Origin of the sequence: Macrococcus sp. PK, assembly GCF_022501545.1 — a bacterium.
GTDB classification, from domain to species: domain Bacteria; phylum Bacillota; class Bacilli; order Staphylococcales; family Staphylococcaceae; genus Macrococcoides; species Macrococcoides epidermidis.
Map to the genome: position 1 here is coordinate 229526 of NZ_JAEPRF010000002.1, position 115343 is coordinate 344868.

The 115343-nt window shown below is 34.7% G+C and carries 115 protein-coding genes, 1 tRNA gene, 1 other RNA gene, 1 riboswitch and 5 other annotated features (2 of these 123 running past the window's edge); of the genes, 110 read left to right on the forward strand and 7 right to left on the reverse strand.

Annotated elements, in window-relative coordinates:
• From polA to JJJ02_RS01500, 6 genes are all read left to right on the forward strand, one after another.
• Positions 1–838, forward strand: the end of a protein-coding gene (polA, locus tag JJJ02_RS01475) for a DNA polymerase I (RefSeq protein ID WP_239242521.1). Its footprint begins 1784 nt before the window's first position; 838 of the gene's 2622 nt are visible here — the last part of the coding sequence; its start codon lies beyond the left edge, outside the window; it ends in the stop codon at positions 836–838.
• 8 nt (positions 839–846) lie between these two features.
• Positions 847–1764 carry a DNA-formamidopyrimidine glycosylase gene (gene mutM, locus JJJ02_RS01480; RefSeq protein WP_240837029.1) on the forward strand — a complete coding sequence of 306 codons (918 nt, stop codon included), beginning with the start codon at positions 847–849 and terminating at the stop codon, positions 1762–1764.
• Complete coding sequence (gene coaE, locus JJJ02_RS01485; RefSeq protein WP_240837031.1) at positions 1752–2360, forward strand: dephospho-CoA kinase; 609 nt, start codon at positions 1752–1754, stop codon at positions 2358–2360. Before mutM ends, coaE begins: the two co-directional genes overlap by 13 nt.
• Positions 2361–2478: 118 nt before the next feature.
• On the forward strand, positions 2479–3489 hold the full coding sequence (locus JJJ02_RS01490) for a glyceraldehyde-3-phosphate dehydrogenase (protein ID WP_240837033.1): 1011 nt from the start codon (positions 2479–2481) through the stop codon (positions 3487–3489).
• Between the two features lie 137 nt (positions 3490–3626).
• Complete coding sequence (locus JJJ02_RS01495) at positions 3627–3947, forward strand: DMT family transporter (protein ID WP_111715412.1); 321 nt, start codon at positions 3627–3629, stop codon at positions 3945–3947.
• A complete protein-coding gene (locus tag JJJ02_RS01500; RefSeq protein ID WP_111715410.1) occupies positions 3947–4261 on the forward strand; it encodes a DMT family transporter in 315 nt (104 codons plus the stop codon). Before JJJ02_RS01495 ends, JJJ02_RS01500 begins: the two co-directional genes overlap by 1 nt.
• A gap of 42 nt (positions 4262–4303) precedes the next feature.
• Here the strand turns inward: JJJ02_RS01500 and JJJ02_RS01505 are convergent, their stop codons facing one another.
• Positions 4304–5014 (reverse strand): SGNH/GDSL hydrolase family protein, encoded by a 711-nt coding sequence (locus JJJ02_RS01505; RefSeq protein WP_239242518.1) that lies wholly within the window; start codon positions 5012–5014, stop codon positions 4304–4306.
• Between the two features lie 149 nt (positions 5015–5163).
• Here JJJ02_RS01505 and nrdR point away from each other — a divergent pair, with 149 nt between their 5' ends.
• The 22 genes from nrdR to JJJ02_RS01615 all read left to right on the forward strand — a co-directional run bounded on the left by nrdR (position 5164) and on the right by JJJ02_RS01615 (position 25428).
• A complete protein-coding gene (nrdR, locus tag JJJ02_RS01510; RefSeq protein ID WP_099579958.1) occupies positions 5164–5628 on the forward strand; it encodes a transcriptional regulator NrdR in 465 nt (154 codons plus the stop codon).
• An 8-nt stretch (positions 5629–5636) separates the two neighbouring features.
• Complete coding sequence (gene dnaB / locus JJJ02_RS01515) at positions 5637–6992, forward strand: replicative helicase loading/DNA remodeling protein DnaB (protein WP_239242517.1); 1356 nt, start codon at positions 5637–5639, stop codon at positions 6990–6992.
• A complete protein-coding gene (dnaI, locus tag JJJ02_RS01520; protein ID WP_239242603.1) occupies positions 6992–7912 on the forward strand; it encodes a primosomal protein DnaI in 921 nt (306 codons plus the stop codon). Before dnaB ends, dnaI begins: the two co-directional genes overlap by 1 nt.
• A 96-nt stretch (positions 7913–8008) precedes the next feature.
• Positions 8009–8203: a binding site (T-box leader), on the forward strand.
• A gap of 55 nt (positions 8204–8258) precedes the next feature.
• Positions 8259–10187 (forward strand): threonine--tRNA ligase, encoded by a 1929-nt coding sequence (gene thrS, locus JJJ02_RS01525; protein ID WP_239242516.1) that lies wholly within the window; start codon positions 8259–8261, stop codon positions 10185–10187.
• A 125-nt stretch (positions 10188–10312) separates the two neighbouring features.
• Positions 10313–10483: riboswitch (Lysine riboswitch) on the forward strand.
• A 74-nt stretch (positions 10484–10557) separates the two neighbouring features.
• Entirely contained in the window at positions 10558–12048 is a 1491-nt protein-coding gene (locus tag JJJ02_RS01530; RefSeq protein ID WP_239242515.1) for an amino acid permease, read from the forward strand.
• Positions 12049–12085: 37 nt separating this feature from the next.
• Positions 12086–12211 (forward strand) — a sequence feature (ribosomal protein L20 leader region).
• Between the two features lie 18 nt (positions 12212–12229).
• Positions 12230–12766, forward strand: coding sequence for a translation initiation factor IF-3 (gene infC, locus JJJ02_RS01535; RefSeq protein ID WP_099579968.1), 537 nt, complete (start codon positions 12230–12232; stop codon positions 12764–12766).
• Positions 12767–12778: 12 nt separating this feature from the next.
• Positions 12779–12979, forward strand: a complete 201-nt coding sequence (gene rpmI / locus JJJ02_RS01540; protein ID WP_012657249.1) for a 50S ribosomal protein L35 — start codon at positions 12779–12781, stop codon at positions 12977–12979.
• A gap of 30 nt (positions 12980–13009) precedes the next feature.
• Entirely contained in the window at positions 13010–13369 is a 360-nt protein-coding gene (rplT, locus tag JJJ02_RS01545) for a 50S ribosomal protein L20 (protein ID WP_111715401.1), read from the forward strand.
• A 270-nt stretch (positions 13370–13639) separates the two neighbouring features.
• Complete coding sequence (locus tag JJJ02_RS01550; protein WP_239242514.1) at positions 13640–14371, forward strand: sirohydrochlorin chelatase; 732 nt, start codon at positions 13640–13642, stop codon at positions 14369–14371.
• The gene (locus JJJ02_RS01555) at positions 14352–14777 is read left to right on the forward strand and encodes a precorrin-2 dehydrogenase/sirohydrochlorin ferrochelatase family protein (protein ID WP_239242513.1); all 426 of its coding nucleotides are present in this window, start codon (positions 14352–14354) and stop codon (positions 14775–14777) included. Before JJJ02_RS01550 ends, JJJ02_RS01555 begins: the two co-directional genes overlap by 20 nt.
• A 28-nt stretch (positions 14778–14805) precedes the next feature.
• Entirely contained in the window at positions 14806–17208 is a 2403-nt protein-coding gene (nirB, locus tag JJJ02_RS01560; protein ID WP_239242512.1) for a nitrite reductase large subunit NirB, read from the forward strand.
• A gap of 2 nt (positions 17209–17210) precedes the next feature.
• A complete protein-coding gene (locus JJJ02_RS01565; RefSeq protein WP_111715394.1) occupies positions 17211–17525 on the forward strand; it encodes a nitrite reductase (NAD(P)H) small subunit in 315 nt (104 codons plus the stop codon).
• Entirely contained in the window at positions 17513–18535 is a 1023-nt protein-coding gene (cobA, locus tag JJJ02_RS01570) for a uroporphyrinogen-III C-methyltransferase (protein ID WP_239242511.1), read from the forward strand. Before JJJ02_RS01565 ends, cobA begins: the two co-directional genes overlap by 13 nt.
• A gap of 31 nt (positions 18536–18566) precedes the next feature.
• Positions 18567–19931 (forward strand): hypothetical protein, encoded by a 1365-nt coding sequence (locus JJJ02_RS01575; protein WP_239242510.1) that lies wholly within the window; start codon positions 18567–18569, stop codon positions 19929–19931.
• A 103-nt stretch (positions 19932–20034) separates the two neighbouring features.
• A complete protein-coding gene (locus tag JJJ02_RS01580) occupies positions 20035–20667 on the forward strand; it encodes an MOSC domain-containing protein (protein ID WP_240837036.1) in 633 nt (210 codons plus the stop codon).
• 72 nt (positions 20668–20739) lie between these two features.
• The gene (locus JJJ02_RS01585; protein WP_240837038.1) at positions 20740–21945 is read left to right on the forward strand and encodes a DUF819 family protein; all 1206 of its coding nucleotides are present in this window, start codon (positions 20740–20742) and stop codon (positions 21943–21945) included.
• A 55-nt stretch (positions 21946–22000) separates the two neighbouring features.
• Positions 22001–23068 (forward strand): M42 family metallopeptidase, encoded by a 1068-nt coding sequence (locus tag JJJ02_RS01590; RefSeq protein ID WP_240837040.1) that lies wholly within the window; start codon positions 22001–22003, stop codon positions 23066–23068.
• A gap of 58 nt (positions 23069–23126) precedes the next feature.
• Positions 23127–23330 (forward strand): hypothetical protein, encoded by a 204-nt coding sequence (locus JJJ02_RS01595; protein ID WP_239242506.1) that lies wholly within the window; start codon positions 23127–23129, stop codon positions 23328–23330.
• Between the two features lie 38 nt (positions 23331–23368).
• Positions 23369–23776: a hypothetical protein gene (locus JJJ02_RS01600; RefSeq protein WP_240837042.1), complete on the forward strand. Its 408-nt coding sequence runs from the start codon at positions 23369–23371 to the stop codon at positions 23774–23776.
• A gap of 14 nt (positions 23777–23790) precedes the next feature.
• Positions 23791–24366, forward strand: coding sequence for a nucleotidyltransferase domain-containing protein (locus JJJ02_RS01605; protein WP_240837044.1), 576 nt, complete (start codon positions 23791–23793; stop codon positions 24364–24366).
• A gap of 20 nt (positions 24367–24386) precedes the next feature.
• Positions 24387–24848 carry a hypothetical protein gene (locus tag JJJ02_RS01610; protein WP_240837046.1) on the forward strand — a complete coding sequence of 154 codons (462 nt, stop codon included), beginning with the start codon at positions 24387–24389 and terminating at the stop codon, positions 24846–24848.
• A gap of 40 nt (positions 24849–24888) precedes the next feature.
• A complete protein-coding gene (locus tag JJJ02_RS01615; RefSeq protein ID WP_240837048.1) occupies positions 24889–25428 on the forward strand; it encodes a histidine phosphatase family protein in 540 nt (179 codons plus the stop codon).
• Between the two features lie 281 nt (positions 25429–25709).
• Here JJJ02_RS01615 and JJJ02_RS01620 read toward each other — a convergent pair whose 3' ends face one another.
• Positions 25710–27356 carry an alpha-keto acid decarboxylase family protein gene (locus JJJ02_RS01620; protein ID WP_240837050.1) on the reverse strand — a complete coding sequence of 549 codons (1647 nt, stop codon included), beginning with the start codon at positions 27354–27356 and terminating at the stop codon, positions 25710–25712.
• A gap of 137 nt (positions 27357–27493) precedes the next feature.
• Between JJJ02_RS01620 and JJJ02_RS01625 the strand changes: the two genes are divergently transcribed.
• From JJJ02_RS01625 to JJJ02_RS01665, 9 genes are all read left to right on the forward strand, one after another.
• Complete coding sequence (locus JJJ02_RS01625; protein WP_111715372.1) at positions 27494–27937, forward strand: MarR family winged helix-turn-helix transcriptional regulator; 444 nt, start codon at positions 27494–27496, stop codon at positions 27935–27937.
• A gap of 29 nt (positions 27938–27966) precedes the next feature.
• Complete coding sequence (locus JJJ02_RS01630; protein WP_111715370.1) at positions 27967–28704, forward strand: TrmH family RNA methyltransferase; 738 nt, start codon at positions 27967–27969, stop codon at positions 28702–28704.
• A gap of 27 nt (positions 28705–28731) precedes the next feature.
• Positions 28732–29097, forward strand: coding sequence for a hypothetical protein (locus JJJ02_RS01635; protein ID WP_111715369.1), 366 nt, complete (start codon positions 28732–28734; stop codon positions 29095–29097).
• 108 nt (positions 29098–29205) lie between these two features.
• Positions 29206–29694, forward strand: a complete 489-nt coding sequence (locus tag JJJ02_RS01640) for a hypothetical protein (protein WP_240837052.1) — start codon at positions 29206–29208, stop codon at positions 29692–29694.
• Entirely contained in the window at positions 29694–30227 is a 534-nt protein-coding gene (locus JJJ02_RS01645) for a hypothetical protein (protein WP_240837053.1), read from the forward strand. Before JJJ02_RS01640 ends, JJJ02_RS01645 begins: the two co-directional genes overlap by 1 nt.
• The gene (locus JJJ02_RS01650) at positions 30211–30417 is read left to right on the forward strand and encodes a hypothetical protein (protein WP_240837054.1); all 207 of its coding nucleotides are present in this window, start codon (positions 30211–30213) and stop codon (positions 30415–30417) included. Before JJJ02_RS01645 ends, JJJ02_RS01650 begins: the two co-directional genes overlap by 17 nt.
• A 45-nt stretch (positions 30418–30462) precedes the next feature.
• Positions 30463–30658 (forward strand) — a binding site (T-box leader).
• 51 nt (positions 30659–30709) lie between these two features.
• On the forward strand, positions 30710–31780 hold the full coding sequence (gene pheS, locus JJJ02_RS01655) for a phenylalanine--tRNA ligase subunit alpha (RefSeq protein ID WP_111715362.1): 1071 nt from the start codon (positions 30710–30712) through the stop codon (positions 31778–31780).
• Positions 31767–34169: a phenylalanine--tRNA ligase subunit beta gene (pheT, locus tag JJJ02_RS01660; RefSeq protein ID WP_240837055.1), complete on the forward strand. Its 2403-nt coding sequence runs from the start codon at positions 31767–31769 to the stop codon at positions 34167–34169. The genes pheS and pheT overlap by 14 nt, the downstream gene beginning before the upstream one ends.
• Positions 34170–34283: 114 nt before the next feature.
• A complete protein-coding gene (locus JJJ02_RS01665; protein ID WP_240837056.1) occupies positions 34284–35249 on the forward strand; it encodes a nuclease-related domain-containing protein in 966 nt (321 codons plus the stop codon).
• Positions 35250–35594: 345 nt separating this feature from the next.
• Here the strand turns inward: JJJ02_RS01665 and rnhC are convergent, their stop codons facing one another.
• Positions 35595–36539: a ribonuclease HIII gene (gene rnhC, locus JJJ02_RS01670; RefSeq protein ID WP_240837057.1), complete on the reverse strand. Its 945-nt coding sequence runs from the start codon at positions 36537–36539 to the stop codon at positions 35595–35597.
• A 107-nt stretch (positions 36540–36646) separates the two neighbouring features.
• Here rnhC and zapA point away from each other — a divergent pair, with 107 nt between their 5' ends.
• The 14 genes from zapA to JJJ02_RS01740 all read left to right on the forward strand — a co-directional run bounded on the left by zapA (position 36647) and on the right by JJJ02_RS01740 (position 50106).
• Complete coding sequence (gene zapA, locus JJJ02_RS01675) at positions 36647–36922, forward strand: cell division protein ZapA (protein WP_239242495.1); 276 nt, start codon at positions 36647–36649, stop codon at positions 36920–36922.
• Entirely contained in the window at positions 36915–37466 is a 552-nt protein-coding gene (locus tag JJJ02_RS01680) for a CvpA family protein (RefSeq protein WP_240837058.1), read from the forward strand. Before zapA ends, JJJ02_RS01680 begins: the two co-directional genes overlap by 8 nt.
• Positions 37467–37511: 45 nt before the next feature.
• Complete coding sequence (polX, locus tag JJJ02_RS01685; RefSeq protein WP_240837059.1) at positions 37512–39218, forward strand: DNA polymerase/3'-5' exonuclease PolX; 1707 nt, start codon at positions 37512–37514, stop codon at positions 39216–39218.
• 5 nt (positions 39219–39223) lie between these two features.
• The gene (locus tag JJJ02_RS01690) at positions 39224–41560 is read left to right on the forward strand and encodes an endonuclease MutS2 (RefSeq protein WP_240837060.1); all 2337 of its coding nucleotides are present in this window, start codon (positions 39224–39226) and stop codon (positions 41558–41560) included.
• A 218-nt stretch (positions 41561–41778) separates the two neighbouring features.
• Entirely contained in the window at positions 41779–42093 is a 315-nt protein-coding gene (gene trxA, locus JJJ02_RS01695) for a thioredoxin (RefSeq protein WP_096076221.1), read from the forward strand.
• Between the two features lie 100 nt (positions 42094–42193).
• A complete protein-coding gene (uvrC, locus tag JJJ02_RS01700) occupies positions 42194–44005 on the forward strand; it encodes an excinuclease ABC subunit UvrC (RefSeq protein ID WP_240837061.1) in 1812 nt (603 codons plus the stop codon).
• A gap of 228 nt (positions 44006–44233) precedes the next feature.
• A complete protein-coding gene (locus JJJ02_RS01705; protein ID WP_096076223.1) occupies positions 44234–44845 on the forward strand; it encodes a succinate dehydrogenase cytochrome b558 subunit in 612 nt (203 codons plus the stop codon).
• Between the two features lie 29 nt (positions 44846–44874).
• Complete coding sequence (gene sdhA / locus JJJ02_RS01710) at positions 44875–46638, forward strand: succinate dehydrogenase flavoprotein subunit (RefSeq protein WP_133424076.1); 1764 nt, start codon at positions 44875–44877, stop codon at positions 46636–46638.
• A gap of 2 nt (positions 46639–46640) precedes the next feature.
• The gene (gene sdhB, locus JJJ02_RS01715) at positions 46641–47405 is read left to right on the forward strand and encodes a succinate dehydrogenase iron-sulfur subunit (RefSeq protein ID WP_240837062.1); all 765 of its coding nucleotides are present in this window, start codon (positions 46641–46643) and stop codon (positions 47403–47405) included.
• A gap of 122 nt (positions 47406–47527) precedes the next feature.
• Positions 47528–47962 carry a MarR family winged helix-turn-helix transcriptional regulator gene (locus JJJ02_RS01720; protein WP_111715347.1) on the forward strand — a complete coding sequence of 145 codons (435 nt, stop codon included), beginning with the start codon at positions 47528–47530 and terminating at the stop codon, positions 47960–47962.
• Positions 47962–48768: a glutamate racemase gene (gene racE, locus JJJ02_RS01725; RefSeq protein ID WP_099580030.1), complete on the forward strand. Its 807-nt coding sequence runs from the start codon at positions 47962–47964 to the stop codon at positions 48766–48768. Before JJJ02_RS01720 ends, racE begins: the two co-directional genes overlap by 1 nt.
• Positions 48765–49349, forward strand: a complete 585-nt coding sequence (locus JJJ02_RS01730) for an XTP/dITP diphosphatase (RefSeq protein ID WP_240837063.1) — start codon at positions 48765–48767, stop codon at positions 49347–49349. The genes racE and JJJ02_RS01730 overlap by 4 nt, the downstream gene beginning before the upstream one ends.
• A 2-nt stretch (positions 49350–49351) precedes the next feature.
• A complete protein-coding gene (locus tag JJJ02_RS01735; RefSeq protein ID WP_111715344.1) occupies positions 49352–49852 on the forward strand; it encodes a YfcE family phosphodiesterase in 501 nt (166 codons plus the stop codon).
• A 180-nt stretch (positions 49853–50032) separates the two neighbouring features.
• Positions 50033–50106 (forward strand) — tRNA-Arg (locus JJJ02_RS01740).
• A 21-nt stretch (positions 50107–50127) separates the two neighbouring features.
• Here the strand turns inward: JJJ02_RS01740 and JJJ02_RS01745 are convergent.
• Complete coding sequence (locus JJJ02_RS01745; RefSeq protein ID WP_396614713.1) at positions 50128–50820, reverse strand: NAD-dependent protein deacylase; 693 nt, start codon at positions 50818–50820, stop codon at positions 50128–50130.
• A gap of 253 nt (positions 50821–51073) precedes the next feature.
• Here JJJ02_RS01745 and JJJ02_RS01750 point away from each other — a divergent pair, with 253 nt between their 5' ends.
• The 52 genes from JJJ02_RS01750 (at position 51074) to JJJ02_RS02000 (ending at position 104971) form a co-directional block, all read left to right on the forward strand.
• Positions 51074–51694: an NUDIX domain-containing protein gene (locus tag JJJ02_RS01750; RefSeq protein ID WP_111715341.1), complete on the forward strand. Its 621-nt coding sequence runs from the start codon at positions 51074–51076 to the stop codon at positions 51692–51694.
• A 1-nt stretch (position 51695) separates the two neighbouring features.
• Positions 51696–52655, forward strand: a complete 960-nt coding sequence (locus JJJ02_RS01755; protein ID WP_240837064.1) for a hypothetical protein — start codon at positions 51696–51698, stop codon at positions 52653–52655.
• Positions 52656–52823: 168 nt separating this feature from the next.
• Positions 52824–54107: a trigger factor gene (gene tig, locus JJJ02_RS01760; RefSeq protein WP_240837065.1), complete on the forward strand. Its 1284-nt coding sequence runs from the start codon at positions 52824–52826 to the stop codon at positions 54105–54107.
• A gap of 208 nt (positions 54108–54315) precedes the next feature.
• Positions 54316–55572 carry an ATP-dependent Clp protease ATP-binding subunit ClpX gene (gene clpX, locus JJJ02_RS01765; RefSeq protein ID WP_240837066.1) on the forward strand — a complete coding sequence of 419 codons (1257 nt, stop codon included), beginning with the start codon at positions 54316–54318 and terminating at the stop codon, positions 55570–55572.
• Positions 55573–55677: 105 nt separating this feature from the next.
• Complete coding sequence (yihA, locus tag JJJ02_RS01770; protein WP_099580046.1) at positions 55678–56268, forward strand: ribosome biogenesis GTP-binding protein YihA/YsxC; 591 nt, start codon at positions 55678–55680, stop codon at positions 56266–56268.
• A gap of 97 nt (positions 56269–56365) precedes the next feature.
• On the forward strand, positions 56366–57706 hold the full coding sequence (hemA, locus tag JJJ02_RS01775) for a glutamyl-tRNA reductase (RefSeq protein WP_111715334.1): 1341 nt from the start codon (positions 56366–56368) through the stop codon (positions 57704–57706).
• Positions 57707–57714: 8 nt separating this feature from the next.
• Complete coding sequence (gene ccsA / locus JJJ02_RS01780) at positions 57715–58548, forward strand: cytochrome c biogenesis protein CcsA (protein WP_240837067.1); 834 nt, start codon at positions 57715–57717, stop codon at positions 58546–58548.
• Positions 58549–58563: 15 nt separating this feature from the next.
• The gene (gene hemC / locus JJJ02_RS01785; RefSeq protein WP_240837068.1) at positions 58564–59496 is read left to right on the forward strand and encodes a hydroxymethylbilane synthase; all 933 of its coding nucleotides are present in this window, start codon (positions 58564–58566) and stop codon (positions 59494–59496) included.
• 12 nt (positions 59497–59508) lie between these two features.
• A complete protein-coding gene (locus JJJ02_RS01790) occupies positions 59509–60192 on the forward strand; it encodes a uroporphyrinogen-III synthase (protein ID WP_239242833.1) in 684 nt (227 codons plus the stop codon).
• Complete coding sequence (hemB, locus tag JJJ02_RS01795) at positions 60192–61175, forward strand: porphobilinogen synthase (protein ID WP_111715329.1); 984 nt, start codon at positions 60192–60194, stop codon at positions 61173–61175. Before JJJ02_RS01790 ends, hemB begins: the two co-directional genes overlap by 1 nt.
• A 1-nt stretch (position 61176) precedes the next feature.
• On the forward strand, positions 61177–62463 hold the full coding sequence (gene hemL, locus JJJ02_RS01800; RefSeq protein WP_239242832.1) for a glutamate-1-semialdehyde 2,1-aminomutase: 1287 nt from the start codon (positions 61177–61179) through the stop codon (positions 62461–62463).
• 329 nt (positions 62464–62792) lie between these two features.
• Complete coding sequence (locus tag JJJ02_RS01805; RefSeq protein ID WP_240837069.1) at positions 62793–63260, forward strand: hypothetical protein; 468 nt, start codon at positions 62793–62795, stop codon at positions 63258–63260.
• A gap of 137 nt (positions 63261–63397) precedes the next feature.
• Positions 63398–64459, forward strand: a complete 1062-nt coding sequence (locus JJJ02_RS01810; protein ID WP_239242830.1) for an AbrB family transcriptional regulator — start codon at positions 63398–63400, stop codon at positions 64457–64459.
• A 32-nt stretch (positions 64460–64491) separates the two neighbouring features.
• Positions 64492–64695 (forward strand) — a binding site (T-box leader).
• 52 nt (positions 64696–64747) lie between these two features.
• Positions 64748–67381, forward strand: coding sequence for a valine--tRNA ligase (locus JJJ02_RS01815; protein WP_240837070.1), 2634 nt, complete (start codon positions 64748–64750; stop codon positions 67379–67381).
• 4 nt (positions 67382–67385) lie between these two features.
• Positions 67386–68648 (forward strand): bifunctional folylpolyglutamate synthase/dihydrofolate synthase, encoded by a 1263-nt coding sequence (locus tag JJJ02_RS01820; protein ID WP_111715321.1) that lies wholly within the window; start codon positions 67386–67388, stop codon positions 68646–68648.
• A 99-nt stretch (positions 68649–68747) separates the two neighbouring features.
• On the forward strand, positions 68748–70133 hold the full coding sequence (locus JJJ02_RS01825) for a YfcC family protein (protein WP_111715319.1): 1386 nt from the start codon (positions 68748–68750) through the stop codon (positions 70131–70133).
• A gap of 93 nt (positions 70134–70226) precedes the next feature.
• Positions 70227–71054: a prepilin peptidase gene (locus JJJ02_RS13405; RefSeq protein WP_372486728.1), complete on the forward strand. Its 828-nt coding sequence runs from the start codon at positions 70227–70229 to the stop codon at positions 71052–71054.
• Positions 71054–71725 (forward strand): RadC family protein, encoded by a 672-nt coding sequence (radC, locus tag JJJ02_RS01830; protein ID WP_111715316.1) that lies wholly within the window; start codon positions 71054–71056, stop codon positions 71723–71725. The genes JJJ02_RS13405 and radC overlap by 1 nt, the downstream gene beginning before the upstream one ends.
• The gene (locus JJJ02_RS01835) at positions 71725–72087 is read left to right on the forward strand and encodes a hypothetical protein (RefSeq protein ID WP_099580074.1); all 363 of its coding nucleotides are present in this window, start codon (positions 71725–71727) and stop codon (positions 72085–72087) included. Before radC ends, JJJ02_RS01835 begins: the two co-directional genes overlap by 1 nt.
• 341 nt (positions 72088–72428) lie before the next feature.
• Positions 72429–74165, forward strand: a complete 1737-nt coding sequence (locus JJJ02_RS01840) for an ABC transporter ATP-binding protein (RefSeq protein ID WP_111715314.1) — start codon at positions 72429–72431, stop codon at positions 74163–74165.
• Positions 74166–75905 carry an ABC transporter ATP-binding protein gene (locus JJJ02_RS01845; protein WP_239242828.1) on the forward strand — a complete coding sequence of 580 codons (1740 nt, stop codon included), beginning with the start codon at positions 74166–74168 and terminating at the stop codon, positions 75903–75905.
• 13 nt (positions 75906–75918) lie between these two features.
• Positions 75919–76398, forward strand: coding sequence for a GNAT family N-acetyltransferase (locus tag JJJ02_RS01850; protein ID WP_239242827.1), 480 nt, complete (start codon positions 75919–75921; stop codon positions 76396–76398).
• A 51-nt stretch (positions 76399–76449) separates the two neighbouring features.
• Positions 76450–76866, forward strand: a complete 417-nt coding sequence (locus JJJ02_RS01855) for a DUF4930 family protein (protein WP_239242826.1) — start codon at positions 76450–76452, stop codon at positions 76864–76866.
• A 285-nt stretch (positions 76867–77151) separates the two neighbouring features.
• Entirely contained in the window at positions 77152–78147 is a 996-nt protein-coding gene (locus tag JJJ02_RS01860) for a glycoside hydrolase family 3 protein (RefSeq protein WP_240837071.1), read from the forward strand.
• 23 nt (positions 78148–78170) lie between these two features.
• The gene (gene mreC, locus JJJ02_RS01865) at positions 78171–79040 is read left to right on the forward strand and encodes a rod shape-determining protein MreC (protein ID WP_240837072.1); all 870 of its coding nucleotides are present in this window, start codon (positions 78171–78173) and stop codon (positions 79038–79040) included.
• Complete coding sequence (gene mreD / locus JJJ02_RS01870; RefSeq protein ID WP_239242823.1) at positions 79040–79543, forward strand: rod shape-determining protein MreD; 504 nt, start codon at positions 79040–79042, stop codon at positions 79541–79543. Before mreC ends, mreD begins: the two co-directional genes overlap by 1 nt.
• A 54-nt stretch (positions 79544–79597) precedes the next feature.
• Positions 79598–79670, forward strand: a sequence feature (ribosomal protein L21 leader region).
• Between the two features lie 13 nt (positions 79671–79683).
• Positions 79684–79992 (forward strand): 50S ribosomal protein L21, encoded by a 309-nt coding sequence (rplU, locus tag JJJ02_RS01875; RefSeq protein WP_096076258.1) that lies wholly within the window; start codon positions 79684–79686, stop codon positions 79990–79992.
• Positions 79992–80312, forward strand: a complete 321-nt coding sequence (locus tag JJJ02_RS01880) for a ribosomal-processing cysteine protease Prp (protein ID WP_099580090.1) — start codon at positions 79992–79994, stop codon at positions 80310–80312. The genes rplU and JJJ02_RS01880 overlap by 1 nt, the downstream gene beginning before the upstream one ends.
• Positions 80313–80322: 10 nt before the next feature.
• Complete coding sequence (rpmA, locus tag JJJ02_RS01885; protein WP_096076260.1) at positions 80323–80607, forward strand: 50S ribosomal protein L27; 285 nt, start codon at positions 80323–80325, stop codon at positions 80605–80607.
• Between the two features lie 128 nt (positions 80608–80735).
• The gene (locus JJJ02_RS01890; protein ID WP_240837073.1) at positions 80736–81197 is read left to right on the forward strand and encodes a Spo0B domain-containing protein; all 462 of its coding nucleotides are present in this window, start codon (positions 80736–80738) and stop codon (positions 81195–81197) included.
• Positions 81198–81208: 11 nt separating this feature from the next.
• Positions 81209–82498 (forward strand): GTPase ObgE, encoded by a 1290-nt coding sequence (gene obgE, locus JJJ02_RS01895; protein WP_239242821.1) that lies wholly within the window; start codon positions 81209–81211, stop codon positions 82496–82498.
• 11 nt (positions 82499–82509) lie between these two features.
• Positions 82510–82959 (forward strand): ACT domain-containing protein, encoded by a 450-nt coding sequence (locus JJJ02_RS01900; protein ID WP_239242820.1) that lies wholly within the window; start codon positions 82510–82512, stop codon positions 82957–82959.
• A gap of 9 nt (positions 82960–82968) precedes the next feature.
• Positions 82969–83559 carry a Holliday junction branch migration protein RuvA gene (gene ruvA / locus JJJ02_RS01905; protein ID WP_239242819.1) on the forward strand — a complete coding sequence of 197 codons (591 nt, stop codon included), beginning with the start codon at positions 82969–82971 and terminating at the stop codon, positions 83557–83559.
• Between the two features lie 14 nt (positions 83560–83573).
• Positions 83574–84587: a Holliday junction branch migration DNA helicase RuvB gene (gene ruvB / locus JJJ02_RS01910; RefSeq protein WP_111715297.1), complete on the forward strand. Its 1014-nt coding sequence runs from the start codon at positions 83574–83576 to the stop codon at positions 84585–84587.
• A gap of 2 nt (positions 84588–84589) precedes the next feature.
• Positions 84590–85612 (forward strand): tRNA preQ1(34) S-adenosylmethionine ribosyltransferase-isomerase QueA, encoded by a 1023-nt coding sequence (gene queA, locus JJJ02_RS01915; protein WP_240837074.1) that lies wholly within the window; start codon positions 84590–84592, stop codon positions 85610–85612.
• Positions 85613–85625: 13 nt separating this feature from the next.
• Positions 85626–86765, forward strand: a complete 1140-nt coding sequence (gene tgt / locus JJJ02_RS01920; protein WP_096076267.1) for a tRNA guanosine(34) transglycosylase Tgt — start codon at positions 85626–85628, stop codon at positions 86763–86765.
• Positions 86766–86775: 10 nt separating this feature from the next.
• Entirely contained in the window at positions 86776–87048 is a 273-nt protein-coding gene (yajC, locus tag JJJ02_RS01925; RefSeq protein ID WP_372486727.1) for a preprotein translocase subunit YajC, read from the forward strand.
• A 180-nt stretch (positions 87049–87228) separates the two neighbouring features.
• Positions 87229–89520: a protein translocase subunit SecDF gene (gene secDF, locus JJJ02_RS01930; RefSeq protein WP_240837075.1), complete on the forward strand. Its 2292-nt coding sequence runs from the start codon at positions 87229–87231 to the stop codon at positions 89518–89520.
• A gap of 112 nt (positions 89521–89632) precedes the next feature.
• A complete protein-coding gene (locus JJJ02_RS13285) occupies positions 89633–89830 on the forward strand; it encodes a hypothetical protein (RefSeq protein WP_255724755.1) in 198 nt (65 codons plus the stop codon).
• A 20-nt stretch (positions 89831–89850) separates the two neighbouring features.
• A complete protein-coding gene (locus tag JJJ02_RS01940) occupies positions 89851–90735 on the forward strand; it encodes a mandelate racemase/muconate lactonizing enzyme family protein (protein WP_396614714.1) in 885 nt (294 codons plus the stop codon).
• An 82-nt stretch (positions 90736–90817) separates the two neighbouring features.
• The gene (locus JJJ02_RS01945) at positions 90818–91930 is read left to right on the forward strand and encodes an amidohydrolase (RefSeq protein ID WP_111715291.1); all 1113 of its coding nucleotides are present in this window, start codon (positions 90818–90820) and stop codon (positions 91928–91930) included.
• A gap of 60 nt (positions 91931–91990) precedes the next feature.
• A complete protein-coding gene (recJ, locus tag JJJ02_RS01950; RefSeq protein ID WP_372486730.1) occupies positions 91991–94246 on the forward strand; it encodes a single-stranded-DNA-specific exonuclease RecJ in 2256 nt (751 codons plus the stop codon).
• Positions 94247–94286: 40 nt separating this feature from the next.
• Positions 94287–94808, forward strand: coding sequence for an adenine phosphoribosyltransferase (locus tag JJJ02_RS01955; RefSeq protein WP_239242815.1), 522 nt, complete (start codon positions 94287–94289; stop codon positions 94806–94808).
• A 116-nt stretch (positions 94809–94924) separates the two neighbouring features.
• Positions 94925–97114: a RelA/SpoT family protein gene (locus JJJ02_RS01960; protein ID WP_239242814.1), complete on the forward strand. Its 2190-nt coding sequence runs from the start codon at positions 94925–94927 to the stop codon at positions 97112–97114.
• A 10-nt stretch (positions 97115–97124) separates the two neighbouring features.
• Positions 97125–97577 carry a D-aminoacyl-tRNA deacylase gene (dtd, locus tag JJJ02_RS01965; protein ID WP_239242813.1) on the forward strand — a complete coding sequence of 151 codons (453 nt, stop codon included), beginning with the start codon at positions 97125–97127 and terminating at the stop codon, positions 97575–97577.
• Positions 97574–98434 (forward strand): N-acetylmuramoyl-L-alanine amidase family protein, encoded by an 861-nt coding sequence (locus tag JJJ02_RS01970; protein WP_239242812.1) that lies wholly within the window; start codon positions 97574–97576, stop codon positions 98432–98434. Before dtd ends, JJJ02_RS01970 begins: the two co-directional genes overlap by 4 nt.
• 302 nt (positions 98435–98736) lie before the next feature.
• Positions 98737–99999 (forward strand): histidine--tRNA ligase, encoded by a 1263-nt coding sequence (gene hisS, locus JJJ02_RS01975; protein WP_239242811.1) that lies wholly within the window; start codon positions 98737–98739, stop codon positions 99997–99999.
• Position 100000: 1 nt separating this feature from the next.
• Complete coding sequence (aspS, locus tag JJJ02_RS01980; protein ID WP_111715280.1) at positions 100001–101806, forward strand: aspartate--tRNA ligase; 1806 nt, start codon at positions 100001–100003, stop codon at positions 101804–101806.
• Between the two features lie 41 nt (positions 101807–101847).
• Positions 101848–102037: non-coding RNA, 6S RNA (ssrS, locus tag JJJ02_RS01985), on the forward strand.
• A 101-nt stretch (positions 102038–102138) separates the two neighbouring features.
• Entirely contained in the window at positions 102139–102903 is a 765-nt protein-coding gene (locus JJJ02_RS01990) for a tRNA threonylcarbamoyladenosine dehydratase (protein ID WP_240837076.1), read from the forward strand.
• Positions 102904–103059: 156 nt separating this feature from the next.
• Entirely contained in the window at positions 103060–103989 is a 930-nt protein-coding gene (locus tag JJJ02_RS01995) for an ABC transporter ATP-binding protein (RefSeq protein WP_239242808.1), read from the forward strand.
• Positions 103982–104971 carry an ABC transporter permease subunit gene (locus tag JJJ02_RS02000; RefSeq protein ID WP_240837077.1) on the forward strand — a complete coding sequence of 330 codons (990 nt, stop codon included), beginning with the start codon at positions 103982–103984 and terminating at the stop codon, positions 104969–104971. The genes JJJ02_RS01995 and JJJ02_RS02000 overlap by 8 nt, the downstream gene beginning before the upstream one ends.
• 24 nt (positions 104972–104995) lie before the next feature.
• Here JJJ02_RS02000 and JJJ02_RS02005 read toward each other — a convergent pair whose 3' ends face one another.
• A complete protein-coding gene (locus tag JJJ02_RS02005; RefSeq protein WP_240837223.1) occupies positions 104996–106243 on the reverse strand; it encodes a replication-associated recombination protein A in 1248 nt (415 codons plus the stop codon).
• Between the two features lie 108 nt (positions 106244–106351).
• Here JJJ02_RS02005 and cymR point away from each other — a divergent pair, with 108 nt between their 5' ends.
• Positions 106352–106771, forward strand: a complete 420-nt coding sequence (gene cymR / locus JJJ02_RS02010; protein ID WP_099580130.1) for a cysteine metabolism transcriptional regulator CymR — start codon at positions 106352–106354, stop codon at positions 106769–106771.
• A 36-nt stretch (positions 106772–106807) separates the two neighbouring features.
• On the opposite strand, the gene JJJ02_RS02015 is transcribed toward cymR, so the two are convergent.
• Complete coding sequence (locus JJJ02_RS02015) at positions 106808–107809, reverse strand: LLM class flavin-dependent oxidoreductase (RefSeq protein ID WP_111715274.1); 1002 nt, start codon at positions 107807–107809, stop codon at positions 106808–106810.
• A gap of 134 nt (positions 107810–107943) precedes the next feature.
• Between JJJ02_RS02015 and JJJ02_RS02020 the strand changes: the two genes are divergently transcribed.
• The gene (locus JJJ02_RS02020; RefSeq protein WP_240837078.1) at positions 107944–108144 is read left to right on the forward strand and encodes a hypothetical protein; all 201 of its coding nucleotides are present in this window, start codon (positions 107944–107946) and stop codon (positions 108142–108144) included.
• A gap of 35 nt (positions 108145–108179) precedes the next feature.
• On the opposite strand, the gene JJJ02_RS02025 is transcribed toward JJJ02_RS02020, so the two are convergent.
• Positions 108180–109070: a nuclease-related domain-containing protein gene (locus tag JJJ02_RS02025; RefSeq protein WP_239242805.1), complete on the reverse strand. Its 891-nt coding sequence runs from the start codon at positions 109068–109070 to the stop codon at positions 108180–108182.
• Between the two features lie 158 nt (positions 109071–109228).
• Between JJJ02_RS02025 and JJJ02_RS02030 the strand changes: the two genes are divergently transcribed.
• From JJJ02_RS02030 to alaS, 5 genes are all read left to right on the forward strand, one after another.
• Entirely contained in the window at positions 109229–110368 is a 1140-nt protein-coding gene (locus JJJ02_RS02030; protein WP_240837079.1) for a cysteine desulfurase family protein, read from the forward strand.
• A 6-nt stretch (positions 110369–110374) separates the two neighbouring features.
• On the forward strand, positions 110375–111493 hold the full coding sequence (gene mnmA, locus JJJ02_RS02035) for a tRNA 2-thiouridine(34) synthase MnmA (RefSeq protein ID WP_111715269.1): 1119 nt from the start codon (positions 110375–110377) through the stop codon (positions 111491–111493).
• Between the two features lie 78 nt (positions 111494–111571).
• Positions 111572–112231 carry a tetratricopeptide repeat protein gene (locus JJJ02_RS02040; protein WP_240837080.1) on the forward strand — a complete coding sequence of 220 codons (660 nt, stop codon included), beginning with the start codon at positions 111572–111574 and terminating at the stop codon, positions 112229–112231.
• 2 nt (positions 112232–112233) lie between these two features.
• Complete coding sequence (gene recD2 / locus JJJ02_RS02045; RefSeq protein ID WP_240837081.1) at positions 112234–114654, forward strand: SF1B family DNA helicase RecD2; 2421 nt, start codon at positions 112234–112236, stop codon at positions 114652–114654.
• 250 nt (positions 114655–114904) lie between these two features.
• On the forward strand, positions 114905–115343 hold the 5' end (the start) of the coding sequence (gene alaS, locus JJJ02_RS02050; RefSeq protein WP_240837082.1) for an alanine--tRNA ligase. 2186 nt of this gene lie beyond the right edge of the window; the window shows 439 of its 2625 coding nt (coding positions 1–439); it begins with the start codon at positions 114905–114907; the stop codon falls past the right edge of the window.

The following is a 115343-nucleotide window of genomic DNA, read 5'->3' on the forward strand; positions in this document are numbered from 1 at the left end:
TGATGAGAAGATTCATACACGCTTTAATCAGGTTATCGCACAAACGGGTCGTCTATCTTCAATAGATCCGAACCTGCAGAATATACCGGTTAGATTAGACGAAGGTAGAAAGATTAGAAAAGCTTTCGTTCCGAGTGGAGATGACATGGTAATCTTTGCTGCCGATTATTCTCAAATTGAATTGCGTGTCCTTGCTCACATTACAGAAGATGCGAGTATGATGGAAGCATTTACACATGGTATTGATATTCATACGAAGACAGCGATGGAAGTTTTTGATGTTGAAAAGGACGCGGTTGATAGCAATATGCGTCGTCAGGCAAAAGCTGTTAATTTCGGTATTGTTTACGGAATTAGTGATTATGGCCTAAGTCAAAGTTTAGGTATCACACGAAAAGCTGCACAACAATTTATCGATGATTATCTGGATAGCTTCCCAAAAGTGAAACAATACATGGATGATATTATTCAGAAAGCCAAACAGGATGGTTACGTTACAACAATTATGCAGCGTAGAAGATATATTCCTGATATTACGAGTAAGAACTTTAATTTAAGAGGATTTGCTGAAAGAACTGCGATGAACACGCCAATCCAGGGAAGTGCAGCAGATATTATTAAACTTGCGATGGTACAGTTTGATAAAGCGCTGAAAGAGACAAACTTTAAAGCGAAGATGTTATTACAAGTACACGATGAATTGATTTTTGAAGTTCCAAAAGATGAAATAGATGCGTTTAGTCTATTTGTAAAAGATATTATGGAGCATGCAATTGAACTTAATGTACCACTTGAAGTAGAATATGATTCTGGTGAAAGTTGGTATGAAGCAAAGTAGGTGGAAAGATGCCGGAACTACCGGAAGTCGAACATGTGGTAAGAGGTTTAAGACCGCATGTGTTAAATAAAGCAATAATAAACGTAGCATTCTCAGAAGCGGTTAAACGTGGTAAAGCACAAGGTAAAGAAACGATTATTAAACAAATTGAGCTGGATGACTTTAATACCATAGTACGTAATACTGTAATTAAAAGTATAGACCGCAGAAGTAAATACATTATTTTTGAATTAATGAAACAAAGAGGCTGTTCCATAGAGCAAGAACAAATATTAGAGCAGGAACAAACATCTAAAATATATTTAGTCGGCCATTTAGGAATGGCCGGCGCTTTCTTTGTGAAAAGTAGTATTGAGGAAATCCCCATACCAAATTATAAGAAACATTGGCATGTCCAGTTTGAATTGTCAGATGGACAAAAGATGATCTATTCAGATATAAGGCGTTTTGGTGAATTTAAAATATTAGATGAAGCAGCTTTTGCAAACTTTAATCAGACTATTGCGCCAGAACCTTTTGAAAATAACGCAATGGCACATTTCATACAGCAATCGAAACTAAAGAAATATATGAATAAACCGATTAAACAGGTTATTATGGATCATAGTGTAATAAGTGGATGTGGGAATATATATGCATGTGAAGCATTACATTTAGCAGGTATTTTACCGACGCATATTACACATACATTATCCACTCAGAAAAAGAAGAAACTCTTTTCAGCTATAGTAGAAGTGCTAAATAAAGGTATTGAATTTGGCGGGTCAAGCATTTCTGATTACCGTAACGTCGAAGGTGAAAGTGGCAATATGCAAAGTAAATTTAATGTCTATGGTTTAAAACAATGTAATGTATGTCAAAATGATATTACGACACAAGTGATAGCAACAAGAAACACGCATTACTGCGAAAAATGTCAAAAGTAGGTGTAAGTGTGACAGTAATAGGTTTAACAGGTGGTATCGCAAGTGGAAAGTCAACAGTTGCAAATTTCTTGTCGGAAAATGGATTTGTCATTGTTGATGCAGATATTGCAAGTCGCAAAGCAGTCGAAGCAGGATCATCTGGATTAGAGGAAATTAGAACAGTATTTGGAGATGGAGTAATACAGGAAGACGGAACGTTAAATAGAAAAGCACTCGGTGAGATAATCTTTAAAGATAAAAATCAACGAGAAAAGTTAAATGCGATCGTTCATCCCCGTGTAAGAGATATTATGGAAGCGGAAAAAGAAGCGGGACTAGAACTAGGTAAACCCGTAATCATGGACATACCATTACTTTTTGAAAATAAATTAGAGCATACAGTTGATGAAGTATGGGTGGTTTATGTTCCAAAAGAAGTTCAGATTGAACGATTAATGGCACGTAATCAGTTATCACTGGAAGAAGCTGAGTCAAGAGTATCATCACAACTATCAATTGAAGAAAAGAAACAAAAAGCTGATAAAGTCATTGATAACAGCGGTAGCTTACAATCATTGTATCAGCAACTTGAATTGCTTATTCAAAGCTATATATAAAATTAATTTTAAGAAAATTATGAAAATAATTTTCTTAAAGAAAACGCTTCCTTAACGCAATCATTGTGCTATACTAATGAAAGAGATTAGTATAACACATTGCGAAGGAGAAGATATGATGAAAACAAGAGTAGCGATTAATGGGTTAGGAAGAATTGGAAGAATGGTGTTCCGTGCAGCACTATTAAATGATAATTTAGAAGTAGTTGCGATTAACGCGAGCTATCCTCCAGAAACACTAGCACATTTAACAAAGTACGACACTACTCATGGTAAGTTTGAATTAGATGTAGAACCTGGTGACAATGCTTTAATCGTTGATGGTAAAGAAATTAAGTTAGTTTCTGAGCGTAATCCTGAATTATTACCATGGAAAGAGTTAAATATTGATATTGTGATCGAAGCAACTGGTAAGTTTAATGATGCTGAGAAAGCGTCAGCACATATTAAAGCAGGTGCGAAGAAAGTATTATTAACAGCGCCAGGTAAAGGAAATGTTCAAACGATCGTTCGCGGTGTGAACTGTGCACAATTAGATATAGATACATATGATGTTATATCAAATGCTTCATGTACTACAAACTGCTTAGCGCCAGTAGCGAAAGTGTTAAATGATAAATTCGGAATTAAGAACGGATTAATGACGACAGTTCATGCGTATACAAATGACCAAAAGAACTTAGACAACCCACATAAAGATTTACGCCGTGCACGTGCATGTGCTCAAAGTATTATCCCAACTTCTACAGGTGCAGCGAAAGCTTTAGCTTTAGTATTACCTGAATTAAAAGGTAAATTACACGGAATGGCGTTACGTGTACCTACAACAAACGTATCATTAGTAGACTTAGTTGTAGATTTAGAGAAAGAAGTAACTGTTGAAGAAGTTAATGAAGCGCTTAAAGCATCTGCTGACAACGAACTTAAAGATATTTTAGATGTAACATATGAGCCGTTAGTATCAGTAGACTTTAATACAAATCCACATAGCTCAATTGTAGATGGATTATCTACTATCGTTATGGAAGGATCTAAAGTGAAAGTATTATCTTGGTACGATAACGAGTGGGGTTACTCAACGCGTGTTGTAGAGTTAGCAGTATTAATGGGTGAAAAATTAGCGAAATAATATAGAAGACAAGACATCTCTCTTAATTGAGAGGTGTTTTTTTGCTATTCATAATTAGGTCATGGAAAATTCCTCTATTAAAATAAAAATTCGTATATGTTATACTATTCACTATTATGTTGATAGTGAGGTATGTTATGAACTGGATTAAAATTATCGTTGCGGCGATTTTTGAGATGTGCTGGGTAATTGGTCTAGCCCATGCTGATACTTGGTATGAGTGGATACTTACTGTTATCAGTGTTTCAATCAGTTTCTATTTGTTGCTGAATGCATCAAAATATTTACCGGTTGGAACAAGCTACGCTGTATTTGTTGGTCTAGGTGCAACGTTAGTAACGATTGCAGATGTAGTATTTTTCAATGAACCAATAAGCGTTGAGAAAGTTATATTAATAAGTGTATTAATTATCGGTGTCATCGGTCTTAAGATGGCAACACCAGAGGAGGCAAAGTAATGTATTGGTTGATTTTAGTACTTGCCGGTATCTTTGAAATGCTAGGTGTTGTCGTGATTAATATGTATTCAAACACACATCAAAAGCGCTATGTGCTATTGCTGATATTTACATTTGCATGTAGTCTTTATTTTCTTTCCGTTGCGTTAATTGCAATTCCGATGAGTACTGCATATGCTATATGGACCGGTATTGGTGCAGTAGGTGGAGCAATTGTGGGGATTTTGTTTTACGGAGAATCGAAGAATGTATTACGTTTATTTTTTATGGGCTTAATTTTAGCAAGTACCATTGGATTGAAGTTGTTGCCTTAAAAGTAAAGTGTCACATACCGTATTTGGTGTGTGACACTTTTTTCATCTTTGCTTTAATTGTATCGGATAAATATCGGTAAACGTTGCTTCAATGACTTTTGCCATAATGTCGTAGCCAAATACATGCGGATGTAGTCCGTCATCTGTAAGTTCATTTCGTAAATAGTCGATGCCATCTTTCGTTTCAGTCATCTGTGTATAGTAATCGATAAATAATGCATCATGTTCTGTACATAGTTGTTTAATTTCGTGATTAATTATCTGAACAAGTTTTGAGCGCGTTATAAATCCTTCTAACTTAGGTCGGTTCGTTGATGTGAGTGTAGTAACTGCAATATTTATGTTATTTTCATTTGCCATCATAATCATTGCTTCAATATCTTCAAGGATTCGTGACTTAATTTGTTGCTGGTTGTCATCGCTTTGATCAACGTCGAGCGCTTTCGTATTATTAATGCCAATCGATAAGACAATCCAATCGGGTTTCAACTGGATACTATCTGCTGTAAATCGGTCGCGTACCCATTGCGTACGATCGTTTCCAATGCCACGGTTAATCATTCGCTTGCCATTGTTTAATTGCAGGTAACTTTCTATATCCCAGTAATCAGTAATTGAATCACCGATAAAGACGATTCCTACAGGGTCGTTATGATAAAGTATCACTTCATTTCTATGATTAAAGCTTTCTCTTAGTTTGTTTACAGGGTGTCCTTCTTCTAATTTTGGTAAATGGATATAATTCGGTCTCATCAGTTTTCTCCTTCTGGAAAGTTATTAATTTATTAATTTTAACTTATTCATATAGTTTATTATATACCCAGAACAGTGTAATCTTATGGATTTTTAATTGTTTCGTATTCATGTATAATTAAATAATAATAAAAAAAGGGGTGATTGTCTTGAAATGTCCAAAATGTGGTTTTAATCAATCGAAGGTGATTGATTCACGACATGCAGACGATTTGACTGCAATCAGAAGACGTAGAGAATGTGAAGAATGTGGTACACGTTTTACTACTTTCGAAAGAATTGAATTACAGCCATTAATCGTCGTAAAAAAAGACGGCACAAGACAAGCATTCAACCGTGATAAAGTGTTACATGGTTTAGTCCGTGCATGTGAGAAGCGACCTGTTGCTTTTGAATCACTTGAAAAAATTACGACAGATGTTGAGACTGCTTTACGTGAAAAAGGTAAGACGGAAGTGTCTTCGGTTGATATCGGTGAATTGGTGATGGAGCATCTAATGACTTTAGATCAGGTTTCCTATGTAAGGTTTGCGTCTGTCTATAAAGAATTTAAAGATGTCGATCAGTTATTACGTACAATGAGCGGTCTATTGAACGATAAAGATAAGAAGTAGGTGTCAGCATGCAACATTATTTTACGGAATTAAATGGTACGGATCAGTTTACCGTCACGACAAACTATATAAGTACGCATCTGACTGAAGATGTTCTTAAGACACTTTATACGCCTTTAATTGGTATTGAATGTGTCGGTGTCTATCAGTTCTTAAGTCAGTTTTTAAATGACTATAACCAGGTTAGTAACGATTACACTCATTATATTTTCTTAAGTGAACTGAAGATGAATTTGAGTCATTTCGAAGTGATTCGTAAACGGCTTGAAGCAATTGGTTTACTTAAGACGTATATGAGAATAGATGATAGCAATCAGAAGTTTATCTATAAATTAATCAGTCCTGTAATGCCTGCACAATTTTTTAATGATCCTATGCTTTCTGTGTTCTTATATCAGCAGGTGGGTAAGCATCGATATCAAGTGTTAAAGAGTAGATATTTTACAAATAATATAGATTATGATGGTTATCGTGATATTTCAAGTAAATATATGGACGTATTTGGTACGCCGAAATCTCCTGAACCCGTTGTATTCGAATATAATAGTGAGATTATTAAACAAAGTGACCCGTATGGTATTCCTATTCATCATCAGACATTTGATTTTGATATGCTTGAAACATTGCTGGCACAGAATCTGATCACAAGTGAACAATTACCTAAGAAGACGCGTGATTTAATTTCTCAGCTTGCTGCATTATATGATATTGCACCTACAGAAATGCGTCAGATTATCTTGAAGTCACTTACAAGCAATCAAACGATTTCTCATGAAGCGTTACGCAAAAATGCACGTGATTTCTATAAGATAGAACACGACGGTGCACTACCAACTTTGCAGTTTCAGGAACAGTCAGATAATATAAAGCCTGAAGATAAGGAAGCGAGTACTCTACTGAACTGGTTTGAAATGCTGGATACAACGAGTCCAATCGATATGCTTACTTCATTCAGTAAATCAGAACCGACCTTAAAGCAGAAACGCATGATTGAATCTATTTTAGAACGTGAACAACTGCCATATGGCGTGTTTAATATTCTTATTCAATATGTATTGTTTACAAAGGATATGAAACTCCCGCAGGCGTATATTGAAGAGATAGCCTCAAACTGGAAGAAACAAAATTTAAAAACAAGTCAGGAAGCTTATCATTTTGTAAAATCGATGGATAAGAAACGTACTGAACGTAAAGATAAATCAAGTAGACCGAAACAATATTTACCGCCTTCTAAAGAGATGACACCTAAATGGTTAACGGAAGAACCGATAGCAAGCAATAAAGTTGATGAAAATGTCGATCTAGAAGCGGAACGTCGTAAGTTACAGCAAGAACTCAATCAATTATGGGAGGAGGATAAATGATGAAACCGATGGGCTCAATATTAAACGCTAACAGTGAAATTTTTAAGCGTATTGAAAAGATAAAAAAAGAAACGATAAAACATCCTGAAATAAGTGCGTTTATTGCTGCTAACCATGTTACCGAGCAGATGATAGATAATGATTTATCTGTCCTCCAGGAATATAAAGATTCTTCAATTATGTGCCAGGATTGTGCATCTTATGGCCAGTGTAAGAACTTTGTCCCTGGTCACACGCCTGAACTATATATTGAAAATAATCACATTAAGATCAGACATTTACCATGCCCTTCTAAGCTTGCTTATGATGAAGAACAAAAGATGAAGCAGTTTATAACGGCAATTCATATGCCAAAAGATGTCCTGAATGCAAAGCTTGCAGATATTTACCTCGATGATAAAACGAGAATAGATATTGTGAGACGTGCAGGGATGGTATGCAGAGATATCGCAAAGGGTGTCGATACGAAAGGTATGTATATTCATGGACCATTCGGTACCGGAAAATCATTTATTTTAGGTGCAATCGCTAATGAATTGAAAGAGCGACATATTTATACGACGTTAATGTACTTTCCGGAATTTATCCGGGAATTAAAATCAGGGTTTAACGATGGTACATATACAGAGCGATTAAATCGAGTAAAGAATACGCCTGTTCTAATGCTCGATGATATCGGTGCAGAAGACTTAACACCATGGGTACGTGATGAAGTGTTAGGGCCGATATTAAATTATCGTATGATGAATAATATGCCGACATTTTTTAGCTCAAACTTTGATTTTAAAGAACTAAGTCATCATTTATCAATAACGAAACAAGGTGCAGAACAGACGAAGGCGCGACGTATTATGGAGCGTATCGAAACATTAAGTGATGAATATATGTTATCAGGGAAAAATTATCGCCGTGAAAAATAAGTTTGAAAATTACGATAATAAGTGTATAATATGTATTAACAAACAACAAAACTAAATTCGTCTGTATATTAATTTAATGAATCAATTTTATATATTAATATTGTAAGGATAAGATAGTCTATCATTAATTTTTAGAGAGCTGATGGTGCTGAGAATCAGTAATTAAGTTAGATTGTTACTCCCTTATTGGTATGACAAATAATCATTGTCCGGCTCAAGACCGTTATCTTATGCAGAGTTGCTGAGTGATCAGTAATTAGGGTGGTACCGCGAATTGACTTCGTCCCTTTTTGGGATGGGGTCTTTTTTGTTGTTTAAAATAAAATAAAAAAGTGAGGCGTTATGAATGAGTGAAATTAATGTTAAGTTTCCAGATGGTAATGTAAAAAGTTTTGAGGCTGGCGTTACAACTGAGGATATTGCAGGTTCAATCAGTCCTGGTTTAAAGAAGAAAGCTTTAGCAGGAAAATTTAATGGACAGATGGTAGATTTATCAACGGCTCTTGAAACAGATGGAGACATCGAAATCATTACGCCTGAGTCTCCTGAAGGTATAGAAGTACTACGTCATTCAACTGCACATTTAATGGCACAAGCGTTAAAGCGTATGTATGGTAATGTGCATTTCGGTGTAGGTCCTGTTATTGAAGAAGGATTCTATTATGATGTAGATACTGAACATAAAATTTCAAGCGAAGATTTACCTGAAATTGAAAAGACAATGCGTCAAATTGTCGGTGAAAACATTAAGATTGAACGTCGTGTTGTAAGTCGTGATGAAGCTAAACAAATTTTTGCCGATGATCCATACAAACAGGAGTTAATCGATGCGATTCCAGCTGATGAGAATGTAACAATCTATTCTCAAGGTGAATTCACTGACCTTTGCCGTGGTGTACATGTGCCATCAACTGCTAAAATTAAAGAATTTAAATTATTATCTACAGCTGGTGCATACTGGAGAGGTGATGCGAATAATAAGATGTTACAACGTATCTACGGTACAGCCTTCTTCGATAAAAAAGCATTAAAAGAACATCTTCAGGTTTTAGAAGAGCGTAAAGAACGTGACCACAGAAAGATTGGTAAAGAATTAGAGTTATTTACTACAAATCAACTTGTCGGCCCTGGTTTACCGTTATGGTTACCAAATGGCGCTACAATTCGTCGTGAATTAGAACGCTATATTGTTGATAAAGAAGTTGCATTAGGTTATGACCACGTGTATACACCAGTTATGGGTTCAGTTGATCTTTATAAAACTTCTGGACACTGGGATCATTATCAGGAAGACATGTTCCCGGTTATGGAGATGGACAATGAGCAAATGGTATTACGTCCGATGAACTGTCCACACCATATGATGGTCTATAAAAATAAACCACATTCATACCGTGAATTACCAATCCGTATCGCTGAACTTGGTACAATGCACAGATATGAAGCAAGTGGTGCTGTAAGCGGATTACAACGTGTTCGTGGTATGACTTTAAATGATGCACATATCTTCGTTCGTCCGGATCAGATTAAAGATGAATTTATCCGTGTCGTGCAACTTGTAATAGATGTATATAAAGACTTCAAATTTAAAGATTATAAATTCCGTCTAAGTTATAGAGATCCAGAAGATACTGAAAAATATTTCCAGGATGATGAAATGTGGGAGAAAGCACAATCAATGCTTAAAGAAGCAGTTGATGAAATGGGCTTAGATTACGAAGAAGCACCAGGAGAAGCTGCATTCTACGGTCCAAAACTCGATGTACAGGTTAAAACTGCGTTAGGTAAAGAAGAAACTTTATCTACAGTTCAATTAGACTTCTTATTACCGGAACGTTTCGATTTAGAATACATTGGTAATGACGGCGAGAAACACCGTCCGGTAGTTATTCACCGTGGTGTTATTTCAACAATGGAACGATTTGTTGCTTTCTTAACAGAAGAATATAAAGGTGCATATCCTACTTGGCTTGCTCCAAATCAATTAGAAATTATTCCGGTTTCTAATGAAGTGCATTATGACTATGCGCGTAAATTATATGATGAGTTAAAATCTCAAGGTGTTCGTTGTCATATTGATGACCGAAATGAAAAGATGGGCTACAAAATTCGTGAAGCACAAATGCATAAAGTCCCTTACCAGGTTGTAGTAGGAGATAAAGAAGTTGAGAATAATGAAGTAAACCTGCGTCAATATGGTTCTAAAGATTCTAAAACTTTAGATCGCGACGAGTTTATCTGGAATTTAGTTGATGAGATTCGTCTAAAAAAATAATGATTTGATTTTTTATGAGTCTATGTTTTAAAGGAAAATCGTCATTTAATGTTTTAACGTATTAATAAAAAGAGGTTGAAATAATAAGTGATGTCATGTATATTAGTAACTAACTTAATATTCCTCGTTGAGGTAGAGGTTGCACTGTTTATGAGTAGATGATGGATATGTCATACACATAAACGAAGTTTATCGAAAGGAAACAGTGCCGAAGGAATAATGTGTATGAACATTATATCCTGGGCTAACATTGAACAAGTGTTAGACTGTCACATTTGTGATGCGCTACTTAATTTTGATGATTATACTTTCAAATGAGTACGCGTATCATACGTGTGCTCATTTTTAATTTTTGAAAGGAAGTCAATATATGCAAAGTACGAATGGAGTACAAAGAAAATTGAAGAAGCGCCATATTTCGATGATCGCTATTGGTGGCTGTATCGGCACAGGTTTATTTATGACCTCTGGAGGAGCGATTCGTGATGCTGGCCCAGGTGGTGCGTTACTTGCGTTTACGATTATTGGTATTATGGTATTTTTCTTAATGACAAGTCTTGGTGAAATGGCAACATATTTACCGATTTCAGGTTCATTTTCTACCTATGCAACACGCTTCGTCGATCCATCTCTTGGATTTGCGCTTGGTTGGAATTATTGGTTTAACTGGGTGATTACAGTTGCAGCAGATGTGAGTATTGCTGCGAGCGTCATAAAGTACTGGGCACCGATGGATTTCTTGCCGGGTTGGGCATGGAGCTTAGTGTTTTTAGCAATTATTTTATTTTTAAATACATTGTCAGTTCGAGTTTATGGTGAAAGTGAATATTGGTTTGCGATTATAAAAGTTGCTACTGTTATATTATTTTTAATCATCGGATTACTAACAATCGTTGGAATATTAGGTGGCAAGTTTATCGGTTTTGATAACTTCACGACAGGTGATGCTCCATTTGTCGGTCATGGTTTAACGGGGTCTTTCTTAACGATTCTTGGCGTATTCTTAGTAGCCGGATTTAGTTTCCAGGGTACAGAACTTGTTGGTATTACAGCAGGTGAATCAGAAGAGCCGGAAAAAACGATTCCGAAAGCGATTAAACAAGTTTTCTGGAGAATTTTAATTTTTTACATTCTCTCTATTTTCGTCATCGGATTAATCATTCCTTACACGAATCCTAACTTAATGGGGGGAGATAGTGTTGCGAAGTCACCATTTACGTTAGTATTTGAAAATGCTGGCCTTGCATTTGCAGCATCCTTTATGAATGCTGTTATCTTAACATCTATTCTATCAGCGGGTAATAGTGGTATGTATGCTTCAACGCGTATGTTATATGCGATGGGTAAAGATGGATTAGCATCACGTAAATTCTCAGAAACAAATCGCAAAGGCGTTCCTATTCCGAGTTTACTTGCAACGTTTGTTGTGGTGGTAATCATCTTCTTAGTAGAACGTGTTGCCAGTGGTGCTTACGAATATATCGTGGCAGCAAGTGGTTTAACAGGATTTATCGCCTGGCTTGGTATTGCAATTAGTCATTATCGATTCAGAAGAGCATTTTATGCTCAGAACAAAGATATATCAGTATTAAAATATAAAGCGATGTGGTTCCCATTCGGTCCGATATTTGCATTTGTTCTTTGTTTATTTGTAATTATCGGTCAGGATACTGATTTAATATTAGGTGGTAAGTTCGATCTTAATGGTTTCTTGATCACTTATATGGGGATTCCAATATTCTTAGCGTTCTATTTCTACCACAAACTAAAATATAAAACGCGTAAGATTCCTTTAACAGAAGTTGATTTATCTCAAGATACAGATATGAGTGAATATGAAAAAATAGATGTTGACTTATAAATATTAGCCTGTTATACTTAAGTCTGTTGAATACGAAACGGACAAGTAGAAGCATCCCGCTTCTCGCCCTGAAGACGCAAAGAGCAGTTACAGGGTTAAATAACATGGTTAGACATGTCTATTTTTTAGCGGGTGCATTATGCATTCGCTTTTTTGTTTGTCTTCGTAAATCAAATAGGAGGTGTCAACCATAGCTAAAGATCAAACTCAAATCAATGACAAAATTCGTGCGAGAGAACTTCGTTTAATCGGTCATGATGGTGAACAACTTGGCGTTAAAACTAAGTTCGAAGCAATTGAAATTGCAGAACGTGTTAACCTTGATGTCGTGTTAGTTGCTCCAAATGCGAAACCACCAGTAGCCAAAATTATGGATTACGGTAAATTCAAATTTGAACAACAAAAGAAAGAAAAAGAAGCACGTAAAAATCAAAAAGTTGTTGTCGTTAAAGAAATTAGATTAAGTCCAACGATTGAAGATCATGATTTTAATACGAAACTTAAAAATGCTCGTAAATTCTTAGAAAAGCAGGACAAAGTTAAAGTATCAATCAGATTCCGAGGTCGTGCAATCACGCATAAAGAATTTGGTCAACGTGTGTTAGAGAAATTTGCAGAAGAATGTAAAGATCTTGCGACAGTTGAACAAAAGCCAAAGATGGATGGTCGCTCAATGTTCTTAATGTTAGCGCCAATCGTCGACAAAAAACAAAACTAGGAGGAACAAAACATGCCTAAAATGAAAACTCACCGTGGTGGAGCTAAACGTGTTAAAAGAACTGGTTCAGGAAAATTAAAACGTTCAAGAGCTTACACTTCACACTTATTCGCAAACAAATCAACGAAACAAAAACGTGGACTTCGTAAAGCGTCATTAGTATCTAAAGGCGATCAAAAACGAGTAGCACAAATGTTAACTTACGTAAAATAATAAAATTAGAAACACTGAGGAGGAATTATAATGCCACGAGTTAAAGGTGGAACAGTTACACGCGCGCGTCGTAAACGTACAATCAAATTAGCTAAAGGTTACTTTGGTTCAAAACATACATTATATAAAGTAGCAAAACAACAAGTAATGAAATCAGGTCAATATGCATACCGTGACCGTCGTCAAAAGAAACGTGATTTCCGTAAATTATGGATCGCACGTATCAACGCGGCAGCGCGTATGAACGACATCAGCTATAGCCGTTTAATGAACGGATTAAAAGTTGCTGGTATCGATATCAACCGTAAAATGTTATCAGAAATCGCTATCACTGACGAAAAAGCATTTGCTGAAATCGTAGCACAAGCGAAAGCGGCTTTAAACAAATAATAAGATATTAATCTTCAAAATCTCTAAGTTATGATGACTTAGAGATTTTTTTATGGCCATTTTTAAAATAAAAAAGGAGGGTAAATCGATGGAGATATATAAACAAAGAAAATAATAAATCCGAAAGTAATAAAAAGTAAAGACATATTTCTTATTAAATTACTTGCAAAAAAATTTATATAGGGAAATCCCTATTCATATATACATGTGAACATATTCACAACTAAATAAGCTATAATATAAATGTATCTTTTATTGAGGGGGAGGCACATGAAAGGAATCATATATATCGCACATGGATCAAAGATGCCTGATAAAAATCAACTTTTCAGAGAATTTGTAGATAATATAATATCAAAGCGACCTGAAACAGTACAGCAGTTAGCTTTTCTCGAAAAAGATGACGAGAATGTACCAATTATTACACGCCGTATGGTAGATGCTGGTGTCACAGAATTTTTAGTCATGCCAATGCTCTTATTTCCAGCAATGCATGCAAGAGAAGATATTCCAGCACAGCTTAATGATGTATTGAAGGATTATCCACATATAACATACCACATTGCAGATTGTTTCGGAGATGAACCAAGTGTCTACAAGGTAAGTGAGCGCATTATTTCTGGATTTAAAGATGCAACGATACTGATTACAGCACATGGTAATAAAAGATTTACTGAACCAGATGAACGTCTCACTAAAATGGTGGAAGTCATGCAGCAGACGTCAGGTCAGAACTTAGTACCAGCAATGTTATATGGTAATTTAAGTTTTGAAGAAAAACTGAAGACGATGGATAAGCAAGACAAAATTATCATAATGCCATATTTCTTATTCGATGGTCATCTTGTGCGTAAGATTAAAAGACTGAGTCAGCCTTTTATAGAAGCAGGATACGATATATCTTTTACTGAAACATTGGATTTAGATTTTGCAATGACACAAGGTGTATTAAATAAACTGGCACAACTTGAGGAGGATGCATATGTATCCAGTCATGCTTAATTTAGAAGGTAAAAAGATACTGATTGTAGGTGGTGGCAGAATTGCCAAACGCAAAGTAAACGGCTTACATGGTGAAGGTGCGTTTATTACTGTCATGGCACCAGAGATAGATGTTGAAATAGCGTCAATGGATGTTGAATGCATTCCATATCCATTTACAAAACAGGATATCAGTCACTATGATATCGTGTTTATTGCAACAAATGATGAAGGTGTTAATAAGCAGGTTATGGAATGTGTGAATGATAATCAACTTGTTAATGATTGTTCAAATAAAAGCAACTCAAATTTCTTTAATGTAGCCTCTTTTAAACATGATGATATGCGAATTATGATTTCAAGCGATGGTGCAAGCCCGGAAAAAAGTAAAGTACTCAAACAGAAAATTAAAGATTTATTAAAATAAATGAGCGAATGTGCAGAGGAGAAATAATATGAAACAACAATTAGTTATGATTGGTAATGGTATGGCAGGGATTCGTACAATTGAAGAAATTTTAGAGCGCAATCCAGATCTTTTTGAAATAACAGTTATCGGTGAAGAACCATATCCAAACTATAACCGTATTATGCTTTCTAATATTTTACAGAAGAAGATGGATATACAGGAAACGATTCTTAATGATTATGATTGGTATAAAGAACAAGGCATCACTTTAATCAATGATGATAAAGCTGAAACAATCGACAGAGCAAATAAGACAGTAACAACGAAAAAAGGCATCACAGTTTCATATGATAAATTAATCATTGCTACAGGTTCAACTGCTTTCATGTTACCGATAAATGGTGTGAAACTTGAAGGTGTTATCGGCTGGAGAACAATTAAAGATACAGAATACATCATTGAACAGGCACGTCATTACAAAAAAGCTGTTGTCATCGGTGGTGGATTACTCGGCTTAGAATGTGCGCGTGGATTATTAGACCAGGGCATGGATGTTACAGTTGTACATTTAGGCGAATGGTTAATGGAAATGCAGTTAGACCGTAAAGCTGGAGAAATGTTAAAAGCTGATTTAGAGAAACAAGGCATGAAGTTTAAATTACAAGGAAACACACAAGAAATTATCGGTAAAGATCGTGTTGAAGCAATCCGTTTAAGTGACGGTTCAGTAATTGAAACAGATTTAGTTGTAATGGCAGTAGGTATTCGTCCGGTAACGAAACAAGCACGTGCAGCTGAACTTGAAATCGGTCGTGGTATCGTTGTTAATGATTTTATGCAGACGAGTGACCCGGATATTTATGCCGTTGGTGAATGTGCTGAACATAACTCAAAAGTATACGGCTTAGTAGCACCACTTTACGAACAAGGGAAAGTATTAGCAGATCATATCACAGGCAATCCAACAGATGGTTATCACGGATCAACTACATTTACATCACTTAAAGTATCTGGCTGTGACCTATTCTCTGCCGGTAAGATTTATGAAGGTGAAAAGACGCGCGGTATTGAAGTGTTTAACGGCTTAGATAATGTCTATAAAAAAGTATTCGTAGAAGAAGGTAAAGTTGTAGGTGCTGTACTTTACGGGGATACTGAAGAAGGTAACCGTTTCTACAATATGATGAAAAAAGAAGAAGCAATCGAGGAATTCACATTAGTATCTTTATTACACAAAGCTGGTGAAGTTGATGCAATCAGTGTTGAAACGATGGCAGACGATGAAACAATTTGTGGATGTAACGGTATTTCAAAAGGACAGATTGTTAAAGCAGTACACGAAAAAGGTTTAACAACTGTTGCAGAAGTTACAGCGCATACTAAAGCCGGTGGATCATGTGGTAAATGTAAAGGACAAATCGCTGATTTACTCGTTCATACTTTAGGTGATAAATTTGAAGCGGGCGGCCCAACTGGAATTTGTGGATGTACAGAACTTTCACGTGACCAGATTGTGACGCAAATTCGTGCTAAAGGATTAAAAACGTCTAAAGAAGTACGTCACGTATTAGGATTTAAAAACTTAGGTGGATGTCCGAAATGTCGTCCGGCAGTCAACTACTACTTAAATATGTGCTGGCCACATGAGCATGAAGATGAAAAAGATTCACGTTATGCAAATGAACGTTTCCATGCAAACATTCAAAATGATGGTACTTTCTCTGTCATTCCACAGATGCAGGGTGGGGTTACAAATCCTGAACAGTTAATTAAGTTAGGTGAAGTTGCGAAGAAATATGATGTACCGTTAGTGAAAATCACTGGGGCACAGCGTATCGGTTTATATGGTATTAAAAAAGAAGAATTACCTCAAGTGTGGGAAGATTTAGGCATGCGTTCAGCATCAGCATATGGAAAAAAACTACGTTCTGTTAAATCATGTGTCGGTAAAGAATTCTGTCGATTTGGTACGCAGTTAACGACACAACTTGCAATTCGACTTGAATCAACATTTGAATATATCGATACACCTCATAAATTTAAAATTGGGGTATCAGGTTGCCCACGTAGCTGTGTAGAATCTGGTGTGAAAGATTTCGGTGTTATCGGCGTTGAGAATGGCTTCCAGATCTTTGTTGGTGGTAACGGTGGTACGGAAGTTAAAGCTGCAACATTACTTACAACTGTAGCAACTGAAGACGATGTGATTCAATTATGTGGTGCGATGATGCAATACTACCGTGAAACAGGTATTTATGGTGAACGTACTGCACCATGGATGGAACGTCTAGGATTCGACCAGGTAAAAGATGTATTGCTTGATGAAGCGAAACAAAAAGAATTATTTGAACGTTTAATGGATGCCAATAAAGCACGTCAGGAAGAGCCGTGGAAGGCAATTGCATCAGACGAAGACAAACGAAAAATGTATGAAGTGGAGCGCGTATAGTCATGGAAAAAATCAAATTATTCAATGTATCTGAACTAGAACCTCAAATCGGTAAGAAAGTATTTGTTAAAGATGAAGAAATCGGTATTTTCTTATTAGAATCTGGAGAAATTAAAGCAATCGGCAATCGTTGTCCTCATAAAAATGGTCCTTTAACAGAAGGTACAGTAAGTGAACATTACGTATTCTGTCCGCTGCATGACAGAAAAATTGATTTAAATGATGGACAGGTTCAGGCACCAGATGAAGCAGATGGATGTGTTTCAACATATAAAGTAGAAGTAGATAACGGTGAGTTATTCATATGGATAGACTAGGAAAAGTCATTTTTATTGGAGCTGGACCAGGTGATCCTGGTCTTGTTTCTTATAAAGCAATCAGAAGAATAAAGACTGCAGATGTCATCATATATGATCGACTAGTCAATCCGATATTATTACAATTATCAAAACAAGATTGCGAACTTATATATGTGGGTAAAAATCCAGATGTTAAATATAAAGCACAGGATGAAATCAATCGTATTATTAATGAGAAAGCAGCATTAGGATTAACAGTAGTGCGTTTTAAAGGTGGAGACCCCGGTATATTTGGCCGACTTTCTGAAGAAGTAGATAGTTTAGAAAAAAAATATGAATATGAGGTTATTCCTGGTATAACAAGTGCTAGTGCGGCTGCACTCTATTCTGGATTTCCATTAACTGATCGCGCGCATGCGCCTCATGTTACTTTCTCAACAGGTCATCTACAAAAAGATAGTATGCGCGAAATTGATTTTCAGGCGTTGGCTAAAGGTGGTACACTAGCGCTTTATATGGGGATGAAAGCATTACCTGAAATTGTCTCTGTCCTGTCTAAAGATATGGATGCACATTTAAAGGTAGCAGTCATTGGCAATGCAAGTTATGGTTATCAAAAAACGGTGATAGGAGATTTATCAACGATAAACGATCTTGTTATAGAACATAAAGTTACACACCCAGCAATGATTATTATCGGTGATGTAGTAAATGTGCGTGACGGTTTATCATGGTATGAACAACTACCGGAGTTCGGATTAAGAAAACTATACATTTCACAAAAATCCATCGACAAGCAAGAAATACTGGAGATGTATGATCAAGGTGGATTTTATTATGCAATTGATCAGTTAAACGATGACCTTGTACAAAGTAAGTATTTCAACATCCATTCTGAAATATTATCGTTTCATGGTTTTGATGAAGTCATAACAGACTCACTCGAGTCAATAAGTTTACTGGAAAATAGATACAATATAAAAATCAATCCATCAAAGGTTAAAATGAATGAAAGCTTGAACGATTAGTTCAAGCTTTTTTAAATCAAGGAGTTATCTAATGACAATCAATGTAGAGAAGTTTATAGAGATATTACCGAACTTAAACAACACAGAACATGTATATTTAAGTCTTTTAGCTGAACGTGGCTTAAACATTAATCGAGATAGTATTCAAACAGAAGTCGTTTTACCGAACTTGGTCGAAGCAGACATCATTCCTGCTACAAATGGTGCGATGTTCTTTATGCCGATTGAAATGATCAATATCTACAATCAACATGAATTAAATAGTGAATTTCCTGAAATAAAACCACCATCGGAAGAAGAAATCGAAAATGAAAGCGCAGCGTTTGAAACGAACATTGCGCAATATAATGAACAGATGAAGATGGAAGAAGAAATCGATACAATGATTCAAACGCATGGAAACAAACCTTTAAGAGAACATTTAAATCATTTTACGTTAGAAGATTTAAAAGCAATCGCCATGTTTTATCAATTGGATATTAAAGATGACAAGCAAACCCAAATTAATATCATTAATGAATCATTTTTCAAAGATTTCACGATGCTAGAAAAAATGCTGAAATATATGGATTACGAGCTGCTGTTAAATATCGAGAATGCACTACAATTTGACTATGATAATTTTACATATATGAAAGGTGCAACGATAGAAATCTTCTTGTATGCACATACTTTTAATGAAATTCTTTTCTTACCAAATGATGTTGCAGCACATATTAAGAAATATCAAAAGCAACATGGGTATTTAAATGAGGAAATTGAGAAGATTAAATTTTACCGTGGTATTTTCAATATATATGGATTTACACGCATCGATATCATGCAGCAAGTGTATGGTAAACTTTATCAAGAAACATTAACGCGTGAAATGATTTTGAAAGATATTCAAACGTTATTCCCGAATTTAGTACCGAATATCAAAGGAAACTGGATAAAGCACGAATTATATTCACATCAGCAATTAAATTTAGATGAGATGTTCAGTAATATGGAATATTATATACCGCAGTCAAAAGAAGCGGTATATAAATATATATTAAACGCATATGTTGAACCAAGTAATAATACACGTGAACTGAAAGTTGAACTAAAACGCAATATGAAAGGTGAAGTAATTTACAATCAACAAGTTGAAGCACTTTATTCAGAGATTATTGAGACGTTCCGTGTGACAGATAGTTTTGAAACTGCATTTGAATTTATAGCAGATTTAGGGGCGAAGAACATGATTAGTGTCGTACCAACTGAACGATTAACGCGACTTTTGAAAGACGTCTATACGGAAGTGCGTTTATGGCGTTTGGGTGGTAAGAAAGTAAGTGAAATGCCTGAATATAAACGAAGTAAAATACAGGTAGTTCAGAAGAAAAGTAAGAAGAAAAAGAAGAGAAAATAGGGATTTTATGAAATAACAGCTGCTCACTTGAGTGGCTGTTTATTATTTACTTATGTAATTGATAATAATAAACTTGAAGTAATACAAAATTAGAGGTGAGCGTATGCATTATGAATTAAAAAGAATTTGTATCGGTGGTATAGAAAAGATTGATGTAAACGGTAAAGAGAAGAGAACTGCTTATTATAAATATCCTATTGAGAATGCAGTACAACTCACTGTTACAGGGTTTGTCGGAGATCAGCATGTTTATAAAGGTCATGGTGGTGTCAATAAAGCGGTCTGTTTATATGATTATAAGGATTATGATTTATGGTCAGATTACATGGATATAGATACAGAATTTAGTTTGTTCGGTGAGAATATTACGACTGTTGGACTAGATAAAGATACGATTTGTATTGGCGATACGTTTAAACTTGGAGAGGCACTTATTCAAGTGACTGAAGGACGTGGACCATGTAATACGATTGCACAGGTTCACAATGTACCGAATATTGTAAAGATGATGGCTGTAAGTCGAGCAACAGGTTGTTACTTTAGAGTGCTTATTGAAGGTGTAGTTGCACCAAATAGCAAGTTAGAACTTATGAAGAAAGATGAAACTGGATTGACGTTACATGAGTTTAATGAATTAGTTTACGGTGATAAGAAGAACAAAGCTTTGATTGAAAAAGCATTAAAAGTTGATGCTTTACCTGAAGAACACAAAGAAAAGTTTGCGAAACATTTATAATAAATAATTACCTCTTCAATAATATAGAATATTCTGATAAATTAGAAGTATAATGCTTTGAGGAGGTAAACGATGAAGACACTTTTTGCAGCAGACGATGTCATGTCGTTATGGGCGATTATTGTAATATTCAGCAGTCTAAGTATTTATCTTGAATTAAAATATAAATGGGCAGCCAAAGTTTCAGGGGCTATTATTGCCTTAATCTTTGCACTGTTACTTTCAAACTTTAAAGTGATACCTACAGAGTCCGTTGTCTATGATCAAGTATGGGGTTTTATTATTCCGCTAGCTTTACCGTTATTATTATTTCAAATTGATATTAAAGCAATATGGAAAGAAAGCGGTCGCTTACTCGGTATATTTTTATTAAGTTCGTTGGGGACAATAGCCGGGACTTTAGTAGCATTCTTTTTACTAAAAGAACATATCCCTTATCTCGATAAATTAAGTGCGATGATGAGTGCAAGCTATATTGGGGGTGGTGTGAATTTTGCAGCCATGACTTTAAAGTTTGATCCACCTAAAGATGTAATATCAGCTGCAGTAGTTGCAGATAACTTAATGACAGCGATATTTATTTTAACTTTAATGGCGATACCTACAATGCAATTCTTTAGAAAGAAATTTAATACACCGCACATTGATGAAGTAGAAGGAACACATATTGCAGGGCAGGATGATTATTTCAGTCGCAAAGAAATCTCTCTACTCGATATTGCGTTAAATTTCGGTGCAGCATTTTTTATTGTAGCTGTATCATTTAAACTGTCAGCATTTATGACTGATATTTTGCCGAAAGCGGATGGCAATATTTTATATGAAATGTTTACAGGTCTTGTAACAGATAAATATTTAATCTTAACGACGTTTACATTTGTATTGCTATTACTATTCCCTAAATTCTTTAAACAGTTAAATGGTAGTAATGAATTTGGAACATTTCTTATATATCTTTTCTTCTTCGTATTAGGAATTCCAGCTTCAATACCTTTAATAATACAGACAGCACCATTGCTATTATTGTTTGTGTTTATTATTGCAATGTTAAATCTTGTCATAAGTTTAGTTGCCGGTAAATTAATTGGCGCAGACTTAGAGGAAATATTACTTGCTAGTAATGCCAATATAGGAGGGCCGACAACTGCAGCAGCGTTAGCCATTGCCAAAGGCTGGCATAAATTGATCGGACCGATTCTTGTTGTAGGTACACTCGGATATATTATCGGAAACTATGTCGGCACAGCGATTGGTGTATTTTTAGGACAGTATATGTAATAATATCCTATAATGACATAAAATATAAGTTTACGGTGGAATAGGAGATGTATTGATGGATCAGCAACTAGAACTACTTAAACAAATGACAGAATGTAATGCACCGGCGGGATTTGAATTGCCGATGACACAATTAATGCAGCAATTATTTGAAACGATTAACGTTGAAACGGTACGTGATAACACTGGCAGTATATTTGGTGTCCGTAAAGCGAATAGTGAACACGCTATCATGTTATTAGGCCATCTTGATGAGATTGGCTTTATGGTTACTGACATCACTGAACGAGGCTTTATAAAGTTTACAAGTCTCGGATACTGGTCACCGATAGTGATGACAAGTCAGAAAGTAACGATACATACGAAAGATAGGGATATAAGAGGGGTAATCGGAGGGAAGCCGCCACACGTGTTAAGTGCTGAAGAGAGAAATAAAGTAAATCTAGAAAATATGTTTATAGATATCGGGACGGCATCACTTGATGAAACAATAGCAGCAGGGATTAAAGTTGGAGATTGTATAACACCATATACTGAGTTTGAAGTGATGGAAAATCCAAATTATCTGTTAGCAAAAGCATTTGATAATCGCTTTGGATGTGCACTTGCATATGAAGTTGTTAAAAATGTTACTTCACCAAAGATTAATCTATATTCCGGAGCCGTAACACAGGAAGAAACATTGTCTCGAGGTGCAAAGACAGCTGCTAACTTAGTAAAGCCAAGTCTCGCGATTGCAATGGATGTATGTTTCTGTTCATTAACGCCTGGTATGGAGGATGCAGGTAATGCGAAGTTGGGTGACGGACCAGTTATTATATTAGCCGATGCATGGAATATCGCGCATGTTGCATTGAAACAATATATTATTGATGTCGCAAAAGCACACCATATTGCAATACAGTTCGATCACTTAACAGGTGGCTACACAGATGCAGGACACGTCGCACAAAGTAACACAGGTGTGCCAGCAGTAACAATCGCTGTACCAACACGTTATATTCATAGTAATGTATCTATGATGAACCGAGAAGATTATACCAGTGCAGTGAAATTGATGACAGCAGTTGTTGAAGGACTGGATGATGCATTAGTGGATAAGATTATAGGGCAAACATACTAATACTGTATAAATTTGGTTGTTTATGATAAGATGATAAAAAACAACTAAGGTGGTAATTATGAAAGCAATTACTAAAGGTCTAATAGTAATTATCATGCTGTCATTAATAATGATAGTGTCTTTAGTAGCAACTGAAAGATATTTTAATCAGCAGGAAATTGATATATTGGTTGAAGGTGCAGAATCACGCAACCTTGATTATGAGTTAATCATTACAAACGAGCTCACAAAAGCCTATAAATTTGAAGCGAAATCATCGTAATACCTACTGAGAAGTGGGTATTTTTTTTGGAGGAGAGAATGAGATTAAAGAAGTTAAGAGGAAAGAAAAGGTTATTTAACAGGATAGCGCAAAGTACTATCGATGATGAGCAAATGAAGATATTAAACTATATTAATATTTATATACCTCAGTTTGTATATGTATTTGATATGTATCATAATGATAAAGTACTTTATTCTTTTTATAAGACAATGATAATTAAAGCACAGAAAGATTTCTCGGAATATAAGAACGTATTATATATTAATGAGACGTATCCAATGAATTCACAATTAATAATACAGGTTGAGGATTATTATAAGGTTGATGGAAAAGAAGAAGCTGTAGATAAAAAAAGATACATCCTCGTCTTGGAAAAAAACTTTAATATAAAATTTATTGGTTACAAAATAGAAGATGAAATCATTTTAATAGCCAGAATATAAGAGAGGCGTTGAGAATGAGGACGGACTTTAATAATTGGCAGCTACTTAGTATAGAATCTTTAAAGCAAATAATGCATGATGCAGACTTTGATTGGTATTTGGCTGGAGGGATTGCACTGGATGAGTTTCTAGGAAGAAAAACGAGAAATCATGAAGATATTGATATATTGGTGAACTTTAAATATTTAGAACGGATTTTAGATTTTTTTAATAATTATAAAGTTTATACAGCAAGGGATGGTTCTTTAAGTTTATCTTTATTTAATGAAGTTCATTCTACTGACAGTTTGTGGATTGCAAATGATGATAAAGAATCATTTATTATTCAAATTTTATTTTTTGAAGAAGAAGCGGGACATTGGATCTATAAAAGAAACGCTGCTGTTAGGAAAAAAATTGAAGATATATATTTTGTTAAGAATGATATGAAAATAATACAACCTGAAATTCAATTGTTGTATAAAATGAATAGCAGTAATGTTAGAGAAAAAGATTTAGATGATTATCATAATATATATCCAGTGCTTGAGGAAAGGCAGAAAGCGTGGTTGGATTCAGTTTTAAAATTCGATAAACTAGATAGAAAATAAAATGATAAGGGAGTGATTTCATGAAGGGATTTCTCCTGAATGAAGGTGGATTTGTTACATATCCTTTTGAAGTATTTAAACACATTGAAGAATATGTGAAGTCTCTCAAATGGAAGATATATCCCCATGAGCATAATGGGGATTTTAACTATAATACTTTACCGTTTGATGATCCAGATAATCAATTTATAGATGGAGAAACGTTATATTTAATGTTGGAACAATATTCAGATGTGCAGTGGATATGGGGTGTATTATCAGGATTTCCTAATGAAGTTTCCTGGGAAGAAATTATTGAGGATTCAAAGGATTATGATATCACTGATGAACAACCTTATTATAATAGCGGATTTAAGCATATAGAGAATAAATCAGTATTTGAATTAATAGCGATGGATAGTTCAAGAACGATAATTTTAATAGATGATGAGAAAGTTCAAGATGAATTGCTAGAACATTTTCCGAATTCTGAAGAATTATAAAAATGATTAAAAATGATGTTTCAGATGAAAGGGTAGTTAAATGAGCAAAGTATATTTTATTAGACACTCCATTCGAGATATTTCGTATAAACATGATGAAAGTGCACCATTGACTGAAGATGGTGTAAGGCTTGCTCAAGGTTTAATTGAGATTTTTAAAGATAAAGAAATTTCAGGGATTTTTTCTAGCCCTTATAAACGTGCATTGGATACAGTTACGGCGATTGCTGAAAATAAAGGTTTGAAGATAGAGATTTTAGATAATTTTTATGAGCGTATGGTTGGTGATTGGATCGATAATTTCTCGGAATTTGCAGAACGTCAGTGGAAGGATTTTGATTATAAACTTGAGAATGGTGAATCATTGAATGATGTTAAGCAAAGAATTGTGCCGGCGTTTGAAGATCTGATTATAGGGAGCGAGGGTGACTTAATTATTTGTGGTCATGGTACTTCTTTTTCAGTATTGTTTAATCATCTGACTGATGGGGCGTTTGGTTATAATGATTTCTGTGAAATGAACATGCCAGATGTATTTGAATATGAAATTGGCGGAAATGTAGTGGTTAAATATATATGATTTGTTGTAATAAATTTGAAAATGTTGCGCATACTGTATGAGTTGAGTGCAATATTTGTAAGTAGTTTACAATTTCTGCACACTCTGAATGTGAAATGTGCAGTAGTTGTAATTTATTTCAAATTCTTGCGCACTCTTGTTGGACACTGCGCAATATTTGTAAATAAAAGTAATCAGATGCACACTATTTATACAAAGTGGGCACATGCAGCCATATTATGGTATCCACAATCAAAGAAACCCCCGTCTCCTCATATTTATGAGTAAACGGGGGTTAAATATTATGCTTTTTTATTTGCTTCTGCAAATGCTTTAGAGATGTCGATTAATTTTTTCGGTGCATCTTGAACTGCCATATGGATTTCAACGAAATGTAAGTGATCTTTATCCGCTTTAATTTTATCCATTACAGCTTTCAATTCGTTCGAAGTTTTCGCGTCGTGTACAACAACTTCATCTTTTGCACCAAATGTTTCTGGTAACTGTTTATAGTTCCACATTTTAATATCATTATATGGTTCTTCCATACCGTGAATGAGTCTTTCTACAGTATAACCATCGTTATTGATAACGAAGATGATCGGTTTAATGCCTGTGCGAATCATTGTTGATAATGCTTGAACTGTTAATTGTAAAGACCCATCTCCAATCAGTAATAGGTTACGACGGTTTACATCGGCATGTTGGCTTCCTAGTAATGCCGGGAATGTATAACCGATTGATCCCCATAATGGTTGTCCGATATATTGATTGCCTTTATAAAGTGATAAATCATATGCGCCAAAGAATGATGTCCCTTGTTCGGCAAGTAAGATATCATCTTTTTCTAAGAAGGCATTAACTAATTTAAAATAGTTTTCCTGAACTAACGGTTCATCATTTAATACATAATCCATCTCAGAGCGTTTAAATTTAGGATAGTCGGCACTATTCTTATAGTCTAATGTCAATAATCCATCTACTAAATCGATGATTGAAACGTCATCACTTACAACACTGCCAGCTTTAAAGTCATTTTGATTCATGAAGATAACGTCGTTAACGTCAAATTCATAGCTGAATCCAGCAGTCGCTGAGTCAGTTAATTTTGCTCCTAAATTAATAATACAATCTGAGTTATTTACATAGTTACGTACATTTTCCTCAGCAATTTTTCCGTCAAAGATACCTAAATATTTATTATTTTCTTCATTAAAGGCTGATTTACCGAGTGATAATTGAGCTACCGGAATATTTGTTAAGTCTGCAAGTTGTTCAAGTTTATCGTGTAGATCAAATGAATTAATTTCATGACCTACAATGAATACAGGTTGTTTTGCTTTTGATAATCTTTCTTTAACTGCTTCGATATACTGTGATACGTCTTTTGCTGCGTGCTGATACGCAACAGGAGCATCTGTTACTTCAATTTCTGTTAATGCAACATCTATCGGTAAATGAATATGAACAGGACGACGTTCACGAATAGCTGCATTGATTACGCGTGGTATTTCTGTTTGCGCATTTTCAACTGTCAAAGTTGTTGTTGCACAAGTAATGTGTTCATACATTTTAGAATAAGCATCAAACACACCTTCACCTAATGAATGATGAACGTATCGTCCTTCTTGCTGAGCGATACTTGATGGTCCGCCAGCAATCTTTATAACAGGTACGCGTTCGGCATAACTTCCGGCAATACCATTGACCGCACTTAATTCACCTACACCAAAAGTTGTACTCACTGCAGCTAATCCTTTAACACGTGCATAACCATCTGCTGCATACGCTGCGTTTAATTCATTCGTGTTACCAATCCATTCAATTTTGTCATGTCGTACAACATCATCTAAAAAGGCTAATGTAAAGTCACCGGGCACACCAAACATTTTATCTATGCCGTTTACTGCTAATGTATCTAATAATAGTTGACCGATTCTTTGTTTCATCAATATTCTCTCCTTATATTAATTATTCTTTCTTTAATATAATATGTGAAAAATAATAAGTCAACACTATTGACCTATTAATTGAAATAAGTGCAATAGTGGGTATAATAAAGATAAGTATATTAAAGGAGAATACAATGACGCCGGATCGTGACAATGAACATTTACTATTTTATTTTGCCTATAAGACGTATATCACCACAGCTGACGAGATTATAGAACAATATGGCATGCAGCGACAACATCACCGTTTTCTATTTTTCATTTGTATGAAACCGGGGATTACACAAAAAGAATTACTTCAAGTGCTTGAAATTTCTAAGCAAGGTTCACACAATACATTAAAAGTATTAAAAGAAAAAGCGCTCATTAAAGAAAAAACAGCAACCAATGATAAGCGACTGAAGGAATTACATCCCACGCCGTCAGGCTATGCTTTAATTGAGAAGTTAAATCAAGCACAAAGGGATTTGATGGATGAAATGTTTTCTGAACATGGTTATGACTGGTATAAAGTCATGGAAGGTTTATCACAAAAAAGAGAAGGATTTAGTATCATTATGCATGAAAAAGAGTCATAATAAGATAAGAATAATAAGCGAGGTAACGTATGGAACTTATAGAATCAGTAAACAATCTTAAAATTAAACAGATTGCAAAACTACATGCAAGAAAAGAGCGTAAGAAAACAGGTCAATTTTTACTTGAAGGATTTCATTTAGTAGAAGAAGCAGCAAAAAGTAATATTGATATTGAAATGATCTTGACTGTAAATCCTGATAAGTTGACTGAAGTGATGGTTGAGAACAGTAAACAGCAATACGAAATAACATTTAAGATTGCAGAGAAATTATCTCAAACTGAAGCACCTCAAGGTATTTATGCAGTTTGTAATATGCCATCAATCGACGACGTTACATTGAACCGCGCAGTTTATCTGGATCGCATACAGGATCCCGGCAATGTCGGCACAATTATTCGTACCGCAGATGCTGCAGGTATAGATGCTGTAATTATAGCGAAAGGCACAGTCGATATTTATAACGATAAAGTGTTACGTGCCTCACAAGGCAGTGTCTTTCATATTCCGGTCATAGAGATGGATTTTGAAGAGGCAAGACAAAAAGTGGATGGTAAAGTTATGGGAACAAGTCTTGAAAATTCAGTAGACTATCATCAAGTTGAAAAAACGGATTCATTTTTATTAGTCCTTGGTAATGAAGGACAAGGTGTAGATCAGGCGATACTTGATCAAACGGACATAAATCTTTATGTACCGATACACGGTAAAGCTGAAAGTTTAAATGTGGCAGTATGTGCAGGTATATTAATGTATCACTTGATTTAACAACATAAAATAGAGAGAAGTGTGGGCATGGCGTATTTTCATTTTTTAGCTGCATGGAGTAATCAGGATATAGTGCAAATTAAAAAAATTATTTCGCATGATATTAAAGCAACTTTTATCAATAATGAATGTGAAGAAATTGTAATGGATTATGATGGATTAATTGATTTATTACAGCAACGGTTTGAATCCGATCAAGAGTGGGATTTTGAAGTCATCTATAATGCGCAGAAAAGTGAAAGTAGTATTGTAGTGGTTGAGATTACACGCGAAAATAATCGTCATGAATTGATTGAAGACAAAGCATTATGCACTTTATTCTTTAGAAAAGGTGCTCAATTTAATAATTTAGTAAGACTCGATATGGTGATGGGGATTAAGCATACGATATAACTCTTCTGTTTGAAGGGTTATTTTTTTGTATATTTTTTTGGAACTGTAACAAAATGGATGAAATAAATTGTAATAAAATGTTATTATTGGTATAAGGAGTTGGTGTGAATGAAGGAAGAGATACAATTTTACTTTAAACATTTTTTTGATTTCGATACTAGTGTAAATAAAGCGAGATATAAGAAACAAAATACGATTAGTTTTATTATTATTCTAATACTCGCAATTCCGACATTCTTTTTATTTATTAAATTTTATGATGAACTTGCTTTCAATGAATTGATAAAAATGGAAGACAAGGCATATAAGCAGTATCATATGAATCAAAGCATATTTTATGTTGTCTTTGCAGGTATATTTTTTCTATTGATTCATATCATTCAGGTATCAAATGAAATACATCGTTATAATGCACGAGGAAAAAATTGGAGAAAGCCAATTTTGTATTTACTAATGCTATATCTAATCTATATTGTAATAAACCTCATATTATTTCTGAACAGACAACCTGAATTAATGAGAACAACATTTGGTGTTTTAATATTGTCTCAGTTTATATGGATTGGAAATGATGAACTTCTGGAAGGAGAAACATAATGATCACACAATTAAAAAGAGAACTAGCATTTTACTTCGCCACTCTCTTCGATACAAAATACAAGATGGGTGTTAAGCAATATCGTAACCAAAGACTTTATATTTCTGTACTAACATTTATTCCGCTTGCAATTTTTTTAATCTATGTCTTCTTTTTAAATGATACTTTTATACAGTCAGATGCATATTACGATTTGCCGATTAAAGAACAAGATCGATTGATTTCGTTAGATGATTTCAAGTTTTCTCTGTTATTTACACTGGCTGTAATAATGATGAAAGTCATTCAATTACCCTTTGAAATTAAACGAGCTAATTTCAAAAATATCAATTGGGTAATTAGAATCCTCATTCTGGTTATTGGATTTAGTTTTATCATTTTCTGGAGTTTTTATCGATACCATCAAGGTAAAGTAACTTTTACACATGAAATTATCTTCTTTGTCGTGATATTAAATCTTGTGTTTGGTAATAATTCTTATGAAACTGAAGAAGAGAAGGAGCTGTATAAAATACATGGAGAACATATTTAACTTCCAGCTGCTGTTAAACGCGTCTTCAAGTGTAGAATGGGGTACGTTACTATTCAGTATTTTTTCATTGTTAATGATTTTGTTAATCATTTCATTGTTGGTCTATTCTTTAAGACGTCTTAAAAACTTAAATAAACTTGAACGACGCATACGAGATTTAGAAAAGCGTGATAAACGCAATGATTTATAGGTTGAATATAATTTTTTTATTGATTATAATAAATGTTAATGAAATAAAGAACCGATAAAAAGACGTAATATGTGGACGTGTTCAGAGAGCTATCGTTTGGTGAGAGATAGTCATCGATACATATTTTTTCATCTTTTTGGTTGCTTAATAAGAAGTTAAGCCGGTGGACACCGTTATCATCAACAAGTGTGCACATTTGTGCAAATTTGGGTGGTACCGCGGAATTCTTTTCGTCCCTTATTCAGGGATGGGGAGGATTTTTTTGTTTCTAAAAATTTAAGGAGGCATCATGATGGAGTTAAAAGATAAATTACAAGCATTGAAAGAAGAAGCTGTTCAAAAAGTACAATCGATTTCTGAGAAAAAAGAATTACAGGATATTAAAGTATCTTATTTAGGTAAAAAAGGTGTCATCACTGGTTTAATGAAAGAAATGAAGTCGTTACCGAATGAAGAGAAACCAAAGTTTGGTCAACTGGTAAACGATGCGCGTCAAACGGTTGAAAAAGCGATTGCTGAAGTTGAAGAAAAAATCCAACGTGAATTAATTAACCGTAAATTAGCAAGTGAAACAGTAGATATCACGTTACCAGGTAAAGAACTTACGAGTGGTGCGAGTCATCCATTAAATCGTATTGTCGAGGATATTGAAGATTTATTTGTCGGTTTAGGATATGAGGTGGTTGAAGGTTATGAAGTAGAAAGTGATTATTATAACTTTGAAGCTTTAAACTTACCGAAGTCTCATCCGGCGCGTGATATGCAGGATAGTTTCTATATTTCTGAAGAAGTATTAATGCGTACACACACGTCTCCTGTTCAAGCACGTACGTTAGAGTCACGTAAAGGCGAAGGCCCTGTAAAGATTATTTGTCCAGGCAAAGTATACCGTCGTGATTCAGATGATGCTACGCATTCACATCAATTTACACAAATCGAAGGTTTAGTTGTTGATGAGAATATTAAAATGAGTGATTTAAAAGGAACATTGGAATACTTTGCGAAAAAAATGTTCGGTGAAGATCGTGAAATTCGTCTGCGTCCAAGTTTCTTCCCATTTACAGAACCTTCTGTTGAAGTCGATATTTCTTGCTTCAAATGTAAAGGTAAAGGGTGTAACGTTTGTAAAGGTACCGGCTGGATTGAAATTTTAGGTGCAGGTATGGTGCATCCTAACGTTTTAGAGATGGCAGGATTTGATTCTAAGAAATACTCTGGTTTCGCATTTGGAATGGGTCCTGATCGTATCGCGATGTTGAAGTATGGTATAGAAGATATTCGTCATTTCTATACAAATGATTTACGTTTTGTAACACAGTTTTTACGTGCTGAAGATGGAGGTAATGTTGATGTTAGTAAGTAAAGAATGGTTAAGTGATTACGTTAAAGTTGATTTACCGGTAGAAGAGCTTGCTGAGAAGATCACGCGAAGCGGTATTGAGATAGAAGAAATTATTGACTATAAAAAAGATATAAAAAATTTAGTTGTCGGTTATGTCGAGTCAAAAGAAAAACATCCGGATGCTGACAAATTAAATGTTTGCCAGGTTAATGTTGGTGAGGAAACATTACAAATCGTATGTGGTGCACCTAACGTTGATGCAGGGCAGCATGTCATCGTTTGTTTACCGGGTGGACGTTTACCAGGTGGTATTAAAATTAAAAAAGCAAAATTACGTGGTGTTGAATCAAATGGTATGATTTGTTCACTAGGTGAATTAGGTATTGCTTCAAACCTTGTTCCAGAGAAATATTCTGAAGGTATCTATGTATTTACAGGCGATGTTAAGCCAGGTCAGGATGCCTTGGAAGCATTGGATTTAAATGACGAGGTGATGGAATTAGGTCTTACACCAAACCGTAGCGACTGTATGTCTATGATTGGTACAGCATTTGAAACAAGTGCATTATATGAAGAAGATTTATCATTCCCGATTTCTGAAATTAAAGAAATTGCAGCGGCAGCGAGTGATTACATTTCTATTCATATTGATGACGTGCAGGCAAGTCCATATTACGCAGCACGTATTGTCAAAAATGTAAAAATAGGACCATCTCCGGAATACATTCAAAGTCGTTTAATTAAAGCTGGCGTTCGTCCGATTAATAATGTCGTGGATGTATCAAACTATGTGATGCTTGAATTTGGTCAACCTTTACATATGTTTGATTACGACGAGATTGGCTCTAAAGAAATTTTAGTGCGTTATGCTAATGATGGAGAAGTGATGACGACATTAGATGATCAGGAACGTAAATTATTATCATCAGATATCGTAATTACGAACGGTGAAAAACCAGTAGCATTAGCAGGTGTTATGGGTGGAGATTTCTCAGAAGTTACTGATAATACAGTGAACGTGTTAATCGAATCAGCGATGTTTGCACCACTTAATATTCGTAAAACTGCTGGTCGCTTAAACTTACGTTCAGAATCTTCAAGCCGCTTTGAAAAAGGTGTAGCAGCTGAATTTGTAGAAGATGCGTTAAACCGTGCAGCTTATCTCTTACAGGAAAATGCGCAAGGTGAAGTTTTAAGCGGTATCGTATCAGCTGGCACATTACCTGCATTAACGACAAATGTTGAAATTACGACGGAAGATATTAATCGTTTAATCGGATTCGAAATATCAAACACTGAAATTAAGAATATTTTTGAGCGTCTCGGATTTGAATCTAAAGTGGATGGTGATGCATTTAGTGTCGTTGTACCAAGTCGTCGCGGTGATATCACAATTAAAGAAGATCTTGTTGAAGAAGTTGCTCGTATTTATGGATATGATGCGTTACCTGCAACGTTACCTGTTACGAAAACGAATAAACAAGTTGGACTTACAGATTATCAAGCGAAACGTCGTGCTGTAAAATCTTTATTACAAGGACTAGGCTTAAACCAGGCAATTACGTATGCATTAGTTTCAAAGGAAAAAGCACAACAGTTTGCATTGAAACAAGCAGATACTGTTAAGTTACTTATGCCGATGAGTGCTGATCATGCTGAATTACGTCAGTCATTAATTCCACATTTAGTTGATGTTATCGTTTATAATAATGCCCGTCAAATGAAGAATGTGGCATTTTATGAAGTTGGAAACACGTTCTTTAAAGTTGAAGGTTCTGAATTACCTTCAGAAGAGGAACATGTTGCAGGTATTATCACTGGAGAGGTAACACCGAGTTATCATCAAGGTAAAAAAGAAACCGTTGATTTCTTCCATGTAAAAGGAATTGTTGAAGCAATCAGCGAACGTCTAGGTATTAAGTTTGAATATCGTCGTTCTGAAGAGGAATTATTACATCCAGGACGTAGTGCGGATATATTTGTCGGTGATAAAAAGGTCGGTATAATCGGACAGTTACATCCTTCATTTGAATCAGAAAACGACTTAAATGAAACGTATATTTTTGAACTTGACCTAAAAGCTTTATTAAATGATGCTCAAGGGCAGATTATCTATAACATGATTCCAAAGTTTCCGGGCACAAGTAGAGATATTGCATTAGAAGTTGAGCGCTCATTAGACACTGGGGAATTAATTAAAGTGATTGAAGCAACAGATAGTAAGTTATTACAATCAGCAAAAGTATTCGATGTTTATGAGGGAGAACATATTGCGTTAGATAAGAAATCTGTGGCAATACGTTTAGAATTCTTAAACCCAGAACAAACATTAACAGATGAAGATATTAAACCAATTTACGATAAAGTGTTAGAAAACTTAACTGCAACTGGTGCCAAGTTAAGAGGATAAGTTTAGTTAAGCGGTCATCATTTATGATGGCCTCTTTTTTGTTGTGTTTTTTAAGATGGATGTTGTATATTTATTTTGTGTTAACATATGTTAAATGAGGTGGAAGCTTTGTTTTTGAAGACACGGATATTAAATCAATATGAGCGTTATATTTTAGAAGTTGCTGGACGTTATGAAATGGATGATTTTGATAAAGAAAATTTATTTACTTCTGAGAAAGGATTACTAGGTGAAGAACAATTTTATGAGCGGATCAAAGATTGTAGTGGAGGAGCTAAGTTGTGGGATATGCGACTTAGATTAAACGGTCAATCACAGTATGATTTTATTGTTATATCAAATGGGAAGATTATGCATTTTGATACGAAATATTATGAAGGACAATATAATTATGTTGATGGTAATTTTATAAGTGAAAATGGCTATGTCATTCATAATCCTATAGCATTGCAAACAAAACAACATATGAGATTAGTGCGATTCGTAGATAAAATGGGATTTGGTTATCAAGTATTGAGTTTTATAATTTTTGTTGGTGAACAATTTAATGTAAGTGGGTTTAATGGTGATAAAAGAATATTATTTGATAAAGACATTAATCGAATTGTAGAGAATTTAAATCAGCGTGAAGTAACATCAGAAGAATTGGAAATCGCTCGTATTTTTGCGGACCACTATGATCATAAAGGAAGAAGTCCACGCATACATTACTATCCATTTAGTGAAATGAAAAAGGGTGTAAAGTGTCCAAAATGTCGTGCATTTTTATCAAAAGTTCCAAAGACCGCGAAAAAAGTCAAGTGTACATGTGGTTGTGAAATGACAAAGAAAGAACTTGTTCGTCTTGCATTTGACGCAATATATGTTTTGAAAAATAGTGGTGTTACCGTTAGAGATGTTGTTGAATTTACTGGGGTGGGTAAGACTTTAGTTAAAGAAGTGCTCGGGAAAGAACATCACAAATTGGGAACTTTTAAAGAGAGTAAATATTTACCTCACAAAGTTGATGATTTTCTTATTAGAGAAAATGAAGTTGAATATACAAAAAAGAAATATGATGAAGAATATTATTTTTTGTAGTTTTTAACAAAAGAATAAATTACAATGCGGCTGTAAAAGAAAAATACAGCCGCGTACTCAACAAAAGAACAGCGAACGAAAAAGGAAGCGGCTGTAAAAGAAAAATACAGCCGCGTACTCAACAAAAGAACAGCGAACGAAAAAGGAAGCGGCTGTAAAAGAAAAATACAGCCGCGTACTCAACAAAAGAACAGCAAACGAAAAAGAATGCGGCTGTAAAAGAAAAATACAACCGCTTCCTCTAATGATAATCTCATTTCCTGCGTCTATCGATTAGATTCACTTTGATATACCACAATAAATACACAAATACTAATAACCCGAACGTCATATATAAGTAATCCATCATATCATCTCACTCCTATTTTTTTTGTTAACTAAACCTAATGCTTTCTCGCGATTTTTAAAGTCCTTTTTTGTAATACTGTCTAAATAAGCAATCCCTTTTCTTTCAATTATCTTTGCTGCTTCTAAATCCACTTTAGCTCCGGCACCTTTTGTAATATGAATTCCAGTCTCACGGATAATCTGATCGTAATACTTAACAAAAGCATATCTCGCTATAATAGAACTTGCTGCAATCGCGATTGATTTAGATTCTCCTTTTGTTTCGAAACGGGTTTTCTCGCGTTCGGGTATCGCAGTTAATGCATAATTCTCATAAACGCCTTGCACAGCAAATTGGTCAATCACAATATAATCGAGTGGTGCGCCATCAATTTTTTTCAATACATTCGTAATCGCCTGGTTATGTAACACTGCTTTCATCTTAACTTGAGACCATCCAATCGCTTTTCGTTCATTGTATTTAGGATTTTCTAATACTAACAAAGAATGAGGGATAATCGGGATAATTTGTTCTGCTAGTGCAATGATCTTATCATCCTTTAAATTTTTAGAATCCATAACGCCAAGCACTTTTAATATTTCTGCATTTTTCTTTGAAACATAGCTGGCGACTACAGTCATTGGGCCGAAGAAATCGCCTGATCCTGCTTCATCACTGCCGATGCAGTTAAACGCATCATAACTTATTGTTTTTCCGGCAACATTCTTCTTCTCACTACTGGCAGCTACTTTAATGCCTGCGTTCCCAAGTAATTTTATCGCAAGCATTTCACTGGCACTACCTTGTACCATAAATTTATTTGAATTATAAATTGTTACTGTATGACCTTCGATTTTCTTACGATATTTCGAACCCGCTGGTAAATTGCTATCGCTCTCAGGCAGTAAACTGATTATTTTAAGTGCTGATTTTTCATCTAATTGGTAAACATTCGAGCTCATATATATATCACTCCGTATTTTTTTCTTCACTTATATGTTTTTATTGTATAACTTCCTCTAAAAATGGTAACATAAACAGTAATAAAAGACGATGTTGGAGTGATTTTATGGGAGAATTTAAAAATCGTATCACTGTAACAATATATGACCAACATTATACGATTATTGGTGAAGATGAGCCGAGTCATATCCGACACGTGGCAAGTCTCGTAGATAACCGAATTAATGAAATTGCCCGTATGAGCGCTGGACTTGACACTTCACGTAAAGCAGTGCTAGCGGCGGTAAATATAATGGATGATTATGTGAAGTTACTAGAAGAGTACGAAATCTTAAAACAAAAGTTAATCAATATAGAAAGAATAGGCGAGCAAAATGATTAATTTATTATTATTATTTTTCTTGATTCTTGGTACTGTGATTGGATTAAGAAGAGGTTTTATATTACAATCGTTGCACTTACTGGGGACGGTTGGTTCACTGATTATTGCACGTATGTATTATGCAGAACTTGCCAAGCATCTTGTACTCATTATTCCTTTTCCTTCAGCTGAAGGTAATTATAAATCCGAATTTTTAAATATGGTTACGAATGAGATGACATTTTATAATGTCGTGAGTTTTATTATCATTTTCTTTATGAGTAAAGTGATTTTACAAATTGTTGCAACAGTCTTTGATTATATTTCGCAGTTACCACTGCTAAAACAATTAAATGCTTCACTAGGTGCGGTGTTAGGGTTTATCGAATGTTATCTGCTGTTATTTATCGTACTATTTTTATTTTCGATGATGCCAAATGGCTGGATTCAGGAACATTTACAAGGTAGTTTTATTTCTAACTTTATCGTCAACTATACGCCTGTCTTAAGCGGAATTGCTAAGTCGTGGTGGGAAAATATCGGATTGATTCAAATATTCAAATAAAGTCATAGGCAAAAGTGTCTATGACTTTTATTATGGAGGATGAACATGTTAAATAAAAAAGATTATATAAAGCAACTTGAAACAATTGCTACGTATCTCGAATTATCAGGTGAAAATCCATTTAAAATCTCTGCATATCGCAAAGCTGCAGCGAATATCGAAACTTTTCAGGGGGATATTAACACGCTTCAAAATTTCACAGAAATAAAAGGTGTTGGTAAAGGTGTTGCTGAAGTGCTGGATGACATCAAGCAGAACGGTGAATCTTCACTATTATTAACTTTGAAAGAATCAACACCGCAAGGATTGATCCAGATGCTTAAAATTCGTAATCTAGGTGCTAAAAAAATTGTGAAGATTAATGAAGCACTGGGTATCGAAGATATTGAACAATTGAAGCAGGCATGCATTGATAATAAGATAAGCGAACTACCGGGATTCGGTAAAAAAAGTGAAGAAAATATATTAAAAGGTATTGATGAGATGCTTACGATGACTGAAAAGTTAAGCATTTATCAAATGCATCAATTTACACAGATGATAGATGCGTATCTCGCTGAGTTAAAAGACATATTACAATTTGATGCAACAGGAAGTTTCAGAAGGAAAAATGAATTCTCGAGTGATATTGATTACATCATTAATACCACTGATAGAAAAGCAATTTCAAAATATATCAGTGAAGCACCATTTATAAAAGAGGTTGAGCTGCAGGGAAATGAAAAGATTACAGTGCGGATTGAGCGTGATGATTTAGTGACGACAGCGGATTTCAGATTTACAGATACTATAGGCTATGCACATATGCTACAGCATTTCACTGGCAGTAAGGATCACAATATTCGTATCAGACAGTTAGCTAAAGCAAAGCATGAAAAGATTAATGAATACGGAATTACTAAAGAAGATGGGTCACTTATTCAATATGCAACAGAAAAAGAAATCTACCGTCACTTTAATGTCAACTATATTCCGCCCGAAATGCGCACAGATGGTTCAGAATTTGATATACAAAATCTTGATGAAATCATTACTTTAAATGACATTAAGGGTGATATTCATATGCATACGACTTATAGCGATGGTGCGCATTCTATCGAACAGATGATCGAACGTGCAATTGAAAAAGGATATGAATACATTGCAATTACTGATCACTCAAAAAGTTTATTTGTAGCAAATGGTTTATCTGAAGAACGTCTGCTTGAGCAAAATGCATTGATTAAGTCTTTGGACAAACAATATAATGAGATAGACATCTATTCAGGTATTGAAATGGATATATTAGGTGACGGCTCGATGGATTATAATGATGATATATTAAAAGAACTCGACTATGTTATCGGTGCAATACATCAATCGCTCACACAATCTGAAGAGGATATTATGAAACGTCTTAAAAATGCCTGCGAAAATCCATATGTCAGACATATTGCACACCCAACTGGAAGATTAATCGGTAAAAGACACGGGTATGCAGTGAATATTGAACAATTGATCCAAATGGCGAAAGAAACAAATACAGTACTTGAAATAAACGCACATCCAATGCGCTTAGATTTATCAGCGGACATATTAAGACAATATCCGGATTTACAATTAACCATTAATACGGATGCACATGCGATTAATCAACTTGATTTAATGCCTTATGGCGTAGGTACGGCAATTAAAGGTCGTGTGAAGAAAAATCAGGTTATCAATACGATGGACCGTGCAACGTTTAAAGAATGGGTAACAAAAGGGAAGTAACATTTATGAATAAAAAAGCATTAAATATTTTAGAATACGATAAAATAATAGAACGTGTTGTTGAGTTTTCTCAAAATGAACTGTCTTCACATATTTTACAATCTACACATCCAACGTCAAACATTGATGAAGTACGTGAAATGATGACGCACCTGGAAGAAGCCCGTGTCATAGAGATGGGACAAAGTGAACCGGGTATGAGCATGCTTTCTGATATTGAAGGACTTGTGCGACGTGCTGTCATCGGTTCGGTCTTATCTGTAATCGAACTCAATAAAATAAAAAATAACATTAAAGTCATTAATCGATACAAAACTTATATCTTTAATCAATTTGAAGAGCGCGAATTAGAGATTCCTCTCATTTACAATCAATTAAAACAATTACCAACGATAACAGAACTAGCCGAATCTATTCAGGCGAAGTGTGATGAAACGAGTCTATATGACAATGCATCCCCAGAACTTGCTCAAATTCGTCAGGAAATGAATCGTATCAATCGTAAAATCAAAGAAAAATTAGAACAAATTGTGCGTAGTTCAAACAATCAAAAGAAATTATCTGATGCAATTGTCACTGTTCGTAATGGTCGACAAGTTATCCCTGTAAGAAGCGAATACAAACAGGATTTTCCTGGAATCGTCCATGATACATCATCAAGTGGTCAGACATTCTATATTGAACCGAATAGTATCGTTCAGCTGTCAACAGAATTAAACAGTGTAACACATAGGGAAAACGAAGAAGTAGAACGTATTCTTTATGAACTGACAAACGAAGTAGCAGAGTATGATAATGCATTAACATATTCGACCAAGGTATTAGCTGATTTTGATGTCAATCTTGCCAAAGCGAAATACGGAAACCGCAATAAGATGGTTATGCCTAATATCGCAGATGAACGCACAATAGATTTGCCGCAAGCATGGCATCCGATGTTACCGAAAGAGACGGTCGTTAAAAATAATATTGTTTTTTACCCTGACATTCACACTGTGATTATTACTGGTCCGAATACCGGTGGTAAAACTGTAACGTTAAAGACAGTCGGACTTATTATTCTAATGGCACAAAGTGGTATGATGATTCCCGCATTTGAAGGGGCAACAATAAGTATCTTTGATGAAGTATTCTGTGATATCGGTGATGAACAATCTATCGAACAGTCACTTTCAACATTCTCAAGTCATATGACTAATATTGTATCGATATTAGAAAATATGACTGAGCAAAGCTTTGTAATGTTTGATGAACTAGGTGCAGGGACAGATCCAGCTGAGGGTGCAGCACTTGCGATGAGTATACTTGACCGTTGTTTAAACAGAGGCGTTATGACGATGGCAACGACCCATTATCCTGAACTTAAAGCATACAGTTACAACCGTGATCATGTGATGAATGCAAGTGTGGAGTTCGATGTAGAGACATTAAGTCCGACGTATCGTCTGTTGATGGGCATTCCAGGGAAGAGTAATGCTTTTGATATCGCTAAGAAGCTTGGACTTGATTTGTCAATCATCAAGGAAGCACGTCAAATGATCAATATGGATAATAAAGAAATTGATAATATGATTGCTTCATTAGAGAAGAATGCAAAGCAAATTGAAGATGACCGCGTTCTGACAGAAACTTTAAAGATTGAAGCTCAGAACCTTCACAAAGATTTAAACAAAGCTTTCTCAAGTTACGAAAAACAAAAAGAAAACTTAATTGAAAATGCAAAGCAGCAAGCGAATGATATTGTTAAAAAAGCTGAAAAAGAAGCGGATGAATTATTAAAGCAACTGCGTAATCTGAAATCAAATGCGGATATTAAAGAAAACGAGTTGATAGAACAACGTTCAAAATTATCAGGTATGTATCACGAAACAAAGATTAAACAAAATAAAAAGTCGACTAAGGATGAATTCATTGCAAAAGGTGATCATGTTAAAGTTTTAAGTTATGGACAAAAAGGTGTTATCTTAGATGTAGATGGGGAAGAAGCTGTCGTTCAGATGGGGATTATCAAGATGAAACTGCCATTAAATGAACTTGAAAAAGAAGCGCCACCGAAACAGGAGAAACACCGCGTTGTACCGCGCGCCAATCGTCAAACGATTAAGATGGAACTGGATCTTCGTGGTGAACGTTATGAAGATGCATTGTATAAAGTTGAGCAGTATTTAGACCAGGCGATTCTATCAAATTACGAACAAGTAACGATTATCCATGGTAAAGGAACAGGAGCACTACAAAAAGGTGTTCAGCAGTATTTAAAGCAATCAAAGGCCGTAAAATCATTCAGAGGCGGTATGCCATCTGAAGGTGGCTTTGGTGTAACTGTTGTGGAATTAAAATAATATAACGTGAGGCGATTGATTTGGATAACTTCGATATGTATAAACTTGCTAAAGTATTGATTGTTGTGTCAATTTTAATGTTAATTGCAGGTGTAATATATTTATTTATTGCATTATAGGGTATAACAATTAGTGAGTGAGCAAAAGTAGTGACCAACGAATTTTAATTTGCTATACTCCATTTATATTAAACAGAAATACTAGGAGGAAATTATATTATGGCTATTATTAAAGGAACTGATACAAACTTTGAAGAAAACATTAAAGAAGGCGTAACATTAGTAGACTTCTGGGCACCTTGGTGTGGACCTTGTAAAATGATTGCACCAGTATTAGAAGATTTAGCGAAAGACGTTGAAGGTAAAGCAAACATTGTTAAAGTTGATGTTGACGAGAACCAGGAAACAGCTGCTAAATTTGAAGTGATGAGTATCCCAACGCTTATCGTATTCAAAGACGGTCAAGCAGTTGATAAAGTTGTTGGTTTCCAACCAAAAGAACAATTACAAGCTGTTTTAGAAAAACATTACTAAGATTTAGCGCATTAATATATTAAGAGTGAAATCTTTTGATTTTGCTCTTTTTATTTTGTTGTGTTTTACTATTTGTAAGTAAAGAAATGTGGTGAACGTAATGGAAGATTATGAATTAAATATTAAACGTAAATTAGCGGTGCTGCCGAATGAACCAGGTTGTTATCAGATGAAAGATAAGAATGGCCAAGTCATCTATGTCGGTAAAGCAAAAAATTTACGTAACCGTGTCCGCTCATATTTTTCAGGTGCACATGATGAAAAAACGACTCGTCTCGTGTTGGAAATACGTGATTTTGAATTCATTGTGACGAATACAGAAATTGAATCATTATTATTAGAGCTGACACTTATCAAGAAGTTTTATCCACGATTTAATATTTTGTTAAAGGATGATAAAAGTTATCCTTTTATTAAAATTACGAACGAGAAACACCCGAGATTGTTAGTTACGCGTACGGTTAAAAAGAATAGTGGTAAATATTTTGGACCTTATCCGAACGCATATGCCGCTCATGAAACTAAAAAATTATTAGACCGTATTATTCCACTACGTAAATGTAATCATCTGCCGGATAAATTATGTTTATATTATCATATCGGACAATGTTTAGGACCATGTGTCTATAATGTTGAAGAACAGCAGTATCGCCATTACATTCAGGTTGTGACGGATTTTTTAAATGGTCAGGATACAGAAATTATTGATGACTTACGCGCAAAGATGAATGAACGTGCTGAAAATCTTCAGTTTGAAGAAGCAAAAGAATATCGAGACTTAATCTCTCATGTTGAGTCACTTATGTTTAAGCAAAAGATGATGACGAGTGATATGACTACAAGAGACGTTTTCGGATATGCGGTTGACAAAGGATGGATGTGCATACAGGTATTCTTTATTCGCCAAGGTAATCTCATTGAAAGAAAGGTGACGATGATTCCGTTGATTGATGATTCAAAGTCACATTTTTACAATTTTATCGGACAGTTTTATGGTTTAGCCGAAAATTTATTGCCAGCAGAAGTGCATGTACCTACTGGACTGGATGTAAATATGATTAAGTCTGTTGTAGATACAAAAGTCATTCAACCTCAGCGTGGTAAGAAAAAAGAGATGGTCGATCTTGCAGTTAAAAATGCGAAGATTGCTTTGTCAAATAAGTTCGAGATCATTGAACGTGACGAAGAAAGAACTGTAAAAGCGATCGAAGAACTTGGTAATGCAATGGGCATTGAAACACCAGTCCGTATTGAAGCATTTGATAACTCAAATATTCAAGGTGTCGATCCAGTAGCTGCAATGGTGTGTTTTGTTGATGGTAAACCAAGTAAACGAGATTATAGAAAATATAAAATTAAGACTGTAACAGGACCAGATGATTATGAAAGTATGCGAGAAGTCGTTCGTCGCCGCTATTCACGCGTGCTAAGAGAAAATTTACCCTTACCAGACTTAATCGTTGTTGATGGTGGTAAAGGGCATATGAGCAGTGTTATCGATGTGCTTGTTAACGAATTAAATCTGGATATTCCAGTTGCAGGTTTAAAGAAGAATGACAAACATATGACTGCTGAATTACTATACGGTGAAGACTTTGATATCATTCCATTAAATAAAAAGAGTCAAAGCTTCTACTTACTACAACGTATTCAGGATGAAGTCCATCGATTTGCGATTACCTTCCATAGAAACACACGTAGAAAAACAGGTTTATCTTCACAACTAGATGCGATTGAAGGTATAGGTCCTAAGAGAAAATTAATGCTAATGAAACATTTCGGTTCAGTGCGTCGTATTAAAGAAGCATCCATTGAAGAAATAAATCAAATCGGAGTGCCTATTAAACTAGCAACTGAAATACACAATACCTTAAATGCAGAACAGGAAAAAGTTGAACATCAAAGTGAATAATAAAGAATAATAAAGAATAATATTAAATTAAAATGTTTGTGAAATTACTTAATTGAGAATCATTTTCATGCTCCACAGCACGTTAAAGAGTGGTACAATGATGATGAAAATTAAATTTCACAAACTTTTTTTATACGAAATTGTAATCGGTTTCTTGATTTACCGTTTGAACAGGCGTATTATTGAATTTGTGAATTTACTTAAAAAGATGTGTAGGGGGGACTTCACTTGGCAAGCTCAGAAAAATCATTTGCATTACGTAGGTTACATTCTTTACTTGGTGTGATTCCATTAGGTGTATTCTTAATCCAGCACTTAGTGATCAACCACTTTGCAGTAAATAGTCCGGAAGCTTTTAATAATGCTTCAGACTTTATGTGGAATTTACCATTTAAGATTGTATTAGAAACACTTGTTATTTATTTACCAATTTTATTCCATGCAATCTATGGTGTGTATATCGCATTTACTTCTAAAAATAATGTGACTCATTATTCGACATTCAGAAACTGGATGTTCTTGTTACAACGTATTACAGGTATTATCGCTTTTATCTTTATCGCGATTCACGTTTGGCAGACACGTGTTCAGGCAGCATTAGGACATCACATTAATTACGATATGATGGCAGATTTATTCAATAGTCCGATTAATGTTATCGGATACGTTATCGGTATTGTAAGTGTTATCTTCCACTTCTCAAATGGATTATGGTCATTTGCAGTAAGTTGGGGTATTACACAGTCAGATCGTTCACAAAAAATTATGGCTTATGTGTCATTAGGTGCATTTTTAGTCATTACTTTCATCGGATTACGCGCGTTATTTGCATTTATGTAGGATAAGAAATTTAGGGGAGTGACAATATAATGGCAAAAAGTAATATTATTGTTGTCGGCGGTGGATTAGCCGGATTAATGGCAACAATTAAAGCAGCAGAGGCAGGTACAAGTGTTGATCTTTTCTCATTAGTACCCGTTAAACGTTCTCACTCAGTGTGTGCACAAGGCGGTATTAATGGTGCAGTAAATACGAAAGGTGAAGGTGACTCACCTTTAATTCACTTTGATGATACAGTATATGGTGGAGATTTCTTAGCAAACCAACCACCTGTTAAAGCGATGACAGCAGCAGCGCCTGGTATCATCCATTTATTAGACCGTATGGGTGTTATGTTCAACAGAACACCAGAAGGATTACTTGATTTCCGTCGTTTCGGTGGAACGTTATATCACCGTACAGCATTCGCTGGTGCGACAACAGGACAACAATTACTATATGCATTAGATGAGCAGGTACGTAAATTTGAAGTTGAAGGTTTAGTTACGAAGTATGAAGGATGGGAATTCTTGGGCGCAGTTATTGATGACGAAGGCGCTGCACGTGGTATCGTTGCTCAAAACTTAACGACTTCTGAAATTAAATCATTTGGTTCAGATGCAGTGATTATGGCAACAGGTGGCCCTGGTATTATCTTTGGTAAGTCTACAAACTCTATGATTAATACAGGATCTGCAGCTTCTGTTGTATATCAACAAGGTGCAATCTATGCCAATGGTGAATTCATTCAAATTCACCCGACAGCAATCCCTGGCGATGATAAATTACGTTTAATGAGTGAATCAGCACGTGGAGAAGGTGGACGTGTCTGGACATATAAAGACGGTAAACCTTGGTACTTCTTAGAAGAGAAATATCCTGACTATGGTAACTTAGTACCTCGTGATATCGCAACGCGTGAAATCTTTGACGTGTGTGTGAACCAAAAATTAGGTATCAATGGCGAGAACATGGTATACCTTGATTTAAGTCATAAAGATGCGCATGAATTAGACGTTAAATTAGGTGGAATCATCGAAATTTACGAAAAGTTCACTGGTGATGATCCGCGTAAAGTACCGATGAAGATTTTCCCTGCGGTACATTATTCAATGGGTGGAATCTGGGTAGATTACGATCAGATGACGAACATTCCAGGTTTATTTGCAGCAGGTGAATGTGATTACTCTCAACACGGTGGTAACCGTCTAGGAGCGAACTCTTTATTATCTGCAATCTACGGCGGTATGGTAGCAGGACCAAATGCTATTAAATATATTAAAGCGCTAGATAAATCTTATACAGATTTACCGGATGATATTTATACGCGTAAAGTTGAAGAAGAGCAACGCCGTTTCGATGCTTTATTAAATATGAAAGGTTCTGAGAATGCATATAAACTGCATAAAGAACTTGGTGAAATTATGACAGCTAACGTAACAGTTGTACGTCATAATGACCGATTATTAGAAACAGATAAGAAAATTGTAGAATTAATGGAACGTTACCATGATATTGATATGGAAGACACTGCGTTATGGAGCAACCAGGCAGTATTCTTTACACGTCAATTATGGAACATGTTAGTGTTAGCACGTGTTATGACAATCGGTGCGTATAATCGTAATGAATCACGTGGTGCACATTACAAACCTGAATTCCCTGAACGTAATGACGAAGAGTGGTTAAAAACTACGATGGCTAAGTTTAAAGGCGCTAAAGAAGCACCTGAATTCTACTATGAGCCAGTTGATGTTAGCTTAATCCCACCACGTGTACGTGACTACTCTAAGAAGTCAAAAGGAGGTAAATAATCATGGCAGAAAAAACGATTAAACTGATCATTACACGTCAAAAAGATCAAAATTCTAAGCCTTATGATGAAACCTTTGTGATTCCTTACCGTCCAAATATGAACGTTATTGCTGCGTTGATGGAAATTCAAAGAAACCCAGTAAATGAACGTGGTGAAAAAACGACACCTGTAACATGGGATATGAACTGTCTTGAAGAAGTTTGTGGCGCATGTTCAATGGTAGTCAATGGAAAAGCACGTCAATCTTGTTCAACAATTATTGATACATTAGAGCAACCAATTCGTTTAGCACCTATGGCAACATTCCCTGTTATTCGTGACCTACAAGTTGATCGTACGAAAATGTTCGATAACTTAAAGTGTGTTAAAGCATGGGTTCCAATTGATGGAACATATGACTTAGGACCAGGACCACGTATGCCAGAGAAGAAACGTCAGACAGCATATGAATTATCTAAATGTATGACGTGTGGTGTATGTTTAGAAGTATGTCCGAACGTGAATGCAAATTCTAAATTTATGGGTGCACAACCTATTTCACAAGTACGTTTATTCAACCTACATCCAACTGGAAGCATGAATAAAGATGAAAGAATTCATGCATTAATGGAAGAAGGCGGATTAGCAGAATGTGGTAACTCACAAAACTGTGTAAGAAGTTGTCCAAAAGGCATTCCTTTAACAACATCAATCGCTGCGATGAACCGTGAAGCAACATTCCAGATGTTCAAATCGTTCTTTGGATCGGATCATCAGGTTAACTAAGAGGCTATCGAACTTGCGTTTAGCCCTTATAAAAGGTTTTGAGATTCTACTATCTCAAAACCTTTTTTTATTTGCACATTATTTGATATGATAAGTTTAAAGGTGAATAGAGGTGTAGCGCAGTGGATCAATCGATCGTCACATTAGAATATGAGTTAAGAAGGCTAGCTGAAATTATTAAAAATGAAGGCCGTAGTGAACTAAAAAAACATGAAATTACAGAAACGCAGTTTATTGCAATTCAGTGGATTAAAGAAGCAAGTCCTTTAAATATCGGAACACTTGCAAAACACATGAATTTAGCGATTTCATCCACTTCTGAACTTGTTGACGCGCTTAGTAACAATGGATTTGCAGAGCGTGTGAAACAAACTGATGATAAACGTAAAGTAAGTATACAACTTACTGAAAAAGGTGAATCAGTAATTGAAGCGGTTATCATCAAAAGACAAAAATTTTTGAAGAAGATTGTAGAAGAGAGTATGATTGATACAATACCGATATTTAAGGAACAAATACATAAGTTGTACAGTGCAACAGAAGAAGGTGGAAAGTAGTGTCAGCTCCAATTGGTGTAATTGATTCTGGCGTAGGTGGTTTGACAGTTGCTAAAGAAATTATGCGTCAGCTGCCAAATGAATCAATTTGTTATTTAGGTGATGTCAGTCGTTGTCCTTATGGACCAAGACCACCTGAACAAGTGAAAGATTTTACAATTCAGCTTGCTGAATTTCTATTAACGAAACATATTAAGATGCTCGTAATTGCTTGCAATACTGCAACTGCTGTTGCATTGGAACCTTTGCAGAAAATGCTCTCAATTCCTGTAATCGGTGTAATAGAACCAGGCGCACGTACGGCAATCATGACGACAACAAACAATCAAGTACTTGTATTAGGTACTGAAGGTACCATTAAATCTGAGGCCTATCGTGATAAGATTAAATCCATCAATCCTAAAATAGATGTCAATGGTGTAAGTTGTCCGGATTTTGTGCCTTTAGTTGAGCAGGTAAGATATAAAGATCCTACAATATCAAATATCGTTATCCATAAAACTTTACGCGACTGGCGTCATGATAAGAGTGATACAGTCATTTTAGGATGTACACACTATCCATTATTACAGGATTATATTGAAAAGTATTTTGAAGGTGAAAAGAAAGTAATTTCATCTGGATTAGAAACGGCCAGAGAAGTAAGTGCATTACTTACATTTAGTCAGGAACATGCGAAATATAATGAAACGCCACATCATGAATTTTATGTTAATGGACCAACAGAGAAATTTTCCCGTATCGCTAAAGAATGGTTAAACGATGAAAGCTTAAAAATACAATCAATACACTTGGAGGATATATGAAAGATATCGTAATCGCAACAGGTAATCAAGGAAAAATCAATGATTTTAAACATATCTTTAAAGACTATAATGTTATAGGTATTAAAAGTTTGATTCCAAACTTCGATGTAGAAGAAACGGGAACAACATTTGAAGAAAATGCTGCGTTAAAGTCAGAATACGGAGCAAAAATGTTAAATAAAATTGTTATTAGTGATGACTCAGGATTAGAAGTTGATGCACTTGATAATGCACCTGGCGTATATTCAGCACGTTATTCGGGAGAAGATGCGACTGATGAGAAGAATCTTGAGCTTGTGCTTAAAAATATGCAGGATAAAGATAATCGTCAGGCAAGATTTGTATGTGTGATTGCAGTCAGTATTCCAGGTAAAGAGACACGCACTTTCCGTGGTGAAGTAGAAGGAGAATTACTACATGAACCTAAAGGGGAAAATGGATTTGGTTATGATCCGATATTTTATGTAGAAAGTAAAGGTAAGACGACAGCAGAAATGACTGGAGAAGAAAAGGCACAGATTTCACATAGAGGTAAAGCAATACAAAAAATGCTGGATTCTGGCATAATCGAGGAGGCGTAATAATGAAGTGGGTTGTTGTGAGTGATAATCATTCTATGAAAAATATATTAACCGATATTGTATCAATTCATGATGATGCAGACGTCTATATTCATCTTGGTGATTCAGAATTTGATTATAATGATGCTGAATTAAAGCCTTATATTAAAATAAAAGGAAACTGTGATTACGGAAAAGATTTTTATGATACATTTGAATTACAGCAAAAAGATATTAATGCATTTTTAACGCATGGACATCTTTATCAAGTTGGTAATGGGCGTGAACGTTTAGCCAGTGTTGCACGTGATGCAGATTGTCAAATCGCTTTATATGGTCATCTGCATGTTAAACGTGTTGAACTAGTTGAAGGTGTAGTATGTATTAATCCAGGCTCTATTGCACAGTCAAGAAGTCAGGAAGAAGAAACATACGCTGTTCTAACTTTTGATGAAAGTGATAAGATGGTAACTTTCTATAATCAGCAGCATGATATTGTTGGTAAAGAGATATTAATTTTTTAGAGTGTCAATTGAACGATAAAAATTAAGATAACAGTGATGCTATCTTAATTTTTATTGTTAAATTAGAATAAATGTGTAAATATACTTTATTTATTATGGTTATCAATTAATTTCCTTACCAAATGTTATTGACTTTATAGTCAGAAGTTGATTATAATTAATCTTGTCTTAAAAAATTAAGTCCTGGTAGCTCAGCTGGATAGAGCAACGGCCTTCTAAGCCGTCGGTCGGGGGTTCGAATCCCTCCCAGGACGCTAAAAAACCGCTAATTCATTTTAGCGGTTTTCTTTTTGTATTTTTTTAAATACATTACTGATAGTATCTTCAAAAATGATGGCATCTTCCCTTACAGATCGCAGTGGTGTTTTATTGATTACAATGAGATATTTGCCATGAAACAAATCTACAAATCCTGCTGCAGGATAAACTGATAGAGAAGTTCCGGCAACGATCAGCATATCTGCTGAATTGATTGCCTGAATCGCACTTTCTATCGTATTAGTATCTAGCGCTTCTTCATACATAACGATGTCTGGTCTTACAATACCTCCATCTTTAGGGCATCTTGGAATGCCTGTTTCATCTAATGTCAATTCATTAAGTGAATAATTTTGATTGCATTCAATACAAGAGTTATTGATTACTGTGCCGTGTAATTCAAGTACTTTTGATGAACCTGCGAGTTGGTGTAATCCATCGATATTTTGAGTGACGACAGTTACGTCTTTACCGTTATCTTCAAGTGTTCGAAGGAAAGTATGTGCAAGGTTCGGCTGTGCATCTGGATATACAAGTTTGTCGAAGTGGAAATCAAAGTAATGCTTTGGATATCGTTTAAAGAATGAATGAGAAATAATTTGTTCAGGTGAAAATTCTGAATTAGTTTCCTGCATAAATATTCCATTAGCAGATCTGAAGTCTGGTATGCCACTTTCAGTCGATACGCCAGCTCCTCCGAAGAATACGATTTTCTAACTATCAAGTAATGCTTGTTTAAATTGTTGGATACGCATTATTCTTCTCCTTTCATCAATATAATAAGTTTATCATGACGCGTCATTGTGCTCAATTTTGCAACTTTGTATGAATTCAGATATAATCAACATTTGTGAGTTTAGTAATCGTTTCGAATTGTTATCTCATTATAATAAGCTTAAATATATTTGAGTTAGCATAGAAATTTGGTTAAAATTTAACTAAGACAGATTTAAGGAGTATTGTATGAATAAATTTGATGAACAAATAATAGTGGTGAATCGTGAAACCATCTTTAATCATGAGAAAAATCATTTTAATGGCTTTATTTCTATAGAAAATCAAAAGGCGTTAGAAATTTATGAAACACTATCTAAATACGAAGTGAAACGTCGCGGTGATATGGAAGAGGATCCTTCATATAAGCAATTGATTTCATATTGTATCCTAGAAAATGAAAACGATGAGATATTAGTATATGAACGTTTAACAGGTGGTGGTGAAGCGCGTCTTCATGGGTTAAGCTCAATTGGTATCGGCGGTCATATGAATCAGCTAGATGATACTCAGATTGAAGGGGTGTTACTAGATAATGCTGCACGTGAATTAGAAGAAGAAGTAGGCGTTAAAGATGTTAACCCGCTAAATTTAAATTTAATCGGTTTTATTAACGATGATGACAATGAAGTTGGCCGTGTACATATCGGTTTAGTATTTAAACTAAAAGTTAAAGCGTCTGAAGTTTATGTGAATGAAACAGATACTTTAAAGATAGAATGGAAACCGGAAAATACTTTAATGCAAGTTGATGAATATGAATCATGGTCACGTATTATCATAGAATCTATATATAATGTAGGTCATTAGTATGTCTGATATTATTATCTTTCCGAAGTTGCAAGGAAATTTAATGAAACAGATAAAAGCAGCAATGAAGCGTGCAGATTATGAAACAGCATATGATTTATTCAATGATTATGAAAAGCATTTCGAGTTAACTGAAGACGAGCATCTTATAAAACTGGATTGTCTTTATCAGTTAGAGAGTTTCCTTGAATTACGTGAAGAATCTAGTATATTGCTTAATCAAGGACATTACGCATATTCAACAATTGTTCCGTATTTTATAGAAAGTTTATTAAAATTGAAACAATATAAAACGGTGATTGAGTTAATTGAAGGGCTGCGTAGTGAAGATGTTGATCACAAACTGGTAGTGTCACTTATGCCTTTTTATGATGAGGCAAATCATCAGTTGAATAAAAGAAATGATGCACATTTAAAGTTTATACAGACTTTTAAAGATAATGATTACAATAAACAGCTTGAATTGATTATGGAGTTGATAGAATCTGAAGATTTTCGATTCCAGATGAGCTTTGTTCAGCTATTAGAATATAATGAAATACATCCTGTAATTAGCAGTATGATGATAGAGTATTTATTATTATCGAACTTTAAAGGTGAAGTGAAATTTACAAAGCTCAATATCGATACTAGAATCAATGTTTCGAATTTAAACACGATGGTCCATTCATCATTCATGTCTGAAGTAGTTGAAGAAGTTAAAGCATACTATGAGAACAATAGTCCGAACATCGTTGATGTTATTGTAGAAACGATGAAGTTACACAATACTGTAATGCATCCAATTCACTATCAGACATTCTTTAATAGCGCTACTCAAACTGTTGTGGATGCTTATATTGCAATGTTTAATAGACTATTTAATATTGAAGACAGTGCGATAGATTTGTCTTATACACAATTTGAAGATATAATTGAAGCTATTAATTTACTAGAAAATTATAATCTGATACATGAATAAAAACATGTTAGATACATAGATAGATGTAAGTATTATCATGGCATTGATAAAAAAATATAAAAAATGATATTATAGTTTGTAATTTCAGCTAAAAATGTTGAAGCAAGATTGTTATATGCTATAATTAATGAGTTGAAAAAATTTTAGAAAAACGTGGAGGAATTACACATGTCAGCAAAATGGGAAAAACAAGAAGGTAATGAAGGATTATTAACAGTAACAGTTCCTGAAGAGGAAGTTAAAGCTGGATTAGATAAAGCATTCGCTAAAGTTGTTAAACAAGTTAACGTACCAGGTTTCCGTAAAGGAAAAATGCCTCGTCAAATGTTCGAACAACGTTTCGGTGTTGAATCTTTATTCCAGGATGCATTAGATATCATCTTACCGGATGCATATGCTAACGCAATCGATGAAGTAGGTATTAACCCTGTAGATCGTCCTGAAATTGATGTAGAACAAATGGAAAAAGGTAAAGAATTAATCTTTACTGCTAAAGTTACTGTAGAACCAGAAGTTGAATTAGGTGATTACAAAGGTCTTGAAGTTGAAAAATTTGAGACTGAAGTAACTGAAGAAGAATTAAATGAAGCAATCAATGCTGATTTAGCACGTAAAGCTGAATTAGTTGTTAAAGAAGAAGGCGAAGTTGCTGAAGGCGATGTTGTTAACTTAGACTTTGATGGTTATGTTAATGATGAAGCATTCGAAGGTGGAAAAGCTGAAGGATACGATTTAGAAATCGGTTCAGGTCAATTTATTCCTGGTTTCGAAGAGCAATTAGTTGGAACTAAAGTTGGCGACGAAAAAGACGTTAACGTTACATTCCCTGAAGAATACCATGCTGAAGAATTAGCTGGTAAAGAAGCAGTATTTAAAGTAAAAATCAACGAAGTTAAATCTAAAGAAGTACCTGAATTAGATGATGAAATGGCTAAAGAATTAGATGAGTCAGTTGATTCAGTTGATGCTTATAAAACTAAATATAAAGCAGATTTAGAAGAACAAAAGAAATTACAAGCTGAAAACGATACGAAAGAAAGCTTAGTAATGCAAGCAGTTGAAAATGCTAAAGTAGATATCCCTGAAGCAATGATCAACACAGAATTAGATCGTATGATGCAAGAATTTGAACAACGTATTGCACAACAAGGTTTAAATTTAGAATTATACTTCCAGTTCTCAGGTCAAACTGAAGAGCAATTAAAAGAGAGCATGAAAGTTGATGCTGAACAACGTGTTAAAACGAACTTAACTTTAGCTGCGATTGCTAATGCTGAAAATATTGAAGTAAGCGATGCAGATGTTGATGCAGAACTTACAAAAATGAGTGAGCAGTTCGGTATGTCAGTTGAAGATATTAAAGCTGCATTAGGTAATGGAGCAATCTTAAAAGACGATCTTCGTATCCAAAAAGCAATTGACGTTTTAGTTTCTGAATCTAAAACTAAATAATAAGTAGTATTGTATATAGTTTAACTATCAATATAATCAGAAACCGAACAAACCGTAAAATCGCTTTTGATTTTTAAGTTTGTTCGGTTTTGTTATGATAATGATTAATTTAAATTATAGATAAATAAAAAGCAGATGATTTTCGAATTAAAAGTTTGCAAACAACAGGAAACTTTAGTATATTCTTTAAAAGATAGGGGTGTTAAGTGTGTCTAAATTTAATGAAGAAGAGAACTTAAAATGCTCATTCTGTGGTAAGGATCAAGATCAGGTTAAGAAACTTGTAGCAGGCAGTGGTGTATACATTTGTAACGAATGTATCGAATTATGTTCAGAAATCGTTGCTGAAGAACTTAAAACGATTGAACATGAAGAAATCACTGAAATTCCTAAACCACATGAAATGTTAGCTTTATTAGATGAATATGTAATTGGTCAGACAAAAGCGAAAAAAGCGCTGTCTGTTGCAGTATATAATCATTATAAACGTATTTTTAAACCGATGGATGAAGAAGAGGTTGAATTACAAAAAAGTAATATCGCTTTAATTGGTCCAACGGGTTCAGGTAAAACGTTATTAGCACAAACTTTAGCACGTTCATTAAACGTTCCATTTGCAATTGCAGATGCAACAAGTTTAACTGAAGCGGGTTATGTAGGTGAAGACGTTGAAAACATTTTGCTCCGTTTAATTCAAGCGGCTGATTTTGATATTGAACGTGCTGAAAAAGGGATTATCTATGTCGATGAAATCGATAAGATTGCCCGTAAATCAGAAAATACATCGATTACGCGCGATGTAAGTGGTGAAGGTGTACAACAAGCGTTACTTAAAATTTTAGAAGGTACTGTTGCAAGTGTTCCGCCACAAGGTGGTAGAAAACACCCAAACCAGGAATTTATTCAGATTGATACGACGAATATTCTATTTATTTTAGGTGGCGCGTTTGATGGTATTGATGAAGTGATTAAACGTCGTCTTGGTGAAAAAGTTATTGGATTTACCGGAATTAAAGAGAAAGATTTTGATGATGCGACGCTTTTATCACAAATTAAACCAGAAGATTTACAAAGCTATGGGTTAATACCTGAATTTATCGGTCGTATTCCTGTAGTCGCTAACCTTGAACAACTTGATGTTGAAGCGCTGAAAAGTATTTTGACACAACCTAAGAATGCCTTGGTTAAGCAATATACTAAAATGCTTGCTTTAGATGAAGTTGAATTAGAGTTTACTGAGGAAGCTTTAACAGCGATCAGCCAGTTAGCAATTGAAAGGAAAACAGGTGCGCGTGGATTACGTTCAATTATTGAAGAGTCCATGATGGACGTTATGTTCGATATTCCTTCACTAGAAAATGTTAAACGCGTTGTTATTACAGAAGCTGCAATAAAAGATGATGTTGCGCCAGAAATGTATGATGCAGATGATAAATTAATTAATGATATTGTAACTTCAGCATAAAACCTGCCGTATGGTGGGTTTTTTACTATTTATAAAACAATTATCATATATTTATTAAAAAATCGTGTATAATAGTAAGACGTAAATGAAGAACAGGAGAAAGTCATGAATATAAATCCAAATAATGTAGAAATATTAATCAGCGCAGTAAAACCTGAACAGTATCCAGATACAGGTTTACCGGAAGTTGCTTTAGCTGGACGTTCGAATGTTGGTAAATCATCTTTTATAAATACGATGATTGGCCGTAAGAGTATGGCACGTATCTCTTCGAAGCCAGGTAAGACACAAACATTAAATTTCTTTAAGATTGATGACCAATTAGTCTTTGTCGATGTACCTGGATATGGGTATGCAAAAGTTTCTAAAACAGAGCGTGAACGTTGGGGAAAGATGATTGAGACATATATTACGACCCGTGAGTCTTTAGCGGTAGTTATTCAACTTGTTGATATACGTCATAATCCTAGTGAAGATGACAGATTAATGTACGACTTTTTAAAACATTATGATATACCAACAATCGTTATCGCTACGAAAGAAGATAAAATTCCTAAAGGAAAAGTTCAGAAACATCTTAAGGTGATTAAACAAGATTTGGATATGGATCCAGATGATACACTTATTAGTTATTCTTCATTAAGTAATGCCAAGAATGATTTAATCCTTAATGCAATTGAGAAGTACTTAAAATAATTTGTGAATTTTTAGTGACGAATATTTATATTTTGTAAATAAAACATAAAAGAAATGTTAGTATAGAAGTAATGGCAAAAAATTGGGGGCGGAATACATGCATATCGTTGTTGTGAGTGTGAATCACAAAACAGCTGATGTGAGTTTGAGGGAGAAACTTACATTTTCAGATGAAACGATTGAACGTGCACATAGTGCACTTATTAATCAAAAATCAGTGTTAGAAGGTGTAATCCTATCCACATGTAATAGAACAGAAATCTATGCTGTCGTTGATCAGGTGCATACAGGTAGATATTATATAAAATCATTTTTATCTGAATGGTTTGATGTGGATATAGACATCGTTAAATCAGTAACAGATGTAAAAGTTGGACATGCTGCAATTTACCATCTATTTAAAGTAATTACAGGGCTAGATTCAATTGTACTAGGTGAAACTCAAATTTTAGGTCAAATGAGAGATAGTTTCTTACTTGCTCAAACAGAAGGTACAACAGGTACGATTTTTAATCGTTTATTCAAAGATGCAATTACGCTTGCAAAGAAAGCACATGCTGAAACTGATATTTCTTCAAAAGCAGTATCCGTTTCGTATGCAGCAGTTGAATTATCTAAGAAAGTCTTAGGCACGTTAGAAAATAAAAAAATCTTAATCATTGGTGCCGGAGAAATGGCTGAGCTTGCATTAGAGAACTTAGTAGGTTCTGGTGCAGCGGAGATTACCGTAATTAATCGTACAGCAGAAAAAGCAATCTCTCTTGCAGATAAATACGGTGGGAGTCAAAAATCTATGGATGAATTACAATGTGCATTAATTGAAAATGATATTGTTATTTCTTCTACAAGTGCTCAGGATTTTATTATTACGAAACCGATGATGTATGATTTAATGAAGATGCGTAATAATCGTTCAATCGTATTAATTGATATTGCAGTGCCACGTGACATTGATCCTGCTGTGAATGATATTGATCTTATCTTTAACTACGACGTTGATGATCTTAAAGGATTAGTGGATGCAAATTTAGCTGAGCGTCAAAAAGCAGCAAATATCATCGAGACGATGATAGATACACAAGTCGAAGATTTTATTGCCTGGATTAATATGCTAGGTGTTGTACCAGTTATTACTGCATTACGTGAAAAAGCATTACGTATTCAGGAAACAACGATGGAAAGTATTGATCGTAAAATGCCGGACTTAACAGATCGTGAAAGAAAAGTAATTTCTAAACATATGAAGAGTATCATCAATCAAATGTTAAAAGACCCAATTTCACAGGCAAAAGAAATTAGTGGTTCTGAAAATAGAGAAGCAGAACTTCAGTTTTTCCAGGATATCTTTAATATTTCAAATGAAGTTGAAAGTTTAAATCAAAATGTAACGATGGTACATCGTACGGAAGAGAGCTTTACGTTAAGTCCTAAACATTAGGTGATAAAATGAATGAATTATTATTAATGCGTTTACATGAAGCAATACTTATTCTATACATGATAAGTATTGCTTGTTATTTCTTTGACTTTGTAGAGAAGTCCCCCCGACTTAAACGTTATGGATATTTATTATTACTTAGCGTATTTGTTTTACAGTCAATTTCAATTATCTTGTTTATTTTTATAGTGGGGCGGATTCCTATAGAAACGATCAATGAAGGTTTCTATTTTTTTACGTGGCTCATAATTTTGATATCATTAATATTATCTAAGGTAATTCGAACAGAGTTTTTTATCTTTTTGATGAATTTAATAGGATTCGTATTTATGATGATTCATACGTTTCAACCTTTAAATCTTTCTACTGGAACAACTGTTTCACATATGATGAATGAACTATTGTGGATACATGTTACACTTGCAATAGTTTCTTATGTTATGTTTTTAATAGCTGCTTTGCATGCCGTGTTATACTTAATACAAATGCACCAATTAAAACAAAAGAAATTTAATCATAAATTTTTCAGAATAAGTGATCTAGAAAGTTTGAGTCGATTTGTACAAATATTCTCGATAATTGGCTGCGTTATGTTAATGATTTCATTAATATTAGGCATTTACTGGGGAATTACTTTTGAAGGGAAATCCATCTGGACGGACTCTAAAGTGTTAGGTTCACTGTTACTACTTATCGGTTATTCCGTATATATATATTTACATCAAAAAAACAAGTTGATGATGCATAGATTGATGGATTTTAATATCGTGTTATTCTTATTATTACTCATTAATTATTTAATCATTTCTCGTTTTTCAGGATTCCACCAGTTATTCTATTAATATTTGGAGGCTAATATGAAAAAATTTATCGTTGGTTCTAGAAGAAGTCAGCTTGCACTTACTCAAAGCAAGCAGTTTATCGCTAAACTTAAAGAAAAGAATCCAGGCGTTGAAATAGAAATTAAAGAGATTGTGACTAAAGGCGACCAGATTGTTAATGTGCAATTATCTAAAGTTGGTGGAAAAGGATTGTTCGTTAAAGAAATTGAAGCTGCGCTTTATAATAAAGAAATTGATTTTGCGATTCATTCTTTAAAAGATGTACCAAGTGTGTTGCCAGAAGGGCTCACATTAGGTTGTATTCCAGATAGAGAAGATTCACGAGATGCATTTATTTCTAAAGGACACGTTAAGTTATCTGACTTAAAAGAAGGTGCAATTGTAGGGACATCGTCTTTACGTCGTGGCGCTCAAATTTTAAATTTATACCCACATCTTAATATAGAATGGATTCGTGGAAATATTGATACACGACTTAAAAAGCTTGAAACTGAAAACTTTGATGCCATTATATTAGCTGCGGCTGGACTTAACCGTATGGGTTGGGGTGAAGATATTGTAACAGAATATCTTGATCCTGAAACAATGCTTCCAGCTATTGGGCAAGGCGCTTTAGGGATTGAATGTCGTATTGATGATTTAGAGACGCTTTCATTACTTGCTACCGTTCACAACAGTGAAACTGAAGTATGCACACAGGCAGAGCGCGAATTTTTAAAACTTATGGATGGCAGCTGTCAAGTACCGATTGCGGGACATGCAGTAATGTCTAATGATGAAATTACTTTTACCGGTCTGATTATGTCTACTGACGGTAAAGAGAAATATAAAGTAACTGAATCAGGTACTGACCCTGTAGCATTAGGTGCGAAAGTAGCTGATGCCATGCAACGAAATGGTGCACAGAAGATTATCGAAACTTTAAATAATACGCCAAAATCAAATTAGAGGATGGTAACCATGAAGCCAATTGTATTGATGACAGATAGTAAATTGTATAAGGATGAGCGCGTTGAAATTATTCACCTACCGTTTATTGGTGTTGAACCTCTTCCTGTACAACCTACACGTCACCACTATGATTGGCTTATTTTTACGAGTAAAAATGCAGTAGAAATCTTTTTTAAACTGTATGCTCATGTTACTTTTGAAAATATCGCTGCGATAGGAATAAAAACAAAAGAACATATTGAACATTACAATCATAAAGTAGCATTTATGCCGTCTCAATTTAATCAGGAAAGTTTCATCGATGAAATGGATAATATATTTTGTCACAGTACAGTGTGTTTACCTATTTCAACAGAAGCGAGACCGAAAATGTATGAAGCATTGAAATCTTTGGCGGATGTCGATAGAATTGATTTATACAGACCTGTAAAAATTGATGAAAATATTAATTCAGCATTACAATTGATGCGAACACAGCAGGTAGACTGGATAACTTTCATGTCACCATCTAGTGTTAGTGCGTTTGGTAAACAGAAATTAGAACAGTATATATCTGTTATGGCGATTGGCCATGTCACGAGCAGTGCATTAAATCAATTAAATATTGAGCATTATGTAAGTCAGTTTGAAACGAAGAAGAGTATGATTGATACTATATTGAATATAGAAAACAAGAGAAAAGGTGGATTATAATGAATTTTGATAGACATAGACGTTTACGTTCTTCAATTAATATGCGAAATATGGTAAGAGAAACGAGTATTGCGAAGAGAGATTTAATCTATCCAATATTCGTCGTTGAAAAAGACGATGTAAAAAATGAGATTACATCAATGCCGGGGATTTACCAGTGGAGTTTAAATATTGTTGAAGAAGAAATTAAAAATGCATATGATTCAGGAATTCGTGCAATTATGTTTTTTGGCATCCCGAATCATAAAGACGAATGTGGTACAGGCGCATTTGATGATGATGGTGTTATTCAGAAGGCAACACGTTTAGCGAAGTCATTATATCCGGATTTACTCGTATTAGCAGATACTTGTTTATGTGAATATACAGACCATGGTCATTGTGGTGTGCTAGATGATCATACACATGACGTCATCAATGATGAAACGTTACCCCTTCTTGTTAAAACAGCAGTTTCTCAAGCGAAAGCGGGCGCAGATATTATTGCTCCAAGTAATATGATGGATGGATTTGTTGCAGAAATTCGTAAAGGTTTAGATGAAGCTGGCTTTATTAATATTCCGATTATGAGCTACGGTATTAAATATGCGTCAGCATTTTACGGTCCATTCCGTGATGCAGCTGAGAGTGCGCCAAGTCATGGTGATAGAAAGACATATCAAATGGATCCGGCAAATCGCCTTGAAGCACTACGTGAGCTACAAAGTGATGAAAAAGAAGGTTGCGACATGATGATTATTAAACCAGCTTTAAGTTATTTAGATATTATTCGTGATGTACGTAATAATAGTAATCTTCCGATTGTTGCATATAATGTCAGCGGAGAATATTCAATGACAAAAGCTGCTGCAGCAAATGGCTGGATAGATGAAGAACGCGTTGTAATGGAACAGATGCTTTCAATGAAACGTGCTGGTGCAGATATGATTATTACTTATTTTGCGAAAGACATTTGTAATTACATCGATAAAGGAGAATACTAATATGAATTTTAATAAATCACATGATGCATTCAAGTCAGCTATAGAATTAATGCCTGGAGGCGTTAACAGTCCAGTGCGTGCATTTAAAAGTGTGGATATGGATCCAATATTTATGGATCACGGTAAAGGTTCAAAAATATATGATATCGACGGCAATGAGTATATCGATTATGTATTAAGCTGGGGACCGTTAATTTTAGGTCATGCTGATGAAAAAGTTACGGATGAACTTCAAAAAGCTATCTTGAAAGGTAGTAGTTTTGGTGCACCTACAACACTGGAAAATGAAATGGCAAAACTTGTGATTGAACGTGTGCCGTCAGTTGAGATGGTTCGTATGGTATCAAGTGGGACAGAAGCAACCCTCGCTGCACTTCGTTTAGCACGCGGATATACCGGAAAAAATAAAATATTAAAGTTTATCGGATGTTATCACGGACATAGTGATTCATTATTGATTAAAGCAGGATCTGGTGTAGCAACGCTTGGATTACCTGACTCACCAGGTGTGCCTAAAGGAACTGCTGAGAACACGATTACAGTCCATTATAATGACCTGGACGCAGTACAAGTTGCATTTGAAAAGTATGGTGATGATATTGCTTGTATTATCGTAGAACCTGTTGCAGGGAATATGGGCGTCGTGCCACCAGTCGAAGGCTTCTTACAAGGTTTACGTGATATTACGACACAATACGAAGCATTACTTATCTTTGATGAAGTGATGACAGGTTTTAGAGTAGATTATAATTGTGCACAAGGATACTTCGGTGTGACACCTGATTTAACGTGTCTTGGAAAAGTTATAGGTGGAGGACTGCCTGTTGGGGCTTTTGGTGGTAAACGTGAAATTATGGAGAACATCGCTCCAGCCGGTAGTATTTATCAGGCGGGAACGTTAAGCGGTAATCCTTTAGCTATGACAGGTGGATATTATACTTTAAACCAATTAACTAAGGAGAGCTATGTGCACTTTAATCAATTAGGTGATCAGTTAGAAAAAGGATTATATGAGGTGTTTAATAAACATAACGTACCGATTACTGTAAATAGAGCAGGCAGTATGATTGGTTACTTCCTGAACGATGAAAAAGTGACGAACTTTGAAATTGCTGCTCAATCAGATTTGAAATTATTTGCAGCGATGTACAAGGAAATGGCGAATAATGGCGTGTTCTTACCACCTTCACAATTTGAGGGGATGTTTATGTCTACACAACATAGTAGCGATGATATTGATAAGACGTTAAATGCATTTGATATGTCCTTATCTAAAGTCAAAAAATAAAAAATTAAATACGAAAATTTAAATATAAATATTTTTGAAAAGGAACAATGATCGATTGTATGTGATTATTGTTCCTTTTTTATTATTATTGTAATTTGAAAGAATATAGTACAATATATTTTATTGAATATATTGAAAATTTCTTTCGAACACTGTCTGCTACAAATTAAAAATGAAAAAAAGCATCGCGTTATGCATTGATAATAAAGGTTTTTAGGCACTTTTTGAATTTTTTTCGAGCAAAAATGTTTATAACTATGTTTTTAAGGTTATCTTACTTATGTAATTAATTTTCAATTACATAAAAACAATTTGTGGAGGTAGTTATCATGTCAAACAATAGAAACGATAATAACAGAAATAATCAAGACAGAGATGTAATTTATAATTCAGAAACTGATCGTAACAAAACGCGCGTTACGCATCAGGCAGACGGCGACACTTACAAAGATGGCCGTAAAGTTCGTGAAGGTGAACATCATGATAAGGTCGTAGTTGAAGAACATGACCGTGTACGTCATGATCACATTGAACGTGAACCTAAGAAGAAAAGCCCATGGGCATGGTTAATTCCATTATTATTATTATTAATTGCAATTCCATTATTAATGAACCTTTGCAACAATGATAATGATGATAAAGACAAAACAGATACAGAAACAACTACTGAAGAAAAAGCAACGACAGAAGAAGAAACTACTGAAGAAGTAGAAACTACTGAAGATGCTACAACTGAAGAAGCTTCAATCAAAAAGTTTGATCTTGCAACAATCACAAACTTTGATTTAGCTGCTTAATATAATTAATTGACAGGACTCGATATGAGTCCTGTTTTTTTGTTATAAGCAATTTATATGTATTTTTTTTTATTCTTCTATATATTAATAGTAACAAATGTTATTTTATCGTATTAAATTTGATGGAAGTGTTTTTTATGAGTTATTTATTATTATTTTTAATCAGTATTACTTTTAGTCTCATATTAGCTCAGATAGGTATGATACTACCATGGTTATTTGGTCCGATTTTAGCTACGATAATGCTCAGGAAATTTACCGCCTTAACATATAGGTGGCCAAAGTGGCTTGGTGATATCGGATTATATATTCTTGGCGCGCAAATTGGTGTATCTTTTACGAAAGAAATTTTTGTAGATATTGCTAATGATTTTTGGTCTGTCATATTTTTAAGTTTAATGATTATTCTTTGTGCTGTTGTTATTTCATTTTTATTTAAACGCATTGTTAATTGTACAACGGAGACTGCTTTACTGGCGTCCATTCCAGGTGCATTAAATCAAATGATCGTAATGGCAGAAGACAATAAAAATGCCAACATCTTAGTAGTAACACTTGCACAAACGTCTCGTTTATTGTTCGTAATTATGATTGTACCGTTTATTTCTAGTATGACTTCAGACAATCATGAACGTTATCAAATTGATAAAGCAAAGCAGTTATTTGAAGTTGTATCGCTTGATCAAATTGTTATGATTGTTGCGATGATTGCGGCAGGTATATATATTTTAAAGCTTATCCATTTTCCTGTGCCAGATATGTTAGGTCCGACAGTTGCCATTTTAATCTGGAATTTAAGTACGGGATTAAATTTTACTGTTCCGATGCCATTGATAAACTTTGCACAATTATTGTTTGGTGTACGTATTGGATTGCAAATGTATGATTTATCTAGTCAGATAAATAAAAGATTGTTTATAGGGATTTTTGTACAAAATATACTGCTTATCATTTGCGCTATTGTTTTGAGTATCGTTATCAATATTTTTACGGATCATAATTTTAACGATGTTTTCTTAAGTGCAGCACCAGGTGGGATGGCACAGATAATCGTGGTCGCTCTTGAGACAGGGGCAAATGTTGCGATGATATCAAGCTATCATATTTTTAGGATTTTTCTTATTTTATTAATTGTAGCGCCAATGATGTCCTGGTATTTAACGCATAGACTGAATAGTGATATAGGCAGTGCTGATTGACAGTTAAATGATAATCTTATACAATATGTTTAACTAAATATTCCTACAGGAAGAGTAGTTAGATGGATATCCAAGAGAGTGCATGGCTGGTGGAAATGCATATTGAAATTTAACGAAGGTAGCCTGACATAAAATGTGCTTTGAACCTAAGTAGAAGTACACGTGTGAGAGCGTTAATCGAAATGAGTGCAGCGTAAGCTGAATTTAGGTGGTACCACGGTTATCCCGTCCTATTGTTATAGGACGGGATTTTTTTGCAGGAAATTTTGGAATATTAATATTGGAGGAATGACTATGGATACAAAATACAATCCACAACAAGTAGAGCAAGGACGTTACCAGGAATGGTTAGATAAAGGTTTATTTAAAGCGACAGAGGACGATCATAAGAAGCCATTTACTATAGTGATTCCGCCACCGAATGTTACTGGTAAATTGCATATTGGACATGCATGGGATACAACTTTACAAGATATTATTACGCGTATAAAACGCATGCAAGGTTTTAACACATTATACTTACCTGGGATGGATCATGCCGGTATTGCGACACAAGCCAAAGTTGAAGCGAAGTTACGTGTAGAAGGTATTTCACGTCATGATATTGGTCGTACAAAATTTTTAGAACATACGATGGATTGGAAAGAAGAATATGCAGGTTTTATTCGTGACCAATGGGCGAAACTTGGCTTAGGGCTAGATTATTCTCGTGAACGATTCACCCTAGATGAAGGATTAAGTGAAGCGGTTAAAGAAGTATTCGTTAAAATGTATGATAAAGGTTTAATTTACCGTGGCGAGCGTATTATTAACTGGGATCCAGCAGCGCGAACTGCATTAAGTGATATCGAAGTTATACATGAGGAAGTTGAAGGCGCATTCTATCATATTAAATATCCATATGCAGAAGGTGAAGGATTTATTGAAATTGCAACAACACGTCCTGAAACATTACTAGGTGATACTGCTGTTGTTGTACATCCAGAAGATGAACGATATAAAGATGTAATCGGTAAAACAGTTATCTTGCCAATCGTTGAACGTGAGTTACCTATTTTAGGTGATGATTATGTAGAGATGGATTTTGGTAGTGGTGCAATGAAAGTTACTCCAGCGCATGATCCAAATGACTTTGAAATCGGTAATCGTCATAATCTGGAACGCATCAATGTAATGAATGAAGACGGTACGATGAACGAATTAGCTGGTAAATATGCTGGTATGGACCGCTTTGAATGTCGTAAGGCGCTTGTGCAAGACTTACAGGATGCTGGTCTGATGATTAAAATTGAGAAACATATGCATCAGGTTGGTCATAGTGAAAGAAGCGGCGCGATTGTAGAACCTTATCTTTCAAAACAATGGTTCGTAAAAATGGCTCCTTTAGCAGAGCAATCATTAGATTTTCAAAAGACTGATGAAAAAATTGAATTTGTTCCGCCACGTTTTGAAGGCACATTTAATCGCTGGATGGAAGGTATCCATGATTGGTGTATATCACGTCAGTTATGGTGGGGACATCAAATTCCTGCATGGTATCACAATGAAACAGGAGAATTATACGTAGGTAAAGAAGCACCTATGGATAGTGAAAACTGGACACAGGATGAAGATGTTCTAGATACTTGGTTCTCAAGTGCACTATGGCCTTTCTCTACGCTTGGCTGGCCAAATGTGGATGCAGAAGATTTCAAACGTTTCTATCCGACAAATGTGCTTGTTACAGGATATGATATTATCTTCTTCTGGGTTGCTCGTATGATCTTCCAGGGGATTGAATTTACAGAGACGAAACCTTTTAATGAAGTATTGATTCATGGACTGGTGCGTGCCGAAGATGGCCGTAAAATGAGTAAATCATTAGGTAACGGTGTAGATCCGATGGATGTTATTGAACAATATGGTGCTGATAGCTTACGCTACTTCTTAGCAACGGGATCAACTCCTGGTCAGGATTTACGTTATTCTACAGAAAAGATTGAAGCAACATGGAACTTTATCAATAAAATATGGAATGCTTCTCGATTCAGTATTATGAACATCGGAGAAGATTTTAAAGCGAGCGATATTAAATTAGATGGAAAAAAATCACTTGCTGATGAATGGATTTTAACACGTCTAAATGAAACGATAGAAGAAGTAACACGTTTAGCAGATAAGTATGAATTTGGTGAAGTTGGTCGAGTACTATATAATTTCATCTGGGACGAATTCTGTGACTGGTATATTGAAATGAGTAAAATACCGATGAACGGTGAAGATGAAGAAGCAAAACAAATGACGCGTTCAATTTTAGCATATACGTTAGATTCAATTATGCGAATGATGCATCCGTTTATGCCTTTCGTTACAGAAAGCATCTGGCAGAACTTACCGGTTGAAGGTGATTCGATCGTTACAGCGAGCTGGCCGGAAGTGCGTCCTGAGCTTTCGAATATTGAAAGTAAGAAATCTATGGAACAGCTTATGGAAATCATTCGTGCCGTGAGAAATACACGTAATGAAGTGAATACGCCAATGAGTAAGCAGATTCCGATGATGATTAAGACGAATCATCGGGCAACGACTGAACGCCTTGAAACAGAAAGACCTTTTATCGAGCGTTTCTGTAATCCAAGTGAATTAACAATCAGTACTGAAGTTGATATGCCTGAAGAAGTGATAACTACAGCTGTAACAGGTGGATTGGTTATCTTACCATTAGAAGGTTTAATTGACATGGACAAAGAAATTGAACGATTAGAAAAAGAGTTAAAGAAATGGGCTTCAGAGTTAGACCGTGTAAATAAAAAGTTAAGTAATGAAAAGTTCGTATCTAAAGCACCTGAGAAAATAATAAATGAAGAAAAAGAAAAACAAGCACTTTATACAGAAAAATATGAAAGTGTTCAAGCACGATTAAATCAATTGAACAGGAAGTAATCATATGAATTATTTAGAGAGCTTATATTGGATCCATGAACGTTATAAATTTGGTATTAAGCCGGGCATTAAACGTATGGAATGGATGCTTGACCGATTAGATCATCCAGAGAGAAATATTAATGGGATTCATGTAGTAGGTACAAATGGTAAAGGTTCAACCGTAAGTTATTTAAAGAATGCATTAATTGAAAATAACTATTCGGTAGGAACTTTTACATCACCTTATATAGAAACTTTCAATGAACGTATCAGTCTTAATGGTTTGCCGATTACGAATGATGAAATTGTTGAACTGGTAAGTATCGTAAAACCGGTGAGTGAGATGCTTGACGCCGAAACTGATTTAGGAGTCGCTACGGAATTTGAAATCATAACGATGATGATGTTTGTGTATTTTGGTCAGGTTCATCCGGTTGATTTTGTAATCGTAGAAGCGGGTCTTGGCGCTAAGAATGACTCGACCAACGTGTTCATGCCTATCATGACCATCTTAACAAGTATCGGTTTGGATCATACTAATATTATCGGAGATTCTTATCTGGATATTGCGAAAGAAAAATCTGGTGTAATTAAGGCTGGCGTGCCTTTCGTCTATGCTGTCAAAAACGATGAAGCAAAGGCATATTTAAATTCAGTCGTCGAAGAAAAGCACGTAAAAGGTATAAAGCTGGATCGTGATATTCAATGTATTTCAAACGGTAAGGAATTTACGTTCAGATATAAAGACTATGAACTAGAAAATATCGAGCTGAAGATGATCGGTACGCATCAACAGGAAAATGCTTCACTTGCGATTGCGACATTATTAGAGATGTTTGATCGTGGAATGATTATGCTTAATTTCAATAAAATGATCGATGCGATTGAAAACACTACATGGACTGGTCGCATTGAGACTGTTCAGGAGAATCCAACGATTATTCTTGATGGAGCGCATAACAAAGAATCTATTGATGTATTAGTAGATACTATGAAAACATATTATCCTGATCGACGTATCGATGTGTTATTCTCAGCAATTGATGGGAAACCAATCGGCAAGATGCTAAAAGCTCTGGAATCAATTGCCGATACATTTTACGTGACAGCATTTGATTTCCCGAAAGCATTACCGGTTGATACAATATATGAGAATGTAGAGCATGAAAAGAAAGTTAAAATTAAAGACTATGCAGATTTTATTAAATCGTACGATGGAGACTTACTGCTTGTTACAGGAAGTTTATATTTTATCAGTGCGGTAAAAGATAAATTAAAAAAATAATCAATATATTTTTGACAAAGCGTCTATTTATAGATTCTTTGTTTTTTTATGCAGAAATTTCAGAAAATTAGGGAATGGTATTCTAAAGGAGGAATTTATATGGAAAAAAAGTTGAAAATGCCCCATACATATTTTTTATTACTATTGATTGTCTGTGTCGCTGCAGTACTGACATATATTATACCTGCAGGTGAATTTGATAGAAAAGTCGTAGATAAACAAAATATTGTCGTAAATGGGTCATATCATGAAGTGGCACAATCTCCAGCACAGCCAATCGAGATATTTAGAGCTGTTCCACAAGGATTGATTGAAGGCGCGGAAATTATTTTTTACATCTTTATCGTCGGAGGCGCATTTGGTGTTATTCATCGCACAGATGCTATTACAACAGGTGTTAATTCTTTGATGAACCGAATTGGAAAAAATGGTAAATGGTTGATTCCAATAACTATGATTATTTTTAGTATATTAGGATTTTCAATTGGGCTGAGTGAAGAAACGATAATTTTTGTACCGATAGGAATCGCACTTGCTACAGCGCTTGGTTATGATGCGATGGTGGGAGCAAGTATGATTGCACTTGGTGCAGGGATTGGATTCCTGGGAGGCATGATAAACCCTTTCACAGTAGGAATCGCACAGAAGATAGCAGAAGTAAAATTATTTTCTGGTTGGGGTTTTAGAACAGTAGTATATTTACTTGTCCTTATATCTGGGATTGCATATGTGATGTTATATGCAAGAAAAGTAAAAAATGATCCAGGAAAAAGTTTGTTAAATCATATTAATGTTGAAGCACGTAGTACAATGAGTGAGGATGTTTTAAATACTAAATTTGATTCATTTAGAAAGCGACATGCGATCATATTAATATTGCTGACAATAACGATTATTATTAATGTATATGGTATTTTTAAATATGAATGGTTCTTGTCACAAATGAGTGCAAACTTCTTATTGATGGGAATCGTTGCTGGCCTCATCGGAGGGTTAGGCTTAAACGGTACATTTGATGCATTACTTGAAGGGATGAAAGATATTTTATTCGGTGCAATTATCGTAGGATTTGCAAAAGCGATTGTCGTTGTTCTAACGTCAGGAAAAATAATCGATACCATCGTATTCTATATGACTGATTTTATTGATCATCTTCCGACAGCATTTTCAGTCATAGCGATGTTCATAACACAGTTAGTATTAAATTTCTTTATTCCTTCTGGATCAGGTCAAGCAATGACTACTATGCCAATTATGGTACCAATCAGTGATTTACTAGGGATTAACCGACAAGTTGCTGTACTTGCTTTCCAATATGGTGATGCAATCAGTAACAACATCATCCCGACATCTGCTTCTTTGATGGGATTACTTGCAGTAGCGGGTATTCCGTATTCAAAATGGTTAAAATTTGTCTGGAAGATTTCCTTGATTTGGGCTGTAATTTGTCTGTCAAGTTTAATTGTATATACTTATTTTTTCTAGTATTAATATTTGCTTCAAAATTAAAATTCTGTAATTATTTTCTGCAGAATATTGATTTTGAAGCTATTTATTTTATTATTCGTATAAATTTTAATGCAATTATTAAATTGCTGCATTTTTACAACAATTTATTTTTGTTTTATATTAGTCGTGACATTTATTAAAGGAGGAGAAGAAAGTGGATACAAGTTTTATATAATCATCTGGTTTATTTTAGGATCATGCATTGGTTCATTCATGCTTTGTCTGACATATGAAACGGATTGTATGTGTCGGAAATCAAGGTGTGACCAATGTCATCACAATCTTGCATGGATGGATTTAATACCGGTATATTCATTCTTATTGAATAGGGGTAGGTGCAGATATTGCAATTGTAAATTATCTAGTAAATATTTAATTTGCGAAATATTAACTGGTTTGGCGCTTGTTTATTTAAGTTTGAATCAGCAATTCAATATTGATTTATTAGCTACAATCGCAATCATGCTTATTCCATTATCAATATATGATACTGAACATTTAAAAATACCTAATATAATGCTAATTTTATTATTTATAACGCTAATGCTGATTAATCTAAAAGACATGTTAATCTATCAAATATATTTTTCCTATGAAGTCTTTCTATTTAAACTACTAATTTTTATACTACTTCATTTATTTTTCTTTCTCTCAAAGTGTATTGGTTATGGAGATATTAAATTATTTTCAATACTTCTTCTATTCTTGCCCATTCCATTTTTTATAGCGTTATTTTTTATAACATATTTAATAGGAGGTCTTAGTTGTATCATCTTTTTAAGTTATAAAACTGGGCTTAAAAAAGTACCACTTATCCCTTTTATAACGACATCATTTTTTGTAGTACTCCTATTATATGAACAAATCAAAATATTGTACTTTGGAGGATTTGTCTGATGATTGATATTCCATTAGATATCGATAAACCAAGAGAACGACTAATGATCTATGGTGCCGATAAGTTAACAAACCAGGAACTGTTATCATTGATTATCGGCACTGGTGTACGCGATGAATCTGTTTACCAAGTTTCAGAAAATTTATTGAATCAAGTAGATAATATTAAGGATTTGAGATATTTAACTTTGCAGGAACTGACACAAGTTAAAGGTATCGGTGACAAAAAAGCAGCAACAATGCTTGCAGTAATAGAACTGGCACAGCGTATGCATACACATTCTCTGGAACAGAGGATTAAGATTAACTCACCTCAATGTGTAGCAGATTTATTGATGGAACGCATGCGATATTTTACTCAGGAGCATTTTATAGTATTGATGTTAAATACAAAGAATTACGTCATACATGAGCATACAATCTTTATCGGATCATTAAATGCATCCATCGTTCATCCGCGTGAAATATTTCGAGAAGCCATTAAAAGAAGTGCGGCGAATATCATTGCAGTTCATAATCATCCATCAGGTTGTGCAGAACCGAGTTATGAAGATATTGAAGCGACACGAAGACTCGTAAGTGTCGGAGAACTCGTCGGCATTGATTTACTGGATCATATTATTATCGGAGATGGCACTTTTGTCAGTATTAAAGAAAGGGGACAATTATAATGGGTCTGGATATGTATATCTACTTAAAAGATAAATCTACTGAAGAAATGATTGAATTCTCTTATTTTAGAAAATTTAACGCGTTACACGGATACTTTGATATCAAATATAACCTGGATAATCCATGTAGTATTGAGATTGCAGAGGATGATCTGACGAATCTCATGTTTAAGGTCAATGCCATACGAATGAATGCTAATGTTGCACCTAAAGCTTTACCGGTGTATTACGGACCATTTTTTGGGAGTTATGACTATGGCTATATTTACTTTGAATATATCGATCAGCTATATAAAGATTTAAAGCGTTTGTTACAGGTTGACCGGAAGAAATATGATATATTCTATCAGGCAGATTATTAGATTTTGTAAATTTATTGTTAATTTTGTTCGTAAAGCGAAATTTATTTGTATGAACTATTGAAATTTTCAGAAGATTAATTTATGATTAAAACAACTAATAAAGAAAGGAGGAAAATACAATGAACAACGTTAGACGACAGTATGTTTATTTATCAACAATTTTATATTTTCCTCCTGCATACGAATCAAAAATAACGCTATAATCTTTTCGACGATATTAATATGGAAATGATTATGTATTTTTTTGATTGTCTGTGGGAGTTAATCCCACTCTAAAAATGTGCACATGCTCATCATTTGAGTATGTGTATTTTTTTATGAGTGAACAAGGAGTGTGACACATGTTAGATGTTTTATTTAAGTTAGGATGGTTTTTCAAGCAGGAAAAAAAGAGATATGTTTTTGCGGTAATCTTACTCCTTTGTGCGAATGTTACAGAGATTATTCCGCCTTGGCTAATTGGAAAAACGATTGATTACGTCAATTTAAAAACGTTAACACAAGATACTTTTAACTGGATATTAATCGTATTTACTGTAACGCTAGTGTTGAGTTATTTAATCAATTACTTATGGCGATATCTTTTGTTTAATGGTTCACAATTGCTAGAAAGTATTATGCGCAAGAAAATTATGGCAAAGTTTTTAACGATGAGTCCGAGTTTTTACGAAAAGAACAGAACCGGTGACCTCATGGCCAAGGCAACAAATGATTTGAGTGCGATTCGTCAAACAGTTGGTTTTGGTATTTTGACATTAATCGATAGTACAACATATATGGTAACAATTATTGCAATGATGGCTATTGCGATTTCTTGGAAATTAACGTTAGCAGCACTTATACCTTTACCATTTTTAGCATATATTGAACAACGTCTCGGGAAAATGATTCATGAACGATACACTGTGAGTCAGGATGCATTCGGTGATATGAATGACAGTGTATTGGAATCGATAGAAGGCGTCAGGGTAACACGCGCTTTTGCACAGGAAGAACATTTAGATATTCATTTTAAACATATGACGACTGATGTGGTTAACAAATTTATTCACGTAGAAAAATTAGATGCACTATTCAAACCGATTACGATAATTGTTACATCGTTAAGTTTTATGATAGGTCTCGGTTATGGGAGTTATCTTGTTAATCAAGGTGAAATTACAGTCGGTGATTTAATTGCCTTCAATGTTTATTTAAATATGCTTGTGTGGCCGATGTTTGCAATTGGATTATTATTTAATATTATGCAACGTGGTAATGCATCATTAGACCGTGTAATGGATACATTAAATACTGAAGATGTCATGGAAGATCCGATTGACGCTTCAATTCCAAAGGATCATCACGTTTCCTTTGATGCTGTAACTTTCCAGTATCCATCAAGTGAAGAAGAAAATTTAAAGGATATTGATATAGAGATAAAGGTAGGCGAAACATTAGGTATTGTTGGTCCAACGGGAAGTGGTAAGACGACTTTAATCAAGCAGATTTTAAAAGAATATCCGATGGGAGCAGGGAACATTTCTATTGGTAATTTAAGCGTGAAAGATTTATCCAAGTATGACGTTCGTAATAAGATAGGCTATGTTTCTCAGGAAAATATATTATTCTCAAGAACAGTAAAAGAAAATATTAAGTTTGGTAAGGAGGATGCGACTGACGCTGAAATTGCAGAAGCAATTCGTCTTGCAAACTTTACAAAAGATATTGAAAGATTGCCTCAAGGGTTAGAAACGCTCGTTGGAGAAAAAGGAATCGCTATTTCAGGTGGACAAAAACAGCGTATTTCTATAGCCCGTGCAATGATAAAAAATCCAGATATATTAATATTAGATGATTCATTAAGTGCTGTAGATGCAAAAACGGAGACAGCGATCATAGAAAATATTCAGGCTTCAAGAAGCGGAAAGACGACGATTATATCAACGCATCGACTTTCAGCTGTACAGCACGCAGATTTAATTGTGGTATTAGATCGCGGAAAAATTATCGAGCGTGGTACTCATGAAGCACTGATTGCGAATAATGGCTGGTACAAGTCGCAATTCGATCGTCAACAGTTGGGAGGTGTCTCTTAAATGTCGACTACTAAACGTTTATATTTAGAGGCCAAGAAAGAGAAAACTTTATTTTTCATAGGTTTTATCATATTATTCTTTGCTGTCATTATGGAGCTCATTGGTCCTGTCATCGGGATGTATATTATCGATCACCATATCAAGACGGCAACAGAAGGTATTATTAATATGCAGCCGATATTTTTATTGTTAGCAGTATATTTCATCATTGCAATTATCTATGCGATATTAAGTTACTATCAAACAATCTATTTCCAGACAGCCGGTTCAAATGTTATCAAACACTTACGTACAAATTTATTCAGTCATATACAGAAACTTCCGATTAAGTTTTTTGATAATTTACCAGCTGGAAAAGTTGTAGCACGTATCACAAATGACACACAGACAATATTAGAGTTGTTCACAGTGATGCTTCCAACATATATTGCTGGTATTACAAATATCGTCGGAATTATTGCAGTAATATTTTATTTTAACTTTAAAGTAGGATTGCTTGCGTTAATTGTAGTGCCATTATTATTTGGCTGGTTATTAATTTACCGTAAGATCAGCGATAAATATAATAATATCGTTCGTGAACGTAATAGTGATATGAATGCCATGTTAAATGAATCAATAAATGGTATGACGATCATTCAAGCATTTAATCAGGAAGAGAAGATTCAGCAGGAATTTAATCAGTTGAATGAAGAATATCTAAAGAATTATAGCAAGATTATTCAACTTGATTCTTTTACGAGTCATAACCTTATGGGTACGATTCGATCATTCGTCTTTTTAGTGATGATTTACATCTTCGGACAATCATTCTTAAGTGATGAAGCAACACTTACTGCTGGTATGATGTATATATTAGTTGATTATTTAACTCGTCTATTTAATCCAATGTTCAATATGGTTAATCAGCTTAGTGTTCTAGAGCAGGCACGTGTTTCAAGCAATCGTGTGTTTGAAATGATGGATGAAACAGCAGAAGAGCAGGAAGATAATATCATGACACATTGTACTGGCCATGTGAAATTTGAAGATGTATCATTCGGATATAAACCTGACGAACTTGTATTAAGAAATATTAATATTGATGCTTTACCTGGTGAGACGATTGGTCTCGTTGGTCATACCGGTTCAGGTAAAAGTTCAATTATGAATCTTCTCTTCAGATTTTATGATCCGACAACGGGTAGTATTACAATTGATGGTATTGATACAACGTCTGTTACTAAACAATCGATGCGTCAATTTATGGGTATTGTCTTGCAGGATCCGTATCTTTATTCTGGAACGATTCTTTCAAACATCACTTTAAATGATCCTAAAATTACTCGAGAGATGGCGATTGATGCACTGGAACGCGTGGGTGGATATAGAGTGTTACAGTCACTTGAAAATGGAATCGACACTGAAGTAGTAGAACGTGGCTCAACGCTATCGAGTGGTCAACGCCAGTTAATATCATTTGCAAGGGCACTGGCGTTCAATCCTAAAATATTAATATTAGATGAAGCGACTGCTAGTATTGATTCAGAAACAGAATCTGTCATTCAGCAAGCAATGGATGTGTTAAAAGAAGGCCGAACAACATTTATTATTGCACACCGATTATCTACCATTAAACATGCTGATGAAATTATTGTTCTGGATAAAGGGAAAATCATCGAACGTGGTACACATGATATATTAGTCGAAAAAGGCGATGTTTATGCTAAAATGTATGCATTGCAATCCGGTGTGAAATAATCGAGGTGTAAGTATGTATAACATTATTCCGATGCATCGAACTGCTGCCGAAGAAATAAGCAGGTGGGATTTTGGCAAAGGTTATGAATTTTATAACATAGAAGAAGATCCATATGTTATAGAAACATTTTTGAATGGTCATTATTATATTGTCTATAAAAATGATGAAATATTTGGTTTCTTCTGTGATGGTGAAAGTGCGAGAATCAATGAAACATATCCTATAGATGATGATATCTTAGATGTTGGATTCGCATTAAATCCGAAATGGATCGGTAAAAAAATGGGTGAACTGCTATTAAATATTATGTTTCAGTATTATCATGGACTTTATGACGTTCATATATTTCGGTTAACGGTAGCTTCATTCAATGTAAGAGGTATTAAACTATATGAAAGAATAGGATTTTACGAAGTAAATACGTTTTACGAAACGATTGATAATGAAGCTATTAAATTTATTGTAATGTGCTATAATCAATCCCAGGACTGATGAATCTTTTTCTAAATAACGTTAAAATTGTATCAGAAAGTAGGGGATACAATGTTTAAGTTAATCAGAAGACTTATTAAATTAAGTCTACTTGTAGTTATAGGCGTTATGATATATTTTATCTTTGTTACTAATCCATTTAATGGTGAGGCAAATCAAACAATAAATGAACCAGTTCAAAATGCATCGACGTATACTTTAGAAGATAATGTGCTGTTTAGAAATATTCCGTTATCTCAGGTGAAGAATGCATTTAATTTTATGGATAAGCAGGAATTTATGGATGTGTCCGGATTAACTCGAATGGGTTATAATGATGAATACTTGATTGGTCAGCGTGGCAGTGACTTTATCATGTATCGATTTGGTGAAAATAAAGTATCTGTATTTCAATCAGAAAATGATTTATATCATGCTCTAAGTGAACGTCAGCAATCTATTGATATGAAAGATAAAAGTTTTTATTAAAGGTTAGAAATTCTAAAGGGGTTTGGAGATAATATTTATTTCCGGACCTTTATTTTGTTTTTCTAATAATTTTGTTTATAATAAATACGGTATATGTAGTAACATCAATCATTTTGACTGGATGGAGTTGTTTTTTTGTTTTATTTTAATAAACCAATCCGCATCATATTTTTAGCTATTATTTGTCTCCTATTATCATCATGTAATCAACAATATAGTTTTAAGTCACATTACAGTACTCCGATTATAAAACCGCTAAATCAAGTTTCGCTCTTGCCGTATATAATGAGTAAAATGACTTTAGAACAAAAGATTGCCCAGCAATTTATTTTAGGTTTTCACGGCACGACATATAATAATGTATTGGAAGAATATAATCAGCTGAATATTGGAGGTGTGATTTTATTTGCCCAAAATATCCAGTCAGCTGAACAAACAAGACTGCTTAATCAAACAATTTACGACCAAAGTAAAGGTGTTCCAATGTTTATAGCGGTGGATCAGGAGGGTGGACGTGTGAATCGTTTCCCAACGGGTATTCAGAATATTGAACCTGCATTTCAAATTCGTAGCAGTGGTGATCCGCGCGTTGCATATGACAAAGGTGAATACATTGGAAGACAATTAAATGCATTAGGATTTAATGTAGACTTTGCACCATCTTTAGATATTTGGAGTAATCCCGCAAATAAAGTAATCGGGGATCGTAGTTTTGGTACGACTTATCAGGACGTCATAAAGTATGGCATACCTTTTAATAGAGGCATTAATGATCAGGATGTCATTACAAGTGCGAAACACTTTCCTGGGCATGGCGATACTTTTACTGATAGTCATGAATCTTTACCGGTAAGTCATTTGTCAGAGGAACGTTTATTTGATAGTGAGTTACAACCATTTAAATCAGCGATTAAGGATGATATCGATATGATTATGGTCAGCCACATATTATTCCCATCAATTGATGCAAACGCCCCAAGTTCAATGAGTAAAGCTATGGTTACAGACATACTCAAACAAAAATTAGGTTATAAAGGTGTCATAGTTACCGACGATCTGGCTATGGGTGCTGTTGTTAAAAATTACTCTCGAGAGCAGGCGCTAATGAATGCAATAAATGCCGGGGAAACATGTTTATTGATTGGTTCAGATATTGGTGATATTCGCTACCAGATAGAATTTATTAAATCACAAGTGAAATCGGGTAAGATAGATGAGAAAATTATTGATGAAAATGTTCAAAAAATACTCAAGTTAAAGCGAAAATATGGTATCGTATAATATATTAAAGTCATTTTAATGAGGTGTTAAGTTTGCCCAATTTTTATAAGAGAAATAAATTAGTTTTCTTTCTTTTTGGACTCATCATATTTATGGTTCTGGTTGGATTTTCACTGAGAGAAAGAGAAACGACGACAGTTGAATCTTTTGTAGGTGACACAACTGCCATCGGTCAAAGAATCGTGTCATATCCTGCAATGTTTGTTACAGGTAATTTCGGTAATCTCATTAATATGTGGGATGCAAATGAAGAAAACAAAAAGTTGAAAGAAAAGATAAAAGGTTTTGCTCAAGTTGAAGCTGATAATTATCGTCTAGAAAAAGAAAATCAGGAACTAAGACAAGCTTTAAAAACAGACAGTATTTCAGAATATGATCCGGTGATTTCTACGATAATCGCTAGAAATCAGGATCAATGGATGAATACTTTTATCGTCAATAAAGGTAAATCATCTGGCATACGTGAAAATATGGCTGTGCTTACAACTGAAGGCTTAGTAGGACGTATCAAGAAAGTTAACAGTTATTCTTCACAAGTAGAATTAATCACTTCTAGTATAAAATCTAGTAAGATTAGTGTTACATTGCAACAAGAAGGTCAAGATATATTTGGTATGATTGATCATTTTGATGAAAGTAAGAATTTACTTGTCTTATCTGATATAAATAATAATGTGAAAGTTAAACTTGGAACAAAAGTAGTTACAAGTGGACTTGGCGGTCAATTCCCTAAAGGCATCTTAATTGGAGAAGTAAAGAAAGTTGAAAATGATGAATTTGGATTGAGTCAAATTGCATATGTCGAAACGCAAGCTGATATTAATGAACTCACACAAGTTTATGTTGCTAAAAAAAGTCCTAAAGTGATTTTATTAGAAGGAAGTGGCGAGTAATGCAGCTTGTGATTATGCCGCTTATTGCGCTCGTGTTGTTTTACATTGATTCATTAATCAACTCAATTTGGCCGGTCACTATTTTTAATGTTGATTATTATTTTAAATCACATTTATTATTTATGTATTTGTTGATAATAACGGTGTATAAAAATCCGAAAGTGGCATTGATACTAGGTGTGTTATTTGGAATCATTTCTGATATTTATTTTGGCACAATCTATGGTATATATCTATTCGGTTTTATCATTGCTATACTTCTTATGGATCAATTATTTAAAGTCTTCTACAAAGATTTAAAGATGATGATTGTATTGTTCTTGGGATTTATCTTTCTTTTTGAAAACTTTTATTACATTGTCTTTGCAATTCTTGGAATCGCACATATCAATTATTTTTTATTTTTGTGGACACATGTTTTACCGTCGTTACTTATCAACTTCATTTTAATACTCGTCGTTTTTCCATTTATCCTGAAATTACTTGATAAGTATATGAAATAATGATTGACGTCGCATTTTTAAAATGATAATATATTGAAGTTGAGTAGTTTCAAAAGCTACATACAACCGCACAACTTTAGGTTTCAAGTGAGCAATCCACCTGAAGATGGCGTGACTTAAATAAAATAGGAGGTGCAAGTATGTTTGCAATTATTGAAACTGGTGGAAAACAATTAAAAGTTGAGCAAGGTCAAGAAATCTGGGTTGAGAAATTAGACGCAGAAGCTGGTTCAACATTCACGTTTGATCAAGTATTAATGGTTGGTGGAGATTCAGTTAAAGTAGGTTCACCTGTAGTTGAAGGTGCTACTGTTACAGCGAAAGTTGAAAAACACGGTCGCGGTAAAAAAATCACTGTATTCAAATACAAACCAAAGAAAAACTACAAACGTAAACAAGGTCATCGTCAACCTTACACTAAATTAGTTATCGAAGCGATTAACGCGTAATGATTAACGTTACTATCTTAGTAAATGATGAAGGTCAAGTGACTGAGTTTACTATGGAAGGACATGCAGATAGTGCACCACACGGACAAGATCTTGTTTGTGCAGGCGCTTCAGCAATCGTCTTTGGTAGTATGAATGCAGTGATTGGTTTGACAGATGAACGACCGGACATTGATTATGCGGATGATGGTGGTTACTTTACTGCAAGGGTCGTTGACCTGAACAATAAAGAAGCACAGCTCATTATTCAATCAATGCTCGTGTCATTACAGACGATTGAAGCTGAATACGGACAATATATTAAACTAAACTATAAGTGAGGTGTAACTCATGTTAAAATTAAACTTACAATTCTTCGCATCGAAAAAAGGGGTAGGTTCTACACGTAACGGACGTGACTCTGAATCAAAACGTTTAGGTGCTAAACGTGCTGATGGTCAATTCGTAACTGGTGGTTCAATTTTATATCGTCAACGCGGTACTAAAATTTATCCAGGTGAAAACGTTGGACGTGGTGGCGATGATACTTTATTCGCTAAAATCGACGGCGTTGTTAAATTCGAACGTTTCGGACGCGACAAAAAGAAAGTTTCAGTATACGCTGAAGCAAAATAATTAGATGATAAGGGACTGAGACATAACCATGTCTCAGTTCTTTTTTCATTTGTTTACCTCAGTCGTACAATTATTTAATCCATGATATAATATGAGCAGGTGATTTAATGCATAATGTTGAAACTTATATGAAAACTAAACATGATTTAGCGAACCAATTGCAGTTGTTAGATGCTTATTTTACATTAGGTCAACGAGATAAAGCTGAGCGTTTATCCAAAAACATCGTTGCACAGTTTAGAGATGAACAACAATTCCTAAAATTAAATTGTCCCAAATCCATACAGTATTACGTTGATACTATATTAGATGAACGTTTATTTGAATGGGCGTTTGAAATTGAGCTTCTAACCAGTGCAATTGGCAATTATGATGAAATATTAAAAGCGTTTATTCAGACCTGTATTATGGATTACAAAAATAGAGTCGATACTAAATCATTGGTTACAATGAGTTTATTTGAAACTGATGATGAGATTGAATGTATTTTCGCATTAACAGGCAATATTAAAGACACGTCAAATGTATTATTAAGTTGTACAATCGCAAATGACGAAATTATTGAATACAAATTAGAAATTAGAAAATAAGAGGTGTTTATATGTTTATAGATCAGGTCAAGATTAATTTAAAAGCAGGTGACGGTGGTAACGGTATCGTTGCATATCGTCGTGAAAAGTATGTACCGTTAGGTGGTCCTGCCGGGGGAGATGGCGGTAAAGGCGCTTCTATTATATTCCAGGTAGATGAAGGGTTACGTACATTATTAGATTTCCGTTTCCAACGTATGTTCAAAGCTGAAAAAGGTGAGAACGGTCAGACGAGCAACATGCATGGAAGAGGAGCAAAAGATTTAATACTAAAAGTACCACCCGGCACGATTGTTAAAAACGCTGAAACCGGAGAGATTATTGCAGATTTAGTGTTACATGAACAAAGTGCGGTAGTCGCTAAAGGTGGACGCGGTGGACGTGGTAATTCACGTTTCGCATCAGCAAGTAACCCTGCACCAGATTTCTGTGAAAATGGCGAACCAGGTGAAGAATTAGAAGTTTCTTTAGAACTTAAATTATTAGCCGACGTTGGTTTAGTTGGTTATCCAAGTGTTGGAAAATCTACATTACTTTCAATTGTTTCAAAAGCGAAGCCAAAGATTGGTGCTTATCATTTTACGACAATTAAACCTAATTTAGGTGTTGTACAAACAAAAGATAATCGTAGTTTTGTAATGGCTGATTTACCCGGTCTAATAGAAGGTGCTTCTGAAGGTGTTGGTTTAGGACATCAATTCTTAAAACACGTTGAACGTACACGCGTTATTATTCATATTATTGATATGGGACGTACTGATGGAAGAGATCCTTATGAAGACTACGTTACTATCAATAAAGAGTTAGAAAACTATAATAAAAAATTAGCGCGACGCCCACAAATTGTCGTTGCAAACAAGATGGATATGCCAAATGCGGATGAATATTTAGCAGAATTCAAAGAAAAAATTGGTGATGAAGTTGAAATTATTGAATTAAGCGCAGCAACCTACCAAAACATAGATACGTTATTATATCGAGCAGCAGACTTATTAGATGAAACGAAAGATGTCGATTATGACATTGATGAAGAAGATACTGCGGTGCACCGTGTAATGTATAAACATGAAAAATCTGCAGATCACTTTGAAATTACACGTGCAGATGATGGTGCTTATGTTGTGAGTGGTAACTCAATCGAACGTTTATTCAAGATGACAGACTTCACGCGTGATGCATCTGTACGTCGTTTCGCTCGCCAAATGCGCACGATGGGTATCGATGATGCATTGCGCGAACGTGGCTGTAAAAATGGAGACATCGTTCGAATTATGCGCGGTGAGTTTGAATTTGTAGAGTAGCAGGTGAAGATATGACGGATCAAAATAAAAAGTTTTATTTAATTCGCGAAGATGTATTGCCTGAATCAGTAAAGAAAACATTATTAATTAAAGATTTACTCGATAAAAATCCAAAGCTATCAATATTTGATGCAGTTAAAACATACGATTTATCCAGAAGTGCTTTTTATAAATATAAAGATACGATTTTTCCGGTAGATGAAAAAACACGTGAACGTAACATTACAATGATGGTCCAGGTTGATGATAAAGTTGGTTTGTTAAGTCGTATATTAGAATTTATCGCAAGTGAGAATGGTTCGGTGTTAACAATTCATCAGACGATTCCAATTAAAGATAAAGCGACGATTACAATTTCATTAAATGCTACGAATATGGATTTAACGATTAATGAACTGATTGAAAAGATAGAAACACTTGATTATGTTAATCAAGTGCTGTTACTTGGTATGAGTTTATAGGAGGGTACGATGTACGCTTATTTAGAAGGTCAATTAAATGAGATTTTACCGACACATCTAGTTGTTGGAGTCAACGGTATTGGATACGAATGTCATGTACCAAATCCATACCGCTTTCAAAAATATATCAATAAAAATTTTAAATTATTTACGCAGCTGATTGTGCGTGAAGATGCACATACACTATATGGTTTCGATTCAATGGAAGAAAAACAATTATTTTTATCTTTAAATAAAGTGACGGGTATAGGTCCAAAGTCTGCTTTAGCCATATTAGCATCAAGCTCACCAAAGGAAATTAAAAATGCGATTGAAAGTGAAAATGATAGTTATTTAATTAAGTTTCCTGGCATCGGTAAGAAGACAGCACGACAAATGATACTTGATTTAAAAGGTAAGCTGATTATTACGGATGAAACAGAAGTATTTAAGGAAATAACTGAACAGAAGACCGAAGTCATTGATGAAGCATTACTGGCGCTAGAAGCATTAGGTTATACGAAACGTGAACTTCAAAAAGTCGAAAAAGTGTTAAAACAAGAACAGCTAGCAACTGTTGATGAAAATGTCAAACGTGCCTTTCAAATGCTTGTCTCATAAAGGAGTTGAAATGATTGGATGACAGAATTATAGATGATACACTTTTAAACTCAGAGGAACTGCAAGATGAATTAAGTTTGCGTCCGACAAAACTTTCTCAGTATATAGGGCAGGAAAAGATAAAACATAATCTGGATGTATTTATTCAGGCAGCAAAATTGCGTAACGAATCCCTAGACCATGTGCTGTTATATGGTCCACCCGGCTTAGGTAAGACAACGCTTGCTACAATAGTGGCAAATGAACTTGATGTCAATATCAGGACGACTTCAGGACCGTCAATAGAGCGTCCCGGGGATTTAGCAGCAATTCTTTCAAGTTTAAATGCAGGTGATGTGCTTTTTATCGATGAAATTCATCGTTTAAGTCGCGTAGTTGAAGAAGTATTATATCCTGCTATGGAAGACTTTATGTTAGACATCGTAGTAGGTAAAGGTGAAGAGGCAAGAAGTATACGTATCGAATTACCACCATTCACTTTGATTGGTGCGACAACGCGTGCCGGAAGTCTTTCAGCACCTTTACGTGACCGTTTCGGAGTCCATTTAAGACTCGATTACTATTCTATTGATGATTTGTCTCAAGTTGTCAGTCGTACAGCTGATGTGTTTGATGTGGCAATTGATAATGCATCAGTTACAGAACTGGCCATGCGTAGTCGTGGGACACCACGTATCGCTAATCGTTTGTTACGTCGTGTACGTGATTTTGCACAAGTTAAGAATGATGGTCATATTGATTTTAATATTACATCAAATGCCTTGAATTTATTACAGGTTGATGCGTATGGATTAGATCATATCGATCATAAAATATTAATGGCTATCATTGAGCGTTATAACGGTGGCCCGGTTGGTCTCGATACGATAGCAGTGTCCATCGGTGAAGAACGCATGACGCTTGAAGATGTTTATGAACCTTATTTAATACAAAAAGGGTTTTTAGAACGAACACAACGTGGGCGTGTAGCCACACCACTTGCTTATGAACATTTTAATATTCCGTTTGATAATGAAAAGAGGAAATAAAGTTGGATGTAAATGAATTTGATTTTGAATTACCAGAAAGATTAATTGCACAAACGCCTTTGCTTGATCGTACAGCAAGTCGATTACTTGCTTTAAACAAATTAACTGGAGAGATCACGCATACACATTTTAAATCAATAATTGATTATTTAAATGAAGGTGATACGCTTGTTCTTAATGATACGAAAGTTATGCCGGCACGTCTTTTTGGTGTTAAAAGTGATACAGGTGCAAAAATAGAAATGTTGATGCTTACTGAACATGATAATGGCTGGGAAGTTTTGATTAAACCCGCAAAGCGCGTTCAAATCGGAACGGAAGTATCTTTTGGGGATGGTAAGATTATAGCGACATGTGTCGATATGCTTGAGCAGGGCGGTCGTATCATGCAGCTAAAGTATAATGGTATTTTACAGGAACGACTAGATGAATTAGGTTTAATGCCACTACCACCTTATATAAAGGAAACACTTGATGATCAGGATCGTTATCAAACAGTGTATGCAAAAGCTGTTGGCTCTGCTGCAGCACCTACGGCTGGTCTTCACTTTACAAAAGAATTATTAGCAGCAATAGAAGAAAAAGGCGTTAACATTGCTTATATCACATTGCATGTCGGTCTAGGTACGTTCAGACCAGTAAGTGTTGATTCGATTGAAGATCATGATATGCACAGTGAATACTACGAGATGACTACAGAAACTGCACAATTGTTAAATCGTACAAAAGCGAGTGGCAAACGCATTATCTCTGTAGGTACTACTTCAACACGAACACTAGAGACAATTGCAGATGAAAATGGTCACTTTGAAGCACAAAGTGGATGGACAGATATCTTCATCTATCCTGGTTATAAATTTAAGGCGATAGATGCAATGGTAACAAACTTCCATCTGCCTAAATCAACACTTGTAATGTTAGTATCAAGTTTAGCAACAAGAGAAATTATATTAGATGCATATCATGAAGCTGTTAAAGAAGAATATCGCTTCTTTAGTTTCGGAGATGCAATGTTTATTTATTAAAAGGAGAACATTTATGCCAGCAGTAACTTATGAACATATAAAAACTTGTAAACAATCTGGAGCGCGACTAGGTATTGTCCATACACCACATGGTTCTTTTGAAACACCGATGTTTATGCCAGTTGGAACGCAAGCAACAGTAAAAACGATGAGTCCGGAAGAATTAAAAGCAATGAACGCTAAAATTATTCTAAGTAATACATACCACTTATGGCTTCGACCAGGGAGTGATATCATTCGCGAAGCGGGTGGATTACACAAATTTATGAACTGGGATAGACCTATCTTAACAGATAGCGGTGGCTTTCAAGTATTTAGTTTAAGCGATATGCGTAAGATTGAAGAAGAAGGTGTACATTTCAGACACCATTTAAATGGTTCTAAATTATTCTTAAGTCCTGAAAAAGCAATGCATATTCAAAATGATTTAGGATCAGATATAATGATGGCATTTGATGAATGTCCGCCGATGCCTGCTACGTATGAGTATGTAAAAGCGAGTATCGAAAGAACTAGTCGTTGGGCTGAACGCTGTTTAGAAGCGCATCAAAGACCAAATGATCAGGCATTATTCGGTATTATTCAGGGTGGAGAATATGAGGATTTACGTACACAATCTGCTAAAGATTTAGTTTCATTAGATTTTCCGGGATACGCGATAGGTGGTTTATCTGTAGGAGAACCTAAACCAATCATGTATAGAATGTTAGAGCATACGACTCCACTCATGCCATTTGATAAACCACGTTATTTAATGGGCGTTGGATCTCCTGATGCACTCATTGAAGGTGCAATTCGTGGTATTGATATGTTTGACTGTGTTTTACCAACACGTATTGCACGTAATGGCACATGTATGACAAGCAAAGGACGTGTTGTCGTAAAGAATGCGAAATACGAACGTGATTATACGCCACTTGATGAAAATTGTGATTGTTACACTTGCAAAAATTATACGAAAGCATATATTCGTCACTTAATTAAAGCTGATGAGACTTTTGGAATTCGCTTAACGACAATCCATAATTTACATTTCTTATTGAATATGATGGAACAGGTAAGAGAAGCAATTCGTAATGACCGTCTACTTGATTTCAAGGAAGAATTCTTTGAAGCATACGGTTTAAATGTTGAAAATCCAAAAAACTTCTAGGAGGACTATTATGACACCAGAAATGCAGGCAATTATCGTACAAATATTGCCATTAATCGTATTATTATTTGTGGCATATTTTTTAATGATCAGACCACAGCAAAAAAGAACGAAAGAACAACAGGAACTGCTTAGAAACTTAAAAAGAGGCGACAAAGTTGCAACGATTGGTGGGCTACAAGGAACTGTGAAATCAGTTGATGCAAACTTTGTAACGATCATTGTCAATAACAAAGGTACAGAAATGACTTTTGATAAGATGGCAATCAAAAAAGCTAAGTAAAAGTATTGTGTATAATAATTAATAAAAATTTATATTCAAATAGATAAATCTTAATAAATTAAATATTTTTAATTGTTTATCAAATTTTACACATCTTTAATATCGTTTTAAGTTGAGATTATGTTATTATTTATTAAATTGGTAAAATGTGTTTTTAAATTTGAGTTTTGAGGTGGAACTGTGAAAAAACGTAGCAGATTAATAGCATTACTGTTATTAACAATACTTTTGTTTAGCTCAATGGGTGTAACAGTAAAAGGTATTATGGAGAAAGTAAATCTGGGATTAGATTTACAAGGTGGTTTTGAAGTACTTTATAAAGTAGATAAACTAGATAAAAACGACAAAATCGATAGTGAAGTCGTTAAAGCGACGAGTAAGACACTTGAATCGCGTGTCAATGTTTTAGGGGTATCAGAACCAAAAATTCAGATAGAAAATAATGACAGAATTCGTGTTCAGCTTGCTGGTGTTAAAAATCAAAATGAAGCAAGAGAGATTTTATCTACAAGTGCGAACCTTACGATTCGTGACGCTAATGATAAATTACTTCTTTCAGGTAAAGATTTAGTACAAGGTGGTGCTAAACAAGCATTTGATCAAAATAGTAATGCACCTGTTGTTACCTTAAAATTAAAATCAGCGAAAAAATTTGCTGATGTTACACGTAAGATTTCAAAACAGAACCCAAATATAATGGTTATCTGGATGGACTTTGAAGAAGGTAAAGATAGCTATAAAAAAGAAGCTAAGCGTGAACAGGCTGGAAAAGAACCGAAATATGTGAGTGCTGCCGGCGTATCACAGGAAATCAATTCGCAAAATGTTGAGATTTCAGGTGGATTCCAGGGTGAAGAAGGATTAATACGTGCAAAACAAATTGCTGACTTATTAAACTCAGGTTCACTACCAGTTAAACTTACAGAAGTTTATTCAACTTCTGTTGGTGCTCAGTTTGGTCAAGATGCGTTACATGATACAATGTTAGCATCTGCAGTCGGAGTAGGATTAATTTTCTTATTTATGATTTTTTATTACCGTCTACCAGGTATATTAGCTGTCATCTCTTTATCTGCTTATATTTGGTTAACGATGATAGCATTTAATATGATCCATGGTGTACTAACGTTACCGGGTATTGCAGCGTTAGTGTTAGGTGTAGGTATGGCTGTTGATGCCAATATCATCATGTATGAACGTATTAAAGATGAATTGAAGATTGGGCGTAGCGTAAAACAGGCATTTAAAAAAGGATCTAGTTCATCATTTTTAACGATACTCGATGCCAACTTAACGACAGTACTTGCTGCTTTAGTATTATTCTTCTTAGGAACAAGTAGTGTTAAAGGTTTTGCGACAATGCTGTTACTAGGTATCTTAATGATCTTTATTACACAAGTATTCTTTACACGTTTATTATTGAGTCTTGCTGTAAATTCAGGATTCTTTGATAAGAAATTTAGTTTCTTCGGAGTAAACAGTAAACAGCGTCATCACCTATCAGAAGGCATCGATGTACACGATCTGAAGACACGCTGGGATCGTATTGATTTTGTAAAACTTGCGAAACCATTGCTTACTGCATCATTAGCATCTATTATTATAGGAAGTATTATCATTGCTATAATGGGATTAAATTTAGGCATCGACTTTAAATCAGGATCTCGTGTGGATGTGAAGAGCGATCAGGTGATAAAAGTTGATGATGTGAAAACATCATTGAAATCATTAGATTTAGAAACTGATAATATTATTGTCAATTCTGATACAAATAAAACAGCAGTTATTCAATTTAAAGATCCGCTGACTAAAAATCAAATTAGAGATTTAAAATCTGATTTTGATAAGAAATTCGGACATGAACCGAATGTAAATACTGTTTCAAGTGAAATTGGTAAAGAATTAGCAAAAAATGCGATTAAATCTGTAATCATTGCATCTATCGGTATCATCATCTATGTAACATTCCGATTTGAATGGAGAATGGGATTAACATCAGTACTTTCTTTATTACATGATGCATTTTTAATTATAGCTTTCTTCAGTATCTTCAGATTCGAAGTGGATGTAACCTTTATCGCAGCGATACTGACAATTATCGGTTATTCAATCAACGATACAATCGTTACATTTGACCGTGTACGTGAGAACCTGCATAAAATGAAAGTGATTACACGTCCTGAACAGATTGATGAGATTGTTAATAGTTCTATTCGACAAACATTAACGCGATCAATCAACACTGTTCTAACTGTAATTATCGTAGTTTTTGCACTGATGTTGCTTGGAGCATCTAGTATCTTTAACTTCTCGCTTGCATTACTTGTCGGGTTAATTTCCGGGGTATTCAGTTCAATCTTTATTGCTGTTCCACTTTGGGGTATTTTGAAAAAACGTCAACTTAAAGCAAACGGCGGACGTTTGACGGTATATGAGGAAAAGAAAGCAAATGATGAAAAGATATATGTTTAAATAAAAAAAGAAAAATCATGTCTATACATGATTTTTCTTTTTTTTGTATAAATTTCACAAATTACATTAAAATTTTATTATGATGAATATAACAGTCATTTGGAGGAGAATTATGAAAATCACAAAAATTATTGGCCATTATATTCAACTACCTTTGAAAGAACCTTTTATTATTAATTATGCTACTTACGATAGCATGCACTCAGTAATCGTAGAAATACATACGGATACAGGTATTATAGGATATGGTGAAGGCGTTGCTGATGAGCATGTTACGGGGAAAGTGCAGCTGGCATCTATGCTAATCTAGAAATAATAGCGCCTAAGCTTATCGGAGAAAATCCATTAAATATTGAAAGTATTCATTTATTGCTCGATGAAATGATTTTAGGTAATCCCGCATTGAAGGCAAGTATAGATATCGCATTGTATGATATTTTAGGTAAGCACGCTAATTTACCAATTTATCAGCTGCTTGGAGGTAAAACTGTTGATAGACTGGATTACGCAAAAGTATTAAGTGTGAAACATATTGAAGCAACAAAAAAAGATATCGATATTTTACTCGAATCCGGGTATAAGGTTATAAAAGTTAAGCTTGGTGGTAATATATTTGATGATATTCTAAAACTGAAACAGATATTAGAGTATATAAAAGAAACAGATGCAATCGTTCGTGTAGACTGCAATCAAGCATGGTCAAATCCAAAGGCAATCGTACAAGCTTTGAAATCAATAGAAGATTCGAAATTAAAATGGATTGAACAACCATTGAAATATAATGATATTGAAGGCATGAAATATTTATATGAAAATATGAATGTAAATCTGATGGCAGACGAAATGATTAAAGATGTCCATGATTTAGCAAGACTCAAAACACCACATTTTGATTTATTAAATGTGAAACTTATGAAGTGTGGCGGAATTCATAATGCAGTGAAGTTAATACGATTTGCAGAAGGTTTAGGCATTGAATGTCAAATCGGATCAATGGTGGAATCTTCTATTGGTAGTGCTGCAGGTTATCATACAGCAATGGCATTAAATAATGTTAAATCAACGGAACTTACAGGACCATTATTATTCAGTCAAGATATTGGTGATTTAAAATATGATATACCGTTTGTTGATTTAGGTGATGCACCTGGATTAGGTATTACTATCAATAAAGAAACATTAGCAGCATTAACTGTAAAAAAATTTGAAGTATGAATAATTTAATGAATAATAATATTGATAAATAATAATATATAATATAAATAAATTTAAACAATTTAATAAAAAGGGGATTAACATGAATAACACAGATTTTCATGATAGGATATTAGACATTAATCGTGAACTGAATTTAAGAGCTGAAGTAAGTTGGGATGAAGAGAAAACAACAAAATATATAGAAAAGTTATTTAGAGATGAATACGAAGTTCATCGATTTAACAAGACGGGATTATATATAAAAATACCAGGTGAAATTGATAAGACAGTAGCATTTAGAAGTGACATTGATGCACTGCCTTATAATTTTGAAGATGGTTTGAAAGTCATCCATGCGTGTGGTCATGACGCGCATATGACAACTTTGATCGGTCTGTTGTTTAAATTGAAACTAACGAATTATCAACCTAAATATAACTTATTGTTTATCTTCCAGCCGGCTGAAGAAGCTGGAAGTGGTGCAAAATATGTTTTAGAACATGATATTTTAAATGATGTTGAATTTATGTTTGGTATGCATGTCAGACCAAAAAATGAATTAAAAGGAAATGAATTCTCAAGCAGTATTCAGCATGGAGCGAGTGCAACGCTTCACGTAGATATAACAACGACGGAAGGTCATGCGGGTCGACCATGGGAATCTATCAATAGCATTGATATTGCAATGACACTCAATCAAAAAATAAAGGCGCTGAACAATGAAAAAGATAGATCTTATTCTGTGAAGATGACGACGATTGAAACACTTGGAGGAACACATAATACGATTCCCGGCACGGTAAATTGTGTGTTTGATGTTAGAGCACAATACAATGATAAAATGGCTGCTTTACAAGAAAATATAGATAACATTTGTGAAATGATAAAAGGCCAGTATGATTGTACAATAAAATATTATTATACAAGTAATACAGTAGCAGCTGAAGTAAGTGATGAAGCAAGAAATATCTTAACAGAAGTGTTACGTGAACAGCAGCATGATTATATTGAAACGATTGTAACGCCTGGTGCAGAAGATTTTCATACGTATTCTAACACATTACCTGAAATAAAAACGACGATGCTCGGAATTGGATGTAATATGAATCACGGATTACATCATCCTGAAATGAAATATGATAAAGAATCGATATTTACTGCTATTAATATTTATTTTGATGTGATTAAAAAACTAGATAAAAAAGTGAGTTAATTTGGGGGCATTCATTTTCTAAAATGAATGCCTTCATGTATAATTCTAGAGTGTAGGGGGATTGTTATGAAGAAAATGAAATGGCAAGTGTCTAGGATAGAAAATACAATTCCTGATGACTTAATTAAAAAATATAAAATTTCTAGTATCAATCAAAAAATATTAAATGCACGAAATATTATTACAGACGAACAGCTTAGTGATGTTTTTTCTGAAGGGAACATTCATGATCCGTTTTTAATGTTTGATATGGACAATGCAATAGTAAGAATAAAAACAGCAATTGAAAATGGTGAACCGATTCTCGTTTATGGTGATTATGATGCAGATGGTGTGACAAGCACTACAGTACTTGTCAAAACTTTAGAATCCATGGGCGCTATAGTCGGCTGGTATATTCCGAATCGATTTACTGAAGGATATGGACCGAATGAAGATGCATTTCGTCAGGCAGCAGATGAAGGCGTTAAATTAATTATTACAGTCGATAATGGCATTCAAGGTCATCATGAAATTGATGTTGCCAATGAACTTGGAATAGATGTCATCATTACTGATCATCATGAAATTGGTGAGACTTTACCGAATGCTTTTGCAATCATTCATCCGATGCACCCCGAAGGTACTTATCCTTTTGGACATCTTGCAGGTGTGGGGGTTGCATATAAAGTCAGTCATGCACTTCTTGGACAACAAAATGAACAATTTTTACCGTTTGTTGCGATAGGAACAATCAGCGATCTTGTTTCAATGACCGGAGAAAATAGAGCAATGGTAAAGCGAGGCCTTAAAATACTTAATCAGACGCCACCTGTTGGCGTAGCAGCGCTATTAAAACAAGCAGGTTTCTCAGGAATGATAGATGAAGAGACAATAGGTTTTATTATTGGTCCGAGATTAAATGCTGTTGGACGTCTGGACGACGCAAGAATTGCTGCAGAACTTTTACAGCTGGATGACCCTGTGGAAGCAGAATGGATGGCTGAACAAGTTGATAGTTTCAATGTTGAACGTAAAGCGATTGTAGAGACAATTACACAGGAAGCGATGATTGAAGCAGAAGAGAAAATCAGTAACGGTAATCGTTTTTTAGTGCTTGCTAAAGAAAATTGGAATGAGGGTGTCCTTGGTATAGTTGCGAGTCGAATCGTTGAAAAATATAATCTGCCGGCCATCGTTTTAAATATAGATTATGTGAATGATTACGCAAAGGGTTCAGCACGTAGTGTTGAACAGATATCCATGTATGAAAGTCTCGACCAGGCACGAGAATTGATTACAAAGTTTGGTGGTCATCATATGGCGGCTGGTATGACGCTACCAATCGATCATATTGAACAGTTAGAACGTAGTATCAATCATTATTTGGAAAGCGTATTAGACGGTGAACCGATAACTTCCCAGTTAAATATAGATACTGTTATTGATATGGATGATATTACAGTAAAAAATATTAGTGATATTGAATTACTACGACCATTTGGAACAGATTTTAAAGCACCGGTAATAGGTTTATATGACCAGATAATCAGTGAGATTAAACAAATTGGGCAAAATGCGGCACATTTAAAGTTTAAAACAATGTCTGATTTGAATTGTTTAATGTGGAAACAAGGAGACTTAATTAATGAATTTCCTTCAGGAGCTGTTGTTAATTTAGCAGGTTCACTTCAACTCAATGAATGGAATGGCAATGTTTCACCGCAAATGATTGTGCAGGCTATGCAATCAGATAATATTAAAATGATTGATTTTCGTAATGCACATCCAAGAAAATTTGCATTTTTAAAGGATGAACAAGTTGCCTATGTTATTCATCCAGGTCAACAAAAAATCAACGAAAATTACTATTATTATGGCGAATCTGTATTTGGGCATGATAAAATAGTATTTAGGGATATCCCACACGATTTTGAAAGTTTCAAAAGAACTTTTGATACAAATGATGCAGATACTATCTATTTAATTTTTCATAAGAAAAATCAAATTTACTTTGAGGGTATGCCAAGTATCGAAAAATTCAAATTATTATTTAAATGTTTTAAGATGAAGCCAGTCATTGATTTAAAGACAGATGGGGGTTATCTTATTGATTTACTGAAGGTGAAACCTGATACTTTACTATTTATGTTAGAAGTATACAAAGATTTAAACTTTATTTATCAAACTGAATTAACATATCATTTAAATGAAACGATTAAAAAAGCTGAAATACAGTCTTCAGAAACGTATAAAAAAAGATTAACTGCTTTGAAATTAGAACAGACTTTCCTGTTCTCAACATTTGACAGTTTAAAACAACAAATTATGGAATAATTTTAAAAAAATAAATGAATTATATTGTGGAGGCACAAAGATGGATTTAAAAAAGTATATTGCAGAAGTGAAAGACTGGCCAAAAGAAGGAATTAGCTTTAAAGATATAACTACTTTGATGGATAATGGTGAAGCATATGCCTATGCTACAGATCAAATCGTTAATTTCGCACGTGAAAAAGAGATTGATATCGTAGTTGGACCAGAGGCACGTGGATTCATTATTGGATGTCCAGTCGCTTATGCAATGAACATTGGCTTTGCACCTGTTAGAAAAGAAGGTAAATTGCCAAGGGAAGTTATTCGTTATGAATATGAACTTGAATATGGAAGTAATGTGTTAACGATGCACAAAGATGCGATTAAACCGGGTCAACGTGTTTTAATAACAGATGATTTACTGGCAACAGGTGGTACGATACAAGCAACGATTAAATTAATTGAGCAATTAGGTGGAATTGTTGCGGGTATTGCCTTTATTATAGATTTAAAATATTTAAAGGGTATGCAGAAGTTAGAAGGATACGATGTTTTAACATTGGTAGAGTATGAAGAGGAATAATAATTTACCGAAAAAGATTGAGTAGCACTAAATTGACTCAGTCTTTTTTATATTTCATTTAAAAATCAGTCATAATATAGTATTATTAATACATTATAAAAAGAGGTGGTGATAGAATGAACAATGAATATCCATATACAAAAGATGATGTTCTTGAGATGACAAAAGCTTACTTATCTGATGAGGACTATCAATTCGTTGTTAAAAGCTATCAACTTGCCGAAAAAGCTCATACAGGTCAATTTAGAAAAAATGGTTTACCATACATAATGCATCCTATTCAGGTAGCTGGTATATTAGCTGAGATGAAATTAGATGGGCCGACAATTGTTGCTGGATTCTTACACGATGTTGTGGAAGATACACCATATACGTATGAGGATTTAAAGGCAATGTTTAACGAAGAAGTTGCATATATCGTAGATGGCGTTACAAAGCTAGAAAAAGTGAAATATCGTTCAAAAGCAGAACAGCAGGCAGAAAACCATCGTAAATTGTTTATTGCTATCGCAAAAGATGTGCGTGTTATCTTAGTTAAACTCGCTGATAGATTACATAATATGCGTACATTAAAAGCAATGCCTCACGAAAAACAAGTACGCATTGCAAAGGAAACATTAGAAATTTATGCACCACTTGCACATCGTCTTGGGATCAATACGATTAAATGGGAATTAGAAGATATTTCCCTAAGATATATTGACAGTATACAATATTTTAGAATCGTCCATTTAATGAAGAAGAAACGCAGTGAGCGAGAAGCATACATAGAAAATGCCATTGAAAATATTCGCAAAGAGATGGGAATTACGGGCATCCAGGGGGAAATCACTGGCCGTCCTAAACATATTTATAGTATCTATCGTAAGATGGTTAAACAAAAGAAACAATTCGATCAGATTTTTGATTTATTAGCGATTCGTGTATTAGTTGACTCAATTAAAGATTGTTATGCAGTATTAGGATTAGTTCATACATTGTGGAAACCGATGCCGGGAAGATTCAAAGATTATATTGCGATGCCAAAACCAAATATGTATCAATCCCTTCATACTACAGTTGTCGGACCAAATGGTGATCCATTAGAAATACAGATAAGAACACATGAAATGCATGAAATAGCAGAACATGGGGTAGCTGCACACTGGGCATATAAAGAAGGTAAAACATTAGTTAATCCAGATGAAGCGAAAAATTTAAGCAAAATGAGCTGGATGAAAGAAATTGAAGAAACAGATTCTACATCACCGGATGCTGAAGCATTTATGGAATCACTTAAGTATGATCTACAGTCGGATAAAGTATACGTATTTACGCCGGAAAGTGATGTTGTAGAATTGCCTATTGGCGCTGTTCCGATTGATTTCGCATATGCAGTACATAGTGAAGTCGGAAATAAAATGATCGGTGCGAAAGTAAACGGTAAAATCGTTCCGATTGATTATGAGCTTAAAACGGGTGACATCATTGAGATTAGAACTTCAAAACATTCTTATGGTCCAAGTCGCGACTGGTTGAAAATCTGTAAATCAGCTAGCGCTAAAAGTAAGATAAAAAGTTTCTTTAAGAAACAGGACCGTTCGAGCAATGTAGAAAAAGGAAAGTTCATGATTGAAGCAGAGTTAAAAGAGCAGCGTATCAATATAGATGATGTGATGATTGATGAAAATATAGCTGTAGTGATTGAAAAATACAATTTCACATCAATTGATGATGTATATGCTGCTGTTGGATTTGGTGGATTAACAGCATCAGCAGTAGTTAATAAATTAACTGAAAGACACCGTATCAAAGAAAAGGAACAAAAGTTAAATCAAGTACAGGAAGTTAATAAAACGTTAAATGTTAAACGTGATATTCAGACAGAAACTGGTGTTTATGTTGAAGGCATGGACAATATGCTGATTAAATTATCAAAATGTTGTAACCCTGTACCAGGAGATGACATCGTTGGTTATATTACAAAAGGTCATGGGGTAAAAGTCCATCGTACCGAATGTCCAAATGTCGTAAATGAAACTGAACGTTTGATAGATGTAGAGTGGGTAAAATCTTCAGAGAACAAGACTTATCAAGTAGACTTAGAAATCACAGCATATGATCGACTTGGCTTATTAAATGAAGTATTACAAGCCGTAAATGCAACGAAAACAACTTTAACACAAGTTTCTGGTAAAGCTGATATCGATAAAAATGCTAAGATAAATATAAGTATTATGGTGAAGAATGTCAGTGAACTGATGCGTGTTGTTGAAAAAATTAAGCAGTTGAGTGATATATACACAGTAACTAGGATATTAAATTGAGGTGTCAAACATGCGTGTAGTATTACAAAAAGTAAAACAAGCTTCTGTCACTGCAGGAGATTATTTTCAATCCATTGATCAAGGTTACTGTTTGTTGGTTGGAATAGGACAAAATACGACAGAAAAAGATTTAAATGCTGTTGCAAAGAAAATTGCCAATACCCGTATTTTTGAAGATGAACATGGAAAGATGAATTTATCAATTAACGACGTTGGTGGCAAGATTTTATCGATATCACAATTTACTTTATATGCAAATGTCAAAAAAGGTAATCGTCCAAGTTTTACAGATGCCAAGACGCCTGAAATAGCGAAAGAGATGTATGAAAAATTTAATGAAATATTAAAAGGACATCAACTTGAAGTTTTTCCTGGTGTATTTGGAGAAATGTTGGAGATATCTTTAATTAATGATGGTCCTGTAACGATTATTTTTGAGAGCGTTGAGGGGAAGATACAATGAAGAAGATTGATTTAAGACCTATCCAACGTTCAAGAGTTTTAAGACTACTGATTTTAGCTTTTGTCACAATATTATTGATTGTCTTATTATTTTGGTTGTTTACGAAGCAGACTAATAAACCGACAACATTGGCGATGATTGAAGATGGCGCCCTTCGCACTGGACCACAAGCGTTTTATCCTATTATTTTTGATGTTAAAAAGGGTGACCATTTTGACATTATAAAACATACCGGGAAATGGTATTACGTTGATAATGGAGAGAAAAAGGGATGGATTGCAGGATGGCACACAAATCTTAATATAAAAAAAGATAAGATTGCTGGCACTAATCCATTTAAAGATAAAGTCATCATGATTGATCCTGGTCATGGTGGAAATGATCAAGGTGCTTCAAGTAAAGACGGTACGATAGAGAAAGTGATTACTCTGAAGACAAGTTTAATGCTGAAACAGAAGTTAGAAGAAGAAGGTGCTACTGTTTTGATGACAAGAAACAGTGATGAATATATCAAGCTAAAAAATAGAAAAGGTGCTGCAGATGTATTTATCAGCATTCATGCAGATGCTTTAGAAGCATCTAGTCCACATGGTTTAACCGTATATTATCATCATGATAATCAAAAGGTGCTTGCCGACACATTGCATATGGCGATTAAACAAAAAGCACTGTTATCTGATCGTGGTGTTCGCCAGGAAAACTTCCAGGTGATACGTCAAACGAAGACACCTGCAGTTTTATTAGAACTGGGCTATATCAGTAATCCTACCGATGAAAAATTGATGAATGATAAAGTGTACCGTCAAATTATTACGACAAGTATTGTTGATGGTCTGCGTAATTACTTTTTATATTAACTTGACTTTAGCAGATTAACTTAGTAATATAAACCTATTCAAACTTAACAAATACCGTTTTAGTCTATCATTTATAGGAAATTTATTGAATAGAGACATCTATGCTGCTGAAATTAGATGATAAATTCTTATAAGATGTAACAATAGATGAGGTTGTGATATGAAAGTATCACCGTTTTACATGCGTTAAATGTACTAGAGTGGGTACTTTGTACCAATTAGGGTGGCAACACGGAAAATTTTACGTCCCTTATGCATTATTTATAATGCATAAGGGACTTATTTTTTTAGGAGGAAAATTTATGATTAATATACCAAGAGGAACACAGGATATTTTACCGACAGAAACTCCGAAGTGGCGATATATTGAAGATAGATTACATGCAATTGCTGCATCATTTAATTATAAGGAAATTCGTACACCAATATTTGAATCGACAGATTTATTTGCGAGAGGTGTTGGTGATACAACAGACATCGTACAAAAAGAGATGTATACATTCAAAGATAAAGGTGATAGAAGTATCACACTGCGTCCTGAAGGTACAGCAGCTGTAGTTAGAAGTTATATTGAGAACAAGATGAATGGTGATGCGAATCAACCAATTAAATTATATTATAATGGTCCGATGTTCCGTTATGAACGTAAACAAAAGGGACGTTATCGTCAATTTGTTCAGTTCGGTGTAGAAGCAATAGGAGCAGAAAATCCTGCTTTGGATGCTGAAGTCATCCATATGGTGTATTCGATCTATAAATCATTTGGCTTACAACATATTAAAATTGTATTAAATTCAATTGGTGATCTGGAAAGCCGTAACATCTATAAAGAAGCATTAGTTAAGCATTTTGAACCACATATCGAGCACTTCTGTAATGATTGTAAAAATCGATTACACACAAATCCAATGCGTATTCTTGATTGTAAAGTTGACCGAGATCAACCATCAGTTAAAAATGCACCAAAAATAACGGAATTCTTAAATGATTATTCTATAAATTACTATAACGAAGTTAAACGTTATTTAGATATTTTAGAAATACCTTATGTAGAGGATGCAAATTTAGTGCGTGGCTTAGACTACTATACCCATACTGCATTTGAAGTAATGAGTGATGCTGAAGGATTTGGTGCAATTACGACATTATGTGGCGGTGGCCGCTATAATGGATTATTAGAAATGCTAGACGGTCCGAAAGAGACGGGTATTGGATTTGCTCTCAGTATTGAACGTCTGTTACTTGCAATCGAAGCAGAAGGTATCGAGCTTGAAATTGAAGAAGCAATCGACTTATATATCGTTACAATGCCTGAAACAGTGGATGCCGGAATTAAGATTTTAGCAGATTTACGTAACAACGGTATTAAAGCTGATATCGACTATTTAAACCGTAAAATGAAAGGACAAATGAAACAAGCAGATCGAATTCATGCCAAAAATACGATTGTGCTTGGTTCTAATGAACTTGAAAGCGGTAAAATAAATGTGAAATCGATGGAAACTGGTGAAAGCACCGAAATTGAGATTGAAAAACTAGCATCATTTATAAAAGGAGAAAAATAACATGGAGAAAAGAACAACATACTGTGGATTAGTTACAGAAGAATATATTGGACAAGAAGTAATATTAAAAGGGTGGGTACAAAAACGACGAGATTTAGGTGGATTAATTTTCATTGATTTACGTGATAGAGAAGGTATCGTGCAAGTTGTATTCAATCCAGATTTCTCTCAAGATGCATTAGCAATAGCAGAAACAATTCGTTCTGAGTACGTTGTTGAAATAAGAGGAAAAGTAACGGAGCGAGATGCAGCAGTTGTAAATCCAAAAATCAAAACTGGAAAAATTGAAGTTCAGGTTGCTGAAGTTAACATTATCAATAAATCTGAGACACCACCATTCCAAATCGAAGCAGAAACTGATATTTCTGAAGATATCCGTTTAAAATATCGTTACTTAGATTTACGTCGTGAACCACTTGCGAATACGTTTAAGATGCGTCATCAAATTACAAGAGCAGTACGTAATTATTTAGATGAGTCAGGATTTTATGAAGTTGAAACGCCAGTACTTACAAAGTCAACACCAGAAGGCGCACGTGACTATCTAGTACCTTCACGTGTGCAGGAAGGTAAATTCTTTGCGTTACCACAATCACCGCAAATCTTTAAACAGTTATTGATGATCGGTGGATTCGATAAATACTATCAAATCGTTAAATGTTTCCGTGATGAAGATTTACGAGCGGACCGTCAACCCGAATTTACTCAAATTGATATCGAGATGAGTTTCGTTGATCAGGAAGATGTGATGGCGATGAACGAAGGTATGCTGGCACGTATTATGAAAGACGTGAAAGGGATTGAAATTACTACACCATTCCCGCGTATGACATATGCTGAAGCAATGCGTGATTACGGTATTGATAAACCTGACACACGTTTCGATATGAAATTAAAAACATTAAATGACTTAGCTTCTAAAATGGACTTTAAAGTATTTAGTGAAGCAGTGAAAAACGGTGGTTCAGTAAAAGCAATCGTCGTAAAAGGCGCTGCTGATAAATATTCAAGAAAAGATATTGATGCATTACAAGAGTTCGCAAAAATTTACGGTGCTAAAGGGCTTGCCTGGGTAAAAGTTGTAGAAGATGGATTAAACGGGCCAATTGCTAAATTCTTTGATGAAGCTAATACAGCAGAATTAATTAAACTTACTGGTGCTGACAATGGAGATTTAGTATTATTTGTCGCTGATAAATCATCGGTAGTAAATGCGAGTCTAGCAAACTTACGTAACAAATTAGGTAAAGATTTAGGATTGATTGATGAGAATAAATTTAATTTCTTATGGGTGACAGATTGGCCACTATTTGAATATGACGAAGCGTTAGATCGTTACTTTGCGGCACACCATCCATTTACTGCTCCAAAACCTGAACATTTAGAATTATTGAAATCAAATCCTGAAGCTGCTGAAGCAAATGCTTATGATGTTGTATTAAATGGTTATGAATTAGGTGGAGGATCTATTCGTATCCACGATCAGGAAGTTCAGGCACAAATGTTTGAAGCACTTGGCTTTACGAAGGAAGAAGCGGAAGAACAATTTGGTTTCTTAATGAATGCATTTAAGTATGGTGCTCCACCACATGGCGGTATTGCTCTTGGATTAGACAGAATGGTGATGTTACTTGCAGGACGTTCTAACTTACGTGACGTTATTGCTTTCCCTAAAACAGCATCTGCAACTGATCTTCTTACAGAAGCTCCAAGTGCAGTAGCAACAGCACAGTTAGATGATTTACACATTGCATTAAACATTAAGGAAGCTGCTAACACAGAAGAAGAAAAAGAAGATTCGAAATAGTTGCAAATAAATAAATATGTGATATTATATAGTCATAAGATAGGTGTCTGAAGAGTTCGATGTTTGTTTATTCTATTTTGACCTAACACTTTTTGATCGGGAGTCTAATAGGTTTTCTTTTAGCGCACACGCCTCACATGGAGGACTTGCAAAATTAGAAACGGGACACCCACCTGTTTATAGCAGGCCAAAATGATCAACACTTAAAACGACGGCTCACTTGGATACTATCGTAAGGCGAGAGACTTTTGTCTCTCGTCTTTTTTTGTAATGATTAAAGCTTACTAATATGATAGGATATATTTATTGACAATATGGAATGGAGAAATGAAATGAAACATCAATTTTCAAGAAATGAACTTGCTTATGGTAAAGAAGGTTTAGAAGCACTTAAAAACAAAACAGTTATGATATTAGGAGTAGGTGGAGTTGGATCATTTGCTGCAGAAGCACTTGCAAGAACAAATATCGGACACATTATTCTGATTGATAAAGATGATGTGGACATTACAAATGTTAACCGCCAGATTCACGCATTAACTACGACGGTTGGTCAGTCAAAAGTTACATTAATGGAAGAGCGTATTAAACTCATTAATCCTGAATGCAAAGTTACACCGCTACATATGTTCTATACAGATGAAACATATGAAGAAATATTTAAATATGATATTGACTATGTTGTAGATGCAAGTGACACGATTATGTATAAAATTCATTTAATGAAAGAATGTTTAAAACGTAATATTAAAATGATTTCAAGTATGGGAGCTGCGAATAAAACAGACCCGACACGCTTTAAAATTGTAGATATTTCAAAAACACATACTGATCCAATGGCGAAAGTTATCCGTACAAAATTAAAGAAAGAACGTATTCATAAAGGGGTTCCTGTCGTATTTAGTGATGAAAGTCCAATCGTTATTCGTGAAGATGTAAAAGCTTATGTCGGAAATGCAGATGCCCCTGTAAGAAAAGCGCAGATGCCGCCATCAAGTAATGCTTTCGTACCAAGCGTTGTTGGGCTGATTTGTGCCAGCTGGGTTGTCAATGATATATTAAAAGATTATCCGGTAGCACGTGTAAAAGATAGATGATAGTTTAATAGTTAATCTTAAAAAGCTGAAGTAAAATCAATGATGATTTCACTTCAGCTTTTTGTATGATACAACCTTAAATTTACCTTAAAAGTTGTTGCTAAAAAGTAAATGACTGGATTTATCATGTATGATAAATATAACGGAGGTGTAAAAATGGAAGAAAATCAATTTAGTTTACAGGTTAGCAATTTAAATAAGACGATTAACAAAAGGCACATTATCAAAGATTTAAACTTTGATGTAAAAAAGGGTGAAGTATTTGGCTTTTTAGGTCCGAATGGTGCTGGTAAAACAACTACTATTCGAATGATTGTTGGCCTTACGACACCTACTTCTGGAGATGTTAAAGTTTTAGGACGTTCGGTATTAAAGAATCGTAGTGAAGTCATGAAAGATATCGGTGCAATCGTTGAAAACCCGGAATTTTATCCATTTTTATCAGGTTTAGAAAATTTAAAGCAATTTGCAAGAATGCAGGTTGGAATTTCAGAAGAAGATATTGACCGTGTCGTCAAGTTAGTAGGACTTGAAAATCGGATTAAAGAAAAAGTTGGACGTTATTCATTAGGTATGCGACAACGTCTGGGCCTTGCGCAAGCGTTGCTACATAAGCCAAAAATATTGATTTTGGATGAACCAACCAATGGTTTAGATCCTGCGGGTATACGTGAAATTCGTGATTATATTAAAAAGCTTGCCCGAGAAGAAAATATGTCAGTTATCGTATCAAGTCATTTAATGAGTGAGATGGAACTCATGTGTGATAGATTTGGGATAATTAAGAATGGACAGATGATTCGTATTGAAGATGTTAACACAGTTGTTACTGCGAGTGATATCGTAAAACATGATTTTGATGTCTATCCAATCGATCAGGCAGTTAAGTTCCTAAATGAAAAAGGTGTGCCATTTAAATTGAATAATAACATGCTAGCAATTGACATTGCCTCAAAAGATGTACCGCAACTTGTACGTGATCTTGTAAAAGCTGATGTCGATATTTATGGTGTTACAAAAGAAAAACTTTCACTTGAAGATCGCTTCATGGCATTAACAAAAGAAGGAGGCGGTAGCATTGTTTAAGTTAGTGATAAATGAATTTAATAAGTATTTTAATCGCCTTGGCACATATATCATGTTAGGAATTATATTAGTCTTTATGTTGATTGGTGTATTTTTGAACATGCAGTTTAGTGGTAAATACGATAATAAAACGTATACAGATAACTGGAAAACGGAAGTTAAACAGGATATCGTAAAGTATGAAAAACGTCTTGCAGAAATTTCGAAAAAAGAAAATGATAAAAAGTCTATGAAAGATATTACTGATGAAATGACACTTGGCGAACGTATGTCGAAATTGCAGTACTATCTAAAAGAAGATGTAAAACCACCAGCTATCAATAATTTTTATCAAAACTTATTAGATACGGGTAGCTTTATATCATTTGTAACAATTATGATTGTTATTATTTGTAGTGGGCTAATGTCACGTGAACACCAGCAAGGAACAATTAAATTATTACTTATTCGACCTGCATCAAGATTAAAAATCTTTTTCTCTAAATATATTTTTGCAATTTTAGCGTCAATTTTATTTTTAGGCTTTACTTATTTAATGTCGGCTATTATCTTTTTCTTTACGACAAAAATGAATCCAACTGCTCAACTTGTGGTTCAAAGTAACAAAGGATTGAAAATGATAAATGTATTTGAAGTACTTGGTCAGCAATTATTTGCAAATTTTATATTTATTATTACGTTTGCGATTTTAGCATATGCGCTATCAGTTATCTTTAAAAATACAGCACTAAGCTTAGGTGTAAGTTTTGCATTCTTATTTTTCGGAGATTTACTCATTTTGTTCTTACAAGGTAAAACGAAGTTATTAGAATATTTCTGGCCGGTCAATTGGAACTTATCACAATATTTACCGACAAATCCTTCGAAACTTGTTGATAAAGATTTATCATTTGGTTTTAGTTTAACGTATGACATTGTAATATTATTGATTATTACAGTAGTCGCAGCATGGATCTTTAATAAAAGAGATGTAGCAAACTAATAAACAAGCATTGAGTGATTTAACTCAATGCTTGTTTTGTTGTTGTTTAATATTATCGTAAATTTGTTTGAATTGTTGTTCTGCTTTACTAGTGCTCTTTGGTACATAGTATTGCTTTTTCTTTAGTGTATCCGGTAAATATTGTTGAGCGATAAACCCTGATGGTACGCTATGAGGATATTGATAGCCCACACCATTCCCTAAATCTTTCGCACCTTGATAGTGTGCATCTTTTAAGTGTTTAGGGATGGCACCAATTTTGCCGCTTCGTACATCAGATAAAGCAGCGTCAATTGCGGAGATGCCAGAGTTTGATTTCGGTGATAAGCAAAGTTCGATGACAGCTTGCGCAAGTGGTATGCGTGCTTCGGGAAATCCAAGTCGTTCAGCAGATTCAATCGCAGCAAGCGTCCTTGAGCCTGCTGAAGGAGATGCGAGTCCGATATCTTCGTAACTGATGACAAGTAAGCGTCTGGCTATTGTCGGTAAATCGCCACCTTCGATGAGGCGCGCAAGATAATGCAGTGCTGCATCTACATCACTACCACGAATAGATTTTTGGAACGCACTCATCAAGTCATAGTGCATATCACCGTCTTTATCGAATTGAAAGCTGGATTTCTGTAAACAATCCTTCGCATCTTTTAATGTGATTTTTATTGGATTTTTAGTTTCAGCTGAAAGGATTGCCAGCTCTAATGCATTTAAGCTCGTTCTAATATCCCCTTGAGCACTTTGCACGAAATGATTGATTGCTGCTTCATCAATTTCGATATCATCATTACCATAACCTTTTTCCTTATCGTTTATCGCTCGAAGTAGTGCTGTTTTAATGTCGGCTTCTGTTAAAGGATAAAGCTCAAATATTTGTGTTCTTGATCTGATTGCAGGATTGATTGCATGATATGGATTACTCGTTGTTGCACCGATTAATATAATTTGACCATTTTCAAGATGAGGCAATAGAAAATCCTGTTTCCCTTTATCTAGTCGATGAATTTCATCTAAAAGGAGGATAACTTGTCCACTCATTTTAGCTTCTTCTGCAATCATTTGCATATCTTTTTTTGTATTGGTTACTGCGTTTAATTGTCTGAATTTCACTGCCGTACTGCCTGCAATTGCTTTGGCAATACTTGTTTTACCGACACCAGGAGGTCCGTAAAGAATCATTGAAGAAAGTCTTTTAGCATTGACCATTCTACGAATAATTCCTTGTTCACCAACAAGATGCTGCTGTCCAATGACTTCATCAATAGAAGAAGGACGCATTCTATATGCTAAAGGTTCCAATATATTATTCACTCCTTTAATAAAAGTGTACCTTATTTTAAGTCAAAATGTGATAAAATTGATTTATTGAAAAGGGGCGTAATAATTATGAAGATTTCAACTAAAGGTAGATACGGTTTAACTTTGATGATATCCCTTGCTAAACGATATCAGACGAAACCTGTATCATTAAAAATTATCGCAGAAGAAAATAATCTCAGTGATCTGTATTTAGAACAACTTGTAGGACCGTTAAGAAATGCTGGTCTCATTAAAAGCGTAAGAGGTGCAAAAGGTGGTTACATGTTAATGAAAGCCCCTAAAGAAGTGACAGCAGCAGATATTATCCGATTACTTGAAGGCCCAATTACACCAGTAGAAGGTATTGAAGATGAACCACCAGCTCAAAAGCAATTGTGGATTGATATTCGCGATGCTGTAAAAAAAGTGCTGGATGAAACGACTTTGGAAGATTTAATGAACTATAAAGAAGAGGATATTATCGAAGGTTACATGTTCTACATATAGGGATAATCAAAAAAATAGTTATCGCAGATGCGATAACTATTTTTCTTCTGTAATTTCTTTTAACCATCTGAAACTTTGATGTTGTTTTTCAAGATCATAGATATAACTAACCACAATAAATTCATCGACATTGAATTCATTTTGAAAAGCTTGTAATTTTTGTTTTACAGTTTCTTTAGAACCTACAAAACCAGTTTGAGTACGAGACAATGCCATTTGTTTTTCTTGTGGACTCCAAATCGCATCCATATCTTCTACTGGTGGTTGAAGCGGTTGTCTTGCATTTCGGATTACACTTAAGAAAAATTGATGAGTGGAAGTCGCCAGATAATCAGCTTCTTCATCAGTTTCACCGATAATCACATTCGTACCGACCATAACATAAGGTTTGTCCAGATATTCAGACTTCTGGAAAAGATTGCGATAAATTGCGATCGCTTCTTTCATCTGTTCCGGTGCAAAGTGTCCGGCAAACGCATAAGGTAAACCGAGACGTGCTGCAAGATGTGCTGAATCAGTTGAAGAACCAAGTACAAATATCGGTACATTTGTGTCAGCACCAGGATAAGCTTTTACAAATCCTTGTTTTTCTTCAGGTCCAAAATACTTTAACAATTCCTGAATTTCTTCAGGAAAAGTATATACACTATCATGACGGTCGCGACGTAGAGCACTCGCAGTCATCATATCCGTACCAGGTGCACGACCTAATCCAAGATTCAATCGATCAGGATAAATTGTTGCCATCGTACCAAATTGTTCTGCTACAACGAGTGGTGCATGGTTAGGTAACATGATTCCACCTGAACCAACCTGTATTGATTTTGTATGTTGAAGGACATGATTAATAAGTACTACTGTTGCTGAACTCACAAGGCTCGGTGTATTATGGTGCTCAGCAATCCAGTAGCGGTTATAACCTAGTTCTTCAGCCAGTTGAGCCAGTGATACCACCTGATCGATTGCATCCTTGTTCGTATCTCCTTTTCGTACTGGCGCTAAATTCAAAATAGAAATAGGAATATTGAGATTAGACATATAATTAACTCCTTTTAATTTAGTACCGATAGTTTAGCACTTAGATCAGTAATTATGATAATTATATGCTTGTTGATAGTGGATGAAATTTTAGCGGAATCGTAGTAATGATAGTTCCGATACCGCTAAAGATAATGAGTAATAGCGGAATCGTAGCAAAAAAAGTTCCGATACCGCTAAAGGTAATGAGTAATAGCGGAATCGTAGCACAAAAAGTTCCGATACCGCTAAAGGTAATGAGTAATAGCGGAATCGTAGTACAAAAAGTTCCGATACCGCTAAAGGTAATGAGTAATAGCGGAATCGTAGTTATAAAAATTCTGATAGGGCCATAAATAAAAATTTTATCGAAATAAATATATATATTATTCTATTTTGTAACGAATAAACTATCTAATAAATAATAGTAACGTTGTTTTAAGTATTTTAAATTATTCATTACTATCCATTTCTTAAGATAATCATTTAAAGTACGAACTGAAATAGGCTTATCTATAAATTTATAAAAATCATAAATATCTATTTCATTATCTCCCTTCACCAGACAATAATACTGTAAATTTTTGAATACTATGTCTGCTAAATGATATGATTCTCCACAACTGCGACAAATATATTTCTTTCGACTGCGTTCTCCGAGTAGACTGAAACATTTAGGACAATTCAAACCTTTCTTCAAAGTATCTAATTTCTCAGGATAGTGTTTCAGGAAAGGGTTATATCGCGAACGTAGTTCGAAAATATCGGCAGTAGTATACATTGATACGCGATGTCGCGATAATTTTTGAAGACATTCCTCCAATCGATTCAATTGAATAATCGGTAACTTTTTCTCCAAACCATATATATAGGCATTTTCATTACACCATATTATATAGCCATAAATTTTTAATTGCATGCCATGATAATAGAGTAACTTTTTCAAATGCTGATTTACGGTATTATTCAAACTCGTCAAAGGATTCTTTATTTTTAAATCATCTAAATACCATTCACCATTCTTGATGTAAACGTCGGTACTATAATATTTAGCATCAAAAATAATCAAATGATTACCCGATATAATCAGATGGTCTATTTGAAAATAACTACCATCAACTTCAAACAAAATATCATGTATTGCGTCGAATTCTTCAAATTGTGCTATGATTCCTCGAACGTTTTGTTCTCCATCATTACCTAATCGTAACTTTTCTAGTTTTTTTGATTGGTCAAAGTCAACATCACGGCTATTTAGAATTTCTAATATGATTCGTTCCAAATGAAATCTCCTCCTATTTATATATAGTAGAAAATCGTTAAAGTATTTTTCAAAATGAGAATCTTTACAATTTTTACAATTAAGTTAATTAGATAGTTTTTTTTCTTAAAGGGTGTTAAGATAAGTTATTGAAAAAATTGAAAGGATGTTCATAAATCATGAAGGTATATGCAGACTATGCAGCAACTACTAATGTTGCGCCGGAAGTTGTATCTGAAATAACTGAAGTATTAACTGATCACTTTGGTAATGCTTCGTCAATACATCATATCGGACGTGATGGTCGTAGAATTTTAGATCAGTCACGCATGAAAATTGCAAAAATATTGAACGCATCACCAAGAGAAATTGTCTTTACTAGTGGTGCCACTGAATCGAATAATCTGGCGATTAAAGGTATTGCATACCAGAATCAGCATAAAGGTAAACATTTGATTACCTCTTCTATTGAGCATCACTCTGTATTACACGTCTTTGAGCAACTTGAAAAAGAAGGGTATGAAGTCACATATTTACCAGTGGATGCACAAGGCTTTGTAGCAGTTGATAAATTGAAAGATGCACTTCGTGAAGATACGATATTAGTTTCTATTATGTTTGGAAACAACGAAGTCGGTACTGTTCAATCAGTTGACGAAATGGCTGAACTATTAAAAGAGCATCAGGCAATATTTCATACTGATGGCGTTCAGACGATTGGTCATATGCCGATCGATTTAAAGTCACTAAACGTAGATTTATTTACCCTTACTGCACATAAGTTCTATGGCCCAAAAGGTGTGGGTTTACTATATGTGAAAGATAAGACGCCATTACAATTTCAGCAGCTTGGAGGCGCACAGGAGACTAAACGTCGTGCGGGTACAGAAAATATCGCATATATCAGCGGTATGGCAAAAGCATTAGAAATGGCTACAGATAATATTGAACAATCAAGTTTAAAATTGATACAATTGAAACAACATTTTATTAACGCACTTCAGTCTTACGATATTCCATTTGAATTGAATGGTGATATAAATGCATCTTTACCTCACATCACTAATCTATATTTTCCATTCAGCGATGTTGAGAAAATGCTTACAATCCTTGATATGAATGGCGTGTATGTATCAAGTGGTTCTGCATGTACTGCTGGTAGTATAGAACCGAGTCATGTACTTACTGCAATGTTTGGTGAACATCCACATACAAAACAGTCGATACGTTTTAGTTTTTCACATCAAATGACAGAAGAAGATATTGATTATATTGCATTACAAATTAAAAAAATTTATGAAATGAATAGAAATGAGTAGATAAGAATGACAAATGAAAAAACTAAAGTAGTAGTTGGAATGAGTGGTGGCGTTGATAGCTCAGTAACTGCATTATTACTAAAAGAACAAGGCTATGACGTTATCGGTATCTTTATGAAAAACTGGGATGATACTGATGAATTTGGTGTATGTACTGCAACAGAGGATTATGAAGATGTTATCCGTGTTTGTAATCAAATCGGCATCCCTTATTATGCAGTAAATTTCGAAAAAGAATACTGGGATAAAGTTTTTACATACTTTCTTGATGAATATAAAAAAGGCAGAACGCCAAATCCGGATGTAATGTGTAATAAAGAGATTAAGTTTAAGGCATTTCTAGATCATGCATTAGCGTTAGGTGCGGATTTTGTCGCTACAGGGCATTATGCTCAAATTCGTCGTAATGATGACGGAACAGTTGAAATGTTACGTGGTGTTGATAATAACAAGGACCAAACATACTTCTTAAACCAGTTATCACAAGATCAGTTACAACATGTCATGTTTCCTTTAGGGCATCTGCAAAAACCAGAAGTACGTGAAATCGCTATAAACAATGACTTAGCAACTGCTAAAAAGAAAGATTCTACAGGTATCTGTTTTATTGGAGAACGTAACTTCAAAACGTTTTTAAGCGGTTATCTTCCTGCACAAAACGGTAAAATGATGACTTTAGATGGCATTGAAATGGGAGAACACTCAGGATTAATGTACTATACCATTGGACAACGTCATGGGTTAGGTATCGGTGGAGATGGCGATCCATGGTTTGTTGTCGGTAAAAATTTAAAAGACAATGTATTGTATGTTGAGCAAGGATTTGACCACGAAGCATTATACAGTGACTACTTGATTGCATCTGACGTCTCATTTATCAATGATATTGATTTGTCTAATGGATTTGAATGTACGGCTAAATTCAGATATCGTCAAAAGGATACAAAGGTTACTGTTGAACGTATCGATGACAATACGGTTAAAGTGATTTTTGCGGAACCCGTGAGAGCAATCACACCTGGTCAGGCAGTGGTATTCTATCAGGACGAAGTTTGTCTAGGTGGTGCAACGATTGATGAAGTATTTAAAAATTCTGGTCAGTTAACATATGTGGTGACACAATAAATTTCAAAGGAGACAGCAATGTCTTCTTTTTTATTTTTTGATATAATAATACAATGAATATAATAGAGGAGAACGCTAATGAATGACGAACGCTTAATGCAACTGATTGAAACAAAACAATATGAAGAAGCACTAAAAATACTAATAGAATCAATTGATGAAGAACCTGAAGAAGTGACACATTATATTAATATGGGAACGATTCTTCTGGATTCAAATCAACCGATTGAAGCGGAACGTTTCTTTCAAAAAGCCATTACTGTAGACCCGACTCATGGTGGTGCATACTATGGTCTGGCCAATATATATTACAATGCGGATCGATTTGAAGAAGCAGTGAAACTGTATCATAAAGCCATTGAAAATGGACTGGAAGACGGTGATACATACTATATGCTAGGTATGTCATTTGTTAATCTAAGTGATTTCGCGTCAGCATTACCATTTTTAATGCGTGCACATGAACTCAAATCGGATGACACTGAGATAACATTCCAATATGGTCTTGTGATGTGTCAGATGAATATGTTTGAAGAAGCATCAAAGACTTTAGCGCGTGTATTAAGTGATAATCCAGATCATACAGATGCGATTTATAATAAGGCACTTGCAGATTATATGATGACAGAAAATATTGATGCAGCTATAGTTGAATTCGAGCGTGTTATTGACATTCAGCCTGATCATCTGCTCGCTGGTCATGCACTGAAAACATTTAAAGCAATGAAGGAGGAATAAACTTGGAGAACGCCACTTTATTTGATCAATCTTATGTTAAAGGCACTATTATCCGTATACTTTTTCAGAATAACGATAACTTTTATACGGTATTAAAAGCCGAGGTAATCGATACAAATGAAGATTTTGATGATGAAGTGACGGTTACAGGTTTCCTACCTCAAATTGCAGAAGGTGACACTTATACATTTACCGGAAAGATTATGTTACACGCTAAGTACGGGAAACAATTACAGGCAGAGAAATTTGAGAAGGATTTACCTCAATCTAAAGACGGTATCATTCATTATCTTTCTAGTGACCTATTTAAAGGTGTCGGCAAAAAAACAGCACGTACAATTGTTGAAATACTTGGCGAAGACGCACTGAACATAATATTGGATGATAAAAGTAGTCTGGATCAGATTCCGAAATTATCACAAGATAAAAAAGATTTAATTTACAATACAATCAATGAAAATCAGGCGATTGAGAAAGTAATGATTCAATTAAATGATTGGGGCTTTGGTCCTCAGCTTGCAATGAAAATATATCAATTTTATAAAGATGATACGATAAGAGTAATAAAAGAATCTCCATATCAATTAGTGATGGATATCGAAGGTATAGGTTTTAACAAAGCTGATGAATTAGCCCGTCATATCGGTATAGATAACAATCATCCTGAACGATTAAAAGCAGCATTAGTCTATGGTATGGAGCAGGCATCATTACAGAATGGTCATACTTACATTCCGGATCAGATTTTACTCGAGACAAGCTTCAATCTATTAACTAAGAATGGTTCTGAAGTTAATCCCGATGCATTAGTAAGTGCTTTAACTGAACTTTGCGAAGAAAAGAAATTACTTGTCGAACATGAAAAAAATATTTATATGCCTAGTTTATTTTATTCTGAAACAAAGACCGTTCAAATATTACACCGATTAATCAATCATCAAGATCAACTTAAGCAATTTGAGCAATCTGAAATAATGCTTGCTATTGGGGAGATTGAACAGTTATTTGAAGTGTCATATGCAGAAAAACAGAAGGAAGCACTAATTCAGGCGATGCATAGTAAACTGATGATTTTATCTGGTGGCCCTGGTACTGGGAAAACAACGGTTGTAAGAGGTATTGTGACACTTTATGCAGAGCTGCATGGATTAAGTCTTGACTATAATGATTATGAAGGTCAGGACTTTCCGATCGTTGTTGCAGCACCAACAGGTCGTGCATCGAAACGACTTTATGAATCAACAGGATTGGAAGCAACAACGATTCATAGACTGATCGGTTGGACCCGAGATAATAAGCCTGATGATATTCTGGAAAATGAAATTACTGCAAAGCTTATCATTATCGATGAGATGTCTATGGTTGACACGTGGTTAATGTTTCAATTGATGAAAGCAGTACCAAATGACGCTCAGATTATTTTTGTAGGTGATCAGGACCAGTTGCCATCCGTAGGTCCAGGACAAGTATTTAAAGATTTAATAGAGTCTCAAATTATTCCTCAGATTGAACTGAATGAAGTTTATCGTCAGCAGGAAGGCTCTTCTATCGTAGAACTGGCACATCAGATTAAACGAAATGAACCATTCGATATCACAAAACGATACAATGATAGAAGTTTTATTCCATGCCAAACGGATCAAATTCCAGAAGTTATCGAGAAAATCGTAACATCAGCTGTTAATAAAGGTTACGATATGCGGGATATTCAGGTGCTCGCACCAATATATCGAGGTAATGCAGGGATTCGTGCATTGAATAAAGTTTTACAGAAAATTTTAAATCCACCAGAAGAAAAAAAGCGCGAAATGGAATTTGGTGATTTTGTCTTTAGAAATCACGATAAAGTTTTACAGCTTGTTAACCGACCTGAAGATAGTGTATTTAACGGAGATATCGGAGAAATCGTAGGTATCTTTAAAGCAGCAGAAAATGCACTGAATAAGGATGTTGTCATTGTAGATTATGATGGGAATGAAGTAACGTATACAAAAGCTGATTTAATTGAAATTACCCATGCATATTGTTGCTCGATTCATAAAGCGCAAGGATCAGAATTTCCGATTGTCATTATGCCTGTTGTCAATCAGTACTATAGAATGCTGCAGAAAAATATATTATATACAGGATTAACACGTGCGAAACAGTCACTTATCTTTTGCGGTGATGTTAATGCCTTTAACGATGGTATAAAAAGATTAGGCAATGCCAGATTCACTTCTTTTTATCAATTTTTAATGGATTATTTTAGCACAGATGATCAAAAAGACATTGTAAAAAGCGACATCGATACTGATGAAAATAATGAAAATGAAGTATTTAAAAAATTACCATTTCAGGTTGGTGAAATGACCGAAGAGAATATGCATCTTGTTTCACCGATGATTAATATGGGAGATATATCTCCATATGATTATGTTTAAGTTGACGATAAGCATATGATTCAATTATAATTTAACTAATTCAAATTTAAAGCTGAGTAGGTAATCCCTCAAGACTTAGAGACATATCGGTTGGTGAAAGATATGCTTGATATTACTGAAGCTACTTTATCTTATAATTTCGAATATTAATCGAGTGATGACTTTGTCATAACTAGGGTGGTACCGCGAACACGTTCGTCCCTTTTTTAGGGATAACGTGTATTTTTTTATTTTAAAGGAGAAGATAATAATGAAACGATTAACTGCAGCAGAAATTAGACAAATGTATTTAGACTTTTTCGTAGAGAAAGGACATATGATTGAACCTTCAGCACCTTTAGTACCAATAGATGACGACACACTTCTATGGATTAACTCAGGTGTAGCAACGCTTAAGAAATATTTCGATGGCCGCGTTATTCCAAAAAATCCACGTATCACAAATGCACAAAAATCAATCCGTACAAATGATATTGAAAATGTAGGATTTACGGCTCGTCACCATACATTCTTTGAAATGTTAGGGAATTTCTCTATTGGTGATTACTTTAAGAAAGAAGCAATTGAATTTGCATGGGAATTCTTAACGAGTGAGCGCTGGATGGCGATTGAACCAGAAAAATTATACGTTACTATTCATCCGGAAGATACTGAAGCGTATGATTTCTGGGTTAATGATATCGGTTTAA

What these genes read in the sequence shown, in the direction of transcription:
- JJJ02_RS01820 (WP_111715321.1), top strand. Translation starts at nt 67,386, where the DNA reads ATGAATTATTTAGAGAGCTTATATTGGATCCATGAACGTTATAAATTT.
- JJJ02_RS01730 (WP_240837063.1), top strand. Translation starts at nt 48,765, where the DNA reads ATGAAAGATATCGTAATCGCAACAGGTAATCAAGGAAAAATCAATGAT.
- JJJ02_RS01790 (WP_239242833.1), top strand. Translation starts at nt 59,509, where the DNA reads ATGAAGCCAATTGTATTGATGACAGATAGTAAATTGTATAAGGATGAG.
- mutM (WP_240837029.1), top strand. Translation starts at nt 847, where the DNA reads ATGCCGGAACTACCGGAAGTCGAACATGTGGTAAGAGGTTTAAGACCG.
- hemC (WP_240837068.1), top strand. Translation starts at nt 58,564, where the DNA reads ATGAAAAAATTTATCGTTGGTTCTAGAAGAAGTCAGCTTGCACTTACT.
- JJJ02_RS02040 (WP_240837080.1), top strand. Translation starts at nt 111,572, where the DNA reads ATGAATGACGAACGCTTAATGCAACTGATTGAAACAAAACAATATGAA.
- JJJ02_RS13285 (WP_255724755.1), top strand. Translation starts at nt 89,633, where the DNA reads ATGAAAATCACAAAAATTATTGGCCATTATATTCAACTACCTTTGAAA.
- JJJ02_RS01860 (WP_240837071.1), top strand. Translation starts at nt 77,152, where the DNA reads ATGAGTAAAATGACTTTAGAACAAAAGATTGCCCAGCAATTTATTTTA.
- JJJ02_RS01960 (WP_239242814.1), top strand. Translation starts at nt 94,925, where the DNA reads ATGAACAATGAATATCCATATACAAAAGATGATGTTCTTGAGATGACA.
- JJJ02_RS02020 (WP_240837078.1), top strand. Translation starts at nt 107,944, where the DNA reads ATGAGTAATAGCGGAATCGTAGCAAAAAAAGTTCCGATACCGCTAAAG.
- ccsA (WP_240837067.1), top strand. Translation starts at nt 57,715, where the DNA reads ATGAATGAATTATTATTAATGCGTTTACATGAAGCAATACTTATTCTA.
- hisS (WP_239242811.1), top strand. Translation starts at nt 98,737, where the DNA reads ATGATTAATATACCAAGAGGAACACAGGATATTTTACCGACAGAAACT.
- JJJ02_RS01805 (WP_240837069.1), top strand. Translation starts at nt 62,793, where the DNA reads ATGTCAAACAATAGAAACGATAATAACAGAAATAATCAAGACAGAGAT.
- nirB (WP_239242512.1), top strand. Translation starts at nt 14,806, where the DNA reads ATGAAACAACAATTAGTTATGATTGGTAATGGTATGGCAGGGATTCGT.
- JJJ02_RS01625 (WP_111715372.1), top strand. Translation starts at nt 27,494, where the DNA reads ATGACGCCGGATCGTGACAATGAACATTTACTATTTTATTTTGCCTAT.
- JJJ02_RS01750 (WP_111715341.1), top strand. Translation starts at nt 51,074, where the DNA reads ATGAATAAATTTGATGAACAAATAATAGTGGTGAATCGTGAAACCATC.
- rnhC (WP_240837057.1), bottom strand. Translation starts at nt 36,539, where the DNA reads ATGAGCTCGAATGTTTACCAATTAGATGAAAAATCAGCACTTAAAATA.
- JJJ02_RS01635 (WP_111715369.1), top strand. Translation starts at nt 28,732, where the DNA reads ATGGCGTATTTTCATTTTTTAGCTGCATGGAGTAATCAGGATATAGTG.
- rpmI (WP_012657249.1), top strand. Translation starts at nt 12,779, where the DNA reads ATGCCTAAAATGAAAACTCACCGTGGTGGAGCTAAACGTGTTAAAAGA.
- aspS (WP_111715280.1), top strand. Translation starts at nt 100,001, where the DNA reads ATGGAGAAAAGAACAACATACTGTGGATTAGTTACAGAAGAATATATT.
- dnaI (WP_239242603.1), top strand. Translation starts at nt 6,992, where the DNA reads ATGAAACCGATGGGCTCAATATTAAACGCTAACAGTGAAATTTTTAAG.
- JJJ02_RS01505 (WP_239242518.1), bottom strand. Translation starts at nt 5,014, where the DNA reads ATGAGACCGAATTATATCCATTTACCAAAATTAGAAGAAGGACACCCT.
- coaE (WP_240837031.1), top strand. Translation starts at nt 1,752, where the DNA reads ATGTCAAAAGTAGGTGTAAGTGTGACAGTAATAGGTTTAACAGGTGGT.
- hemL (WP_239242832.1), top strand. Translation starts at nt 61,177, where the DNA reads ATGAATTTTAATAAATCACATGATGCATTCAAGTCAGCTATAGAATTA.
- JJJ02_RS01605 (WP_240837044.1), top strand. Translation starts at nt 23,791, where the DNA reads ATGAGGACGGACTTTAATAATTGGCAGCTACTTAGTATAGAATCTTTA.
- cymR (WP_099580130.1), top strand. Translation starts at nt 106,352, where the DNA reads ATGAAGATTTCAACTAAAGGTAGATACGGTTTAACTTTGATGATATCC.
- uvrC (WP_240837061.1), top strand. Translation starts at nt 42,194, where the DNA reads ATGGAAGATTATGAATTAAATATTAAACGTAAATTAGCGGTGCTGCCG.
- JJJ02_RS01555 (WP_239242513.1), top strand. Translation starts at nt 14,352, where the DNA reads ATGTATCCAGTCATGCTTAATTTAGAAGGTAAAAAGATACTGATTGTA.
- JJJ02_RS01630 (WP_111715370.1), top strand. Translation starts at nt 27,967, where the DNA reads ATGGAACTTATAGAATCAGTAAACAATCTTAAAATTAAACAGATTGCA.
- JJJ02_RS01810 (WP_239242830.1), top strand. Translation starts at nt 63,398, where the DNA reads ATGAGTTATTTATTATTATTTTTAATCAGTATTACTTTTAGTCTCATA.
- pheT (WP_240837055.1), top strand. Translation starts at nt 31,767, where the DNA reads ATGTTAGTAAGTAAAGAATGGTTAAGTGATTACGTTAAAGTTGATTTA.
- rplU (WP_096076258.1), top strand. Translation starts at nt 79,684, where the DNA reads ATGTTTGCAATTATTGAAACTGGTGGAAAACAATTAAAAGTTGAGCAA.
- JJJ02_RS01945 (WP_111715291.1), top strand. Translation starts at nt 90,818, where the DNA reads ATGAATAACACAGATTTTCATGATAGGATATTAGACATTAATCGTGAA.
- JJJ02_RS01735 (WP_111715344.1), top strand. Translation starts at nt 49,352, where the DNA reads ATGAAGTGGGTTGTTGTGAGTGATAATCATTCTATGAAAAATATATTA.
- dnaB (WP_239242517.1), top strand. Translation starts at nt 5,637, where the DNA reads ATGCAACATTATTTTACGGAATTAAATGGTACGGATCAGTTTACCGTC.
- JJJ02_RS01815 (WP_240837070.1), top strand. Translation starts at nt 64,748, where the DNA reads ATGACTATGGATACAAAATACAATCCACAACAAGTAGAGCAAGGACGT.
- JJJ02_RS01495 (WP_111715412.1), top strand. Translation starts at nt 3,627, where the DNA reads ATGAACTGGATTAAAATTATCGTTGCGGCGATTTTTGAGATGTGCTGG.
- polX (WP_240837059.1), top strand. Translation starts at nt 37,512, where the DNA reads ATGTTAAATAAAAAAGATTATATAAAGCAACTTGAAACAATTGCTACG.
- JJJ02_RS01615 (WP_240837048.1), top strand. Translation starts at nt 24,889, where the DNA reads ATGAGCAAAGTATATTTTATTAGACACTCCATTCGAGATATTTCGTAT.
- JJJ02_RS01580 (WP_240837036.1), top strand. Translation starts at nt 20,035, where the DNA reads ATGCATTATGAATTAAAAAGAATTTGTATCGGTGGTATAGAAAAGATT.
- JJJ02_RS01690 (WP_240837060.1), top strand. Translation starts at nt 39,224, where the DNA reads ATGAATAAAAAAGCATTAAATATTTTAGAATACGATAAAATAATAGAA.
- JJJ02_RS01650 (WP_240837054.1), top strand. Translation starts at nt 30,211, where the DNA reads ATGGAGAACATATTTAACTTCCAGCTGCTGTTAAACGCGTCTTCAAGT.
- JJJ02_RS01575 (WP_239242510.1), top strand. Translation starts at nt 18,567, where the DNA reads ATGACAATCAATGTAGAGAAGTTTATAGAGATATTACCGAACTTAAAC.
- yihA (WP_099580046.1), top strand. Translation starts at nt 55,678, where the DNA reads ATGAATATAAATCCAAATAATGTAGAAATATTAATCAGCGCAGTAAAA.
- obgE (WP_239242821.1), top strand. Translation starts at nt 81,209, where the DNA reads ATGTTTATAGATCAGGTCAAGATTAATTTAAAAGCAGGTGACGGTGGT.
- JJJ02_RS01995 (WP_239242808.1), top strand. Translation starts at nt 103,060, where the DNA reads ATGGAAGAAAATCAATTTAGTTTACAGGTTAGCAATTTAAATAAGACG.
- sdhB (WP_240837062.1), top strand. Translation starts at nt 46,641, where the DNA reads ATGGCAGAAAAAACGATTAAACTGATCATTACACGTCAAAAAGATCAA.
- zapA (WP_239242495.1), top strand. Translation starts at nt 36,647, where the DNA reads ATGGGAGAATTTAAAAATCGTATCACTGTAACAATATATGACCAACAT.
- trxA (WP_096076221.1), top strand. Translation starts at nt 41,779, where the DNA reads ATGGCTATTATTAAAGGAACTGATACAAACTTTGAAGAAAACATTAAA.
- JJJ02_RS01900 (WP_239242820.1), top strand. Translation starts at nt 82,510, where the DNA reads ATGACGGATCAAAATAAAAAGTTTTATTTAATTCGCGAAGATGTATTG.
- hemB (WP_111715329.1), top strand. Translation starts at nt 60,192, where the DNA reads ATGAATTTTGATAGACATAGACGTTTACGTTCTTCAATTAATATGCGA.
- JJJ02_RS01970 (WP_239242812.1), top strand. Translation starts at nt 97,574, where the DNA reads ATGAAGAAGATTGATTTAAGACCTATCCAACGTTCAAGAGTTTTAAGA.
- JJJ02_RS01840 (WP_111715314.1), top strand. Translation starts at nt 72,429, where the DNA reads ATGTTAGATGTTTTATTTAAGTTAGGATGGTTTTTCAAGCAGGAAAAA.
- JJJ02_RS01490 (WP_240837033.1), top strand. Translation starts at nt 2,479, where the DNA reads ATGAAAACAAGAGTAGCGATTAATGGGTTAGGAAGAATTGGAAGAATG.
- mreD (WP_239242823.1), top strand. Translation starts at nt 79,040, where the DNA reads ATGCAGCTTGTGATTATGCCGCTTATTGCGCTCGTGTTGTTTTACATT.
- JJJ02_RS01550 (WP_239242514.1), top strand. Translation starts at nt 13,640, where the DNA reads ATGAAAGGAATCATATATATCGCACATGGATCAAAGATGCCTGATAAA.
- tgt (WP_096076267.1), top strand. Translation starts at nt 85,626, where the DNA reads ATGCCAGCAGTAACTTATGAACATATAAAAACTTGTAAACAATCTGGA.
- JJJ02_RS01595 (WP_239242506.1), top strand. Translation starts at nt 23,127, where the DNA reads ATGAAAGCAATTACTAAAGGTCTAATAGTAATTATCATGCTGTCATTA.
- hemA (WP_111715334.1), top strand. Translation starts at nt 56,366, where the DNA reads ATGCATATCGTTGTTGTGAGTGTGAATCACAAAACAGCTGATGTGAGT.
- JJJ02_RS01825 (WP_111715319.1), top strand. Translation starts at nt 68,748, where the DNA reads ATGGAAAAAAAGTTGAAAATGCCCCATACATATTTTTTATTACTATTG.
- JJJ02_RS01850 (WP_239242827.1), top strand. Translation starts at nt 75,919, where the DNA reads ATGTATAACATTATTCCGATGCATCGAACTGCTGCCGAAGAAATAAGC.
- JJJ02_RS01855 (WP_239242826.1), top strand. Translation starts at nt 76,450, where the DNA reads ATGTTTAAGTTAATCAGAAGACTTATTAAATTAAGTCTACTTGTAGTT.
- pheS (WP_111715362.1), top strand. Translation starts at nt 30,710, where the DNA reads ATGGAGTTAAAAGATAAATTACAAGCATTGAAAGAAGAAGCTGTTCAA.
- rpmA (WP_096076260.1), top strand. Translation starts at nt 80,323, where the DNA reads ATGTTAAAATTAAACTTACAATTCTTCGCATCGAAAAAAGGGGTAGGT.
- JJJ02_RS01610 (WP_240837046.1), top strand. Translation starts at nt 24,387, where the DNA reads ATGAAGGGATTTCTCCTGAATGAAGGTGGATTTGTTACATATCCTTTT.
- sdhA (WP_133424076.1), top strand. Translation starts at nt 44,875, where the DNA reads ATGGCAAAAAGTAATATTATTGTTGTCGGCGGTGGATTAGCCGGATTA.
- JJJ02_RS02015 (WP_111715274.1), bottom strand. Translation starts at nt 107,809, where the DNA reads ATGTCTAATCTCAATATTCCTATTTCTATTTTGAATTTAGCGCCAGTA.
- JJJ02_RS02030 (WP_240837079.1), top strand. Translation starts at nt 109,229, where the DNA reads ATGAAGGTATATGCAGACTATGCAGCAACTACTAATGTTGCGCCGGAA.
- JJJ02_RS13405 (WP_372486728.1), top strand. Translation starts at nt 70,227, where the DNA reads ATGCAATTATTAAATTGCTGCATTTTTACAACAATTTATTTTTGTTTT.
- JJJ02_RS01565 (WP_111715394.1), top strand. Translation starts at nt 17,211, where the DNA reads ATGGAAAAAATCAAATTATTCAATGTATCTGAACTAGAACCTCAAATC.
- JJJ02_RS01990 (WP_240837076.1), top strand. Translation starts at nt 102,139, where the DNA reads ATGAAACATCAATTTTCAAGAAATGAACTTGCTTATGGTAAAGAAGGT.
- thrS (WP_239242516.1), top strand. Translation starts at nt 8,259, where the DNA reads ATGAGTGAAATTAATGTTAAGTTTCCAGATGGTAATGTAAAAAGTTTT.
- JJJ02_RS01955 (WP_239242815.1), top strand. Translation starts at nt 94,287, where the DNA reads ATGGATTTAAAAAAGTATATTGCAGAAGTGAAAGACTGGCCAAAAGAA.
- dtd (WP_239242813.1), top strand. Translation starts at nt 97,125, where the DNA reads ATGCGTGTAGTATTACAAAAAGTAAAACAAGCTTCTGTCACTGCAGGA.
- JJJ02_RS01835 (WP_099580074.1), top strand. Translation starts at nt 71,725, where the DNA reads ATGGGTCTGGATATGTATATCTACTTAAAAGATAAATCTACTGAAGAA.
- rplT (WP_111715401.1), top strand. Translation starts at nt 13,010, where the DNA reads ATGCCACGAGTTAAAGGTGGAACAGTTACACGCGCGCGTCGTAAACGT.
- tig (WP_240837065.1), top strand. Translation starts at nt 52,824, where the DNA reads ATGTCAGCAAAATGGGAAAAACAAGAAGGTAATGAAGGATTATTAACA.
- radC (WP_111715316.1), top strand. Translation starts at nt 71,054, where the DNA reads ATGATTGATATTCCATTAGATATCGATAAACCAAGAGAACGACTAATG.
- JJJ02_RS01500 (WP_111715410.1), top strand. Translation starts at nt 3,947, where the DNA reads ATGTATTGGTTGATTTTAGTACTTGCCGGTATCTTTGAAATGCTAGGT.
- JJJ02_RS02005 (WP_240837223.1), bottom strand. Translation starts at nt 106,243, where the DNA reads ATGCGTCCTTCTTCTATTGATGAAGTCATTGGACAGCAGCATCTTGTT.
- JJJ02_RS01620 (WP_240837050.1), bottom strand. Translation starts at nt 27,356, where the DNA reads ATGAAACAAAGAATCGGTCAACTATTATTAGATACATTAGCAGTAAAC.
- JJJ02_RS01585 (WP_240837038.1), top strand. Translation starts at nt 20,740, where the DNA reads ATGAAGACACTTTTTGCAGCAGACGATGTCATGTCGTTATGGGCGATT.
- cobA (WP_239242511.1), top strand. Translation starts at nt 17,513, where the DNA reads ATGGATAGACTAGGAAAAGTCATTTTTATTGGAGCTGGACCAGGTGAT.
- JJJ02_RS01845 (WP_239242828.1), top strand. Translation starts at nt 74,166, where the DNA reads ATGTCGACTACTAAACGTTTATATTTAGAGGCCAAGAAAGAGAAAACT.
- JJJ02_RS01530 (WP_239242515.1), top strand. Translation starts at nt 10,558, where the DNA reads ATGCAAAGTACGAATGGAGTACAAAGAAAATTGAAGAAGCGCCATATT.
- JJJ02_RS01755 (WP_240837064.1), top strand. Translation starts at nt 51,696, where the DNA reads ATGTCTGATATTATTATCTTTCCGAAGTTGCAAGGAAATTTAATGAAA.
- JJJ02_RS01645 (WP_240837053.1), top strand. Translation starts at nt 29,694, where the DNA reads ATGATCACACAATTAAAAAGAGAACTAGCATTTTACTTCGCCACTCTC.
- JJJ02_RS01640 (WP_240837052.1), top strand. Translation starts at nt 29,206, where the DNA reads ATGAAGGAAGAGATACAATTTTACTTTAAACATTTTTTTGATTTCGAT.
- JJJ02_RS01590 (WP_240837040.1), top strand. Translation starts at nt 22,001, where the DNA reads ATGGATCAGCAACTAGAACTACTTAAACAAATGACAGAATGTAATGCA.
- JJJ02_RS01880 (WP_099580090.1), top strand. Translation starts at nt 79,992, where the DNA reads ATGATTAACGTTACTATCTTAGTAAATGATGAAGGTCAAGTGACTGAG.
- yajC (WP_372486727.1), top strand. Translation starts at nt 86,776, where the DNA reads ATGACACCAGAAATGCAGGCAATTATCGTACAAATATTGCCATTAATC.
- JJJ02_RS01890 (WP_240837073.1), top strand. Translation starts at nt 80,736, where the DNA reads ATGAAAACTAAACATGATTTAGCGAACCAATTGCAGTTGTTAGATGCT.
- ruvA (WP_239242819.1), top strand. Translation starts at nt 82,969, where the DNA reads ATGTACGCTTATTTAGAAGGTCAATTAAATGAGATTTTACCGACACAT.
- JJJ02_RS01600 (WP_240837042.1), top strand. Translation starts at nt 23,369, where the DNA reads ATGAGATTAAAGAAGTTAAGAGGAAAGAAAAGGTTATTTAACAGGATA.
- mnmA (WP_111715269.1), top strand. Translation starts at nt 110,375, where the DNA reads ATGACAAATGAAAAAACTAAAGTAGTAGTTGGAATGAGTGGTGGCGTT.
- JJJ02_RS01680 (WP_240837058.1), top strand. Translation starts at nt 36,915, where the DNA reads ATGATTAATTTATTATTATTATTTTTCTTGATTCTTGGTACTGTGATT.